Raw genomic sequence first — 115,343 nt, forward strand, 5'->3', positions numbered from 1 at the left:
GGCGGCAATCTGTTTGACGCTTACATGCCGCTGTTCTGTGCGGTACCGGTCGTATTATTTGTACTGGATGGAAAATGGAAACGGGCGGTGTTATATGCCGTGCTGTACGGGGCGGCCTACGCGCTTCTGATGGAGGCGGTTCCCCGGCTGTCGGGCATTGGCGGCTATATTTTGCTGGCATGCTGCGGCATCCTCACCCGATTCCTGCCGGGCATTATGACCGGCGCGTATCTGATGCAGACAACGAAGGTGAGCGAATTCCACGCGGCCATGGAGCGGATGCATGTGACGGATAAGATCACCATTCCCCTGTCGGTGATGTTCCGGTTTTTTCCCACCATTGCGGATGAGTTTTCTTCCATCAATGACGCCATGCGCATGCGTGACATCCGTTTCGGCGGGAAAAATGTGGCGAAGATGGTGGAGTACCGGCTGATCCCGCTGATGGTCTGCTCGGCAAAGATCGGGGAGGAGCTGAATGCGGCAGCCATCACAAGGGGGCTGGGATCGGACAGAAGGCGCACGAACATCTGCCGGATCGGCTTTCATGTGCAGGATTACATCCTGACTGCACTGTGTCTGGTACCCTATGTTGTCTGGCTCGGTGCGCTGGTTTTGGGAGGCATGAGGTGAACATGATACAGATCGAACACGTGAATTTTACATACCAGCATTCGGAAAAAGGGGCGCTGAAGGATGTGTCTCTGCAGATCGGCCAGGGAGAATGCGTTCTGCTGTGCGGCAGCTCCGGCTGCGGCAAGACAACGATCACCAGACTGCTGAACGGCCTGATCCCGCATTTTTACGAGGGAACCTTCAGCGGCGACGTGTCCGTGTGCGGCATGCATGTGCAGGAAGAAGAGATTTATCAGATCTCCCGGAAAGTAGGCAGTGTTTTCCAGAATCCCAGGAGCCAGTTTTTCTGTCTGGACACCACCAGTGAGCTGGCTTTCGGCTGTGAGAATCTGGGCCTGCCGGAGGAAGAAATCCATCGGAGAATGGATGCCGCCGTGGAGGCGCTTTCCCAGGAAAATCTGCTGGATCGGGATATTTTCCGGCTTTCCGGCGGGGAGAAGCAGCAGATCGCCTGCGGCTGTGTGTCCGCCATGCAGCCGGACGTCTTTGTGCTGGATGAGCCCACTTCCAATCTGGACGCGGCGGCCATGGAACGGCTGAAGGAGGTGCTGCTGCTCTGGAAAAAAGCGGGAAAGACCATCGTGATCGCGGAGCATCGGCTGTACTGGCTGAAGGACGTGTGTGACCGGGTCATTTACTTGGAGGACGGCGCGGTGAAGGCCGATCTGCCGATGGAGCAGTTCCTGACCTTTTCTCCTGAAAAAATGGAGCATCTGGGTCTTCGTTCCATGGATGCGGAGCGTGCGGCGGAACGGGAAGAGCCGTTTTTGGCGGCGCATGGCATCCAGCTGAAAAATTATACGTTTTCCTACGGGGAAGAACCAGTGCTGCGGCTGGGAGATTTCCAGATCCCGGAGCAAGAGATCGTAGCCATCACGGGAAAAAACGGGGTGGGCAAGACCACCTTTGTGCGGTGCCTGTGCGGCCTGCAGAAAAAATTTAAGGGAAAAACCGTGCTGGGCGGCCGGGAATATACGGCAAAAGAGATGTTGAAGCAGTGTTATCTGGTCATGCAGGACGTGAACCATCAGCTGTTCTGCGAGACGGTGGAAGACGAGATCTGTCTGGGCGCCGGACAGGTGTCCGAAGAGGAAAAGCAGACGGTCATGGAGCAGCTGGGGCTGGTGGAACTCAAATATCGGCATCCCATGTCCCTTTCCGGCGGACAGAAGCAGCGGGTGGCCATCGCGTCTGCAGTGCTGGCGGGCAAGGATGTGCTGATCTTTGATGAGCCCACCAGCGGCCTGGATTACCGGCATATGGTACAGACAGCCCGGCTGTTTGCGGGGCTGCAGGCCATGGGAAAAAGTGTACTGATCATCACCCATGACCGGGAACTGATCCAAAAATGCTGCACCTGTGAGATGGTTATGACGGAGGCCGGTGCCCGGCTTTATCGGATCAGACAGTAAGGAGGACTGAGAAAATGGCAAAGAAAACCGATGAAAAGCAAAAGCCCATGCAGCAGCTGTTTGTCTATGCCGGGGGATACCGGTATCTGACGATGGCATCCTGGGTGCTTGCTGTGATCAGCGCGTTTATGGCGCTGGTTCCGTTTTATTTTATCTGGCGGCTCATTCAGGAGGTGCTGCGGGTGGCGCCGGATATGGGAAAGGCGCAGAACCTTTCTTCCTATGGCTGGAGCGCTGTGGGCTTTGCCCTGCTTTCCATGCTGATTTATATCGGAGCGCTGCTCTGCTCCCACCTGTCCGCTTTTCGGATCCAGGCAAATATGCGCTCCACACTGATGCGGCACATTCTCTCCCTGCCGCTGGGCTTCATGGACGATGAGGGAAGCGGAAAGATCCGCAAGATCGTCAACGAGTCCACCGAGGCGACGGAGACGTATGTGGCACACCAGCTGCCGGATAAATGTGTGGCGGTGGCAACCCCCATCGGCCTGGCGGTGCTGCTGCTCGTCTTTGACTGGCGTTTGGGGCTCTTAAGCCTCATCCCGGTGGTGCTGGCGTTTGGCATCATGAGTGCCATGATGGGTGAAAACATGAAGAAAAAGATGGCGGAATACCAGAATGCGCTGGAGGAAATGTCCAGTGAGGCGGTGGAGTATGTCAGAGGCATTCCGGTGGTAAAAACCTTCGGCCAGTCGGTATTTTCCTTCAAGCGGTTCCGGGATTCCATCAAAAAATATGAAAAGTGGACGATCGCCTACACGAAGGATCTGCGCATCCCGATGATGGGCTACACGGTGGCGATCAATGCGGTATTTGCCATTCTCATCGCAGCCACGTTTCTGCTGGGCGGTGTGAGAAGCGGCAGCGTGAACAGCACCTTTTTGCTGAACCTGCTTTTTTATATTATCATTACCCCCATCATTACGGTGACGCTGACGAAGATGATGTATGCGGGAGAAAATACCATGGTGCTGGAGGATGCCATGATGAGAATTGACGGCATCCTTGCAAGAAAACCGCTGGCGCAGCCGGAGAATCCCAGACAGCCCGCGGACAGCTCCATTTGCCTGAAAAATGTGTCCTTCCGCTACGAGGGGGCTTCCAAGGATGCCTTGCACGGGATCAGCCTGGATATCCGCGCCGGGGAGCATGTGGCCTTTGTGGGCCCGTCCGGCGGCGGCAAGACGACGCTGGCCCGGCTCATCGCCCGGTTTGCGGATGCGACGGAGGGCAGCATTCTGGTGGGCGGTGTGGATGTGAAAACGATCGCACCTCAGGTGCTGATGGACACGGTGTCCTTTGTTTTCCAGGACAGCCGTCTGCTGAAAATGTCCATTTTTGACAATGTGCGCATGGGCAAAAAGGATGCGACCCGGGAAGAAGTGCTGGAAGCGCTGAAAAATGCCCAGTGTGAGGATATCATCGAGAAGCTGCCGGAGGGCATCGACACGGTGATCGGCTCCAGAGGCACGTATCTGTCCGGCGGAGAGACCCAGCGGATTTCCATTGCCCGGGCCATGCTGAAAAATGCACCGATCCTCATTCTGGATGAGGCGACAGCCTTTGCTGATCCGGACAATGAGGCCAGGGTGCAGGAGGCATTCAGTAAGCTTTCCCAGGGAAAAACGGTGATCATGATTGCTCACCGGCTGTCCTCTGTCGTTGGTGTGGACAGAATCTGTGTGCTGAAAGACGGTCAGATCTGCCAGACGGGCACCCATGAACAGCTGCAGAATGCGGAAGGGCTGTACGCCCATATGTGGGAGGAATATAACAAATCGGTATGCTGGAAGGTAGGTGCATAATATGAAGATCAGGGAAAAACTCATGCATAAATATGCCCTTTCAGAGCAGGGCGCTGCGGATATGCTGAAAGCCTTTGCCGCAGTTACCGTATCGGATCTGGTGCTCATGATGCCGGTATCGCTGCTGTATTTTCTCGTAAAGGATTATATGGAAGGAAACCTGGGGGCCAGAGCGGGATTTTATATCGGCGGCGTGGCGGCGGCGCTGGTGCTGATCGCCATTACCACCTATATCCAGTACAATGCCACTTTTCTGTCTACTTATGTGGAAAGCGGCGTGCGAAGGATCACCCTGGCGGAGAAGCTGCGGAAGATCCCCCTTTCCTATTTCGGAAAAAAGGATCTGTCTGATTTGACCAGTACCATCATGGCGGACTGCGCCCAGATGGAAACGGCTTCCTCCCACTTCATCCCGGAGCTGGTGGGTGCTTGCATTTCCACGGCCCTGGTGGCGGTAAGCCTGTTTTCCTTCGACTGGCGGATGGCCCTGGCAGCGCTGTGGGTGCTTCCGGTTTCGTTTCTCATTGTGGGCTGCTCCGGCAGTGTGCAGAAAAACCTGAATAAAAAACAGATGGATCTGAAAATGGCGTGTGCCGACGGCATCCAGGAAGGGCTGGAGAGCATGCGGGATCTGCGGGCATACAACACCCAGGACGATTATATGAAGGGACTGGACGCCAAGATCAAAGCGGTGGAAAAGCATGCCATCGTGACGGAGCTGGGAACGGCGGTGTTCGTGGGAAGTGCCCAGATGATTCTGAAGCTGGGCATCGGCACCGTGGCGCTGGTGGGCGGCAGCCTGCTGATAAAGGGGCAGCTGGATGTGCTCACGTTCTTTATGTTCCTGCTGGTGGTATCCCGGATCTATGATCCCATGCAGGTGTCCCTGCAGAATCTGGCAGCCATCATTGCCTCTGACGTGCAGAGCAGTAGACTGGATGAGATCCTGTCCCATGAGGTACAGGAGGGCAGCACGCAGATGAACCATCAGGACTATGATATCACGTTTTCTCATGTGGGATTTTCCTATGATACCGGAGATGTGGTATTGAAGGACGTGTCCTTCACGGCAAAGCAGGGACAGGTGACAGCGCTCATCGGCCCGTCCGGCGGCGGCAAGACGACCGTATCCCGGCTGGCAGCCCGGTTCTGGGATGCGAACAGAGGCAGGATCACCGTGGGTGGTATGGATATTTCCACCATCGATCCCGAGACACTGATGTCGCTGTATTCCATCGTTTTCCAGGATGTGACGCTGTTTAACAATACGATCATGGAAAATATCCGGATCGGAAAAATGGATGCCACGGATGAGGAGGTGCTGGCGGCAGCTAGACTGGCCCACTGCGACGAGTTTGCGGAAAAGCTTTCGGATGGCTGGCATACGATGATCGGAGAAAACGGTTCCGAGCTGTCCGGCGGAGAACGGCAGAGAATCTCCATCGCCCGGGCATTCTTAAAGGATGCGCCCATTATTCTGCTGGATGAGGCCACGGCTTCTCTGGATGTGGACAATGAGACGATGATCCAGGAATCCCTGTCCCGGCTCATCCAGGATAAGACCGTGCTCATCATTGCCCACCGGATGCGTACCGTGGCAGAGGCAGATCAGATCGTGGTGCTCAAGGACGGTACTGTGGCGGAAAGCGGCAGCCCGGCAGAGCTGGAACAGAAGGACGGCATTTATGCCAATATGGTAAAGACTCAGCTGCTGGCAGGCGGCTGGAATCTGTAATGACAGGATGACCTGTCAGCGCAGGATATGGTCAGAAGCGGATAAAGATAAAAAAGGCCCGGCTGATAAAAAATATCAGCCGGGTTATTTTGTGATTGCTTTCGATGTATCGATTTACTTTACAAGTGCAGCATCTGTAACGTCATACGGGCACAGAGCGTTCTCGCCGTCATCCGCCTTGAAGGTCAGCTTGTAGGTGCCAAGCGTTCCCTCGCTGGTGCCAAGCTCGATGATGCCGGTGAAGGTGCCGTCCGCATTCTTGTAGGCCTTCTTCACCTCAAAGGACATATCGCCCATGTCACCGGCGGTGATCACGTAATTGTCCCCATCCTTCTTCACGTAGCTGACTTCTGTCGGGATATCCGGCAGGGACTGGTCTGTGCCGAAGCAGGCCTTCGCATAGGTGGAAACCACATCTGCGGGGATGGTGTAGATGCCGGTGTTCTCGTCATAGGATACGCCTTCGATATCCTTCCCGGCGTTGTTGGCAGCGAAGCAGACGGTCAGCCAGAAAAACTGGGCGTCAGAGGGCACATAAGCCACGCCGTCCTTGGAAATATCCGGCTGGTACATGGCGTAAACAACAGCTTCGTAGGCAGCAGCGGATTTCTTTAACTCAGTGACAACCGCTTCGTCATTATCCGGCTCGGCCTGGGTGGTATCCGCGCTGGTGTCATCCTTCTTTGTATCTTCTTCGGTGTCTTTCTCATCCTTCTGGAAGGTCTCATCCACCTGAGCGGGGGCATTGGTCTCTTTCTTCTTACCGCAGCCGATCATGGAGCAGGCCAGAGCAGCCAGCAGACAACCGGCAATGATTTTCTTTTTCATCGTATCTTCCTCCTTAAAAAAAGTATAGGCTTTTTCATTTCGGGATCTGTCTTCATTATACATGGTCTGGTGGAAAAAGTCCTGTGGTTTTTCTTAAAGTTTCATTACATTCCGGCAGAATCCGAAAGAGGATGCCGTCGTTGTTTCTATGTTAAGATTCCTGCGGTTCGTAATATCGATACAGGTTCACATCCCCCAGCAGATATTTCAGCCCGGTGCCGGATTCGAAGGCGAAGGTCAGCGTCTTCACCCCGCTGACATCCAGATCAAAGGTCTGGGGTTCGGATTCCTCGGACAGGTCACCGGCCTCGAACAGCAGTGTATCGTCGCCGTAAATGCGGAAGGTGCCGGTGTGGCCGTTCTGGATGCCCCGGGAACCGGCTTTGACGGCCAGGGTGCCCTGCAGCCGTGTGTAGCGTCCGTTCAGCTGGCACAGGTCTTTTCCTTCGGAATAGGTCATGGTCTGCATGGAAATGGCGCTGGGTTCTGTGTAGATGATGGCATGTCCGTACAGGTTGCCGTGGGTGTCTTCCACATTGTCCCCGATGGTCTTTGTGCCGCGGAGTGTATCGTTTTCCCAGGAAAGGGCATCCGCGGCTTTGGGCAGGTGTCCCTCGGCCTGATCATACAGCGAAGCGATGGTGTCATTCTCCGGGAAAATATCGTAGGCCGGGGAAACGATGTCGAAGGCCTGCCGGTACTGCCGTTCCTCCAGCAGCGGGGTGGCGGCCTCCGCGATCTGGGCGCAGTAGGAAGCCTCATACTGATCGGTCAGGGCAGACAGGTCGGCATCATCCGGATAATCTTTTTTCAGCGGAGCCAAAATGCGCAGTGCTTCCTCCAGATTGCCCTGATCCAGAGCGGCCTGGGCTTCTGCCATGGAAGTCTGCTTCCGGTAATCCTTGTAGGCGTTGTAAATAACTTCCTTCTGGGCTGTCAGCGTGGTAGCCTCGGGGAAGCGGGTCAGTGCATCTTCCACGGCAGTCATGGCGTCTTCATACCGGGCCTGGGACATCAGAGCGCCGGTCTGGGCTACGATCTGCTGACAGTACGATTCCTGCGCTTCCCGGATCCGGGACGTTCCTTCTATATATAAAGTGTCATTTTCGGACATGGAAGAAAATTGTGCGATGGCATCCAGATATTGTCCGGCATCCAACAGACTGCACCCCTCTTCATAAGCGGCCCGGGAGGCATAGAGAAGGGTGAGATCGGGTTTTAGTGCTGCCAGATCTTCTTCCAGTGCCGGATATTTTTCGGCAACGGCGCATGCTGTTTCCATCTGTGACCGGTCAATGACTGCGTCCCGGTACTGTGCCCAGGCGTGCTCCAGATGATCCCGCACACACTGTTCTGCCTTGCGGGCATTGCCGTCCACTTTTGACAGGGTATTTTCGTACAGTGTCAGTGCCGCTTCATACTGCCCGTCGGTATAAAGGGTGCGGAAGTTGTCCACCGGGCGGATGCAGTTGACATAATACAAAAGAATGCCCAGCAGCAATATGGTAATCATGACACAGAAAATCGTGATCAGCCGTCGTTTGCCTCTGGCTGCCGCTTCCTGGTCAATCGGTTGTTCCTGCATAAAAAAACTCCTCCTTTGTATGCCTATTATACAGGAAGGAGGAGTGGAAAAACAACAATGACAGGAATTCTTAAGAATCTGTTCAGCCATGCGCGGCGTGGCAGAGGATGCTGCGCAAGCGTGCTTGCAGGCAGCAGGCGCTGACAGGACGCATATGGCGCTCTGCCATAAGCGAAAGTCCAGCTGCGGATGCAGCGGGAAAGCTGTGCATACAGCGAGGACTTGAGCTGGGGCTGAACAGATTCGAATTGTTTTATGCATAGTGCTCTTTTATAATATGTCTCACGATCTCAAAAATATGGGGTTTTAATTCTTCCAGCGGTGCGGGCTGGTTATACAGGATGGAGCTGTAGCTGGCGCCGCTGACAAGCTCGATAATCAGATAGATCATGATCTCCGGTTCTTTGAATACATGACCGGATTCTTCCAGCATTTTTACAAAGAGGGAAGAAGTGCAGGGCTCTCCGCTCTCGGCACCGGTCAGTGCATTTTTGAAGACACCCCAGCTTAAATGCTTGGAGATGAAGGTCATCAGCATGGTGTCTTTGCTGAGCTTGTCCAGAATAAAATCTACCATATAAATAATCTGCTCTTCAAAGCTTGTGATGCCGGTCGCCTTCATGGCCGCGTAGGCGGACTGGAACAGCTGGCTGGCCTTGTGGCTGATGAGCTTGTTGCGGATATCGCTTTTGTCCTGAAAATACAGATAGAACGTCCCTTTGGCCACACCGGCTTCCTCTACAATGTCAGAAATAGAAGTCTTCTGCATCCCTTTTGTCGAAAACAGATGAAAGGCGGTGTTCAGAAGCGCATCCCGTTTCTGTTGTTTGTTGCGTTCTGTTTTTACTCCCATTGGGCATCCCTCCGTTAATTGCTAGTTCAAAATATAGAAGAAAAATGACCAATAGTCAATAGTTAAAAGAAAATAACCGGTGATTTTTTGACAAATACGCCGAAGTGTCGTATTTCTGGAAAAAAGGAATTGACTATTGGTCATTTCTATCGTATAACTGACAGTGACGAGAGAAAAATGACTGATGGTCATGTTTTAAAACGGCATGAGGAGTGATTGAAAATGGTAAAGTTTGGCAAATGGATTGCAAAGCATAAGGTGATTGTGGTAGCGATCTGTATGCTGCTCCTGATCCCTTCGGTGATCGGTCTGATAACAACGCGAATCAATTATGATCTGCTCAGTTATCTGCCGGAGAGCCTGGAGACAGTAGAGGGGCAGGACATCATGGTGGATAAGTTCGGTATGGGAGCTTTCTCCATGATCGTCGTGGAGGATATGCCTGCAAAGGATACCCAGAAGCTGAAAGAGACAATTAAGAGCATTGATCATGTAGAGAAAGTGCTCTGGTATGATGATCTGGCGGACATCACCGTTCCCACGGAAATGCTTCCCCAGAAAATACAGGATGTGTTCATCAAGGGCGACGCAACCATGATGATTGCCTTATTTGATAATACCACTTCTTCGGATGAAGCGATGGAGGCCATCACTGAGATCCGAAAGGTGACCGGCGAACAGTGTTTTGCCAGCGGTATGAGCGGCGTGGTAACAGATATCAAGAATCTGTGTTTACAGGAACTTCCGATCTACGTTGTCATTGCAGCGATCCTTTCCTTCTGTGTACTGGCACTGACGATGGATTCCCTTATTGTACCGCTGCTGTTCCTTTTCAGCATCGGCGTGTCGATCGTATATAATATGGGAAGCAATGCTTTCCTGGGAGATGTTTCCTATGTCACACAGGCGTTGACCGCAGTGCTGCAGCTGGGCGTGACGATGGACTACTCCATTTTCCTGCTGGACAGCTACGAGGCCAACAAGAAGCGGTTCCCGGGAGATAATCAGCGGGCCATGGCTCATGCGATTTCCAATACGTTCAAGTCCATCACGGCAAGCTCCATCACCACAGTGGCAGGCTTCTTGGCTCTGTGTGGTATGACCTTTGCACTGGGACGCAACATTGGTATCGTTATGTCGAAGGGGGTTATCATCGGCGTGATCTGCTGTATCACCTTTCTGCCGGCATTGATCCTGATGTTTGATAAAGTGATCGACAAGACAAGACACAAAGTAATCATGCCGGATATGAGTAAGCTTTCCCTGTGGATCACAAAGCATGCGGGAATTTTCCTTGTGATTTTTGCAGTGCTTCTGCTTCCCGCCATTTACGGCAACAATCATACCAAGATTTATTATAAGATTGACAAATCCCTTCCTTCCACTCTGGACAGTGCCATTGCCAATGAGAAGCTGAAGGAAGATTTCGACATGAGTAACATGCATATCCTTCTTCTGAAGGACGGACTGACTGCCAGAGAAAAGCAACAGATGCTCAGTGAGATGGAAGATGTGGACGGCGTGAAATGGGCTGTAGGGATGGATTCCTTTGTGGGACCGGCATTCCCGCAGGAAATGCTTCCGGATAAAGTGTCCAGCATGTTAAAAAGCGGTGGTTATGAGCTTTGCATGGTCTGCTCCGATTATGAGACAGCAACCGACGAGGTAAATGCCCAGATCGACAGCCTGCAGAAGATTTTGAAGAGCTATAGTCCAGAATCTATGATCATCGGTGAAGCGCCGCTGACCAAGGATTTGCAGGATGTGACGGATGTGGATTTGAATACGGTAAATATTCTTTCCATTGCGGCAATTTTCGTCATCATTATGATTTCCTTCAAATCGATTTCGCTTCCCATCATTCTGGTGGCAGTGATTGAATTTGCAATTTTTGTCAATATGGCAATCCCGTATTACACGGGCGTGGAGCTTCCCTTTGTAGCCAGCATCGTCATCGGCACGATCCAGCTGGGTGCCACCGTTGACTATGCGATCCTGATGACGAGTACGTATCAGAAGATGCGGATCAAGGGACTGGATAAACATGCGGCCATTCAGGAAGCCCATAATTCCTGTATGAAGTCCATTGTAACCAGTGGCCTGAGCTTCTTCGCTGCAACCTTCGGTGTGTGTGTGTACTCGAAGATCGATATGATCAGTTCCATCTGTACACTGCTTTCCAGAGGTGCACTGATCAGTATGGCAGTTGTTATTTGTATCCTTCCGGCAATGCTTTGGGTATTCGATCCGCTGATCTGCGTGACGACCCTTCATTTCACCGGAAAGAAAGAGAAAACGAGTAAAAATGAGATCAGCAAAGAACAGCCGTCCGCATAAAGGCTGCTTCCATTGAAACAGGAGGAATTTATCATGAACAGAAACAGAATAAGAAAAGCACAGGCAAAGAAATTAACAGCAGCGGCACTGGCAGTCCTGATGAGCACACAGCTGTGTGCGGCTCCGATCACGGCACAGGCTGCAGGCAGCGCCGACAGCGATAAGGATAAAGACAATACAGAAAGCCAGAAGGAAGAAAGCAAGGCCGTCGGCAAAGATGAGACTGTCTATGTCAAAACAGATGCCTCCGGTAATACGAAGGACATCACCGTCAGTGACTGGCTGAAAAATACAGACGGCACGTCCTCCATTCAGGATGCTTCTGATCTGACAGATATCACCAATGTCAAGGGTGATGAGACTTACGCGCAGGAAGACAACGGCGATATGCTCTGGACTTCCGATGGCTCTGATATTTATTATCAGGGTAAATCTAACGGACAGTTGCCGGTGGATGTGAAGATCACCTATTACCTGGACGGACAGGAGATCGCGCCGGAAAATCTGGCAGGCAAGTCCGGAAAGGTGAAGATCCGTTTTGACTATACGAACAACAGTAAGAAGACCGTAAAAGTAAACGGAAAAGAGGAAGAAATCTACACCCCCTTCCTCATGGCTTCCGCTATGATCCTTCCGGGCGATAATTTCAAGAATGTAGAGGTGTCTAATGGTAAAGTGATCTCTGACGGCAGCAATAATATTGTTGTGGGAATTGCCTTGCCTGGACTGGAGGACAGCTTAAAGCTGGATGAACTGGATCTGGGGGACAGAGATGAAATTCCGGATTATGTGGAAGTAACTGCGGATGCCACAGATTTCAAGCTGGAGATGACGGCTACCGTAGCAAGCTGCGGCAACCTGGATGATCTTGGATTTTCAGATGTAGACAGTCTGGATGATCTGAAGGATGCACTGGATGAACTGGCGGACGCCTCCCAGAAGCTGGTAGACGGTTCCGGTGATCTGCTGGACGGGGTGAAGGAGCTGAAAGACGGCTGGTCTGATTTCCGGGACGGCGTCAATAAACTGGATGACGGTGCCGGTGATCTGAAGGATGGCGCAAGCACCCTGAAGGATGGCGTGGATGCATACACCTCCGGTGCAGATACGCTGGGAACCAACGTACAGGCTTATGTGACAGGTGCCAAGAACCTGGTAAACGGTGTCAACGGTTACACCGCAGGCGCTTCCAACCTGGAAGCAGGCATCAAGACCTTCATCAACAGTATCAATGAGAAGCTGGGCACTGTGGGCGGCGTGGTAGGACAGCTCAAGACAGAGGGCACCGAGAAAATGCTGACAGATGCAGCGGAACTGCCGGACGGAAGTGCAGCTGTCGCAAGTGGTGTTAGTGACTTAAATGCCAGCCTGGACCAGCTTCATGAGAGTGCGGTGAAGATTGCCCAGGCAGCAGGCGGCAAGGGCACAACCCAGACACCCAGCACCCAGGTGGATCTGTCTGGTGCCAAGCAGGCAGCTTCTGATGCCAGTGCGGCTAACGATAGTGCAGTGGCACAGTTACAGTCCATCCAGGCTTCCTTAAGTGCTGTGCAGGATCAGTTAAACAGCCTGACGGTAACTGATGAAGAAGGCAATGAGATTCAGGTGGCTGACGGCCAGGCAGCATCCATCAGCGAGCAGATTGCATCCATCAGCGGAGCCATTGACAGCATCCAGGCAGCCAGTGGCAGTGCTGACAGTGCGGTATCCCAGATGGATGCAGCAGAGGATGCGGCCAATGCGGCGGCACAGGCACAGCAGGAAGCGGGCACGGCAAGTCTGGCAGATCAGCTGGATGCACTGGCAGATGGTATTGCAAAGATAGAAGCAGAAACCACCAAGACTTCCAAACTGGGTGCAGGAGCAAATACTGTGGCAGATGGTGTCAGCGATTTATACGCAGGCATCGGAGCACTGGACAGCAATATCAGTACTTTCCAGACCACACTGGCAGCTATGACCAGCGAAGATTCTGAGCTGGCCAAGGGCGAGGCGGAACTGTTAAAGGGTGCTTCTGACCTGACCTCCAACAATGCAGCGCTGACCGCAGGCGGCAAGGAGTTATCTGACAAGGGCGATCTCTTAAGCGCAGGCAGCGTACAGCTGTCTGGCACCAGCGGCAAGCTGAAAAAGGGTGCTTCTGATCTGTCTGATGGCGCCAACAAGTTAAAGGATGGCACCAAGGAACTGAGAGATGCCAGCGGCGATGTGACCGACGGTATCGATGAGCTGGAGGACGGCGCACAGGAGCTGGCAGACGGCATGAAGGAATTCGACGAGGACGGTATCCAGGAGCTCACCGGTAAGGAAAGCGATCTGGAGAACGTGATGGATCGTCTGGATGCCCTGCGTGACGCAGACAGAGAGTATCAGACCTTCACCAAGCTGGCAGAGGGTATGAAGGGTAAGGTAAGCTTCTTCATCGAGTCTGATCCGGTAAAGAATGAAGATTAATCAACAGGTGAAAAGCATTTGGGCATAAAATAAACAGAAAAAGTACAGAAAAAGTACAGAACGATTCGAATGTTTGTTCTGTACTTTTTTTCTGTGGAATGGTATACTAAACAGGAACCACAGGAAGGAAAACACCGAGGAATCCTCGATAGTGTAAAACGAAGGAGTATTTCATGGATCATTTTGAACTGGTATCCGAATATCAGCCCACAGGTGACCAGCCTGCAGCGATCGCAGAGCTGGTGAAGGGGTTTCAGGAGGGCAATCAGGCGGAGACGCTTCTGGGCGTGACAGGCTCCGGTAAGACATTTACCATGGCCAATGTCATCCAGCAGCTGAACAAGCCGACGCTGATCATTGCCCACAATAAGACGCTGGCGGCGCAGCTGTACGGGGAATTCAAAGAATTTTTTCCAAACAATGCGGTAGAATATTTTGTCTCCTATTACGATTATTACCAGCCGGAAGCGTATGTGCCGTCTACAGACACGTATATTGCCAAGGATTCGTCCATCAATGATGAGATTGATAAGCTGCGGCTGTCGGCCACGGCGGCGCTTATTGAGCGGCGGGACGTGATCATCGTGTCCAGCGTGTCGTGTATTTATGGTCTGGGTGAACCGGAGAACTTTGAGAAGATGATGGTTTCCCTGCGGCCGGGCATGGAGAAGGACCGGGATCAGGTGCTGCGGCAGCTGGTGGATATCCAGTATACAAGGAATGACATGGATTTCAAGCGAGGCACGTTCCGGGTGCGGGGCGATGTGCTGGAGATCTTTCCGGCGGATCGGGGCGAGACGGCCATCCGTGTGGAGTTTTTCGGGGATGAGATTGACCGCATCCGGGAGATTGATGTGCTGACCGGAGAGATCGTGGGAGAACTGGAGCATGCGGCGATTTTTCCGGCATCCCATTATGTCGTGCCCATGAAGCGGATCCTGGAGGCGGCCAAGGACATCGAGGCAGAGCTGGAAGAGCGGATCCGGTATTTTAAGAGTGAGGACAAGCTGCTGGAGGCCCAGCGGATTTCCGAGCGGACGAATTTTGATATTGAGATGCTCAAGGAGACCGGGTTCTGCTCCGGTATCGAGAACTATTCGAGACATCTGGCCGGGCTGGCGCCGGGAACGCCGCCCAACACGCTGATGGATTATTTTCCGGAGGATTTTCTCATCATCATTGACGAGTCCCACAAGACGATCCCGCAGATCCGGGGCATGTACGCCGGTGACCAGTCCCGGAAAACGACGCTGGTGGATTACGGATTCCGTCTGCCCTCGGCCAAGGACAACCGTCCGCTGAATTTTGAGGAATTTGAAAATAAGATTGACCAGATCCTGTTTGTGTCAGCGACGCCGGGAGATTACGAGGCGGAGCATGAGCTCCTGCGGGCAGAGCAGATCATTCGGCCTACGGGTCTTTTGGATCCCAGGGTGGAGGTGCGCCCGGTGGAGGGCCAGATCGACGACCTGGTGGGTGAGGTCAACAAGGAGATCAAGGCGAAACATAAGGTGCTGATCACCACGCTGACCAAGCGGATGGCGGAGGATCTCACCGATTATATGAAGGATCTGGGCATTCGGGTGCGGTATCTGCACTCGGATATTGATACGCTGGAGCGGACAGAGATCATCCGCGACATGCGTCTGGATGTGTTTGACGTGCTGGTGGGTATCAACCTGCTGCGAGAGGGTCTGGACATCCCGGAGATCACGCTGGTGGCGATCCTGGATGCGGACAAGGAAGGGTTTCTGCGTTCGGAGACATCTCTCATTCAGACCATCGGCCGGGCGGCCCGGAATGCGGAAGGGCATGTCATCATGTATGCGGACGTTATCACGGATTCCATGCGGCTGGCCATTGACGAGACGGAGCGCCGCCGGGAGATCCAGGAGGCGTATAACAGGGAACATGGCATCACGCCCAAGACGATCCAGAAGTCTGTCCGGGATCTGATCCGCATTTCCAAGGAAGTGGCCAAGGAAGAAGTGAAGTTCGAGAAGGATCCGGAGTCCATGAACCCGGAGGAGCTGAAGAAGCTGATCGCCAAACTGACGAAGCAGATGAAGTCTGCGGCGGCGGATCTGAATTTCGAGGCGGCTGCCGAGCTGCGTGACAAGATCGTAAGCCTGAAGAAAATGCTGGATGATGCAGAGTGAACGATAAAGTGATGCAAGGATAAATTTTGCAATAAAAATTAGCGAGGAAAGAAATGTCAGAGAAAACAGTAAAACAGTTTATTAAGATACGCGGGGCGAAGGAACACAACCTGAAAAACATCAGCCTGGACATCCCCAGAGATGAGCTAGTGGTGCTGACGGGCTTAAGTGGTTCGGGAAAATCCTCCCTGGCGTTTGATACGATATATGCGGAGGGCCAGCGTCGATATATGGAGTCACTGTCTTCCTACGCGAGACAGTTCCTGGGGCAGATGGAGAAGCCGGACGTGGAGAGCATCGAAGGGCTTTCCCCGGCTATTTCCATTGACCAGAAATCCACGAACCGCAACCCCCGTTCTACCGTGGGCACGGTGACAGAGATTTACGATTATTTTCGTCTGCTGTATGCGAGAATCGGTATTCCGCACTGTCCAAAATGCGGACGGGAGATCCGCAGGCAGAGTGTGGATCAGATGGTGGATCAGATCATGCAGCTGCCGGAGCGGACGAAGATCCAGCTGCTGGCGCCGGTGGTGCGGGGACGCAAGGGCGAGCATGGAAAGCTGTTTGAGCAGGCCCGCAAGAGTGGATATGTGCGTGTGCGTGTGGATGGCAGCCTGTATGAGCTGTCCGAAGATATTTCCCTGGACAAGAACAAAAAGCATAACATCGAGATCATCGTGGACCGTCTGGTGGTAAAGGATGGGATCCGGCAGCGGCTGACGGATTCGCTGGAAAATGTCATGGCGCTGGCAGATGGACTGGTCATCGTGGATGTCATCGGCGGGGAGCCCATGACATTCAGCCAGAGCTTTTCCTGCCCGGATTGCGGCATCAGTGTGGAGGAGATCGAGCCCAGAAGCTTTTCCTTCAACAATCCCTTTGGTGCCTGCCCGGATTGTTTTGGCCTGGGATACAAGATGGAGTTTGATGAGGATCTGATGATCCCGGATAAGAGTCTGTCCATTGCCGGTGGGGCGGTGGCGGTGCTGGGCTGGCAGTCGTGCACAGATAAGGGTAGCTTTACCTATGCGATCCTGGATGCGATGTCCAAGGCCTATCATTTTTCGCTGGATACGCCCTACCAGGAGCTGCCGGAGGAGATCCGCCGGGTATTCCTGTACGGAACGGACGGGAAGGTGCTGAAGGTACACTACAAGGGCCAGCGGGGCGAGGGTGTCTATGATGTGCCCTTCGAGGGACTGATCGAGAATGTGAACCGCCGATACCGGGAGACAGGCTCCGATATCATGAAGCAGGAATATGAGACATTTATGCGGATCACGCCCTGTAAGGCATGTAAGGGCCAGCGCCTGAAAAAATCGGCTCTGGCGGTGACTGTGTGCGATAAGAATATTTATGAGGTGACATCCCTGTCCATTGCACGACTTCAGGCATTTCTGCAGGAGATGCAGCTGACGAAGCAGCAGGAGCTCATCGGCCACCAGGTGCTCAAAGAGATCCGGGCCCGGGTGGGCTTCCTCATGGATGTGGGGTTGGATTATCTGAGCCTTTCCCGGGCCACCGGCACGCTGTCCGGCGGAGAAGCCCAGCGGATCCGGCTGGCAACCCAGATCGGCTCCGGTCTGGTGGGCGTTGCCTATATTCTGGACGAGCCCAGCATCGGCCTGCATCAGCGGGACAACGACAAGCTGCTGAACACGCTGAAGCATCTGCGGGATCTGGGAAACTCCGTTTTGGTGGTGGAGCATGACGAGGACACCATGCGGGCGGCGGATTATATTGTGGATATCGGGCCGGGGGCCGGGGAGCACGGCGGCCAGGTGGTGGCAGCGGGCACTGCCGAGGATATCATGAAAAATGAGAATTCCATCACCGGCGCTTACCTGAGCGGCCGGATGAAGATCCCGGTGCCCAAGACGAGACGGACACCCACAGGCTGGCTGACGGTAAAGGGCGCGCAGGAAAATAATCTGAAAAATATTGATGTGGACTTTCCGCTGGGCGTGCTGACCTGTGTCACCGGCGTGTCCGGTTCGGGAAAAAGCTCCCTGGTCAATGAGATTCTGTACAAACGACTGGCCAAAGAGCTAAATCGGGCCCGGACGATCCCGGGCAAGCATGCGGATATCGTGGGCATGGAGCAGCTGGACAAGGTCATTGCCATCGACCAGTCGCCCATCGGCAGAACGCCCCGTTCCAATCCGGCCACCTATACCGGCGTGTTTGACCAGATCCGGGATCTGTTTGCGGCTACGGCGGATGCCAGAGCCCGGGGCTACAAGAAGGGCCGTTTCAGCTTCAATGTGAAGGGCGGCCGCTGTGAAGCCTGCAGTGGAGACGGTATCATCAAGATCGAGATGCATTTCCTGCCGGACGTGTACGTGCCCTGCGAGGTCTGCCAGGGAAAACGGTACAACCGGGAGACGTTGGAAGTCAAATACAAAGGAAAGAGCATTTACGACGTGCTGAACATGACGGTGGAGGAGGCCATGCGCTTCTTCGAGCCGGTACCGTCCATCCGACGGAAGATCGAGACACTGTATGATGTGGGCCTGTCTTATATCCGGCTGGGTCAGCCCTCCACCGAGCTGTCCGGCGGAGAAGCCCAGCGGATCAAGCTGGCCACCGAACTGAGCCGCCGCAGCACCGGCCGGACCATCTATATTCTGGATGAACCCACCACCGGTCTGCATTTCGCGGATGTACACAAGCTGGTGGAGATCCTGCACCGGCTGGCCGAGGGCGGCAATACCGTGGTGGTCATCGAGCATAATCTGGACGTCATCAAGACGGCGGATTACCTCATCGATATCGGCCCCGAGGGCGGCGACCGGGGCGGCACCGTCATTGCCAAAGGAACGCCGGAGGAAGTGGCGGCAGCACCGATGTCCTATACCGGACAATATGTGAAAAAATACCTGTAAAGCTGCAGGGACGGCTCATTTGAAAAATGCGGCTTCCTTTGCTTGCTTTTGATGGGCGCAAGCGGTATAATAACGGAAGTATCATTATCGTTCACCCGTATGTTCTGCGGACAGATTTCATGCTGGCATGAAGATCTGGACACAGGAATATACGTAGGGGGCGCCCTGTGATGAGCAAAAGTAAGCTGCAACGCAGCGGGGAGCATCGAAGATGCGGTTTTGCGAATGGCGCGTGTGAACGATAATGAAGGTCATACGTGAGGTGCAGACAAGTGGCAGAGGTTTTCACAGACAGACACCAGGAAGTCATGGTCATAACGATGGCACGCAGGGAAGCCAACAATGCGTTGAGCGAGGCGTTTATGGCCGAGATTACAGTGGCCTTTGATCAGGCGGAGGCAGATCCTGCGGTGAAGGCAGTGGTGCTTACCGGTTCCGACCGGGTTTTCTGCATGGGGGCAGACATCGAAGAGATGCTGCCGCTGACCGGTGCGGAGGCGCTTCGGTGGGGCAGACTGGGCACAGACCTGAATCTGAAGATCGAGCGGTTTTCCAAGCCCGTGGTGGCGGCGGTGAACGGCATGGCGCTGGGCGGCGGCAATGAGCTGGCCATGGCCTGTCATGGAAGGATCGCATCCCGGAGAGCCCGTTTCGGACAGCCGGAATGTACGCTGGGCATTACCCCCGGTGCGGGGGCGACGGTGCGTCTGCCGCGGCTGGTAGGGCCGGGCTGGGCGAAGCAGCTGCTGTTTACCGGAGAGATGATCAACGCCCAGATGGCGCAGAAGATCCACCTCATTGATCGTGTGACACAACCGGAAAGCTTGCTGGAGGAAGCAGTTCAATGGGCCAGGGAAATGGCCGCTCCTCCGGTTTGTGAATATAAGGAGGATAAATAAGATGACAAATTTAGAGAAGTATGACAAAGCATTTCTGAGCAACCTGAAAGTGACTAAGGATCAGCTGCCGGGCCTGAAATACCGTGGCATCGAGGCATGGGATTCTGTTGCACATATGGATCTGATCGCTGATCTGGAGGATGCATTTGATATCATGATGGAGATGAAGGACATTCTGGATTTCAACTCCTACGAGCATGGCAAAGTGGTTCTGAAAGAGGTTTACGGCGTAGACGTAGAGAAGTAGGATGACAGAAAGGTCGTGTTACAATGCTGTTGGAGAATAAGACAGCGGTCATCACCGGATGTATGCAGGGGATCGGCCAGGCGGTCATGGATCTTTTCGCAAGAGAGGGTGCGGACATTTTTGCCTGCTGTCAGTGTGAGACAGAGGAATTCAAGGAGCATATCGCTGCGCTGTCCGCAGAGACAGGCAGAGAGATCATCCCGGTGTATTTTGACCTGCGGGATGACGACGCCATCCGGGAAGGTGCCCATACCATTCAGAAAGCGAAGAAGAAGATCGATATGCTGATCAATGTGGCAGGCATCGCAGACGACGCCTATTTCCAGATGATGAGCATGGAGAGCCTGAAAAATACATTCCAGGTGGATTTCTTTTCCCAGATGCTGCTGACCCAGTATATGGTGAAGCTGATGATGCGCAATAAGAAGGGCAGCATCGTGAATGTTTCCAGCATGATCGGCTTGGACGGCAATGCCGGACAGCTGGCCTACTCTGCTGCCAAGGCAGCCATGGCCACAGCCACGAAGACGCTCTCCGCAGAGCTGGCAGAGAAAGGCATCCGCGTCAATGCGGTGGCGCCCGGTGTCATTGACACTGCCATGACGTCCGTTCTCTCGGAGGAGATCCTGAACCGTCAGCTGGCAAATGCGGACATCAAGCGCAAGGGAACGCCTGCCGAGGTGGCAGAGGTGATCCTGTTCCTGGCCAGCGACCGGGCAAGCTATGTGACCGGACAGGTGGTTCGGGTAGATGCCGGGATCGGCTGATTTTGCGTGATAGAAAATGAAAAAGAACTGTCGGCCTGTCGGAAAGAAATTTGCAGCAGACCCTGTGTGAACAGAAAATGCTGCATCTTTTTCCCGGGCCGGATGACAGGAGTATACGGAACATGGAAACGATAAGAATAGAGCGGATCACAGATCCGCTGACCACCGGGAATTGTTATATCCTCCTGGAAAACGGTCACGCGGTGATCATTGATCCCAACGACGAAGACAGAATCGAAGAGGTATTGCGTCAGTATGAGGCAGAACCCGACTATGTGCTGCTGACCCACGAACATGCGGATCACATCAGCGGACTCAACGGGCTGCGGGAGCATTACCGGTTCCAGACAGTGGCTTCTCTTCCATGCAGCCGACGGATACAGGATATCCGAAGCAATCTCTCGAGAATTTTCGGGGTATATTTGATTTTCATAACGGGAGAACGGGTTCGGAATTATCCGAAGTTTGTATGTGAGGCAGCCGATGTGACCTTTGAGGAGCGGCTGCTTTTTGCGTGGCAGGAGCATAAGTTTGAGATGGTGCTGACGCCGGGACATTCCCCGGGCAGTGCGGCCATCCGTCTGGACGAAAAATGGCTGTTCAGCGGAGATTCCCTGCTGGGAGACCGGGAGGTGGTCGTCCGGTTTGACGGCGGCAGCGAGGAAGATTTTCTGACAAAGGCAGTGCCTTATTACCGGTCATTGCCGGAGAACACGCGGGTATATCCGGGACACGGGGAGCCGTTTCTTTTGAAAGACGGCATTTTCCAACCGGCAAGACCGCAGGTGGAACCGTAAGGGGGGAATTGATATGGATTATGCAAAATTGCTGGAGCAGGATCCCTATTCCATGGATCGCCGGGAGAAGACCCGGGTCATGACAGAGGGACTGCTGGAACTGACCGAGCATCACCGGTCCCGCTGTGAGGACTACAGAAGGATCGTGGACGGGCTGGGCTATGATCCGAAAAACATCAGGGATTACTATGACATTCCCATGATGCCGGTGCGGCTTTTCAAGGAGAGAGAGCTGAAAAGCATCAACGATGACCAGATTTTCAAGACGATGACCTCCTCGGGTACCACCGGGCAGCAGGTGTCGAAGATTTTTCTGGATGAGCAGACAGCGGCCAACCAGCAGCTGACGCTGGCAAAGATCGTGGGAAGCTACACGGGAAAATCCCGCCTGCCCATGATCATCATCGACTGCCCGTCGGTGATCCGCAACCGGGCCATGTTTTCCGCCAGAGGTGCGGGCATCCTGGGGTTCTCTATCTTCGGCTCCCGCAGGATTTATGCCCTGGACGACGACATGAACCTGAACATTGACGGCATCCGGGAATTCCTGGAAAAACATAAGGGAGAGCGGATCCTGTTATTCGGCTTTACCTTTATGATCTGGCAGTATTTTTACCGGGAACTGCTGAAATTATCGGAGCCGCTGGATCTGTCCAATGGCATTCTCATCCACGGCGGCGGCTGGAAGAAGCTGCAGAACGAGGCGGTGTCCAAGGAAGAGTTCAAGGCGCGTCTGCGGGAGGTGTGCGGCATCCCCATAGTGCTGGATTACTATGGCATGGTGGAGCAGACCGGCTGTATTTATATGGAGTGCGAGTGCGGACATCTGCACGCCAGCAATTTCTCTGATGTGATCCCCCGGCGTATGAAGGATTTCTCCTCCTGTGCCATTGGAGAAAAAGGCGTGCTGCAGGTGGTGTCCCTGTTGCCGGAGTCCTATCCCGGCCACTCCATTCTGACCGAGGATGAAGGCGTGCTGCTGGGAGAGGATGACTGTCCCTGCGGCCGCAAAGGAAAATATTTTGAGGTGACAGGAAGAATCCGCAACGCGGAGGTAAGGGGGTGCAGTGATACCTATGAGCGAAAATAAAGAGATTTTGGGCCGGGTGCGCTGCCTGGCCGGTGTGCCGGAGCCGACGGTTTGTCCGGAGGTGCCTTTTGCAGAAGAACGGATGGAGTTTTTAAATGCCTTGTCCGCCCGGCTGCGCAAAGACCCCAGGACTGCCCAGTATACGGATGTGGCGGCCTTCGCTTTCTGGTGCCGCAAGGCCAACACCAAGCGGCTGTCGGAGCAGCTGACCAGAGATGGCATCCGCATCGGCAAGGGACTGGTGTTCCACATTGCGCCGTCCAACGTGCCGGTGAATTTTGCCTATTCCCTGGCGCTGGGGCTGCTGTCCGGCAATGCCAATATTGTCCGGGTATCGTCCAAGCCCTTCTCACAGGTGGATATCATCTGTGAAGCACTGGCGGCATTGTTTGCCGGAGAGGAATATGCGGCCATCCGGGCGTGCACCTCGGTGGTGTCCTACGGGCATGACAAAGAGATCACGGATTACTATTCCGCCATCTGCGATATGCGGGTGATCTGGGGCGGTGACGCCTCCATCCAGACGATCCGGGAGTCGGCCACCGAGAGCCGCTGCGGCGAGATTGCCTTTGCAGACCGGTATTCCTTTGGCATTATCCGCCCGTCCGCGGTGATGGCCATGGACGACGAAGCCCTTCGCCAGCTGGCGGTGAATTTTTACAATGACACGTATCTGCTGGATCAGAATGCCTGCTCGGCGCCTCACCTGATCGTGTGGCTGACAGACGGGGAGGCGGAAAAAGCGGCACGGGCAGAGGCGGCAGTGCGTTTCTGGCAGGCCGTGTACGAGGCGGCGGCTTCCTACGATCTGGCGGATATCAAGGTCAGCGGAAAATACGACGCCCTCTGTAATTTTCTGGCGGATACGGGCCTGGAAAAGGCGCGGGTGCAGCGGTACGACAACCGGCTGTACGTGCTGACCCTGTCCGAACTGCCGGAGAAGATCGACGGGCTGCGGGGCAGTTTTGGCATGTTTTTCCAGTGTGCGCTGGATGCACTGGATGAGCTGGCACCCCATATCACAAAAAAAGTACAGACCGCTGCGGTGTGCGGCGTGGAGAGAAAAGAGATCACCGACCTGATCCTGCGCTGTCATCTCCGGGGCATCGACCGGGTGGTGGGCTTTGGCCAGACGCTGGACATGGGCACTATCTGGGACGGCTATGACATCATCGGCGATCTGACGAGGATCATCGGATAAAAGGAGGAAAACGGTATGGCTTATTATAATGACTACAGAACCTTCGGCAATCGGGTGATTGCCACAGAGGATAACGGGCAGAGCGCCACCTACAATGATCTGGCTGATTTTTCGGCGCAGATCGGCAAAGCGCTGCCGAAACGGACGCTGGTATTTTCCTTCTGTGAAAATAACATCGGTTCCATGTTTGGCTACTTAAGTTTTCTGGAAAACCGGATCGTGCCGCTGCTGCTGGACAACCACATCCATCAGGATCTGGCAGAGCAGCTTATGGAAGCATACCGGCCGGCCTACGTGTATGCACCGGTGAGTCGGGCAGAGGAATTTGCCGGGGACGCCTGCGTGTTCAGCGGTATGGGCTATGGCCTGTACCGGACCCGGTACCCGGAGGATGTGCCGCTGTATGACGATCTGGCATTGCTGCTGACCACCTCGGGCAGCACAGGAAGCCCCAAGCTGGTGCGCCAGAGCTATGAGAATGTGCAGGCCAACGCAGCTTCCATTGCACAGTATCTGGAGCTGGACGAGACGGAACGCCCCATCACCACCCTGCGGATGAACTACACCTATGGCCTGTCCATCATCAACAGCCATGTGCTGGTGGGTGCAGAAATGCTGCTGACCAATTACACCCTGTGGGAAAAAGAATTCTGGGATTTCTTCCAGGAGGCAGGGGCCACTTCCTTCGGCGGCGTGCCCTATACATATGAAATGCTGAAAAAGCTTCGGTTCTTCCGCATGAAGCTGCCGACGCTGCGCACCATGACCCAGGCGGGCGGTAAACTTTTGCCGGAGCTGCACCGGGAGTTTGCGGAATATGCCCAGAAAGAGGGCAAGAAGTTCATCGTTATGTACGGCCAGACCGAGGCCACAGCCCGGATGGCTTACCTGCCGGCAGAACGCTCTCTGGAAAAGTACGGCAGCATGGGCATTGCCATCCCCGGCGGCCGGTTCAGCCTCATTGACGTGGACGGCCAGGAGATCCAGGAGCCGGAAGTGGTGGGCGAGCTGGTATATGAAGGGCCCAACGTGACGCTGGGCTACGCCGAGACCCAGGAGGATCTGATCAAAGGGGACGAGCGGCACGGACGGTTGGTCACCGGCGATATGGCAAAAAAGGGATGCGGACGGCTTCTATTATATTGTGGGCCGGAAAAAACGGTTCCTGAAGATCTACGGCAACCGGGTCAATCTGGACGAAACCGAGCGCATGGTGAAAAACCGTTTTGAAGGACTGGAGTGCGCCTGCACCGGTGTGGACGACCATATGGATGTGTATGTGACCGAGCCCTCCGAGGAAAAACGGGATGAGATCCGGGCGTACCTGGAAGAGCAGACGAGACTGCACGGCAAGGCGTTTACCGTGCGTTTCATCGAAGAGATTCCCAAAAACGAGGCGGGCAAGACGCTGTATAAAGAATTGAAGTGATATGGCGGCGTACCTGTAACAGGGAAATATTTGGATAAAGAAAATCCCCGGGAGTGTGGTGAAGATTTACCACGCGCCTGGGGATTTTTCTTGTCTGTAGTGTATGTCAACAGCCATAGTTTCAAGGTTTATAGGACAAAATGTGTTGATGTTGCTGGTGGATCTTGTTGGTTACCAGATTTTTATGCAAGGAACTGGATTTTTGGATGATGCTAGTTCGTGCCAGAAGTATCGGTTTCGGCGACCGGTTTTCTCATATTTTTCAAGATCTGCCGGAACTGCACCGCGAACATAATGGAGGTGGTGCATACGGCCAGGGTGTCTGCCACCGGTTCTGCCAGAAATACCGCCATGACCTGATCTGTAAAGAAATGAGGCAGGATAAAGATCAGCGGAATGAGCAGAATGATCTTCCGCAGAACGGCCAGGAACAGAGAAGTTTTAGCATTGCCCAGAGCGACAAAGGTCTGCTGGCAGGCAATCTGTGCTCCGAAGATCAGGGACATGGCCATATAAATCCGTAAGGACCAGATCGTGAAGGTCGTCAGCTCCGGGTCGGACGTAAAGATGGAGATAAACAGCTGAGGCCGGAAGACGGATATCCCCCACAACAGGGTGGAATAAGCCAGGCAGGCTTTCAGCAGGAAGAAAAAGGCTTTCTTCACCCGGTCGGCGTTGCCGGCGCCGTAGTTGAAGCTGACGATGGGCTGGGCGCCCTGACTTAAGCCCTGCAGCGGCAGCATGGAAAACTGCATGACGCTGGAGAGGATGGTCATGGAACCCACGGCGATATCGCCGCCGTATTTTAATAAGGAAGAATTAAAGCAAATGGAAATGAGTCCTTCGGTGGACTGCATAACGAAGGGGGACATGCCCAGTGCCATACAGGGCAGGTACGTTTTCCACCGGATGTGCAGGTTTTCCCGGCGAAGCTTTAACTGGGTTCTGGGGCCGGACAGGAACCGGAGTACCCAGAGGGCGGACAGTGCCTGGGAAATGATGGTGGCCAGCGCGGCACCCTGTACGCCCAAGCCCAGTCCAAAGATGAGAATGGGATCCAGGATGATGTTGGTGATGGCGCCGATGAGGGTGCTCATCATGCTGGTGGTGGCAAAGCCCTGGGTGGAGATAAAGGGATTCAACCCCAGTGCCACCTGTACAAACAGGGTACCACAGGCATAGATACGCATGTAGGCGGAGGCGTAGGGGAAGGTGTTGGCGCTGGCACCGAACAGCATGAGCATGGGATCGGAAAACAGCAGGAAGACCACTGTCAAAACCAGGCCGGACAGCAGGGTGCCGCAGGCGCAATTTCCCAGGATGCGTTCTGCTTCCTCATGGTCGCCCCGTCCCATCATAATGGCAGCCCGGGGAGCCCCGCCCATACCGGTGAGGGCGGCGAAAGCAGAGATGACGGTGATCAGCGGAAAGCAGACACCCATGCCGGTGAGGGCAAGAGACCCTACCTCCGGGATATGACCGATGTACATCCGGTCAACCATGTTATACAGGACATTGACGATCTGGGCGGTGATGGCAGGCAGTGCCAGCTGGAAAAGAAGCTTTCCGATGCTGTCGTGGCCCAGGTCTGCGGCTTTTTTTGTACTCATAAAATCAGTTCTCCTTTTTGATGCGGTTGGCAGTGATGACGGCATTTTTGCCGTACCGTTTCTGAATGGATTCCAGCGCCGCATCCAGTTTTTTATGTTTTTCATCCTTTTTATAGGAGTTGTAATCCAGGTCAAACAGGTTCATCTGGACGGGTTCCCCTTCCCGGACAAGACGGGTTCCCCGGACGCCCAGCAGACGGATGGGTTCTTCGTCCCACAGCTGATCGAACAGCATACAGGCCGCCTCGTAGAGGGCTTTTCCCCCGTTGGAGGGGGAAAGCAGAGAGGTCTGGTGGGACACACTCTGGAAACTGCTGTATTTGATCTCCACCGTGACGGTGCCCGCCAGCTGCCCGGCTTTTTTCAGGCGGCCGGAGACACTGCGGCACAGGACCAGCAGGGTGGATTTGGCTTCCGCGCGGCTGGTGACGTCGTGGGCCAGGGGTGGTGGAATTGCCGATGCCCTTGGCCTCCGGTTCCTCCGTGATCACCGGCCGGTCATCGATGCCGTTGGCGTATTCCCACAGAAGGGTGCCGTGGCTTTTCAGATGGGACTCGATGAGGCTGCGGTCGGACCGGGCCAGATCGCCGATGGTGAGAATGCCCAGCATATGTAAGGTGGTGACACTGGAGTGTCCGGCCATATAAAGCTCGCCCACTGGCAGCGGCCACATTTTTTTCTTTGATTTCCTCCGGAAAAAGGGTGTGGGTCTTGTCCGGCTTCTGAAAATCCGAGGCCATCTTTGCCAGCACCTTCCGGGAAGAGATGCCCACATTCACTGTAAATCCAAGCTTGCGCACCTCTGCGCGGATCTCTTCTGCCAGCGCTTGGGCGTGCTCCCGGCGATAGCCCCGGCGGCCCATGTCCAGAAAGCATTCATCAATGCTCAGCTGTTCCAGATAAGGGCAGAAGCTTTCCAGAAGCGTCATAAGCCGCTGGCTGTAGGCGTGGTACAGATGATGATCCGGCGCGGCCATCTGCAGCGTCGGGCACTTCTTGAATGCCGTGGCCACCGGCTCCCCGGTGACAATGCCGAAGGCCTTGGCGGGAATGGACTTGGCCAGCACCACACCGTGGCGGTTCTTCTGGTCGCCGCCGATGATGGCAGGAAGGAGTCGCAGATCCGGCCCTGTGCCCGTGCGCACATTCTCCGTGGACGTCCAGCTTAGGTAAGCGGAATTCACATCAATATGAAAAATCAGCGGTTCCATGGGGCCTCCCTTCTCCCTGCCGGGGAAATACACATTAGTATAGTTATACCATGTTTGCGGGGGAAAAGCAAAGCTTTATAATATCTTAAGAATTCTCCTTCCCGGTCCTTAAAAATCCCCTGCTATATTAAATCATGAAAGAAGAGGGCGCCCTTTCCAATCTCTCTTTCCTTCGGTATAATGGAAGAAGAGGTGAGCATATGTTAAATATTTTAGTTTGTGATGATGATAAAGAAATTGTGGAAGCGATTGAGATTTATCTGATACAGGAAGGATACCATGTATACAAGGCGTATGACGGCGTGCAGGCGCTGGAGCTCCTGGAGAAGGAGGAGATCCATCTGCTGATCATGGATGTGATGATGCCGCGGCTGGACGGGATCCGGGCCACATTGAAGATCCGGGAGGAGAGCAGCATTCCGATTATTATCCTGTCAGCGAAATCCGAGGACACGGATAAGATCCTAGGGCTGAACATCGGGGCGGACGACTATGTGACGAAGCCCTTCAACCCGCTGGAACTGGTGGCCCGGGTGAAATCCCAGCTGCGTCGGTATACGAAGCTGGGCAACCTGCCTGCGGAGGACAGCCAGGTGTACCGCACCGGCGGCCTGATGGTGGATGATGACCGGAAGGAAGTGACGGTGGACGGGGAGCCGGTGAAGCTGACGCCCATGGAGTACAATATTTTGCTGCTGTTGATCCGCAACCAGGGAAAGGTGTTTTCCATCAACCAGATTTACGAGAGTATCTGGAATGAGGACGCCTACGGCGCGGAAAATACGGTGGCGGTGCATATCCGGCATATCCGGGAGAAGATCGAGATCAACCCCAAGGAGCCCCGGTATCTGAAAGTCGTATGGGGCATCGGCTATAAGCTGGAAAAGATCTGATCATCGCAGGCGCGGGATGAGGAGGAACAGGATGAAAAAAGAGAACAGAACAACGGCCATCTGGGTCTGCCGGGTGCTGGTGCATGTGGGCATTGCCGGGATCGTGTCGGGACTGCTTATGATCGGGTATTTTCTTTACAAAGGAAATTTCACCACGCTGAACAGTTCTTTTGAGGCAAGCCAGGGTTTTTACGATGCCTATGACACCATGATGACGTGGGCGGAGGATGCTATCTGGATCAAAAATAATGTGGCGCCAAACGGCACCATCGAGGAAGACCGGCTCATGGCTGTGGATTTTACGGCGGACAACGGAAACACGCTGACGCTGCATTATCGGCTGGGGGATATCAACCGCTGGTATATGAAGGGCGTGACGATTTTTGACGATCCCTATGCAGACTATGTGCAGCTCATGAAAGAAAAAGCGGACACGCAGGAAGCAGCAGATCAGGCCGAAGCCGGAGCGCAGGCAACGGACGGTGCGGCAGCAGAAGTCCAGGGAACAGACGGCACGGACGAGGCAGCATCTGGATCAGATGCGGAGGCGACAGATGCTTCCAGTGAAGCAGAGAGCTATACCTGGCTGGAGGAGGAGTACGCCCCGCAGGAATATGGCAGTCTGCTGGAGGCGGCGCTGAACAATGAACTGACGGTGTCAGAGACTTCTCAACTGAATCGGATCGTAAGGGATTTTATTGAGGATACCGGTGACCGGGTCAGTCAGTTTTACCAGAGAAAGGACCAGCTGGATCCGGCAAACACCAATTTCCGCTATTTTGCCCAGGATGAGGACGGCGGGATCTACACGAATATGGAGGGCATTTCCACAATAGAAGATGCCGAGGATGCAGTCATCAACCAGGCGGACATGATGTTTTACTGCTGGAATATGTCCAATGGTGCACAGCAGTACAATTTCCCGGAGGGCAGCTTCCATGAAAGCGCAGAAGGGGAAATGTGGCGCAGGAACTGGCTTTCCCGGACGGATCAGGGGGATGACTGGGCGGTCGTGACTGCCGTGGATACCACCTATTCGGCGGAAGATATTTTTTCTCTGGCGAGAAAAGAGCTGGACAGTGAACGGCCCCTGTTTGTGGTCGGCGTCGTATTTCTGGCGGTGGGCGGCCTGATGTACCTGATCTGCTTTTTGTATCTGACTGCCACCACAGGCTGGCAGCCGGAGGGCGATAGATACAGACTGTATTTCATTGATCGGGTGAATACGGAAGTGTCGATTGTCCTGTTTGGGGTGCTGGCACTGATCCTGCTGTGGGGAGACTATCTGGCCATCATTCTGGCAGAAGGACTTCTGTACAGACCCGGTGATATCGCATCGGCTGCGGTTGTGATTTCCGGAGCGGCGGTTGCGTCCAACCTGGGGCTCATGGGCGGATGGCTCAGCCTGGTGCGGCGGCTGAAAGCAGGACTTCTGTGGAAAAACAGCCTGTGCCGGAAGCTGTGTCTTTTCATAAAAGCGTGCTGGCAGGAGCGCACGATCACTCTGCGGACAGGACTGTGTTATGTGGGATTTCTGATTGCTCACTTCTTTGTATATCATGTGATGGACAGTTTCTGGCTGCTGCTGGTTCTGGATATTGCCGTAGGGGTATTCCTGCTCTGGCGGGCGATCCAGGAACAGCGGGTAAATCAGGGCATCCGGCGGATCACCGCCGGGGAAGTGGATTACAAGATCGACACCACCCATCTGCGGGGAGATTACCGGACGGAAGCCGAGGCGGTGAACCATATCGGGGAGGGCCTTTCCAACGCGGTGGAGAAGAGCCTGAAAAACGAGCGGCTGAAAACAGACCTGATCACCAATGTTTCTCACGACATCAAGACGCCGCTGACATCCATCATCAACTATGTGGATCTTTTAAAGCGGGAAAATATACAGGATGAGAAAGTCAGGGGCTACATTGATGTACTGGATAAGAAATCCCAGCGCCTGAAAAACCTGACGGAGGATCTGGTGGAGGCGTCCAAGATCAGTTCCGGCAATATCAAACTGGAGTTCATGCCCATTGACTTTGTGCAGCTGATCTGGCAGACCAACGGGGAATTCGAGGAAAAATTTGCCGCCAGAGGCTTAAATCTGGTGTGCAGCATTCCCGAGGGGTCCATTTATGTCATGGCGGATGGCCGGAGACTGTGGCGGGTGGTGGAAAACCTGTACAACAACACGGCGAAATACGCCCTCCAGGACAGCCGGGTATACGCAGACCTCAAGGCAGATGAAGAGCAGGTGGTATTTTCCCTGAAAAATATTTCCGAACAGCCGCTGAACATTTCGGCGGATGAGCTGACGGAACGGTTCGTGCGGGGAGACGTGTCCCGTACCACGGAAGGCAGCGGCCTTGGCCTGTCCATCGCCCAGAACCTGACGACATTACAGAAAGGAAAGTTTGAAATCTATCTGGACGGCGATCTGTTCCGGGTGACGCTGACATTCCCAAGAGTGAAAGCGGATTCATCTGAGAAAACAGAAGAAGCGGTTTCACAGGAAAATGGTGAGAATCAGGAGGTTATCATGGATGCCGGGGAAAAGGATGCGCACTGATGGTATATCTGTGGATAGGAGAGACGTACTACTTATGGGTGAAACTAATTATTTATAAGTAGAAACAGATGGTAAATAAGTAGAAAAACAGACAAAACTATCCAAAAGAATGCGGGGATTTTCAGCGGAAAAACGGGGAAAATCCTTGCATTCATTTTTATGTGTGGCTATAATGAGAACCAGAAAATATCTGTGTAAAGATCACAGAACATGCAGAAGCAATACGGGAGGAAATCATATGGTTACATTATCCAGGGGCGGTGCCTGGCTGCTGAACGGCACCGAGATCGTGGAAGAGGGACAGGAAGCTGCCCTGCAGGCAAAGCTTGGCGCAGTGCCTTCCAAGGAGGAAGCTGCACAGCAGACCATCGCCTACGGTATTTTGAAAGCACACAACACATCTGACAATATGGAGAAGCTGAAGCTGAAATTCGACAAGCTGACTTCTCATGACATTACCTTTGTGGGCATCATCCAGACAGCCCGGGCATCGGGACTGGAGCGGTTCCCCATCCCCTACGTGCTCACCAACTGCCACAACAGTCTGTGCGCGGTGGGCGGCACCATCAACGAGGATGACCACATGTTTGGCCTTTCCTGTGCAAAACGCTACGGCGGCGTCTATGTTCCGCCGCATCAGGCAGTCATCCATCAGTTTGCCAGAGAGATGCTGGCAGGCTGCGGCAAGATGATCCTCGGCTCCGACAGCCACACCCGTTACGGCGCGCTGGGTACCATGGCCATTGGCGAGGGCGGCGGCGAGCTGGTAAAACAGTTACTCTGTCAGACCTACGATGTGAATATGCCGGGTGTGGTGGGCGTGTATCTGAAAGGAGCGCCCCGCAAGGGTGTGGGCCCTCAGGACGTGGCGCTGGCCATCATCGGTGCGGTGTTTGCCAACGGCTATGTGAAAAATAAGGTGATGGAGTTCGTGGGCCCCGGCGTGGCTTCCTTGAGTGCCGATTTCCGGATCGGCGTGGACGTGATGACCACCGAGACCACCTGCCTGTCCTCCATCTGGAGAACCGATGAAAAAATCGAGGAATATTTTGACATTCACGGCCGCCGGGAGGAGTATGCAGAGCTGAACCCGGGGGCAGTGGCTTACTACGATGGCATGATCACCGTGGATTTGAGCGAAGTAAAGCCCATGATCGCCATGCCTTTCCACCCCAGCAACACGTACACCATCGAGGAATTAAAAGCGAACCTGATGGATATTCTGGAGGACTGCGAGAAAAAGGCAGCTGTCAGTCTGGACAATGCGGTGGATTTCACACTGAAAAATAAAGTACATAACGGAAAATTATATGTAGACCAGGGCATCATCGCAGGCTGTGCCGGCGGCGGATTTGAAAATATCTGTGACGCGGCGGATATCCTGCGGGGCAGAAGCATCGGCCCGGATGAGTTTACACTGAGCGTTTATCCGGCCAGCACGCCGATCTTTATGGAACTGGTGAAAAACGGTTCCGTAGCAGACCTTCTCGGCGCCGGTGCCGTGGTGAAAACCGCATTCTGCGGCCCCTGCTTTGGCGCGGGAGATACTCCGGCCAATAACGGCTTCTCCATCCGCCATTCTACAAGAAACTTCCCGAACCGGGAGGGCAGTAAGCTCCAGAGCGGCCAGATTGCTTCCGTGGCGCTTATGGATGCCCGTTCCATCGCGGCAACTGCGGCCAACAAGGGCTTCCTGACGGCAGCAGATGAGATGGATGTGGAATTCCGCGGCCCGAAATACTTCTTTGACAAGACCATTTATGAGAACCGGATTTTTGACAGCAAGGGCGTGGCAGATCCTTCCGTGGAGATCAAGTTCGGCCCCAACATCAAGGACTGGCCGGCCATGTCGGCACTGCCGGACAACCTGGTGCTCCAGGTCGTATCCGAGATCCACGATCCGGTGACCACCACCGACGAGCTGATCCCCTCCGGCGAGACATCCTCCTACCGTTCCAACCCTCTGGGACTGGCAGAGTTCACTCTGTCCAGAAAAGATCCGGAGTATGTGGGCCGGGCAAAGGCCATCCAGAAAGCTCAGAAAGCTGTGGAGGCAGGCACCTGTCCGCTGGAAGCCGTGGAAGACCTGAAAGCAGTTATGGCTGCGGTGCAGAAGGATTACCCGAACGTGGGCAAGGGCAATGTGGGCTTCGGCTCTACGATTTTTGCCGTGAAGCCGGGTGACGGCTCCGCCAGAGAGCAGGCGGCTTCCTGTCAGAAGGTACTGGGCGGCTGGGCCAACATCGCCAACGAATATGCCACCAAGCGGTACCGCTCCAACCTGATCAACTGGGGCATGCTGCCCTTCGTCATTGATGCGGGAGAGCTGCCGTTCCACAATCTGGACTACCTGTTTATTCCGGATGTCCGCACAGCCATTGCGGACAAGAAGGCGGAGATTCCGGCTTATGTAGTGAAAGGCGGTGCGCTGGCACCTTTCACCCTGCGCATGGGCGAGCTCACCGATGACGAGCGGGAGATCATTCTGAAAGGATGTCTGATCAATTACAATCGTCGGTAATTTTGGATAAATAAGGTAAAAATTCCCCGGAGTGCTTTGTATAGTGCTGCCGGGGAGTTTTTGTTGTAGGTTTTTCTGATGATTCTGGGAAAATCTGTCAGACAGTGGGAGAAAACTGTGAAATTTTCCCCGGCAGTAGACATTCTGTGGGGAAAGGCGTACAATGAGGAAAGATATTGACAGCATTTGTGCGGAGGATATGCATGTCTGAAAGAGAGAGAGAGCTGCACAGAAGGCGTCGCCGGAGGCGCAAAGGGAAGCGCCGCCGGAGAAGAATGGGGGCAGGCGACATCCTGTTTGCTTCCTTCCAGGTATTCTTGGGGATCCTTCTGATCGGCTGTATGGTTATTTTTTATCAAAAATTCGGTGTCCGGATCGTGGAGCTCTACCAGGAGGCGAAGGCCAAGGTGGAGGCTTCTGACGAGTCCGTGTTCTGGTCATCCCAGACGACGCTGGTGTACGACGACAGCGATAACGTGATCCAGACACTGAAAGGCGACAAGGATGTCTACTATCTGAAATCCGCGGAGATTCCGGATTACGTAAAGCAGGCCTTTGTCAGCATCGAGGACAAGCGGTTTTACAAACATAAGGGCTTTGACATGAAGGCCATTTTCCGGGCGGTGGTATCGCTGGTGCGCAAGCAGGCCATCACCCAGGGCGGCAGCACCATCACCCAGCAGCTGAGCCGGAATATTTTCCTGTCTCATACGGTGCGCTGGGAGCGGAAGGTGGAAGAAATCTTCATTGCCATGCAGCTGGAGAAGAAGTATTCCAAGGAGCAGATCCTGGAATATTACATCAACAATATTTACTATTCCAACGGCTATTACGGCATCGAGGCGGCCAGCCGGGGGTATTTTGGCAAGAGTGTCTCGGAGCTGGATCTGTCTCAGATTGCTCTGCTCTGTGCGATCCCCAACAGCCCGGGCCGCTATGACCCGCGGACGAATCTTTCCGAGACGCTGAAACGGCGGGATCGGATCCTGGATGAGATGGAGGAGGACAGTGTCATTGACAGCGCTACCTGTCAGAGTGCCAAGGCCGAGGATATTGTGCTGGCGGATACGAAGACGGAGAATGTCAGCAACTATATGCAGTCCTTTGCGACCAACTGTGCGGTGAAGGAGCTGATGAAGCTGCAGGGATTCACCTTCCAGTATGAATTTTCCAGCGATGCACAGCGGGCAACCTATGATGAGGAATATGCCCAGGTGTATGAGGAATGCCACAATCTGCTGGTGACCGGTGGTTACCGGGTATACACCTCCCTGAACGAGCAGAAGCAGGAGGTGCTGCAGCAGGCAGTGGATGAGACGCTGATCGATTTTGTGAACCATGGAACGGACGGCGTGTATGCCATGCAGGGTGCGGCAGCCTGCATCGACAATGCCACGGGTGAAGTGGTGGCCGTGGTGGGTGGCCGGAGCCAGGACGATGTGACCAGCAGCCTGAACCGGGCGTACCAGAGCAGCCGTCAGCCCGGCAGTACCATTAAACCGCTGGTGGTGTATGCACCGGCGCTGGAGGGCAGCTATACGGCAGATACTGTCATTGATGATCACAAATTTGAGGGCGGCCCGGAAAATGCGGGCGGCGTCTATTATGGAAATGTGACGCTGCGGCGGGCGGTGGAGAAATCACTGAACACCGTGGCCTGGCAGGTATTTGAGAAGGTCGGTGTGGAAAACGGCCTGAAACGGCTGTATGAGATGGAGTTTGCCAAGATCGTGGACGCTGATAAGCAGCTGTCCACCTCCCTGGGCGGCCTGACCAAGGGCACCAACGTGGTGGAGATGGCTTCCGGCTATGCAACACTGGCCAACGAAGGGCAGTTCCGGACCCCTACATGCATCGTGAAGATCACAGATGCCTTTGGCAACCTTCTGGTGGATAACACCGGTGCAGAGACGGTACAGGTGTACACGGGCAATGCAGCCAGAACTATGACCGATATTCTGGAAGGCGTCATGAAGAGCGGTACCGGCAGCCGCCTTTCCCTGAATGACATGCCATCTGCCGGTAAAACCGGTACGACCAACGACAACAAGGACGGCTGGTTTGTGGGCTATACCGCGTACTATACCACTGCTGTCTGGGCCGGCTGTGACCAGGTGCGTGCGCTGAATGGCCTGTCGGGATCCTCCTATCCAGGTACCATCTGGAATCAGTTCATGGAGACGATCCATCAGGGGCTGGAGAAAAAACAACTGAATGATTAAGGCAGAGAGTCGTATGCAGAACCGGAAAGGAAAGCGTACGGCTCTTTTTCTGCTCATTTGCTGGCGCTTTAATATTCAAGTGAACTGTTAAAAATATAAAATTAGGATTGACAGAATATAAAACTGGTATTATAATCCATATTAACATGATAGGAAAAATGGGAAAGGTATAGAAAGTAGGAAATAGACATGAACAGGAAAACAGGACTGGAAAACACCATCATGAATATGTGTTGTTGTATGCAGATCGCAGCGATGTGCAGCTCTTGTTGTACACAGATGATGAATGATTTCCATCCGGGCCGGTTGATGCATGTTTCCTGACAGAGACAGGAAAGAACAGAGAAGAACGACGACAGAGCGGCCATAGGAGGAAATCCCATGGCCATTTTTTATACGATAGAAAATACGCGTATACGCGGCAGCGAGCGTGAAAGGAGCAGCTTATGGATCAGATCGAACGAAAGATCGTACAGCACATTGAGGAAAACCGGGAACAGATCCTTGCCTTTGCGGATGATATTTATCATCATGCGGAGCTGGGCTATAAGGAGTTTCGGACCAGTGAAAAATTTGCCAGTATTATGAAGCAGCATCTGTCCCATGTGGACGAGCACCTGGCGGTGACCGGTGTGAAGGCTTACCTGAATGAGGATCGGAAGGAGCAGTTTTCCCTGGCGCTGCTGGGAGAGATGGACGCATTGAAGATACCCAATCACATTTACGCGGTGCCGGAGACGGGCGCGGCCCACTGCTGCGGGCATCACGCACAGCTGGCCGGTGTGGTGGGTGCCATGCTGGCGCTGACAGATCCGGAGATCGCGGACAAGCTGGACGGACAGGTGATCTTCTTCGCCACTCCTGCCGAGGAGTACGGGGAAGTGGAGTTTAAGAAAAGCCTCATGCAGGAAGGCAAGATCCAGTACGGCGGCGGCAAATGTGAGCTGATCCGCATCGGTGCTTTCGATGATGTGGATGCCGGCATCGCCCATCACATCCGGGAGGAGGGCATCCTGGCCGGAAAGGGCAGCGGCAACGGCTTCGTTTCCAAGGTCATCACCATTCACGGAAAAGCAGCTCACGCGGCGTTCCGACCGGAAAAGGGCGTGAATGCCCTGTCTGCGGCTTCCCTGGGATTACAGGCACTGGCGCTGAACCGGGAGACTTTCCGGGATGAGGATTGTGTGCGGGTACATCCCATTATGACAAAGGGCGGCGATCTGGTGAATGTGGTGCCGGAGGAGGCGGTCATTGAGACGCTGGTGCGGGGCAAAACGCTGGAAGCCTTTGCGGATGCCGCGGAAAAGACCGACCGTTCCTTCCGGGCCGGGGCACTGGCCATGGGAGCCGGCATTGCAATAGAGACCATGCCGGGATATCTGCCTGCCATTTATCAGGAGTATCCGGAAGAACTGACGGAGGCACTGGAAGAGCTGGCAGAGGGGCGCCCGGTGGAGCGGGTAAAACCCGGAACCCATACCGGCGGTTCCACCGATGTGGGAGATGTCCAGCATCTGCTGCCGGTGTACACCTTCCATACCGGGGGCATGTCCGGTGGCCGCCATCAGAGCGATTTCGGCATTGTGGATGAGGAAGAAGCATACATCCTCACCGCCAAGGTTTTCGCAGTCAGTGCTTACCGGATGCTGAAGGACGGCGCGGCGCTGGCAAAACAGCTGAAAAAAGAATACCATCCGGTATTTGCATCCAAAGAGGAATACATCGCATTTATGGATCAGTTCCGTGTGGTGAAGGAGGAAAATTATGGAAACAGGAGCCTATGAGTATCGGGAGAATGCCCCGGAGGAAGAAAAGAAACGGTGGAAGGAACGGTATGAGAAGCTTTCCGAGCCGGTAGAGCGGCGGCAGATGGTATACGAGATCCGAAAGGCAGCCAGACAGTTCGCCATGCTGTACTTCCATTTCTGTAAAACCCTGTATGATACCTTCGGCTTGGAGCGGACGAAGGAGCTGGTACGGCAGACCATCTTTGAACTGGCCGTTGACCGTTCCGACGAGATGCGGGCCAAAGCCAGGGCAGAGGGCGTCTGTTTTGACACGGTGAAGGATTTCCGTTCCGTCACCGACCTTCCCAAATGCGGCTGGATCCCGGAATGGGGAGCTGACCACTGTCCCTACGGCCAGGTATGGCGGGAATATGCGAAAGAATATCCCTGGTTCCTGGAGCTGGCGCCTTACTACTGTGATGTGATCGACACCACAACGATAGAAAATTTCAGCCGTCACCTTTCCCACCGGCTGGTACAGAATGTGATCATCAGCGGGGAAAGCTGTGAAAGAGAATATTTCGAGAGCGAGAAGGTCAGAGAGGGGGCGTTTACCTATGGCAGCAAAAACGACTGACGCAAAGCAGAAGAAATCAAAGATAAACGGCATTCTGATCCTGCAGATCGCGACGGTTGTGGCACTCCTTCTGTGGATGGAGATTTCCGTCACCACAGGAAGAGTCAGCAAGGTATTCATGGCGGCGCCCAGCGGCATCGTAGAGGAAGCGGTAAAAATCATTGCCAATGGAACCCTGCAGCCCCATCTGCTTGTGACCCTGGAGGAGGTGGCGGTGGGATATGTGCTGGCCGGTGTGGTGGGTGTGGCTCTGGCGCTCCTGTGGACGCTGTTTCCCAAAACGGAAGCCTACGGCAGCGTGTTCTGCTCCGCCATCATGGCTATCCCCAAGACGGCTATCCTGCCCATCCTGGTACTCTGGTTCGGCATCGGCTTCCAGTCCAAGGTCGTTCTGATCTTCCTGTTTTCGGTATTTCAGATCCTGTACAATACGCTGACCGGCGCCAAGCAGTGTAAAGAAGAATATTTAAAGGTGGCGCGGGTGTTTCGGGCGTCCCGGGTACAGACCGTGTTCGGTGTTATTTTACCGGCAGCCCTGCCTTCTATGTTCAACGGATTCCGGATCGCAGCGGCTACAGCCATGACCGGCGTGGTCTTTTCGGAAATGCAGTCAGCCAAGGGCGGACTTGGGTATCTTTTGCGGGAATCCCAGGAGCTGTTAAACACCTCCCGGATGTTTTTTCTGATCATCCTGGTGACCTTGATTTCCGTATTACTGACAAAGCTTGTGACAGCGGTGGAATACATGATCTGCCATCGCTGGAGAAAAGTATAAAAACACATTGAGAGGAGAAAAGAAGATGAAAAAATTTGCAGCCCTTTTACTGACAGCAGCACTGACCACGGCGGTGTTTACCGGATGCGGCGCATCCACATCCACAGACGGAACAGCGGCAGACACAAAGACAGACAGCGCACAGGCTGGCGATGCGTCCGCAGATACGGACGCTGCCGCAGAGACATCGGATGGAAGCGAGGAGCCCATCACCTTAAAGGTCAGCTTTACCACCGGCATGACCGGCGCGGTGAACAGCTTTGCCATCGAGAAAGGCTTCTATAAGGATCTGGGTATCGAGTTCGAGCAGGTTTCCAGACCGGATTACAACGAACTGCTCTCCCTCATTTCCAGAGGCGAGATCGACATTGCGGACGGCGATCCCAGCACCTTTATCCCGGCGATCTACAACGGCGTTCCGGCAAAAATGGTCGGTAACCTGTGGCGGTATGCAGGCTGCTACTGGCTCATTGCCAACAATGACATCAAGGATTTCTCCGATCTGAAAGGAAAAACCATCGGAAGCTGCGCAGCATCCGGCGGCCTGCGTCTCTCTGTGCTGAAAATGCTGGAAGCCAACGGTATTTCCGAGGATGAGGTAACCCTGGTTGCTAATGGCAAACACCAGACCGCTTACGCGACCCTGACCTCCGGCGAGGTAGATGCCACCATCATCCACAACCCTTACGCCGCACTGGCAGAGGCAGAGGGAACCGGCCACATTCTCGGACGTGCCTGGGACTACATCCCGGATTACTACACCGGCACCATCGTTGCTTCTGATCGGATCATCAAGGAAGAGCCGGAGAAGCTGCAGCGTTTCCTGAATGCCTACTATGAAGTGCATGAGAAAGTGAAAAACGAGTATTTCGACGAGTTCATCACCTGGCTGGCACAGCAGATGGATGTTTCTGAGGATGTGATGCGCAAAGCCGTAGAGGATGAGATCGACGTATGGTCTGATTATCCGGTGATCCCTGAGGATCGTGTGGAAAAGACCGTAGAGTATCTGAAAGAGTACGGCTGGCTGGATGAAAATGTACAGGCAGAGGGTACTTACACCAACGAGTTTGCCGAGAAAGCGGCAGAGACACTGGGACTGACAGACCCGGCAGAAAAATAAGCATCTGACCGGACAGAAAGGAGATATGCAGGATGCCTTCGATAACGATTCGCAATCTGACCAAACAATATAACGGAGAGGACGGACAGGCGGTAACGGCGCTGGATCACATTGATCTGCACATCAAGGACGGAGAGTTTGTGTGCATTGTGGGCCCCTCCGGCTGCGGCAAGAGCACCATGCTGGAAATTGTGGCAGGCCTGCTGGAAAAAAGCGGCGGCGAGGTGCTGCTGGATGACGAACCGGTCACCGGACCCAGCCGGGATATCGGTGTGGTATTTCAGGATGCGTCCCTGTATCCGTGGAAAACGGTGAAGAAAAATATCGCTTTCGGCATGGATATCTCGAAGGTACCCAAGGCAGAGCAGGAAGAGCGGCTGAAAAAATATATCCATCTGATGAACCTGGACGGTTTTGAGAGCAAATACCCGGCTCAGCTGTCCGGCGGTATGCGGCAGCGGGCGGGCATCGCCAGAGCGCTGGTGATGAACCCAAAGGTCATCCTCATGGACGAGCCTTTCAGCGCCGTGGATCATCTGACGCGGACGACCCTGCAGGACGAGCTGGTGCGCATCCGCCAGGAGGAAAAGAAAACCATTCTTTTCGTGACCCACGACATCAACGAGGCTGTGTATCTGGCAGACCGGGTCATTCTCTTAAGCCCGCGCCCCAGCCGGATCCAGGAGGAGTACGAGGTCAACGCGCCCCATCCCCGCAGCAGAAACGACCGCTACCTGGTGGATCTGGCGGCCCGGATCGTGACTGACATCGGCAGAGGCGCTTCCGAGAAAGAGAATGTGGAGTACTTTATTTAGGATTGCGGGAGTGGGCAGCACGGAGCAATCCTCAGGTATCATGGATGAAAGCAATGATATTTAATATTGACTAGGAGGAAAACAATGTTTCGAGATACGAGTATGGATTACCTTACCTTAGAGGAGATCCAGGAGATCAAAAACAACAATCAGAAACTGACAGACGAGGATTTCCTGGCCATGGATGAATCGGAATTCCGTGCCAGAGTCCGGGAGAGAAGCCATCACTCTCTGGAGATCCAGATGTACCATGCAGCATACAGAAATGAGAAATTAAAGGCTTCCCAGGCAGATTATGTGAAACATCTGCTGGAGCTGTGGAGAAAGAGAGGGCTGGGCACAGACCTGCCGGAGTACAAGTACGCCAGCTTCCTCATCGAGTCTGCGGACAAGCTTTCCAGAGGAGAAGCGGTGGATCTGTCTCCCTACAAGCCGAAGACGGTAACGCCCCAGATGGAGGAGGATTTCTTCACCATCGTAAAGGAGCGCCGTTCCGTCAGAGAGTTTACGGATCAGGAAGTGCCGGATGAGCTGATCGACAAGGTGCTGGAGGCCGGTCTGTGGGCAGCTCACGGCTGCAATGTACAGTCTGTCCGCTACATTGTGGTGCGGGAGAAAAACGAACCCGGTTTATTCCGGGGCAGCGATGTGCCCGGCGGCCCGGTGCATCTGATCGTATTACAGGATATGCGCTGCTACCGTGCCAATTCCTTTACCCCGGTGAGAAACCAACTGCTGGATGCAGGCGCAGCCGGACAGAATATGGTACTGGCGGCCCATGCCGTAGGACTGGAAAGCGTATGGCTGACCTTCCGCAACAAGGAGTTCAGCGACCGGTTAAGAGCCCGTTTCAATCTGCCGGAGTACATGCGTCTCGTGACCTATGTGGATGTGGGATACGGCGATCAGACCCCTTACCCGCCGCTTCGCTGGGATGTGAAGGACACGGTTCTGGGAAGATATTAAAACTTTTTACTATAGCTTTTTCCTATATCCCATAATAGAATATTCTGATTATTCAGAGATTTTTTTTGGTGATAAAATGACATGTATGAAAACGAATAAAACCTATAGGAGAGATATAGTATGAATAGAGGACGCAATACCCGATGTCTTCATCTGGAAGAAACAGAGGGAAAAACAGAAAACTATGGTGCGATCAGCTACCCCATTTATCAGACAGCAACGTATGCACACCCCGGTGTCGGAGAAAGTACAGGATATGATTACAGCAGATTACAGAATCCTACCAGAGAACAGTTAGAGAAGGTGGTTGCCAGCCTGGAGGGTGGCATCGATGCGTTTGCGCTTTCCAGCGGAATGGCTGCCATTACCTTGCTGATGGAGATCTTTCGGCCTGGGGATCATTTTGTCGTTGAAGCAGATTTATATGGCGGCAGTATCCGATTATTTGACAATGTTTCCAAAAAGAACAACTATGAATTTACCTATCTGGACTGTTCCAGGGACGATATCGAAAGCGCGATCCGGGAGAATACGAAAGCCATTTACATTGAGACACCGACCAATCCCATGATGCATGTATCGGATATTGCGGCCATTGCAGAGATTGCCAGGAAGCATCAGATCCTCCTGATCGTGGATAACACCTTCCTGTCTCCGTATTTTCAGAATCCGTTAAAGCTGGGCGCAGATGTCGTGATCCACAGTGGCACAAAGTTTTTGGGCGGACACAATGACACCCTGGCCGGATTCCTTGTGACAAACAACGGGGAGATACAGGAGAAGCTGCGGTTCCTGATCAAGACCACGGGAGCGGGGCTGGCGCCCTTTGACAGCTGGCTGCTTCTTCGGGGGATCAAGACCCTTGGCATCCGCATGGAGCGATCCCAGGAGAATGCGATAAAAATTGCGAACTGGCTGAAAGCGCAGCGCGTTGTGAAACAGGTGTATTACCCGGGGCTGCCGGAACATCCCGGATATACGGTGATGAAAAAACAGGCAAGCGGTTTTGGCTCCATGCTCACCTTCGATGTGGATACGAAAGCGCATGCCTTACAGATTCTGGAACGTGTAAGGATGATCAAATTTGCAGAGAGCCTGGGAGGCGTAGAAACACTGATCACGTATCCGACGACCCAGACCCATGCGGATGTGCCGGAGGATGTCCGTCTGAAAAACGGAATTACCCCCTGTACCCTCCGGTTATCTGTTGGAATCGAAGATATTGAGGATCTGCTGGCCGAGTTATCGGATGTATTTCAGTCGCTGGAATAGCATGCGATCTGGAAAAATGCATGGCGGATGAAACGAACGGGAAAGGATGAATGGAAATGCCGGAAAGAAATTTAAATTTTGATGAGATCATCGAGCGGAAAGGAACCGACTGTTTAAAATATGATTTTGCCGTAAAAAGAGGCAAGCCGGAGGATGTGTTGCCTTTTTGGGTGGCAGATATGGATTTTCGGACAACTTCCTATGTGGAGGATGCGCTGATCGAACGAGCGAAGCATGGGATTTTTGGATACAGCGAATCTCAGGAGGATTATTTTCATGCGATCGCAGGATGGATGCACAGACGCCATCACTGGGATGTGGAACCGGACTGGCTGATCAAAACGCCGGGCGTGGTATTTGCACTTGCCATGGCGGTAAAAGCCTTTACGGAAGCGGGAGACTGCGTGCTCATTCAGCAGCCGGTGTACTATCCGTTTTCCGAGGTGATCCAGGATAACGGACGAGTCGTTGTCAGCAATGATCTGTATCTGGGAACAGACAATCGCTATCATATGGACCTGGAAGATTTCGAGCAGAAAATCGTGGAGCATCATGTGAAGCTGTTTCTTCTGTGCAATCCCCATAATCCCTCCGGAAGAGTATTTACGAGGGAAGAACTGACCGGAATGGGAGAGATCTGTCTGAAGCATGGGGTCACGGTGGTCTGTGACGAGATCCACAATGATTTTGTGTTCCAGGGAGAGCACACCGTGTTTGCTTCTATTAAGAAAGAATATGCGGATATCTCTGTCACCTGTACCTCGCCGAGCAAAACCTTCAACCTGGCAAGTATGCTGATCTCCAACATCTTTATCCCCAATGAAAAGTTGAGACAGAGATTCCAGCATGAAGTGAATGCAGCCGGCATCAGTCAGTTGAGCGTATTGGGGCTGGTTGCTACCCAGGCCGCATATGAGCATGGCGATGAATGGTATGAGAAAATGATGGCTTATGTGAAGTCGAATATTGACTATGCAAGAAACTATGTGGAAGAATATCTGCCGGGGGTAAAGATGATCAATGGCGAAGGCACCTATCTGGTCTGGCTGGATTTCCGGGGAACTGGTATCGAAACAGAAGAATTGGATCGCCGGATCATATACGATGCGAAGCTGTGGCTGGACAGCGGAAAAATCTTTGGAAAAACAGGAGAGGGATTCCAGCGGATCAACGTGGCTGCGCCGAGAAAAACAGTGACAGAATGTTTTGAGAGGATTCGGAAAATTTTATAATGAATTGAAAAGCAAATAAGAGGATGTCCTGTAAAAAGGGCATCCTCTTTTCGTGCTGTATAGACTCCTGAATACGCTGCCAGTGGCAGGTTTTCCAGGATTTATTTTCCTTATGAAGCTTAGAAATCCATGGTGCCGTTGCGGTACTGGGTCAGGCGCTTCTGGATACGGTCACTGGGATCCAGAAGACCGCTGATGGAAGCATCATGATTCAGCGTGTCGATGATGTAAGCAATGTATTTGCTCATGTCACAGCTGATGTAGTAAGGCTTCTCCAGCAGCTCCGGTGTCTGATATACCAGGTTGGTGGTCAGCACGCGGGTGATATAGCCTTCCTCATAAGCCTTGTCAAATTTCTCCAGACCGTTGGTGAACAGACCGAAAGTGGAGAAGATAAAGATGCGGTTGGCTTTGCGGCGTTTCAGTTCGGAAGCAACTTCCAGAACGCTGTCACCGGAAGAGATCATATCGTCAATGATGATCAGATCCTTGCCTGTTACATCCGTACCCAGGAACTCATGGGCAACGATGGGGTTGCGGCCATTGACAATCTTCGTGTAGTCTCTTCTCTTATAGAACATACCCATGTCCAGACCAAGAACGTTGGCAACGTAGATGGCACGTCCCATACCGCCTTCATCCGGGCTGATGACCATCATGTGGTCGCTGTCGATCTTAAGATCCGGAATGTTGCGAAGAAGACCCTTGATAAACTGGTAAGCAGGCTGTACAGTCTCAAATCCGTTGATCGGGATCGCATTCTGTACCCGCGGGTCATGGGCATCGAAGGTGATAATGTTGTTGACACCCATATCGATGAGCTCCTGCAGTGCCAGTGCACAGTCCAGGGATTCCCGGCCGCTGCGCTTGTGCTGACGGCTCTCATAGAGGAACGGCATGATAACAGTGATGCTTTTGGCCTTGCCGCCCACTGCCGCAATGATTCTCTTCAGATCCTGATAATGGTCATCCGGAGACATATGGTTTGTCTGGCCGCACAGGGAATAGGTCAGGCTGTAATTGCATACGTCAACCATCAGATACAGGTCATAGCCGCGGACAGATTCACCGAGAACGCCCTTGGCCTCGCCGCTTCCGAATCGGGGAACACGCGCGGAAATAATGTAGTTATCTCTCTGATAACCTTCGAAAACGATATTGGCATGATGCTCGTTCTCTCTTTCATTTCTCCACTCAACGAGATAGTTGTTGACCTTCTCGCCGAGTTCCTTGCAGCTGGCAAGGGGAATGATGCCGAGTTTGCCTACAGGAATGGTTTCCAGATTTCTGGTTTCTTCATTAGACATTGGTTTTCTCCTCCGTTGTGATGATGAACATAATTAATTATACTATAGCACAAATCAAAACGATATGCCAGAGCCATCCGCCGAATCAGCACGATAAGTTAGGTCCAGTTTACTCTTATATTCCGGTGGGCAGATTGCATGCTTGCATGAAAAGCTGTCCATAGGAATATAAGAAGGCAGCACCATTATGAAACAGTATGCTCCAGCAGTTTCTTCCGGAGCCGGATATCATCCCCGAACAGCTTGAGGATCTGGTAGCTGCTGGAGATCCGGGAAAAGATCCGCTCCGAGTACGTGTTGAGAAAATTTTCCGGCGTCAGGTTTGTGGAAATGACCGTGGATTTCCTGCGCATGAGCCGCTCATTGATGAGCAGGAACAGCTGGGAGGAGACGAAGGCGTTCACCATCTCCGTGCCCAGATCATCAATGATGAGCAGGTCACAGTCGAAGACGTGATACCGGAAATCATCGTCCTCTTTTTCACTGGAAAAGCTGTGCCGGGAAAACCGGTCAAACAGCTGCCCGGAGGAAAAATAGAGGACGGAGAAGGAGCGTTCCAGAAGCTCCTTGGCAATGCAGTTGGTCAGAAAGGTCTTGCCGGTGCCGGTGCTCCCGTACAGAAACAGGTTCGGATGTGTCTGGGAGAAATCCTCGATGAACCGGTGGGCTTCCGCCAGTGCAGTCTGGGCCAGACGGCGGGAAGAAAGACCGGTGCCGGGATCGATCATGTCTTCCGGATAGTAGTCTTCCCGGAAATGGGAAAAATTCTCCCGTTCCAGCACCTGCCGCAGGTTGGACTGGTGGTACAGCAGGTCGATCTCCGCCTGCCGGAAACAGTGACATTTCTGACTGCCGATATAACCGGTATCCTGACAATCCGGGCAGATATAGTGCGGTTTCAGATAATCTGCCGGAAAACCGTGCTCGGCCAGAAGGTGATTCCTTTTCTCACAAAGGGTATGAAGCCTGTCGGCGCAGCGTGTGGCCTGTCCGGTCTGGTCGCCCAGCATGAGACGGGCCCGGCTGGCCTGGAGAGAGGAGATCTCTGTCTCCAGATCCGCGAATGCCGGGATCGCGTCATAGACGGCCTGCTGCCGCTCCTTCTGGCGGAAACGGTTGTCCGCCTGCCGTCTGCTGTAAATGCGCATGATCGTATCGTACTGTTCATTCGTCAGAGACACAGATTTGCTCCTCCTTCCTTAATAAGATTTACTTAATGTTCAGCAGCTGCCGCTCCAGGTTGTTGAAATCATAGCTGCGCTGTTCGAAGTTGTTGAACCGGTTGCGCCGGTCGGGCCCCTTGCTGTTGTCTGCTGTCTGGGCGGGCTGGGGCTGATTCTGCCGGTGGGCGGCATCCAGCTTCAGAATATCCGACGGATGGCGGACGCCCTGTCGGTTCCAGCTGGACAGGATCTTGTCCGCATATTCGAAGGACGGCTGGTGGATCTGGGTCACTGTGCGTTCACAGGCCTGAGAGATGATCTCCACCGGGAAACCGTACTCGGACGACCACTTCTTGATGTAAGCCAGCTCGGAAGCCACCGGATTGCGGCCCTTGATGCCGAAGCTTTTCAGCACGGTGAACACGTACTTGTTGTACTGGCTCGTCACCTCCTGGGCCTGCTCCACGGTGGTGATGTGCTCGGCATGCCATGCCAGAGCGACTGTCTCTATGTACCGGATGCTGCGGTTCCCGCGGGAAACACAGTACTCCACCAGATACTCAATGAGCTCCTCGGAAAAATGCAGCTCGTCGTACAGGTACAGGATGGTGTTGATGTGGGTGCTGCCCAGCGTCCGTCCCAGATACTGTTCCACGATGAACAGAAGCTGCCGGATGTTGTCCTGCTGCTGCAGCTCTTCCAGCCGCTGACGGGAGATATCGTGGGAACCTGCCTTCTTCGGTTCCGGCTGCACAAAGGTGACGGCTGAGGGTTCGGCACCATTCTGGCCGGTGGTTGTACCGGCGGAGGCCGTCTGCATGGAGGCCTGCGCCTGTCCGGGAACTGTACCGGTCTGCATAGAACCGTTCACCTGCCCGGCAACCGTTGCTGCGGAAAGTATCTTGCCATCTGTGACAGGTGCCTGCAGCAGGGCGTCTGTGCGTTCCGCAGCAGGCGCAAATGCTGCCTCGGGAGCAGCTGTCTGTACCGGCAGCTCCTTCAGGCAGATGCCGCAGGCAGCGCCGCGGTCATCGGTCTCGATGGACAGAAGCCCTTCCTTCTCCCAGTAGCGCAGTGCCCGGCAGATATCCTTCTCCGTGTTGCTGAACCGGTCGGCCAGCGTGCTCACAGACAGGGCATCCTGCCCGGCGGACAGACACCGGAGCAGATACAGATACAGTTTGACAAATTCGCCGTTGGCAGACGGCATGTAATGATCAATAAAATCATTGGAAACCGAAGTATATCCCCGGTCTCCTTCCCGATACAGACGTATAGCCATATGTTCACCCATCTCTTCTCTTCTAAGTATTCGAATTATAGCACATGTCCCGGGAAAAGAGAATAGGGTTTTTGGCGGCGGCAGACCTGTGGGAAAATGGTGATAAAAATGTGGATAATGTGGAAAATGTGGATAACTCAGACGGGGCAACTGCGGGGCAGGTGCGGAAAAGGGCGAAAAAAGGGGGATCAGGGGAAATAGGGACGAAAATCGGCGAGAAGATTATGTCAACGGATAATCCACAAAAAAATCCACATGCTTTTTCACACATTGTGTTGATAAGCATGTGGATAATGTGGATAACTATTTCTCAACGAGGTTTTCGCCGATATTTACGACGTCTCCGGCACCCATAGTTATCAACAGGTCACCGTGTACACAATTTTTTTTGAGAAAATTTTCTATTTGTTCGAAGGAGGGGAAATAGTAGGCTTCTGCACCTTCTTTTTGCAGTGCCTCCTGCAGCGTCCGGGAGCTGATACCCAGCGTGTCGGTCTCTCTGGCGGCATAGATGTCAGCCAGTACCACCTTGTCGGCCAGCTTTAATGCCCGGGCAAATTCCGGCAGCAGCGCTTTTGTCCGCGTATATGTATGGGGCTGGAATACACACCAGATCGTGCGGTGCGGATAATTCCGGGCAGCGGTGAGGGTAGCGGCGATCTCCGTGGGATGGTGGGCATAGTCATCGATGACAGTGACACCCTGGAAGGTACCCTTGTATTCAAACCGGCGGTCTGTACCCTCGAAGGCCAGCAGACCCTTGCGGATCGTCTCCGCCGGGATGCTTAAGCGGTCACACAGGGCAATGACAGCCAGCGCATTGGACACGTTGTGGATGCCGGGCACCTTCAGGGCACATTGGATACCGGGGGTGCCGTTTTTCACAACGGTGAAGGACGGATGGCCGAAGCCGTCAAAGCTGATATCTGTGGCGGTATACATGGCCTCATGCTCCAGACCGAAGGTGATGACAGAGGCGTTGATGTCTGCAGTGATCTCTTCATAATCCGGGATATCGGTGTTGATGATGACAGAACCGCCGTCCGCCGTCTGGGATGCAAACTGATGGAACGATCTGCGGATATCGTGGATATCCTTGAAGAAGTCCAGATGGTCTTCTTCGATATTTAAGATGATGGAATCCGTCGGATAAAAGTTCAGGAAACTGTTGGTGTACTCACAGGCCTCCGTGACGAACATTTCAGGGCCGCCCACGCGGATGTTGCCGTTGATGGATTTCAGGATGCCGCCCACGGAAACGGTGGGGTCGGTGTCCGCCAGCATGAGGATCTCGGAAAGCATGGAAGTGGTCGTCGTCTTGCCATGGGTGCCGGAAATGGCGATGGAAACTTTGTAGTTGTGCATGAGTTGTCCCAGGAGCTCTGCCCGGGAAAGCATGGGAATGCCCTTTGCCTTACAGGCTGCGAATTCCGGGTTATCCGGGTGGATGGCAGCCGTGTATACAACGGCGTCGATGTCATCGGTGATATTTTCCGCACACTGCCCATACTGCACGGTGCATCCCAGCGACTCCAGATGGGTCGTCAGGGCGGAGCGCTTGGCGTCGGAGCCGGAAATGCGGAAATTTTCCTTGAGCAGAATCTCGGCCAGGCCGCTCATGCTGATGCCGCCGATGCCGATGAAATGGATGTGGATCGGTTTATGGAAATTAATCTGAAACATAAAAATCCTTCCTGTTCTTCATTATTATAATAGGAAACAAGAGCGCTGCTCCTGTTTGTCACTAAGTATATCACACCCGGGCCGAAAACACAAAAACTATATGGGTGAACACCAAATGGATTGTAAAAACTGCAATAAAATCATGTAAAATCAAAATGAAAACTATGCAAAATATAGATAAAGAAAATAAAGCAAAAAGAGAATTTTGAAATAAAATACGACATTATGTAATAAAAAAACAAATAATGAGGCAAAAAAATTGTAAAATATGTTCACTTATCAGAACCAGTATGCTATAATGATAAAAGAACTACAACTACGAGAGGTGATAACGTGATTAGAAAGGAAATGATAGCAATGCTCCTTGCCGGTGGACAAGGCAGCAGACTGGGTGTGCTGACTTCCAAGGTGGCCAAGCCGGCCGTATCCTTCGGAGGAAAGTACCGCATCATCGATTTTCCACTGAGCAACTGCATCAATTCCGGCGTTGATACCGTGGGTGTGCTGACACAGTACCAGCCGCTGCGGCTGAATGCCCATATCGGAATCGGTATTCCGTGGGATCTAGACCGCAATGTGGGCGGCGTTTCTGTTCTGCCCCCTTACGAGAAGAGCAGCAGCAGTGAATGGTATTCCGGCACGGCCAATGCGATTTACCAGAATCTGGAGTATATGCAGAGTTATAATCCCGAATATGTGCTGATCCTGTCCGGCGACCATATTTACAAGATGGACTATGAAGTGATGCTGGACTACCATAAGGCAAGCCACGCGGACGTGACCATTGCGGCCATGCCGGTGCCGATGGAGGAGGCCAGCCGTTTCGGCGTCGTGATCACGGATGAGAACGGCAAGATCCAGGAATTTGAGGAGAAGCCGGAGCATCCGAGGAGCAACCTGGCTTCCATGGGAATCTACATATTCAGCTGGAAGGTGCTCAAAGAAGCGCTGATTGCCAACGCAGAAGTCCCCGGCTGCGATTTCGGCAAGCATGTCATCCCTTATTGCCACGAGAAGGGACAGCGTCTTTTTGCCTATGAATACAATGGCTACTGGAAGGATGTGGGAACCCTCGGCTCCTACTGGGAAGCCAATATGGAACTGATAGATATTATTCCCGAATTCAATCTTTATGAGGAATTCTGGAAGATTTATACAAGAAGTGAGATCATCCCGCCGCAGTACATTGCAGAGGATGCGGTGGTGACCCGCAGTATCATCAGCGAGGGCACGGATGTGTACGGAGAGGTGCACAATTCCGTCATCGGTTCGGGTGTCACCATCGGCAAGGGCAGTGTGATCCGGGATTCTATTATCATGAAGAATACGGTTATTGGCGAGAACTGCGTCATTGACCGGGCCATCATTGCGGAGAACAGCGTGGTGGGCGACGGAGCCGTGCTGGGCGTGGGAGAGGACATCCCGAATAAGAAGAAGCCCAGCGTATACTGCTTCGGCCTGGTGACCATCGGTGACAGTACCGTGATCCCGCCGAATGTGAAGATCGGCAAGAATACGGCCATAGAAGGTGAGACGACGCCGGAGGATTATCCGGGCGGCGTTCTGGACAGCGGAGAGACTTTGATTAAGGCAGGTGGCGTATTATGAGGGCAGTAGGAATCATTTTGGCAGGCGGCAACAACAACAGGATGCGCGAACTGTCCAACAAGCGGGCGATTGCGGCAATGCCCATTGCCGGAAGCTATCGGAGCATTGACTTTGCACTGAGCAACATGACGAATTCCCATATTCAGAAGGTGGCAGTGCTGACCCAGTACAATTCCCGGTCCCTGCATGAGCATTTAAGCTCCTCCAAGTGGTGGGATTTCGGAAGAAAACAGGGCGGCCTGTTCGTATTTACACCGACAGTGACCGCGGATAACAGCTTCTGGTACCGGGGAACGGCGGATGCCATCTGGCAGAACCTGGATTTCCTCAAGAAGAGCCATGAGCCATATGTGGTCATCGTATCCGGTGACTGTGTATACAAGATGGATTACAACAAGGTGCTGGAATACCACATTGCCAAGAAGGCAGATATCACTGTGGTATACAAGCAGCTTCCTCCGGAAGAGGATGCCACAAGATTCGGCATCCTGAAGATGGATGAAGACGGACGGATCCAGGACTTCGATGAGAAGCCCATGATAGCTACCGGTAATGACGTTTCTGCGGGTATTTATGTGATTCGCAGACGTCAGCTCATTGAACTCATTGAACGCAGCGCCGCAGAGTCCCGGTTTGATTTCGTGCGGGATATCCTGATCCGTTACAAGGGATTGAAGCGCATTTACGGATATCGGATGGATTCCTACTGGAGCAACATTTCCACGGTGGAATCTTATTATCAGACAAACATGGACTTCCTGAAGCCGGAAGTGCGGGATTACTTCTTCAAGCAGTATCCCGATGTGTATTCGAAGATCGATGATCTTCCGCCGGCCAAGTACAATCCGGGAGCGCATGTAAAAAACAGCCTGATCTCCAGCGGTTGTATCATCAACGGAACGGTGGAAAACTCCATATTGTTTAAGAAGACATTTGTGGGAAATAACTGCGTCATCCGCAATTCCATTATTCTGAATGATGTATACCTCGGGGATAACACATATATCGAGAACTGTATTGTGGAGAGCAGGGACACCATCCGTGCCAATTCCTGTTACAAGGGAGAGGATGGCGTGCGCATCGTTGTGGAAAAGAACGAGCGTTATATTATCTGACGGCAAATACGTTTTGGGGTAGGGTATATTGCCGGAAAATACCGACAAGGGGGGCATAATTCGAATGCAGATAACAGATGTTAGGGTTCGAAAAGTTGCAAAGGAAGGCAAGATGAAAGCGGTTGTTTCCATTACGCTGGATGACGAGTTTGTAGTGCATGACATTAAAGTGATCGAGGGAGAGAAGGGCCTTTTCATTGCAATGCCGAGCCGTAAGGCGTCTGATGGGGAATACCGGGACATCGCACATCCGATCAATTCGGGTACGCGGGACAAGATCCAGCAGATGATCCTCGGCAAGTATGAGACAGCGCTGACAGAAGTCGAAGAGGAGGAAGCGTAACGGCATCGGTGCATGGATGAACATGTGTGAGAGCACATGCGCAGGTGCACAGGGAAGGTGATGTGCGGGAACGCAGATGGAACGGAACAACAGGCGCAGGGCGATCCTGCGGGCAGTCGGAAAGAGAAGGATCCCGTCATGGACGGGGTCCTTCTTGCGCCTTCCCCCTTTTCAATTTTCCATTTACCTGCTAAAATAGACAGGCGCAGATGCATCCGCAGACGGCGGGAAATGTGTCCGCGCAGGGAAACAGACAATCGTGATGACAAGGAAAGAGGATCATTATGTATATCATTGCGGGCCTGGGCAATCCGGGCGGAAAATATGCCCACACAAGACACAACGTGGGATTTGACACGATCGACCGGCTGGCGGACCGGTACGGCATCCGCCTGGATACGAACAAATTCAAAGGAGAATACGGCATGGGCGTCATCGACGGTCACAAGGTGCTGCTGTTAAAACCCCAGACGTACATGAATTTAAGCGGCGAGTGCATCCGGGACGTGCTCGGCTATTACAAGGCCGATCCCAACGAGGAGCTTATCGTCCTTTTTGACGACATCAGTCTGAACCCGGGGCTCATCCGCATCCGCAAAAAAGGAAGCGCGGGCGGCCACAACGGCATCAAGAATATCATTCTCCACACGGGGACAGAAGGATTTTCCCGGGTGAAGATTGGCGTGGGTGAGAAGCCCAAGGGCTGGGATCTGGCGGACTACGTGCTCAGTACCTTCCCGAAGGAAGACAGGGAGAAGGTGGAAGAAGCCATGGATCACGCGGTGGAGGCTGTGCGGATGATGCTGGACGGCGAGACCGAGGCGGCCATGAACCGGTACAATCGGAAATCCTATGAGGAAAATGAGGCATAAACGGGTCTATACAATCGGAAGTTTTGCAAAATATTGTGTAAGCGGGAGTGCGCGTAAAACAAAAAAGGCAAAGAAATTTGCCAAAGCAGAACATCAATAACGAAAGAAAATGAAATGAGGTGAGAGGCAATGCAGACATTTCTGGCGCCCCTGGGGGAACTGGAAGAGTACCATTCCATCAAAAACGCCTGTGAAAAGGATGCAGGCGTGGTACAGATCGCGGGCTGTATGGATTCCCAGAAAACCCATCTGATCTATGGCCTGAGCCAGGGAAAGAAATACCGGCTCATTCTGGCGGCCAACGAACTGAAAGCCAGAGAAATCTATGAGGATTACCGGTTCTTTGATCCCGGTGTGCTCTATTATCCGGCCAAGGATCTGATCTTTTTCAGCGCGGACGTGCACGGCAATTTTCTGGTAAAGGAGCGGATGCAGGTCATCCGGGCGCTGCTGTCCGGGGAGCCTCTCACCGTGGTGACCAGCATTGACGGCTGCATGGATCATCTGCTGCCCCTGGAGGAGATGCGGGAGGCGGCTCTTCGCATCACCCAGACGAGCCTGGTGGAGCCGGAGGCGCTGAAGCTGCGTCTGGTGAACATGGGCTATGAGCGGTGCGCCCAGGTGGAGGAAGCCGGGCAGTTTGCTGTCCGGGGCGGCATCGTAGACATTTTCCCGCTGACGGAGGAGAGCCCTTACCGGCTGGAATTTTGGGATGATGAAGTGGATTCCATCCGCAGCTTCGACGCCCAGAGCCAGCGCTCCATTGAAAATCTGGACGAGATCACCATTTATCCGGCGTCCGAGGTGCTGTTATCCAAGAGCCGGATCAAAAAGGGCGTCGCTAAGATGAAGCAGGAGGCGGATCGGCAGACCGCCCTGTTTGAAAAAGATGGGAAAATAGAGGAAGCAGGACGCGTCCACCGTCTTGTCCGGGAGCTGACAGAGCAGCTGGATTATCTGGACGGGGCAGCAGGCGTGGATGGCTTTGTGGATTATTTTTATGAAAAAACGGTTTCGTTTCTCGATTATTTTCCTAAAGAAGACACGTGCGTATTTCTGGATGAGCCCAACCGGCTGACGGAGAAGGCCGAGGCGGTGGAGACGGAATTCCGGGAGAGCATGGCGGGACGTCTGGAGAAGGGGTATCTGCTGCCGGGACAGCTGAACCTGCTGTACAGCTATAAGGATGTGGTGATGAAGCTGAATCGTTTCCACTGTACATCTCTGTGTATGATGGAAGCCAAAAGCGGTGATTATAAGGTCAAGGACAGCTTTCATCTGGAGGTGCGTTCCGTCAGCAGCTTCAACAACAGCTTTGAACTGCTGGCCCAGGAGCTGGGCGACTGGAAAAAGAAGGGCTACCGGACGGTGCTGCTGTCCGCCTCCCGTACCCGTGCCAAACGTCTGGCGGAGGATCTGCGGGGCTTCGGCCTGAACAGTTTTTATTCGGAGGACACCGACCGGGTCGTGCAGAAGGGCGAGATCCTGGTACTCCACGGCAGCATCCGGCGGGGGTACGAGTACCCTATGATCCGGTTCGGCGTGCTGTCCGAGAGCGATATTTTTGGAAAAGAGAAGAAAAAGAAGCGGAAAAAGACGGTCTACGAGGGGCAGAAGATCCAGAGCTTCACGGAGCTTTCCGTGGGCGATTATGTGGTGCACGAAAATCACGGCCTGGGTATTTACCGGGGCATCGAGAAAGTGGAAGTGGATCACACCGTCAAGGATTATATCAAGATCGAGTACGCAGCCGGGGGCAACCTGTACATTCTGGCCACCCAGCTGGAAGCGCTGCAGAAATATTCCGGCGCGGAGGGCAAGCGCCCCAAGCTGAACAAGCTGGGCAGCCAGGACTGGAACAAGACCAAGACCCGGGTGCGGGGCGCGGTGCAGGAGATCGCGAAAGATCTGGTGGAGTTGTATGCGGCCCGACAGGCCAGAGAGGGTTTTGTCTATGGGCCGGACACGGTCTGGCAGCGGGAATTTGAGGAAATGTTCCCCTTCGAGGAGACGGAAGATCAGCTGGCGGCCATCGAGGCGGCCAAACGGGACATGGAAAGCCACAAGATCATGGATCGGCTCGTCTGCGGGGACGTGGGTTACGGCAAGACGGAGATCGCCATCCGGGCTGCCTTCAAGGCAGTGCAAGAGGGCAAGCAGGTGGCCTACCTGGTGCCCACCACCATTCTGGCCCAGCAGCATTACAACACCTTCGTGCAGCGGATGAAGGAATTCCCGGTGCGGGTGGATCTTATGTGCCGGTTCCGCACGGCGACGGAGCAGAAGAAGACCATCGCTGATCTGAAAAAAGGACTGGTGGACATTGTCATCGGCACCCACCGGCTGCTGTCCAAGGATGTGGAGTTCAAGGATCTGGGTCTGCTGGTCATCGATGAGGAGCAGCGGTTCGGTGTTGCCCATAAGGAAAAGATCAAGAAATTAAAGGAAAACGTGGATGTGCTGACGCTGACAGCCACGCCCATTCCCCGGACGCTGCACATGAGCCTCATTGGCATCCGGGATATGAGCGTGCTGGAGGAGGCGCCGGTGGACCGTATGCCCATCCAGACCTTTGTCATGGAATACAATGATGAGATCGTGCGGGAGGCCATCAACCGGGAGCTGGCCCGGAAAGGCCAGGTTTTCTATGTATACAACCGGGTCAATTCCATCGTGGAGATGACCAACCGGATCGCGGCGCTGGTGCCCGAGGCCAGTGTGGCCTTTGCCCACGGCCAGATGCGGGAGCAGGAGCTGGAAAAGATCATGGTGGATTTTATCAACGGCGACATTGACGTGCTGGTGTCCACCACCATCATCGAGACGGGGTTGGACATTGCCAATGTCAACACCATGATCATTCACGACGCGGATCAGCTGGGGTTGTCTCAGCTCTATCAGCTCCGGGGCCGGGTGGGCCGCTCCAACCGCACGGCCTATGCCTTCCTTATGTATAAGCGGGATAAGATGCTAAAAGAAGTGGCGGAGAAGCGGCTTCATGCCATCCGGGAATTCACGGAGCTGGGCAGCGGCTTCAAGATCGCCATGCGGGATCTGGAGATCAGGGGCGCGGGCAATTTGCTGGGAGCCCAGCAGTCCGGCCACATGGAGGCTGTCGGCTATGATCTGTACTGCAAGATGCTCAACGAGGCGGTGAAGAGCCTGAAAGGACTGCCCGTCCGGGAAAGCTACGATACCACCATCGACGTGGACATCGATGCCTACATTCCCGACAAATACATCCGCAACGAATACCAGAAGCTGGATATTTACAAGCGGATCGCGGGCATTGAAAACCATGAGGAATACGAGGATATGCTGGAGGAGCTGCTGGATCGGTTCGGCGAACCGCCTAGATCTGTGCTGAACCTGCTGGAGATTGCCTCTGTGAAGGCCCTGGCCCACAGTGCCTACGTCACCGAGGTTTCGGAAAAAGCAGACTTCATCCGGTTTACGCTCTATGAAAAAGCGGCCATCAATCCGGCGGGCATCCCGGGGCTGGTGGAGGAATGGAAGGGACTGCTGAAATTCACCGTGGACACCCGGCCGTATTTCCTCTATCAGCGAAAGAAAAACAACCGTCAGGCCAAAGAGGACACCATGGAGATCGTGAAGAAAGTGCTGCTGGGGATCAAAGCGCTGGTGGATGAAAAGGCCTGATGCTCTCGGCTGTCTGATGAATATCCGGGTAAACTGGTGAAAAAAGGCGTTGATTGCTGTGTGGAAAACAGCTATAATAAAATTTATGATAAAAACGGGAGGACATATAGAAATATGAAAAATAGAAAATTGACAGGTATCATCGCCGGTGTGATGCTGGCGGCTATGGTCATGACCGGATGCAGCGGCAAGGGGCTGGATGGCAGCGCCACAGTGGCAACGGTGGGCGACGAGACGATTTCTCTGGGCGTAGCCAATTTCCTTGCCAAGGTACAGCAGTCCCAGATGGAGACCTACTATAAATCCTACTTTGGGGATTCCATGTGGAGCATGGACATCGGCGGCATGACCTACGAGGAATCCGTGAAAAATTCCGTGATGGATACGCTGAAAGAGTATTACATCGTGCGGGATCACGCAGCAGACTACGGCGTTACTTTGAGTGATGAGGACGAGCAGAAGATCGCCGATACAGCAGCAGCCTTCATGGCAGATAACTCCGCGCTGACCATCAAGCAGATGACCGCTTCTGAGGATGTGGTAAAGGAGCTTCTGGAGCTGGCTACCATTCGGACAAGAGTGTACAATGCGGTTATCGCAGAGGCAGACACCAACGTGTCTGATGAGGAAGCTGCCCAGAAGAAGGCAGAGTACTTCTACATTTCCGTGGCAGATTACACCAACGATGACGGCGAGACCGTTTCCTATACCGATGAGGAGAAGGCCGAGAAGAAGCAGCAGGCCCAGGATATCCTGGATCAGGCAAAAGAGAGCGGCAATTTTGAGGAAGCCATTACCGCCCAGGATCTGACCATGTCTACCACTACTTTTGGCGGGGATGCCACCACAGCTCTTCCGGATGCGGTGAAGGAAGCCGCAGATGCGCTGGCAGAGGGCGAGTACACCGATGTCATCGAGGCCAACAACAGCTACTATGTGGCACACCTCATCAGCGAGTTTGACCAGGAAGCAACCGACAGCCGCAAGGCAGAGATCGTTTCCAAGCGCCAGACTGAGCATTATGATGAGACATACGAAAACTGGTCAGTGGATGTGAACTTCTCCGTCAACGAGAAGGTATGGAAGAAGGTTACCTTCGATGCACCGCTCACCATCACTACCAACCAGACCGTTGATCTGAGCACCGAGCAGACAACCGATGGAAGCGACGAGGCAAAGGCAGCGGACGAGACGACGGCTGGTGATGAGAGCACAGACAGCACGGATGCAGAAGCAGCGGACACGACAGACGGCGCAGCGGCTGAAAATGCAGATACTGGCGCGGATGCAGAAAACGCAGCCGAGACGGGAGCAGATGCCGGAGCAGCGGACAGCGCAGCTGCCGCCGATGAGACCGCAGCCGACAATGCAGATAACGCAGAAGCAGAGTAAATACAGAAACAGAGATAACATGGGGCCGATCACGATTGTGGTCGGCCTTTTCAAGTAAAATTATTTTATTCGGTTGGAACTGACTCGGTCACGACCGAATAAAAATTGACATTTGCGCGCATGCTTATTATACTATGTATATCAATTCTTATCATTTCTTCAGTTTGGAGGATGCTATGTATGTTTTATGGAAGAGAAAATGAGATAAAAAAGCTGTGTGCAATGTTTCGTGCAGACGGGCAGAGGATATCCCTGATTTATGGAAGACGCCGGATTGGAAAAAGTGAGCTGATCAAACAGGTATTAAAAGAAACCGATTGTAAAAGTATTTATTATGAATGCAAGCAGACTACAGAACAGAATAATACAGAAAGTTTGGCGGAGTTGATCGGGGAGACATTTGATTACCCCAAGCCTACATTTGAAAACATGGAGGCTTTGTTACGATTTTTATTCCAAAAATCAGAAAAAGAACCGTTGATTCTCGTTTTAGATGAGTATCCATATTTGCGGGAAAATACAAAGGGACTTGACAGCGTTTTGCAATCTGTTATTGATCATTACAAAGACACTTCTCATATGAAGCTGATCGTCTGTGGTTCCTATGTGGATACGATGAAGGCGCTTCTGGAAAAACAGAATCCGCTGTATGGAAGAATTGATCTTACGCTGAATCTGAAACCGATGGACTATTTTGAATCCGCATTGTTCTACCCTGCATTTTCAGAAGAAGATAAAGTAAGACTGTTCAGCGTGTTCGGCGGCATTCCTTATTATAATCGCTTGATCGATGCCAAGAAAAGTGTGCGGGAAAATATCATAGACCTGATCGCGTCGCCTGGGGCGCGTCTGGAAAATGAGGTATCTATGTATCTGAATGCAGAGATTTCCAAAATTACAAATGCAAATGAAGTTTTTGAAGCCCTCGCAAAAGGATTTTCCAGATATAAGGACATTCTGGATCAGTCCAATGTCTCCAGCGGGCCTGCATTGATTGATGTTCTTGATAAGCTGATGCGCATGGATGTTGTTGCAAAAGAGGCGCCCATTAACGATGAAAACAATAAGAAAAAATCAGGATATTTTATTTCAGACAATCTGTCCCTGTTTTATTACAAGTATATTTTCAGAAATATGTCGAGAATGAATATTATGGACGCAGACGTTTTTTATGACAGATATATCGCAGATGATTTTGAAACAAAGCATGTTCCGAGAATATTCGAACGGATTTGTAAGCAATATCTGATCAGAAGAAACCGAAAAGGCTTGATGGACGAGATTTTTGAAAAAATCGGAAAATACTATTACGATGATCCGGTTGAGAAAAAGAATGGAGAATTTGATATTGTAACACAGGATGACAAAGGATACATTTTTTATGAAGCAAAATTCAGAAAAGAGCCTGTAACAGAGAGCAGTGTGCAAAATGAAATTCGTCAGGTAAAGCAAACTGGTCTGGAATGCTATAGATACGGCTTTTTTTCAAGGGCAGGGTTTACCTGTGAGGAAGGAAATGACCGGATATTGATTCCATTAAGTGAGCTGTATCAATAAAGATCTGATGATAGCCGATGCCCTGTTAAAAACAGAGCGAAAATTTGGGACTCTCGGTCTCATTTTCTGTTGCTGTCGGGTTTTGAAGGTGTTATAATAAATGACACAAGAGAAACCATAGACCGGAAAAGTGCGACGAGGGGGAAAACAATGAAGAAACGGATATGCAGTTTGGTGTCTGTCCTGTGCCTGATGTCAGCCATGCTTCCCATGACTGCATTTGCAGAAGCCAGCACCACCGCAGAAGAGATGACAGAAGAGGCGCTGGAGGCTGCGCCTGCAGAGGACGACATTGCGGAAATGCAGATGGAAGAGAAACTGGCAGCTGTGCCTGCAGCGGACGACATGGAGGATGCGAAGACGGAAGAGGCGCTGGAGGCTGCGCCTGCAGCGGATGACATCGCGGAAATGACGGCAGAAGAGGGAATGATCGCCGCATTTGCAGCGGATGGCATTGCGGAAGTGACGACGAAAAAGGAAATGCAGACGGCACTTGCAGATGACAGCGTGACAGAGATTCATGTCATTCAGGATATGGCATTTACGGATTCGATAGACAGCAGTAAGGTGATCGAGGTTGAACCGGATGTAACCTTAACGGTGGGGGGTATCAAACGACCGTATCCGGTACGATTGTAAATAATGGTACGATCAGAGTGACCAGCAGCGGTAAATGCACCTGGAAGGCGGCGACCAGCGGAAGCGGAAAGCTTGTGGCGGCGAATGTCAAGTGGGGAGAGTACCAGACTTATGTGGATTATGGATGCGTGCCGGAATCCATGATGGAAAATTGCCAGATTAATATTGTGAAGGATCTTTCGGTCCGGCCGACAGTCAGCCTGCCGGAGAATATGCAGGTCGGGGACACGATCACACCGACCGTCACGAATCTGATCGATGGTGTGGACATTGCGAAAGTGTTCAAATACACATGGAAGAATGGAAACAGCAGCCAGGTTTATAATGGCGCAGCGACTCCCACGCTGACAGCGAAGGGAACATTGAAGCTGAACCTTGCGGCGGAGAAACCATATGTCATGTGTTCTTCTTCGGGATCTTATGGAAGCATCGATGCATCGGGAACAGTTGCGGCAAAGCTGCTTGATGTGGTGTATGTGGATGCGTCGAATGGCAAGGATTCGAATATGGGTGACAGCACGGCGGCTGCAGTAAAAACCCTTGGAGCAGCAGCTGATAAAATGAAAGATGGCGGAACCATCGTGCTTTGCGGAGATTATTCCGGTTCCATGACATACATAGAAAAGAATGTGACGATCAGAAGCACCGGGGAGAATCCGGTGAAACTGGCGCTGTCAGATTTCAGTGGCCTGATGATCGCCGCAGGCGTGAACGTGACCCTGGATCATATTGATCTGGCAGGAACTACCGTATCTGCTTACGGAAGCGGAACAGACAGGACGATGGTATTCCATCATTGTACAGGAGAGACGACGCTTACCAATGGGAATGCGCAGTTTGGCTCTGTGACACTGAGTAACAGCAATCTGTCCGGTTATCTCTATGCGGCAGACAGCCTGACAATGCATGCTTCGACTTTTTCCGGGCAGTTTGTGACAGACAATTTTGTGGCGACAGGCAGCAATCAGATCGTCTCAAAGAAGAATGCACCGGTCAGAATAAACGGAACGATCACAACAGAATCACCGGTAACGATCGCACCGGCAGTGCTGGAGCGGGGAGAAAAGCTGGTAGAGGTGGCAAAAGATTCTGCGGTTGATACAGCGGATCATTTTGCGCTTACAGATGATCAGAATGGGAAGTATGTGCTCAAATGCAGAATCCGTTATAATGGTACCTATATTGGACTGTCGGAGCGTGTGGAAACGCAGGATGGCAGATTTGCGGTTTCTGATGAACCGGTGATCGGGCAGGAAGTGAAAGATCCTGCGGTAAACTTCAACCGCCCGGAATTTGGGTCAGCAGCCATATCGCTTAAGAGCGCCGTATGGAGCGGTTATACAGATGTGGATGGGAAAACGTGGAGCCTGGGGGATATCCCGGAACTGACGATCACACTGAGTACAGATGTATATGATAATCCATTTTCTCATTTTGATGATACGTTTGATGCCGCCAAACTGAAAATATGCACCTGGGCAGATACGGATGAAATGTCCCGTTTTGATGACGAACTGGTGAATGCGGCGGCAGTGTGCCTTGTGAAAGAGGGACAGGGGGTCAGTGATGATGGCCGGACGTTTACCTTTACGGTAAGATATCCGGAAGTCACCAGACTGTCGCAGCAGATCGCGGTAGATACCGTGGAGCGGACGGCAAATTGCGGGGATGTGCTGGAGGCAAGAGAAGCAGCTGCGCAGAGTAAGATCCCCTATGAGAGCAGTGACCCGGAGGTTGCGTCCGTGGATGCACAGACCGGAAAGATCACGGTGCATAAGGCCGGTAGGGTAATGATCACCCTTCGGGCAGAACAGACAGATGTATACGAAGCAGCAGAGACAAAGTATCCGCTCATCGTAACACATGCGTTTTCTTCTGAATGGAAACATGATGATAAAGAGCATTGGAAGGAATGTGCGTGTGGAGAAAAGGGTGAAGTGGGCTCCCATTCTGGCGGGAAAGCAGATACCGCCCATAAAGCGGACTGTGCGATCTGTGGCACCGCGTATGGAGAGATAGCGAAAGCGGATGATACGCAGTCAACAGGCCATACGGATAATAGCGGAACCCGGCAGCAGGATAATGGCAATCAGAGAGCGGTGGCGACCGGAGATGACCAGCCTGTGATGATGTGGGCAATGTTGCTTCTGATCAGTGGGCTGGCTGTGGCAGCAGGAATGCGGAAAAGAAAAAACAGAGGATAGGAGCATAACCCGGACAGGTTTCAGAAACGATACAGCAAAAAGCAGTCGGAAAATTGACTGCTTTTTTGCTGCATCGGCGTGAATCTGGTATGGGGCAAAAAACGGAATGTTGCCAACATGCTCCCGGCGGTGCATTCTGCTCGATGGATCGATACGCTTCTGCTGTTTACGCAGCATTATTTTCTGTGCTATAATCATTTCAATAAGTTCGTGTAACACGCATCGAACCCGAAGAACCGGACGGCACAGAACCGGCCGAAGCATGGGGCAGAACAATGAAGAAGATTAAACTGACAGAAAGTGATAAAACGGGGCTGCTGGCTGCGCTGGCGGTCTGTCTGATCGGCATACTGGTGGCGGTGGTCATTGTGGTGGGTGTCGATATCTATCGCAAGCATACCTACACCTGCGCAATCCCGCCGGACGGGTACCGCATCATCGACATGAAACGAGAGACACATACGTCTTATTCCGTCAATGGAGACAACACCGAGGAGGTCTATATCCTTTCGGTCGAATACGAAGTGGACGGGAACAGCTACACAGATACGATACAAATTCTTGCCGGGACCAACTTTGCAGCTGAACTGCACGGCAGGTACATCGCTGACGATGCGCCGGAACAGGTGCTGGGCGATATTTTCTATTCTGCCAGGGATCCTTCCCATATCGGACGGTATGGGGATGATTCGATTTTTGTGGAATAAGGGTGGAAAACAGGCGATGGCTGCGATTTCTGAAATTGTGAGGGTAAGAAGATGAATGATCAGTGGGTCGAATTTGCAATCCGGATCCAGAGTATTGCGCAGGCGGGGCTTCAGTACGGAAAAGACCAGTCCGTGGCATCCAATGCGGAAAAGAAAGGAAGAAAACATCATGAATATTACCTATGCAGAGGCAAAAGATATCGCCGCCATCGCTGCGGTGGAGGCAGCGTGCTTCCCACCTGCGGAAGCGGCAACGGAAAAGGAATTTGTGGAAAGAGTCACATATTACGGCAGCCATTTTTGGCTGCTTTATAAAGAGGGAAAGCTGATCGCGTTTGTGGACGGATTTGTGACGGACGAGCCGGATCTGACGGATGAAATGTATGCCCATGCGTCGATGCACAACGAAAATGGCGCATGGCAGATGATCTTTGGGGTCAATACCCTGCCGGACTATCGCCGACACGGATATGCCGGGGAACTGCTCCGCCGTGCCATCGCCGATGCGAAGCAGCAGGGACGAAAGGGACTTGTGCTGACCTGCAAGGAAAGGCTTCTTCCTTATTATGCCAAATTTGGTTTTGTTGACGAAGGGGTGACGGATAAATCCACCCACGGAAATGTCCAGTGGCATCAGATGCGGCTGACCTTCTGATAAGAATTTCCGATAAATAAAAGTGCAGAAATGTATGTAATATTCCCATACATCTCTGCACTTTCTTTGTAAATGGGGGATGCTTTTATGACAGCAGGGAAGCGATGACCTCGTTTACCAGCTTGCCGTCTGCCTTGCCTTTGACCCTGGGCATAAGCTCTTTCATGATCTTGCCCTTGTCCTTGGCGGTGGGCGTCTCGATGCCGAGTCCTGCCAGCACCTCAGCGGCAACGGCGCGGATCTCTGCCTCGTCCATCATGTGAGGAGCGAACTCCTGGAGCACGGCGATGCGGCTCTTGCACTCTTCGATAATGTCGGTACGATCCGGCGGGGTCAGTTCCAGCGTCTCCTGGGTCTGCTTGATCTCTTTTAAGATGACCTGGTTCTCTTCCTCTTCGGTCAGATCTGCGCGCTTATCGATGGCCTTGTTTTTCAGAGCGGATAAAAGCGCGGAAAGGGAATCCTTACGGTCTTTGTCTCTTGCCTTCATGGCAGCAACCATGGCACTTCTTACTTCATCAATTTTGCTCATTGTTCATTCCTCCTGTTGAAATCTAATTATAGCACTGGTGCCCGGAATTGAAAAGGGTTACGTGGCCGGTAGCTGTTCTGTGATCTGCAAGGTGTTTTCCGGGGAACTGCCCGGGCATTTTGGTGTGCAGACGGACAGTACATAGGAATCCCGCAGCAGCCGCTGCTGAAAACACAGGTCTTCGTCCGAACCGATGACCGTTCCCTTGGGGCTGATCCGGAAGGAAAAAGAGGACAGCCGCACGGACATGCCGGTGCCGGACTGCTTGATGCGGCTTTCTTTCAGCGTCCAGAACCGGAAAAACCACTCCTGGCGTTTCTCCTCCGTGGTGCTGAAGGCTTCCAGCTGGGCCTGTTCTTCGGGCGTCAGCACCCGGTGCAGCAGGTGATCCCGGAAGGGCCGGATGTGTTCCACGTCAATGCCCACCGGAAACGGCGCAAAGGCGCAGGCCACCAGACCGTGGCAATGGCTGATGTTGAAATGGATATCCGGGTATGCGGCGAGGGTCGGCTTCTTGTGCGGGCCGACAGTGATCCAGGTGTCGGGTACAGCCATGGGTGTTTGCCTGTCCGCTGTTACGTTTGCCATCTGTCTCTTGCTATGGTCAGGTGCGATTGACGTTCTAAGATCGCTATCGTCAGTACCAGTCGTTGTGGCTCGTTGACCGGTATCAGATACGCGATCAGTTTCAGCTGTTCCGGGAAATGGAGTCTCTTGTACGCTGATTCCATACAGTTCTTTCAACCCCACCGCCAGCAATTCCCGTCCGATCCGATGCTCCAGTGCAGGCACCTTTTCACCGGGCGCGGGGGTGTAAAACCGGGTATAAACAGTGATCATCGGGCGATCACATCCGGCAGAGCGACATCATCCAGCATGCGCAGCTGCTCAAATCCTACGCTGCCGCCGGAGATGACGAAGCATACCTTTTCTTCCGGCTGAACGTGGATCAATCCTGCCAGGACAGCACCGATGCCGATGGCGGAGGACGGTTCGCACAGCAGTTTCCCTTCCATGAGAAGCAGCTTCATAGCCTGCAGCGTATCGCGGTCTTCCACAGGAACCACACCATCCGCATGGGCCTGCACGCAGGGGAAACATTTTTCACCGGGCATCTGGGCCACCAGCGCATCCGCGATGGAAGATTTCTGTTCCACCTTGGTGCGGGCATGGTTTCGCAGGCTGGTGCTGTAACGGGGCAGGACTGCCGGTTCCGCACCGTATACAAGCGTCTTCGGGGAAATCCCCTTCACGGCTGTGGAAATGCCGGAAAGCAGACCGCCGCCGCTGGTGGGAACGATGACCCTGGAAAGCGCGGGGCACTGGGTGATCAGCTCCAGCCCTGCCGTTCCCTGCCCGGCCATGATCTCCTCATCGTCATAGGGCGGCACCATGACCGCACCCCGCTCCTGGCAGAGCGCCTGGGCGATCTGAAAACGCTGGGACGTCTCGCACTGGACAATTTCGGCGCCCAGTGCGCGGATGGCTTCTACCTTCACCAGCGGTGCGGTGTAGGGCATCACGATGGTGGCTTTGGTGTGCAGCATTCTGGCCGTGTAGGCTACGGCTTTTCCGTGATTACCGGAGGAGGCGGCCACGATGCCGCGCTGCAGCTGTTCTTCTGTCAGCTGGCAGATCTTGTTCAGGGCGCCCCGCAGCTTGAAGGCGCCGGTGATCTGCATGCATTCCGCCTTGGCGTACACCTGGCAGCCCAGATAGGCGTCCAGGCTGTGCAGCCGCAGCAAAGGCGTCTCGGTGATGTAAGGAGCGATGCGCTCTTTTGCTTTTTGAATATCGTTCAATGTGATTGACATGACAGTAGCTCCCTTTCTGATGGGTTAGTACTTTTGCAGAAATTCTTCTGCGGGCATGGGTTTCCCGTACAGGTATCCCTGGGCGAAGGTACAGCCGGAGGACAGCAGGTAGTCGGCCTGCTCTTTTGTCTCCACGCCTTCGGCCAGAATGTGGAGATCCAGACTTTGGGCCAGCTGGATGATGAACTGAATGATCTCTGCATGGCGTTTGCTGTGGGCGGCGGACACGAGGAAATACCGGTCCAGCTTCAGCAGGTCGATGGGCATCTCTGCCACCATGGCCAGGGAGGATTCCCCCTGTTCCGAAGTCATCCATTTCAATGAAAAATCCGGCTTCCCGAAGCTCGGAAAGTACGTGGAAAATATGCTGAGAATCATGGACATAAGCCCGCTCCGTCACTTCCAGGTGCAGCGCTGCAGCATTTAGTTCATATTTTTTCAGTAAGCTCTGGAGTGTCTGCTGCAGATCCTTCTGGTACAGATCGCCCCGTGCCACATTGACGGAAATGGGAAAGACTTTTTTGCCGGCCTTTTGCCGTTGCTGCAGCAGCCGACAGGTGTCCTCCCACACGTATTTGTCCAGCGGATAGATTTCTCCGGCCTCTTCCAGAAGGGGGATAAACTGATCCGGCGGAATAAAACCAAACTCCGGGTGGATCCAGCGGATCAGTGATTCGGCACCGATGACTTCTCCGGTGCGCATATCGACCTTGGGCTGCACATACAGGTGAAACTGCCGGTCTTCCAGCGCCTGCTGTACCTGATTGCGCATCTGGGTTTCCCTGATGAGCCGCTCCTGCAGGGTCTGATCATAAAAAGCGATCCGCTGTTTGGTTTTTCCGTCAATGGTATCTGCGGCCAGCCTCGCCCGGTCGCAGAGGAGTTCCACGGAAACGGAACGGTCTTTTGTGGAGCAGACGCCGATTTTTCCATGTACCCGCACGGGGAGCGGATAGGTTTGAAAATAACGGCTGACTTCTTCATGCAGGGCAGTTTTCAGCTGATGGTTTGTCTTCATCAGCGCCCGCTGGGAGTTGATGAGCTGGTTGTTCATCTGCTGAATGCGGGAATATTCGTCCGTGTAAGGCATCTGCAGGTGATCTTGGGCCCAGTTCAGATATTTTACATAAAGATCGGTAAACCGGGTGAAGCCCTGCTCGTCCGTCACGCGGACGAGAAAGACCAGATGATACCTGGGGAACGGGCAGAGAATGGCACAGAACGATTCCGTCCCGCCTTTCAGCTGCCACAAAGAAACGCTTTGCACCTGATTTTCCAGGGCATCGGGAAGCGGCAGCAGCTCCGGGTTTTCCAGCAATTCCGGCAGACGGGCACCCTCTGACAGCGGACAGGTGGGAGAGCTGTCCATGATTTTCACAATATTCCATTGGTGGTCGCACAGAAAATACAGTATTTCATGATAAGTGTTTCGAGGGCAGAAGCCGGTTGGCTTCGGTGAGCAGTTGGCGGGCATCGGTGGTGTACAGATCAACGGGCCACTGGTTCCAGATGTCGTGGGTGCTCTGGAATGCCTTGCCGCCCACAGCGATTTTCAGCGTGGGAAAGGCAGCCCGGATGGCGTCCACCAGATCCCGGCACGTCATAAGATGCTGGGGCATGGTGACGGACAGCGCCACCAGATCGGGAGTCTGCTCCCCGATGCTTTGTAGCATGGCATCCACAGGAACGGCGGCACCGAGATAGGTGCTGTCCCAACCGTCGTTTTCGAACAGGTCAGCCACCATGCGGGAACCCATTTCATGAAGCTCGGTGCCGGGACAGGCGCACAGGATCCGCCGGTTTTTGCGCTCGCTGGAAAATAACTGCGGATACATCTGGGACATGGCCATCTGGGTGACGGAGGTGCAGTAATGTTCCTCCGCAACAGAGATCCGGGCAGTGTGCCACAGATCGCCGACACGGTGCATGCTTTCAGCCAGAATTTCCACATAAATATCATTCAGCGGGATGCCCTTTTCCAGAAACTGCTGGATGAGATACAGCGCCTGGCGGGTATCCTCCCGCAGCAGACTGTTCATATACTGTTCAATCTCGGCTTCATAGGGCGAAGACGCTGCGCTTTCGGTATGGGAAAACGGCGTCGCCTTCCCGGATACCGGCTTGGGCACAGTCGATGAGGGCAAAAAGGGCTGCCTGCTTTTCTGCGGGAATGACTTCGCTGATCGCCTGCCGGATATGTTCAAAATGCCGGAAGACGTAATCCTCGGTCTTTTCAGGCAGGTTGTCCTTCAGCACCGATTTCATCAGGCGCAGCAGCCAGCTGGCATAATCCTTCATGATTTTATCATCGTTCAGAACGTATGCGGTGTACAGAAAATCAATGTTGTAGCGGGTATCCCGGTAAATGATCCGCTGTACATGCTTTGGCAGTGCGTCAAAATAGGCCGCCTGTTCCTTCTGGCAGTGGTCGAAAGCCGTATCCACCAGATGTAGAAATTCCGGTTCGTGTTCCATCCATAATAAACTCATATTTGCTTCGCCCCCTCTTTTGTATATAAAATATCATACCATTTCGGGAAGAACCCGTCAATGAAGGGGCGCGCAGGAAATGTATCTGCAGAGACAAGTTGCTTCTTGCATTTGGGAAGAGGACAGCGTATAATTTCTAACTGTGAAAATCTGGAAAAACAGAGGAGAAGACATCATGGAAAATTACGATATTGTGATAAAAAACTGTCAGGTACTGCAGCCGGATATGACCATTTCCGGGGAATGCTCTGTGGCGATCAAGGATAGCTGGATCCGGAAAATCGGTTCCGCAGAGGAAATTGCGGCAGCCGGAACGGCGGCACAGACGCTGGATGGAAAAGGGAAACTTTTTGATGCCGGGACTGGTGGACGGTCACACCCATACGTGCCAGCAGCTGCTGCGGGGAAGGGTGGCGGACGAATATCCGATGATCTGGACGCGGTTCCTGGTGCCCTTTGAGAGCAACCTGCAGCCGGAGGATTCCTACGTCAGCGGACAGCTGGCCTGCCTGGAAATGATCAAAAACGGCACCACTGCTTTTGCGGAATCCGGCGGTGTGCACATGGAACGGGTGGCAGATGCGGTCATCGAGTCCGGCATGCGGGCGGCCATCGCCAAATCCACCATGGATATGGGAAATGCCATCACCGGTGCCATGAAGGAGACGGCCCAGGAGGCCATCGACAATACCATTGACCTGTATAAGCGCTATCAGGGAGCCGGGGATGGCCGGATCGATATCTGGTTTGCCATCCGCCAGGTCATGACCTGCTCCCGGGAGCTCATCTCTATGGTGGGGGAAAATGCGAAAAAATATCACACCGGCATTCACGCCCATCTGTGTGAGCATAAGGATGAGGTCAGCTTCTGCCTCCAGAATTATAAAAAGCGGCCGGCCCAGTTTCTGGAGGAAATGGGCATTCTCGGGCCAAACCTGCTGACGGCCCACAACGTCATGCTGTCTGATGCGGATATTTCCATCATGGCAGAGCGGGGCGTGAAGATCATTCACTGTCCCAGAGCCAATCTGGCCAACCACGGCTTTCCCAAGACACCGCAGATCCTGGAAGCCGGCGCCAGCGTGGGCCTTGGCTGCGACGGTGCTGCGCCGTCCAACCTGGATCTGTTCGACGAGATCAAGGTGCTGCGCTATGCCATGATCGGCTACTGGGGGCTTCCGTCCTTCAATCCGGTGGTCATGCCCTGTGCGAAGCTGCTGGAAATGGCAACCCAGGGCGGTGCCAACGCCATCGGCCACGGAGATATCCTGGGAACGGTGGAAGAGGGCAAGAAAGCAGACCTGATCCTGTTGAACATTGATCAGCCTCATATTTTGCCCACCCAGAATCTGTTGAACACCATTGTGGATGCGGCCAGCAGCCATGACGTGACCGATTCCATCATCAACGGCAAACTGGTCATGAAAGACCGGGAGGTGCTGACGCTGGACGAGGAGAAGATCATGTTCGAGGCAGACCGGCATATGAAGGAGATCATCAAAAGAGCATACTAGAGGAGTATGTAAGGCGTGAAAAAATCTCCCCAATATCCCCATCTATACACAGCGCCTGTGGCCGGATCTCCTCCGGGCAGAGTGCCTGCCCCTGATTGATGCAGATATAGGAAGCTTTGGGATTGCGCACGGTGCGCTGCCAGAAATCATACTTGATGATGCCGGGGGTGTTGTAGCCCACGCCCAGCTCCAGAAAGACGATCCGCAGCCCCTCATGCCGCCGGAGAAATTCTGCGTAATGTTCAGCGGCCCTGTGCCAGCCTTCATCCTGGACGAAGGTGCTGTCACAGCGCAGGTTCATGGTCATGGGCTGGCCGCAGTGGGGACAGCGGGGAACCAGGTGAGAGGGAATGGTCATCTGCGGCGCCTGTCCCTCCGGCAGCGTCAGCCGTCCGTCTGCTTCGATCACATAGCCCTGGGCTTCCACCATCCGGCGGATCTGCGCTTCGTTGTCAAAGGTTTCTTGGCAGCAGGGGGTGCTGCACTGGAACAGGCCGTAATCCCCCTGGGTGTAGAAAAGCCGTTTTTTGTCAAAGCCCGCCCGCTGGAAGCAGTGATCCACGTTGGTGGTGATGACGAAGTAATCTTTTCCGTCCACCAGCGAAAGCATCTGTTCGTAAACGGGTTTCGGCGGGGCGATGAACCGGTTGATCCACACATAACGGCTCCAGAAGGCCCAGGATTCCTCCGGTGTCTGGTAGGGATAGAAGCCGCCGGAGTACATATCCGAGAACCCGTATTTTTCCTGAAAATCTGTAAAATACCGGGCAAACCGTTCGCCGGTGTAGGTGTAGCCTGCCGAGGTGGACAGGCCGGAACCGGCCCCGATGACAACGGCATCCGCTTCCCGCAGTCGATCCCGGAGGGCATCAATGGACGGCAAGGAGCCGTTCGTAGATTTCTTTGTCCACATCTTTGAAAACATTAAAAATCACCTTTCTTACACTGGTTTTGGTCTGCAGGAACTGTTGAACAGTGTTCACTGCGATGGCGGCAGCCTGTTCATTGGGAAAATGGAACACGCCGGTGGAAATGCAGCAGAAAGCCACGCTTTCCAGATCATGGGTGGCGGCCAGCTCCAGGCAGGAGCGGTAGCAGGACGCCAGCAGCTGCCGGTCTTTTTCTGTCACCCGGGACTGGATGATGGGGCCGACGGTGTGCAGTACATATTTACAGGGCAGATTGAAGGCCGGGGTGATCTTGGCCAGCCCGGTGGGTTCCTCGTGGCCCTGCTGTTCCATCAGTTCGGCGCAGGCCAGCCGCAGCTGTACACCGGCAAAGGTATGGATACAGTTGTCGATGCAGCTGTGGTTGGGAATATAGCAGCCGGTGAGGCTGCTGTTGGCCGCATTGACGATGGCATCACACCGCAGCGCCGTGATGTCGCCCTGCCACACATAGAGCCCGTCCTGCACCGGTGTCAGATCCTGTATGTCGGTGACGCCTTTTTTGGCTGTCTCGTCAGCGAGATAGGCATCCTGCATTTCCAGAAATTCCGGATCGCAGGCTTTCGGTGCCCGGACATTCATCAGTGCCCGCAGCAGCTGTCTCTGACCGGCGGGATCCTTCGGGACGGACAGACCTGCATACCGGGGATTCTCCCGCAGGAGAGACTGGATCAAAAATAATCTTCGTGTACTCTGATTCATGGTTAAAACCTCTTTTCGATGGCCTGGCGGACATAATATCCCGGCATTTTATAGGCGGGCTGTCTCTGCAATGGTGCTGCTGTCCCGGACAATGTGGGCAGATCACAGCGCCGGTTCTACGGGTTACGTTTAGAATTCATACGGCGGATTGCCGGAGAAATCTGCGATGACGCCGTGGGCGTTTTCCAGATAGAATACCTCAAAGATCGGGTTGGTGGCTTCGCCATACTGGCTCTTCACGATGGGGTTCTGGATGCACATTTCCTTGGCAGCCATGTTGTTTTCAAAAACAGCCTTGCCGTGGAGACGGATCCATGCGTAGGAAGGGCTGGAAACAGAGATCTCGATTTCCGGGTTTTCCTGCATATCCCTGTACACCTCTTTGGTGTTGTTGGTGCAGAACCAGAGCTTGCCGTCAAGCTCGCCTGCGAACATGAACGGGCGGCATTTTGCCTTGCCGTCACGGCCTACGGTTGCCAGATACTGTACCGGGTTCTCGTTTAAAAATGCTACTACTTTCTTCATTATAATACCTCCTTGAAATAATGGAAAATGATTTTGAAAAGGAAGGATTTCCTTTCGATGGCTTTATCATAAGGCAGTAGGGCGCGATCGTAAAGTAAGCACAATAAAGTGCGGTAGTTGCCAAAAAGATACTATAGGGGCCGACAGCCATGTTTTGGTTGCAAAAGGGGTGTACTTTTTGTATGATGAAGTTAAATGAACGAATAAGGAGGAGCCTATGACTGACTGACGTTTTTTTACTGCCAATCAGTTAAAATTTATTGCCCTGTTTACGATGCTGCTGGACCATCTTTATGCCACGGTGCTTCACGACCATCTGTGGCTGACCTATGTGGGCCGCATTGCCTTCCCTCTGTTTGCCTTTGAACTGGTGCAGGGATATATGCATACCCACGACCTGCGCCGCTACGCCAAACGGATCCTTTTGCTGGCGGTGCTGTCCGAGATCCCGTTTGATATGGTGGCAGGTGCATCCTTTTTCTATATCTGGCATCAGAATGTGGCCTGGACGCTGTTGGCCGGTCTGGGAGCCTGCTGCTGCGCAGATCATTTGCTGGCAAAAGAGACCGCTGCATCCAGACGGGTGCTGTATCTGCTGGGACTGGTGGGTACGGTGCTCCTGCCGTGTCTGCTGATGACCGATTACGGTGCCGAAGGTGTGCTGCTGATTCTGCTGTTCTGGTTTACCCGCAAGGGCGGAGCAGTCAACTATCTCATTCAGGTGGTTGTGATGTTTGTGATGTGGCAGTTTGTGTTCTGTGGACGGACGCTCCTCATCGGTTCGTTCGTGTTCCAGACACAGTGCTTTGCTCTGTGCGCCCTGCCGTTGATCTGGCTGTATAATGGAAAACACGGCACACGCAATAAGGCGCTGCAGTATGCAGCCTATGCCTTTTATCCGGTACACCTTTTCATTCTCGGCATCATTTTCATGCGGATGGCGGCGGCAATGGGTGGTATATAATAACTGCATGGATACGCATGGGTACATAGAAAGGACAGGATAACGATGACTGAAACGAACAAAACAGCGGCAGCTACTGCACCGACCCCGCCGGTGCTCCCGGCCTGCCCGGTGGAGACGACGCTGACGCTGATCAGTGATAAATGGAAGGTGCTGATCCTGCGGGATCTGTTGTCAGGGACGAAGCGGTTCGGAGAATTGAAGAAATCCATTGGCCATGTGACGCAGAAGGTGCTGACGGCGCAGCTGCGGCAGATGGAGGAGAGCGGCCTTCTGACCCGGACGGTTTATGCGGAGGTGCCGCCCCGGGTGGAATACACGCTGACGGAGCTGGGCTACAGCCTGAAGCCGATCCTGGATGCCATGCTGGTCTGGGGAGAGAATTATAAGAAAAAAGTGGAAACGGAGTGGGGCCAGGATGCATAGAGAACAGGAAGCGAAAACGGGCAGAAAGCTGGCCGTGTATTTCCCAGGCATCGGGTATCACTGCGACAAACCGCTGCTGTACTACAGCCGCCGTCTGGCTGCGGAAGCGGGATACGAGGAGCTGCAGCTGTCCTACACGTTTTCCGGCGGCAATATCCGGGGCAACAAAGAGAAAATGCGGGAAGCCTTTTTCGCCCTGTACGAGCAGGCGAAAGAGCAGCTGGGCGTGGTGGACTGGAGTGCCTGTGATGAGATTTTATTCGTGTCAAAAAGCATCGGCACCATCATCAGTGCGGCCTATGTCGCAGAGCAGAAGATTTCCTGTCGGCAGATTCTGTATACCCCGCTGGAAGATACGTTCCGGGTGGAGGAAGCGTTGGCTGAATCTCACAAACAGACAGTCTCCGATAAGCAGACAACAGCAGTTCAGGTGCAGGGAACCATTCCGTCTATCGCCTTCATCGGCACTGCGGATCCCTGGAGCGAAGTGCCGCGTGTGATTGCCTTAAGCGAGAAGAAGGGAATCCCCATCTTTTCCTATGAAAGCGCCAATCATTCCCTGGAGACCGGGGACGCGCTGGAGTGCCTAGAGATTTTGACGGATGTGATGACGAAGACAAAGGCATTTCTGTGTAAAAAAGAACTGGGAAGTAAAACGTGAAAAAACGCACAAAATCGGGCGCTGTGCATTGCACACCTGCCGTGCCTGTAGTATGATGGAAGCAATCACTGCAGCCGGATTTTCGTACAGGCGGAGCCTTTGCCTGTATGAAAGGACGGGAGGACTGCGGGGAAAAACAAACGGAGGATTTTGAACATGGAAAACAATATGACAGGACGCAACGTGGGAAAGACATGCCGCACCCATTATAGAGGAACCTTCAACGACGGGACGCAGTTTGACTGTTCCTATGATCGCGGGGAGCCGCTGGAGTTTGTCTGTGGCGCAGGCCAGATGATCAGAGGCTTTGACGAGGCAGTGGCTGATATGGAAGTGGGCGAGATCAAAGAGATCCACCTGCAGCCGGAGGACGCTTACGGTCTGCCGGATCCCAGAGCTATTTTTGAGGTGGAGATCGCACAGCTGCCGGGTGCCGAGAACCTGGAGGTAGGCCAGCAGGTGTACCTGACGAACCAGTACGGTCAGCCCTTCCCTGTAAAAGTTGTGGACAAGGAAGAGAAGACCATTACTTTTGACGCCAATCATGAAATGGCAGGAAAAGAATTAAACTTTTCCATCGAACTTGTGGAAGTTATCGAGTAAAATAAAAGTAAGCATATTGGGCAAAGCAGTCGAAAGGCTGTGACGCAAAACTATAGGGCCTGTGAAATGGCAGCCAGTTGCAGAGAAGGAAGCAGAGGACGTTATAGTTGTATGTGAATAGCGCGCTCTGCTTCCTTTTATTTTCCGAATGGCACGGAGGTTGACAGGGGAATGGAAGAGAAAATAAACTGCTGGAAGCAAGCAAGCAAGCAAGCAAGCAAGCAAGCAAGCAAGCAAGCAAGCAAGTGAGGGGTGTTCTATGGCGACGGAGATCCTGACAAAATATGAGGAAGTGCAGAATGCCCTGGCGGCGGTGGACGATGTGCTGGATATGAGCCGCGTTGAGAGCGGCCGGGTAAAAATAGAGGAAAAGAACGTCCATATCCCGGATGTACTCCATGATCTGCGGACCATCATCCAGGGAAATGTGGCGGCCAAGCGGCAGGATCTGTACATCGACACCCAGGATGTGGTGCATGAGGACATCATCACGGATAAGCTGCGGCTCAATCAGGTGCTGCTGAACCTGGTGAGCAACGCCATCAAGTTTACCCCGGCAGGCGGCACCATCAGCATCCGGGTTTCGGAAAAACCGTGTGAAATGAAGCAGTATACCACCTACGAGTTTCGGATCAAGGACAACGGCATCGGCATGTCAAAGGAATTCCAGAAGGAGATTTTTGACTCTTTTACCCGGGAAAGCACTTCCACCACCAGCGGTATCCAGGGCACGGGCCTTGGTATGGCCATCACGAAAAACATTGTTGATATGATGGGCGGCACCATCGAGGTGAAGAGTGAAGAGGGCAAGGGCTCAGAGTTCATTGTCTGTCTTTCCTGCAGGGTGTCCGGCAGGGTCATGCGGTATGAGCCCGTTCCTCAACTGCGGGGCGCAAGAGCCCTGGTGGTGGATGACGATACGAATACGTGCATGAGCGTCAGCAAGATGCTGCGAGGCATTGAGATGCGGCCGGACTGGACGACCTCCGGCAAAGAGGCCGTCATCCGGGCTCAGGAGGCTTACGAGGAAAAGGACGAATTCAAGGCGTTTATCATTGACTGGCTCATGCCGGATATGAACGGCATTGAGACGGTGCGCCGGATCCGGAAGGTCATCGGGGAAAGTGTGCCCATCATCATTCTGACCGCCTATGACTGGGCGGACATTAAAGAAGAGGCCAAGGAGGCTGGTGTCACCGCTTTTGTGGCGAAGCCGCTGTTCATGTCGGAGCTGCGCTCTGCCCTGACCACGCCGATCCTGGTGGAAGAGCCGGAGAAGCTGGTGGGAAGCGGTCAGTTCCAGGGCAAGAAGGTGCTGCTGGTGGAGGACAACGAGCTGAATCTGGAGATCGCATCGGCCATTCTGCAAGAGGAAGGGCTGGTGGTGGATACAGCCCGGGACTGCGTGGAGGCGGTGAACCGGATGGCCGCCGCCGGAGCGGATGATTACGACCTGATCCTCATGGATGTGCAGATGCCCCAGATGGACGGCTATACCGCCACCCGGGAGATCCGGACGCTGAGCGACAACCGAAAGGCCAACATTCCCATCATTGCCATGACAGCCAATGCTTTCGAGGAAGATAAGGAGAAGGCGTTTGCGGCGGGCATGGACGACCACATTGCCAAACCCATTGACATCCACATTCTGCTGGATACGCTGAACAAGATCTTTTCTCCGTGTGAATAGTTTCAAAAAGTGAAAATTTTTATGATTTTGAAACTGCCGCTTGCATATACTATTGGCGGACAGTATAATATCTTTGAAAAAACAGTTTCGAAAAGTAAAAAAAATTAAACTTTTGAAAGCGGATGGGCATATGAAAACTATTACACGGGAAAAATATCTCGACAGAATGATTGCGCTGCGTGGAACGCCTGATATCAAGATCATTACAGGAATTCGTCGTTCCGGCAAATCAAAATTGATGCAGGCGTATATGGAGTACCTGAAAAATCATTTTGAAGATATCAATATTATTTTCATTGACTTTATGGATTTGGCGTATGAAGAAGTCAAGGAATATCATGCATTGCACAGGTATGTAGAGGATCGTTATCAGACCGGGAAAACAAACTATCTTTTCGTGGATGAAGTACAGATGTGCCCGAAGTTTGAACTGGCGATCAACAGTCTCTATTCGAAGGGAAAATATGATATTTACGTGACAGGCTCCAATGCGTTCCTGCTTAGCGCGGATCTGGCAACTCTTTTTACCGGACGGTATATCGAAATTCATGTATTCCCGTTCAGTTTTCAGGAGTACTGCAAATATTATGAAGATATGCAGGACAGAGATCAGCTTTTTGATAACTATGCCATAAAAGGTGGTCTGGCAGGTTCTTATGTTTACAGAACAGAGAATGACCGGACCAATTATATCAAAGAGGTTTATGAAACCATTGTAACAAGAGATCTGGTACAGAAATATCATCTGCCGGATACCTTGGTTTTACAAAGACTGAGCGAGTTCCTGATGGATAATATCGGCAATCTGACTTCGTCCAATAAGGTCAGCCAGCTGCTGGTGGCGAATCATACGCAGACAAACCATGTAACGATTGGAAGATATATCAAATATCTTTGCAGTGCATTTGTGTTCTATAATGTGAAACGGTACGATATCCGTGGAAAGAAATATCTCGAAAACTCTGAAAAGTTTTATCTCTGTGACAACGGGATTCGATATGCGATCCTTGGCAGCAGAAATATGGATTATGGCAGGGTGTACGAAAATATCGTATGTATGGAACTGCTTCGTCGTGGATATGATGTCTATGTGGGAAAGCTGTATCAAAAAGAAATCGATTTTGTGGCGCAAAGAGGCAGTGAAAAAATTTATATTCAGGTAAGTGATGATATTTCCGGGCAGGAGACCCTTTTGCGGGAAGTATCCCCACTGCTTCAGATTCGGGACGCTTATCCGAAAATGATCATTGCCAGAACCAGACATCCGAAGTATAGCCATGAGGGAATAGAAATTTACGATATAGCAGATTGGCTCTTACAGGAATAAATGCATAATTCCTCCTGTTTTCCGCATACTACCCATACAGCACAAATTATGGAAAGTATGTAAGATGCAGGAGGAATTTTTATATGAAAGCTACGGGAATTGTAAGAAGGATTGACGACCTGGGAAGGGTGGTCATTCCGAAGGAAATACGAAGGACGCTGCGGATCCGGGAGGGCACGCCGCTGGAGATTTTTACCGACCGGGAGGGCGAGATCATCCTGAAAAAATATTCGCCCATCGGGGAGCTGGGGGCTTTCGCAGGGCAGTATGCGGAGTCACTGGCCCAGACCACGGGGCTGACGGTGTGTGTCTGTGACCGGGATCAGGTCATTGCCGTGTCCGGCGGCTCCCGAAAAGAACTGCTGGGCAAAAATATTAGCCGCCAGCTGGAGACGGTCATCGAGGACCGGGAAAATATTCTGGTGGACAATAAGGAGTATAAATATATTCAGATCACAGACAACGACCGGGAGGATTTTACCGGCGAAGCCGTGAGCCCCATTCTCTGTGAGGGGGATGCCATCGGCGCGGTGGTGATCTTAAGCAGGGAACCCAAGCAGCTGCTGGGAGAGACGGAACAGAAGCTGGCCATTTCTGCCGCCGGGTTCCTGGGAAAACAGATGGAGCAGTGATCATAAAAACGCCGCATCTGGACAGAAAAATCTGCTCAGATGCGGCGCTTTTTTAAATTTTATTTATAGATCTTCATGGAGTAGTCCTGGATGAGCTGTTTTTTCATGGCGTACAGCTTGTCTGACAGGTCTACATATACCTGATGCGGGTTGATGAGTCGGCGGGACTCATCCCACAGGGTGTTCTGTTCCTCGATGGCGTACTGCCGGATATCCATCACTGCCGGAGATTCGTACACACAGACGCCGTCCTTGAATACGGGAACCATGATCTCCCGCATCTCATAGGTGCCGCCCTTCAGGGTGGTCTTCTTCCACGTCTCGATGGGATCGAAGATGGTCAGATCCTGTTCAGGATCGAAGGTCTCCTCCACCAGGGTGATCAGGTCGGCCTTGATCTTGTGGGAATCCTTTTCATAAATACGGATGATCTTCTTGTTGCCGGGGTTGGTGACCTTCTCGGTGTTTTCGGAAAGCTTGATCTTCGGCAGGAAGCTGCCGTCGGGCTGACGGATGGCAGCCAGCTTGTATACACCGCCGAATGCGGGGCAGTCCTTGGAGGTGATCAGGTTCGTTCCCACACCCCAGGAGGTGATGGCTGCGCCCTGGGCCTTCAGGCTGTCGATCAGGTTCTCGTCCAGATCGCTGGAGGCAGAGATGATAGCATCCGGGAATCCGGCATCATCCAGCATCTTTCTGGCTTTCTTGGACAGGTAAGCCAGGTCACCGCTGTCCAGACGGATGCCGTAGAACTTCATCGGGTTGCCTTCTTCCCGCATTTCCTTGAAAACGCGGATGGCAGCAGGCACGCCTTTTTTCAGTGTGTCGTAGGTGTCCACCAGCAAAATGCAGGCATCGGGATACAGCTTAGAATAGGTCTTGAATGCGGTATATTCATCGGGGAAGCTCATGATCCAGCTGTGGGCATGGGTTCCCTTGACCGGTACGTTGAAAAGCTGGCCGGTCAGCACGTTGGAGGTGCCGATGCATCCGCCGATCATGGCTGCGCGGGCACCGTAAATACCGGCGTCAGGGCCCTGGGCACGGCGCAGGCCGAACTCCATGATGCCGTCCCCCTTGGCTGCGTAAACGACGCGGGCCGTCTTGGTGGCGATCAGGCTCTGGTGGTTGATGATGTTCAGGATGGCGGTTTCCACCAGCTGTGCCTCCATGATGGGCGCGATAACCTTGATCATGGGCTCCCGGGGGAACATGACCGTTCCTTCGGGAATGGCGTAAATGTCACCGCTGAAATGGAAATTCGCCAGATAATCGAGAAAATCATCGGTGAAACAGTGCAGACTCCGCAGGTAAGCGATGTCCTCCTCATCAAAGCGAAGATTCTTGATATAATCGATGACCTGATCCAAGCCGGCAGACAGGGCAAAGCCGTTGCCGCACGGATTGACGCGGTAAAAGGCATCGAAAATAACGGTTTCGTTCTTCTTGCTCTCGAAGTAACCCTGCATCATGGTCAGTTCATAAAGATCCGTCAGCAGAGTCAGGTTCATTGTACTCATAATTACAATACGCTCTCTTTCATAGTAATAATGTTTTCATTTCCTAATACTCATTTTTGTCTGGGTCTATCTTTGAAGTATAACTTATAAAATACCACAACTGGCGCAAATAAGCAAGGTTTTCCTGTAAATATACAGGTGTAATGACAGTAAAAAGTTACTGTTTATATATTCAAATTTTCGTGCAAGAATGAAATCTGTCCACAAGAACATACAAATGAACGGTAACTAAAAAATACAGCCTGAACGCGCTGTTTACAAAAAGGTGTCCCTGATGCACACGGACAGATTCAGTTCGTGTCAGCATTGTGCGGACGTTTGTCCGCTGCTGAATCCAACATGGCAGGCAACGGCAGCGGCAGCCGCTGGATGAGCCCGATGATCTGGCCGGACAGCAGCACTGTCAGGATGGAGTAAATGATGCGCTGAAAGGGGATATAGCTTAAGGACAGCACCAGTACAACGAAATCCGTCAGCAGGTAGACCGTCTGGATCTTCCAGTGGGTCAGGTGGGAGAGGCTCATGGCCAGGGCGTCATCTCCCCCGGCGGCGCCGCCCACCCGCACGCACAGTCCGGCACCGATGCCCACAAAGCAGGCACCCACCAGCGAAGCGATGAGGGGATGCTGGGCGATCTGGGGCCACAGAGGCGGAAACTGCTCACAGATGCCATAGGTCACGGAGAAGCTGGTGGACGCCACGGCAGAGCAGAAGATGAACCACTTGCCGAACAGCCGCCAGCCCATCACGTAGCAGATGGCATTCATGACAAAGTTGGAAATAGACGGGGAAATGTGGAACCAATGCTCCAGCAGCAGGGTTGCGCCCAGTACCCCGCCCTCGGTGATCCTGGAAATCGAGTGTACGTGATACATGCCGAAAGCCAGAAAGGCGCTGGCCAGAATGGCGGTCACGGTGCTGATGCCCATATCCCGCCAGGAATATTTTTTCTTATATAGAAAAGACAGCTGCAAAATAAAACCTCCCGAAAACGCAGATTGCGATTGACTGCGCACAAAAGTGAACATATATTATGATTTGGTTCCTCACATGTGCGGATATAACACGATATTCCCATAGAAGAGAGAAAAGTGTGTAATAAGAGTATCATAAAGTGGAAGTTCAATTTAGGCAAGGAGAACTTACCTAAATAGAGTAAATAAAAATAAAAGGAAAATAAAATTAAAAATTTTTGTAAAAAAGGCTTGCATTTTCCTGAAACATCCTGTATAATTCTCTTTGTTGGTAAGCGATGGGCTATCGCCAAATGGTAAGGCAACGGACTCTGACTCCGTCATTTCAAGGTTCGAATCCTTGTAGCCCAGTTTGCAGAAGAGGCTGTCTCAGATTCCTGGGGCAGCCTTTGTTGTTACTAAACAAGCACCGGCCAAGGGAAAGAAAGATGCGCCGGGACTGTGCGGGATGGGTTCCTGCTATTGCTATGGCTAGAGAAGGAAAGGAAGGAACAGGATGTACAGCTTTAAGAGCAGAGTGCGTTACAGTGAAGTGGGCAGTGACCAGAAGCTTTCTCTGGGTGGCCTGATCAATTATTTTCAGGATTGCAGTACATTTCATTCAGAAGATCTGGGATTGGGCATCGAATACATGGGGCCGAAGGGACAGGCGTGGATTCTTTCTTCCTGGCAGATCGTCATCAAACGGTTCCCGAAGCTCCTGGAGGAGATTGAGACAGGTACCTGGGCCTACGATTTCAAAGGTTTTTACGGCATGCGTAATTACGCCATGAAGGATGCGGCCGGGGAGATGATCGCCTGGGCCAATTCCCTGTGGATCTTCATGGATGTGAACACCGGACGGCCCATCCGCATCACGCCGGAGCAGCTGCAGGGCTATACCAAGGAGGAAAGGCTGCCCATGGATTATGCCAGCCGGAAGCTGCCCATGCCGGAGGACATGACGCCCCAGGAGGGGATCGTCGTGCAGAAGCACCAGATCGACACAAATCAGCACGTAAACAACGGCCAGTATGTGATCATGGCCATGGATTATCTGCCTGCGGATTATACGGTGGGGCAGATGCGGGCGGAATATAAGATTTCCGCCAGACTGGGGGATGTGATCATTCCTTATACTAAGGAGGAGAACGGGATCTACACCGTTGGCCTGTGCAACGAAGAGAAGAAGCCCTACGCGGTGGTGGAATTTTCCCCGCAGGAGGCATAGAAAGGACGGAAAGACATGTTAAAATTAGGAGAAGTACAGACACTGACAGTCATTAAAAAAGTAGAGTTCGGCATTTATCTGGGCCTGGAGGACAACCCGGAGGAGCGGGTGCTGCTGCCGGGCAAGCAGGTGCCGGAGGGAACGAAGGTGGGCGATACGCTGGACGTGTTCCTTTACAAGGATTCCAGAGACCGGCTCATTGCCACCACCAGAGAACCCAAGGTGACGCTGGGCGGCCTGGCGGAGCTGACCGTTGCCGAGATCGGCAAGATCGGTGCATTCCTGGACTGGGGCCTGGAGAAGGATCTGTTCCTGCCCTTCCGGGAGCAGACGAGACGGGTGCGCAAGGGCGAGACATGCCTAGTGGCGCTCTACATCGACAAGAGTGAGCGGCTGTGTGCCACCATGAACGTGTATCCTTATCTGCGGACGGATTCGCCTTACAAGAAGGACGATCATGTAAAAGGCACTATCTATGAGACGAGCAAGGAGTTCGGTGTGTTCGTGGCTGTGGACAACTGCTACTCTGCCCTGATCCCCAGAAGGGAGTGCTTCGGCGAGCTGCCGGTGGGCAAAGAGGTGGAGGCCCGGGTCACAGAGGTGAAGGAAGACGGCAAGCTGAACTTAAGTATCCGGGAGAAAAGCTACTTACAGATGGACAAGGATGCAGAGCTGGTCATGCAGGTGATCAACGAGTTCGAGGGTGTCCTGCCTTTTAATGACAAAGTATCCCCGGAGGTCATCGACCGGGAATTTGGTTTGAGCAAAAATGCCTTCAAGCGGGCGGTGGGACGGCTTCTGAAGGAGAAGAAGATCGTCATCACCGAGAATCGAATTATGAAAGTGAAATGAGAACCGATTTCAGACAACGCAAATTTGTCCGGGATGGACAATAATATCCGTGACGAAAGTGGTCTGCATCGGTTCACATACGGACAGGATGAGACGTGGCAGCAGCGAATACCAGATATCATAATAGAAGAATGGTTACAGAATGTGAAAGGAGAATCATCGTTATGACAAAAAAAGCAATCAGCACAGACAAGGCACCGGCAGCCATCGGCCCCTATTCCCAGGCCATTGAGATCGGCAATCTGATCTTCACCTCCGGCGTGATCCCGGTGGTTCCGGCCACAGGGGAGATCCCTTCCGGTGTGGAGGCACAGGCAGAGCAGGCATTTGCCAACCTGACAGAGCTTCTGAAGGCAGCAGGCACTTCCACAGAGAAAACCGTGAAAACCACCGTATTTATCAAGAACATGGACGACTTTGGAAAGATCAATGAGATCTATGCCAGATACTTCCAGGGCGTTTTCCCGGCAAGATCCTGTGTAGAAGTGGCAAGATTGCCCAAAGATGTGCTCATCGAAATCGAAGCCATTGCGGAAAAATAGAAAAGAATCCCCAAAAGCCCCGTTTTTTCGGGGCTTTTCTGCTGTTTTTCACAAACTTCAAAAAAACATCAAAAATCGTTTGATTTTTAACAGTTCCATGCTATAATCAAGGCGAAAAGCAAGAAATGAGAAGAGTACAGAAGATTATGAGGAGGAATTGGGTATGAAGATTCAGAACATTACAAACGTAGACGGATTTTTTAAAGTAATTGACAGCTGCAAGGGCAAAGTAGAGCTGATCACCAGTGAGGGCGATGTATTAAACCTGAAATCCAAATTATGCCAGTATGTTTCCCTGGCAAATATTTTTTCCAATCAGGCGTACATTCCGGAGCTGGAGCTGAAAGCTTATGATGAGGGCGACGTAGAGAAGCTGATCGACTTCATGATGAGCGGTAACTAATCGTTTGACAGAAATAGAAATGAGATGAGAGAAGTCTCCGCTGGCAGAGAATGCCGGACGGGGACTTTTCTTTTTGCATCAGACCTTTTTTCACATACAAAAAGATGTTATACTATAAAATACGACAGAAAAAACAGGGAGGATCGCCATGGAATTTACACATCTGCATGTCCACACGGAGTACAGCCTGCTGGACGGTTCGAATAAGATCAAAGAGTGCATTCAGCGGGTAAAGGAGCTGGGCATGGACAGCTGTGCCATCACCGACCATGGCGTCATGTTCGGCGTCATTGATTTTTACCGGGCGGCCAGGGAGGCGGGCATCAATCCGATCCTGGGCTGTGAGGTGTATGTGGCGCCCAATTCCCGGTTTGACCGTGAGGTTGGCGGCGGTGAGGACCGGTATTATCATCTGGTGCTGCTGGCGGAGAACAACACAGGCTATGCCAACCTGATGAAAATTGTGTCCAAGGGCTTCGTGGAGGGCTATTATTACCGTCCGAGGGTGGACAAGGAGCTTTTGAAAAAATACCACGAGGGTATCATCGCTTTGAGCGCCTGCCTGGCCGGAGAGGTGCCCCGTTACATTCAGAAAAATTTATACGATGAGGCGAAGAAGCGGGCGCTGGAGTACCGGGATATTTTCGGGGAAAACAATTACTTCCTGGAGCTGCAGGATCACGGCATTCCCCAGCAGCAGACGGTGAACCAGCAGCTGCTGCGCATGAGCCAGGAGACGGGCATTCCGCTGGTGGTGACCAACGATGTGCACTACACCTACGAGGAGGATGCGGTGCCCCACGACATTCTGCTCTGCCTGCAGACGGGCAAGAAGCTGGCGGACGAGGACCGGATGCGCTACGAGGGCGGTCAGTATTACCTGAAATCCCCGGAGGAGATGGAGCGGCTGTTCCCCTATGCCAAAGAGGCCATTGCCAATACTCATAAGATTGCAGAGCGCTGTCATGTGGAGATCGAGTTCGGCGTGACGAAGTTGCCCCGGTACGACGTGCCCGACGGGTATACGTCCTGGGAATACCTGAATAAACTGTGTGATGAGGGATTTGCAAGGCGTTACCCGGACGACGACGGAACCTTGCGCAAACAGCTGGACTACGAGTTGTCCATCATCCAGAAAATGGGTTACGTGGATTATTTCCTGATTGTATGGGATTTCATCAATTATGCCAGAAGCCAGGACATCATGGTGGGCCCAGGCCGTGGATCGGCGGCAGGCAGCATCGTTTCCTATGCCCTGGGCATCACGAACATTGATCCGGTGCGGTATCAGCTGCTGTTTGAGCGTTTCCTGAATCCGGAGCGGGTGTCCATGCCAGATATTGACGTGGATTTCTGCTTCGAACGGCGGCAGGAGGTCATCGACTATGTGGTGCGCAAATACGGCAAAGACCGGGTGGTGCAGATCGTCACCTTCGGTACGCTGGCGGCCAAGGGTGTCATCCGGGACGTGGGCCGAGTCATGGATCTGCCCTATTCCTTCGTGGATTCCATTGCAAAAATGGTGCCCAACGAGCTGAACATCACCATAGACAAGGCGCTGGTGGAAAATCCCGAGCTGCGCAAGATATACCAGACTGACGAGCGGGTGAAGAACCTCATCGACATGTCCAAGCGGCTGGAGGGGCTGCCCCGGCACACGTCCATGCATGCGGCGGGCGTGGTCATCAGCCAGAAGGAAGTGGACGATTACGTGCCCCTGTCCCGGGCATCCGACGGTTCCATCACCACCCAGTTTACCATGACGACGCTGGAAGAACTGGGCCTTTTGAAAATGGATTTCCTGGGCCTTCGCACCCTGACGGTGATCCAGAACGCGGTGCGCATGGCGGAGAAAAGCAGTGGAAAACACATCGACATCGATCACATTGATTTTGACGATAAAGCGGTACTGGATTCCCTGGGCACCGGCAAGACCGACGGCGTGTTCCAGCTGGAAAGTACGGGCATGAAAAACTTCATGAAGGAGTTGAAGCCCCAGAGCCTGGAGGACATCATCGCCGGCATTTCCCTGTACCGTCCGGGCCCCATGGATTTCATCCCCCAGTACATCCGGGGCAAAAATCATCCCGAGACGATCACCTACGACTGCCCGGAGCTGGAATCCATCCTGAAACCCACCTACGGCTGTATCGTTTACCAGGAGCAGGTCATGCAGATCGTGCAGAAGCTGGCCGGGTATACGCTGGGCCGAAGCGATCTGGTGCGCCGTGCCATGTCCAAGAAAAAAGCGGCTGTCATGGAAAAGGAGCGCCGCAATTTCGTGTACGGCAACCCGGAGGAGGGGGTGCCCGGCTGTATCGCCCGAGGCATTTCCGAGCAGGTGGCCAACAAGATTTACGACGAAATGATCGATTTCGCAAAATATGCCTTCAACAAATCCCATGCGGCGGCCTATGCGGTGGTATCTTATCAGACAGCCTGGTTAAAATACTACTATCCGGTGGAATTTATGGCGGCGCTCATGACGTCGGTCATTGATAACCCGGGAAAAGTTTCCGAATATATTCTGACCTGCCGGCAGATGGGTATTCAGATCCTGCCCCCGGACATCAACGAGGGCGAGGGCGGTTTTTCCGTTTCCGGGCAGAACATCCGCTACGGTCTGACGGCCATCAAGAGCATCGGCCGCCCGGTCATTGCAGCGCTGGTAAAGGAACGCCAGGAAAACGGTCCCTACAAGGATCTGAAGGATTTCATCAGCCGTCTGACCAGCAAGGAGGTCAACAAGCGTACCATCGAAAACTTCATCAAAGCCGGCGCCCTGGACAACATGGGCGGTACAAGACGGCAGCTGATGATGGTGTACGTGCAGATCATGGATCAGGTCAATCAGGAGAAAAAATATTCCATGACCGGCCAGATGAGCCTGTTTGATTTTGTGGGGGAAGAGGAGAAAAAGGATTTCGACATTCCCATGCCCAACGTGGGCGAGTATGATAAGGAAACGATGCTTGCTTTTGAAAAAGAAGTGCTGGGCATTTATGTCAGCGGCCATCCGCTGGAAAAATATGAGGAGCGCTGGAGAAAGAGCATCACGGCGGTGACGGCGGATTTCCAGTGGGACGACGAGGTACATGCGGCCAAGGTACACGACGGCGCCCGGGCGGTCATTGGCGGCATGCTCGCGGAAAAAACGATCAAATATACGAAAAACAACCAGGTGATGGCATTTCTCACCATCGAGGATCTGGTGGGAACGGTGGAGGTCATCGTTTTTCCCCGGGATTATGAGAAAAACGCCCCGCTGCTCACGGAGGATGCCAAGATTTTTGTGGTGGGACGGGTGTCCGGCGAGGAGGAGAAGGCCAGCAAGCTCATCTGCGAGAAAATCGTGCCCTTTGACGAGGCCAGAAAAGAGCTTTGGATCAAGTTCCCGGATCCGGCAGCCTATCAGGAAAAGGCAGCTGAACTGATGCCCATTCTGCGCCAGTCCGACGGGCAGGACAGTGTGGTGATTTACGTGGAGAATCCAAAAGCCATGAAGCGTCTGCCGCCTTCTGACAGCGTGTCTGCGGATGATGGGCTCATCGAACAGCTGGTGTCAATTTTTGGCAGAGAGAATGTGAAACTTGTGGAGAAAGGCATTGAAAATACAGGGCGGATGCTTTAAAATAAGATGGGATTAGGAGTATTGGGTACAGATAAACAGGGACAGGAGGAAGAGTTATGGCAAAGGAAATCCATACAATAGGTGTCCTGACCAGCGGCGGAGATGCGCCGGGGATGAATGCTGCCATTCGGGCAGTGGTTCGCCGGGCGATTATCAGTGGCCGGAAGGTGAAAGGCATTAAGAAGGGCTATAATGGTCTTCTCAATGAGGAGATTGTGGATATGGATGTGACATCGGTTTCCGATATCATCCAGCGGGGCGGAACCGTTCTTTATACCGCAAGATGTAAGGAATTTGTTACCCCGGAGGGGCAGAAGGAAGGCGCAGAGATCTGCAGGAAGCACGGTATCGACGGGCTTATCGTTATCGGCGGAGACGGATCTTTCAGGGGCGCACAGAAGCTGGCCGCTCTGGGCATCAATACGGTGGGCATTCCGGGAACCATTGACCTGGACATCGCCTGCACCGATTATACCATTGGATTTGACACGGCAGTGAATACGGCCATGGAGGCCATTGACAAGGTGCGCGACACCTCCACCTCCCATGAGCGGTGCAGCATCATCGAGGTTATGGGAAGAAATGCCGGATATCTGGCGCTCTGGTGCGGCATTGCCAACGGCGCGGAGGATATTCTCCTTCCCGAGCGATACGATTACGATGAGCAGAAGCTCATTGACAATATCATCAACAACCGGAAAAAAGGCAAGAAGCATCATATCATCGTCAACGCAGAGGGTATCGGCCACTCCGCCAGTATGGCGAAACGCATCGAGGCAGCCACAGGTGTGGAGACGAGAGCAACGATCCTGGGCCACATGCAGCGCGGCGGCAGCCCCACCTGCAGAGACCGGGTATACGCATCCATGATGGGCGCTTATGCGGTGGATCTTTTGTGTGAAGGCAAGAGTAACCGCGTGGTGGCATACAAGAACGGTGCATTTGTGGATTATGATATTGATGAGGCGCTGGCCATGAAGAAGGACATCTCGGCTTACGAGTTCGAGGTCAGCAGAACCCTGTCGGTGTAAGATTACGGGAGTGCGCAGCACGGAGCAATTCGGGTAATCTGTATATGTAGATAAATAATAGGAAGCGTAAAGGGCAGTTTCATGGGCGAGAGACGGGAACTGCCCCTTTTGCTGAAAATAAGATCGATCATTGACGGCAGAGCGGAAAATGGTGTTTGTTGTAAAACACGATGACCAGCTGTGAAACGTGATAAAGAGAGAGAATAGGAAATGACGATGATAACGAGTACATCCAACAGTCAGGTAAAAGAAATTATTCAGATCAATACGAAGGGAAAAGCGAGACGGGAGAGCGGCCTGTTTGTGACGGAGGGCATCCGCATGTTTCGGGAGGCCCCGGCGGACCGGATCGAGAAAATTTATGCCTCCGAAAGCTTTTCTCAGAATGAGGCACACGCTCGGGTATTGGAAGAAAAACTGGCCCAGTGTGGAAAAGACCGGCTGGAGCTGGTGTCAGACCGGGTGTTTGCTGCTTTGTCGGATACCAAGACGCCCCAGGGTGTCCTCTGTCTTGTGCGGCAGTACCGCTACGGACTGGACGATCTTTTACAGAAACCATCTCCCTGCGTCATGGTGCTGGAAAATCTGCAGGATCCCGGCAATCTGGGCACCATTCTGCGGGCGGGCGAGGGCGCCGGGATCTCCGGTGTGCTCATGAACCGGGGCTGTGTGGACATCTACAATCCCAAGACTATCCGCTCCACCATGGGTTCCGTGTACCGTGTGCCTTTTTGTTATACCGAAGATCTGGCAGCGGGGATCGCAAAGCTGAAAAAAGCCGGGATCCCGGTATTTGCGGCCCATTTGCAGGGCAGCTGTGCCTATGATGAGCCGGATTATCACAGAGGCTGTGCTTTTCTCATCGGAAACGAGGGAAACGGCCTGACGGAGGAGACGGCGGCGCTGGCTGATCAGTACATTCGCATTCCCATGGAGGGCCAGGTGGAATCCCTCAATGCGGGTGTGGCGTCCGCGTTGCTCATGTACGAGGCATTCCGACAGAGAAGACAGGGGTAGCAGGTATTATCACGTTCGATTTTCTGACCACTTTTGGATGCTTGAATAAGGTTGTTTGTGACAGAGCTGCCGGTGTTCATTTTTGCTGCGACCAGGTTGGCAATCGTGTTCGGAAGAAACGAGCAGAGTTTTGTAAAGAAAAAACTTTACAAATGATAGGAGAACTGCTAGTATAATTATTACAAATATATTACGACCGGGTGTGTTTATGAAAAGAAAAAGTAACAATTCAGGCAGACAGGTTCGCTCCCAGGAGGAGATCGAGGCGCGTCGGGAGGCCCGCCGCAAGTACTACGAGGAGATGGAAGCCTTCGAGCGGGATCTGCCGGATTTTATTTTTGCAGATGAGCAGACGGACAGCAGGGAAGAACTGACAGAAGAATTTGATGCAAATACACATAATAATATAGAAGAAAACGAAAATCACGAGGACTTCGGGAGCGGGAAAGCTTCCGGAGCTGTTTTTGCGTCTGCTGGAAAGCGGCAGAAGCGGGCAGCAGATGAAACCCTGGAGGAATCTCGTCAGGAGCAGGCAGCAGACGGAATCTTTACAGGATCTCGTCAGGAACAGACAGCAGGCAGAATTTTTACAGAGCCGCGATATGCAGCAACGCAGCAGACCGAAGAAGAGGATGAGGACATCCCCCGGCGGCCCAGAAAAGCAGTGGTACAGTCCGAGGAGATCAGCAAGCAGCAAACGGCCATGATGGATACGGATGCCGTGCAGGAAGCTGTCCGGGCATCCAGGACGAAGGCAGCGAAAAGATCCAGCCGGATGGAAGAGAAGAAGGCTGATACCATACCCTATCAGACAGAGGATATGGCTGATTTTGACGAGGCAGAGATAACAGAAGACACAGCAGCAGAAGCAGCCCCTGTGAAGAAGAAAAAGGCGTCCGCCAAGTCCGGCAGAAAATCTGTCAGTGATAAGTCTGGCACAGGAAAGACCGACAGGAAAAAGTCCGGGCAGTTGAAATCCGTCAGCTCCAAATCTGCCACCGGGAAAAAGAAAAAGTCTTCCGGCAAACGCACATCCTCTTCCAGAAAACACAGAAGGCGCAGAAAGAACTGGAAACCGGCAGTGATCGCGGCATCTCTGGCAGTGGTGGTACTGGGCGGCGGCGGGTTTGGCCTGCACGCGCTGGGCATCATCGGCGGAAGAGAACTGTATGCGGTGTACGTCAACAACACGCTGGTGGGTAAGGTGGAAGATCCCAGTACTGGCCGTGACACCTACCTGCAGGTGCGCAGAGAGGTGGTTTCCAACGCGGACTTCATGGTGCTCATGGAGGCGGACTGTGACATCCGCAAGGTGGAGACGCTGGTGAAGCTTCCCTCCAAGGAAGAAGACCTGCAGAACAACATGAAGCAGGCGCTGGAAGATACCATTGTGGGCACGGTGGACAAAGCCTACACGGTGAAAATCAACGATTATATTGTAAACCTTCAGGATAAAAACGAAGTGGTGGAGCTGCTGGATGCGGTGAAGAGCCCTTACGATACGGATAATCAGTATTCCGTACAGCTGGTGGCCGACACTTCCAAGGAACTGACCAGCCTCACAACCCAGATTGTGAAAACCGAGGAAAGTTCCGATATTGCCGGTGTGGCATCGGCAGATGACGGCCAGGCGCAGGAATTACTGGCAGCTGCGGGAGAGGGAGAAGATGCCGGTGCAGAGGAAGAAGCCGCTGCTGATACGGAAAATCTTCCCGAATCCACTGGGGAAGGCGACGGCCTGAAAAACCTGGCATTTGTGGAAAATATCGAGATCGCGGAGTCTTATGTGTCTGCGGACAGCATTTCCACGCTGGAGCAGGCCATTGAAGATGTGACAAAAGAAAAAGAAGAGAACCAGACCTACGAGGTGACTTCCGGCGACTGTCTTTCCGTTGTGGCAGAGAAAAATGACATGACGGTGGCAAAGTTGCTGGAGATCAATCCTGACCTGGACGAGGACACCGTGCTGCAGATCGGCGACGAGATCACCGTCACCACGCCCGAGCCGGAGCTCTCTGTGGTAACCCAGGAAGAAGTTTCCTATGAGGAAGACTACGAAGAGCCGGTGCAGTACGTGGACAACGACAGCTGGTACACCACCAAGGAAGTGGTGACCCAGGAAGCTTCTACGGGACATCGGAAGGTCACTGCTCTTGTGACATACAAAAATGGAAATGAGACCGGGCGGGAAATCATTGCCCAGACCATTGTGACAGAGGCAAAGCCCAAGATCATTGAGCGTGGTACCCAGGCACCGCCTACCTATATCAAGCCCATTTCCGGCGGCCGTTACAGCTCCGGATTTGGAAAACGCTGGGGCAGAATGCACAAAGGTGTAGACTGGGCATGCTCTGTGGGAACCGCAGTAAAGGCATCCTGCGGCGGCACCGTTGTCAGTGCTGGCTGGTCCAACGGCTACGGCTATTGCATCACCATCCGTCATCCCGACGGCAAACAGACCCGTTATGCACATTTGAGCAAAATCCTTGTTTCGTCCGGAAAATCCGTCAAGCAGGGAGACAAGATCGCTCTCAGCGGCAATACGGGAAGAAGTACCGGACCGCATATCCATTTTGAAATACTGGTCAACGGCTCCCAGGTCAATCCACTCAAGTATTTGAACTAACCAGTGCAGCGCGATTTTGCGAATGGCGCGCACCAGTATTTACAAATGGTGATGATGTGGTATAATATAGGGAACATAAATAAGTTAAAAAAATGACATAGCAGGTGTTTCCCATGCCTGCGCGGGTTTATGATAGAATATGCAACAACAGAGTTCGAGGTGTGATATGGAACAATACGTAATTAAAGGCGGCAACCCCCTGGTCGGCGAAGTAGAGATCGGCGGTGCCAAGAATGCCGCACTTGCCATTCTGGCAGCAGCAATTATGACAGATGAGACCGTATTGGTTGAAAATATACCGGATGTAAGAGATACCAACGTCCTGCTTCAGGCCATCGAAGGCATTGGTGCGCGGGTAGACCGCAAGGATCGCCACACTGTGGAGATCAACGGCTCCGCCATTGACGCGCTGAACGTGGACAATGAATACATCAAGAAGATCAGAGCTTCCTATTATCTGCTGGGCGCTCTGCTTGGTAAATACAAGAAGGCCGAGGTGCCGCTTCCGGGCGGATGCAACATCGGCAGCCGTCCCATTGACCAGCATCTGAAAGGATTCCGGGCACTGGGCGCAGACGTGAAGATCGAGCATGGCTTTGTTATTGCAGAGGCACAGAACCTGCACGGCAGCCATATTTATCTGGACGTTGTTTCTGTGGGCGCTACCATCAATATCATGATGGCCGCTTCCCTGGCAGCAGGCAACACCATTCTGGAAAATGCAGCCAAAGAGCCCCACGTGGTAGATGTGGCCAACTTCCTGAACAGCATGGGCGCCAACATCAAGGGCGCAGGCACCGATGTGATCCGTATCCAGGGTGTGCCAAAGCTCCATCAGACGGAGTATTCCATCATCCCCGATCAGATCGAGGCCGGTACCTTCATGTTTGCGGCAGCGGCAACCCAGGGCGATGTGATGGTAAAAAATGTCATCCCCAAGCATCTGGAAGCAACCACAGCGAAGCTTATCGAGATTGGCTGTGAGGTAGAAGAGTTTGACGATGCGGTACGTGTCGTATCCTCCAAGGGACTGCACCATACCCACGTGAAGACGCTGCCTTACCCGGGCTTCCCTACAGACATGCAGCCGCAGATCGCGGTGGCACTGGCACTGTCCGAGGGAACCAGTATCGTGACGGAGAGCATTTTCGAAAATCGTTTTAAATATGTGGACGAGCTTTCACGCATGGGCGCCAACATCAAGGTAGAGGGCAACACCGCCATCATCAATGGTGTGAGCAAATACACTGGGGCCCATGTCAGCGCACCGGATCTGCGTGCAGGCGCAGCACTGGTCATCGCTGGACTGGCAGCGGAAGGCATCACCATCGTGGATGATATCGAGTACATCGAGCGCGGTTATGAGAGCTTTGAGGAAAAATTAAGTAGCCTCGGCGCCATGATGGAAAAAGTATCCAGTGAAAAAGAAATCCAGAAATTCCGTTTAAAAGTCGGTTGATAAAAGAAAAAAACAAAGCCGCTGCAGAGAAATTGAACATGCAGCGGCTGATTTGTTTACAAATAAAGAAGAAAGGAAAAAACGATGAGAAGAAGTGACAGAGAGATCAAAGACCGGGCAGAGCTGCTGGATGTGATATCCCGCTGCGATGTGTGCCGCCTGGCGCTGAATGACGAAGAAGGATATCCTTATATTTTGCCGTTGAATTTTGGTGAAAAAGACGTGGACGGGCAGCTGACCCTCTATTTTCACGGTGCCATGGAAGGTAAGAAATATGAACTCATGGAGAAAGATCCCCGGGCCAGCTTCGAGATGGACTGCTCCCATGAGCTGTTCATGAATGATGAGAAAATGAGCTGTACCATGAAGTATGAGAGCGTCATCGGCCGCGGCAGACTGGAACTGGTGCCGGAGGAAGAAAAAGAAGAAGCGCTGGCCATTCTCATGCGACACTATCATCAGGAGGATTTCCCTTTTGGACGGGCGGCTATGCCAAAAACGAAGGTATTTCGTCTCGTTGTAGAGCAGATGACGGGAAAACGAAGATAAGGATTATTATAAAAAAAATAAGAGGACTTCCGTCGAGGTGCCATGAGTGGCATTCCTGACAGAAGTCCTTTATTTTATGATAGAAAATTGCGTCCTATCTTTTGCGATAAATTACGCCTGTGAAGCGCCGCGGAAGATCACATCTTTATAACCGTTCAGCAGCTTCAGAACAATATATCCCAGGATCCCACAGCCGAGCACTTCTCCGGCGCCAACAGTCAGCATCATAAAAGGAATGCTCAAAGGCTCGCCGTAGCCGTATTTCAGTACAAACGGAACGATCAGCGTGTTGGCAATGATCGGCGGAAGCGGCACCAGAATGGGGTGCTTACGCACATACCAGGAACCATAGGCACCGATCAGCGTGGCGATACTGCCGAACACAATATCCGGTAAGATCGCACCGCCCAGCGTGTTGGCGATCAGGCATCCGATAAACAGGCCGGGGATCGCTGCCGGTGTAAAATAAGGCAGGATCGTCAGCGCTTCTGCAAATCGAAGCTGCACCGGGCCGAAGCTTACGCTTGCGCCTACAATGGTGAGCACCACGTAGATGGCAGCGATCATGGCTGCCTGGTTCATGAATAAAACCTTGTTCTCTTTCATATTCAGTTCTCCTTTAGTTTTGTTTTACGAGTGGAAGGTCACGAACACTCGATTCATTTTCGCACAGCAATGAGTCAGGCAGCCATGCTTGCATGGATATCTGACGAATGCCGCGGAGGCATATACCACCGGTATATGACCTACGCCGGGAATCGGCGAAAGCCCGATAAGACCTTGTTTTTGTGGGCTTTGTAACAGGCGATAGTATAACATGGTACAAAACAAAAATCAAGGTTTGTCCGAAATTTGTCCGAGCCGGGAAATAAACCTATATTTCAAAACTGCTGAAATCAATGTACAGATCTTCATAGATACCGGCCTTGACGGTATCTGCGAAGGTATATTGCTCGGAATCGCTGGCATCGAAGTTATAAACCAGGATCAGATTTTTGGCAGGATCAACAATCCAGTATTCCCGGACGCCAGCCGTGCGGTATTTGAACAGTTTTGTGAAATAATCCATGCGTTTGCTGCCGGGGGATACAATTTCAATGATCCAGTCAGGCGCACCGCTGCAGCCCTTATCAGTGAGTTTGGATGTGTCACAGATGACGGATATATCCGGCTCCACGTAATTTCTGTCGTCCTCATTCAGAAATACGGCAAATGGGGCAGCATAAACCTGGCAGGTGCCGTGATGGCTGTCAATATAATGATCAATCAAACTGGCCAGCCGTGTGGAAATTCGTTGGTGTATTCGTGAGGGCGGTGCCATATAGTAAATCTGCCCGTCAATGAGTTCCGCGCGGGTTCCTTCCGGCAATGCGTAAATATCTTCCGTGGTGTAATCTTCTCGTTGCAGGAATGGCATAAAAACACATCCTTTCTGAAGGTTAAGATATTTGTATTTGTCTGCTCTGTACATAGTATAACATAAAAAACAAATAACGTGAAATAAAGAATGTGCCTTGGCACATTCTCGCGCCGAGGCGCGGTTGCTTCAGCAACCATCTACTCATGGCGCCGAGTGCGCACCCTCGCGGAGCGTTTTATATGGTAGGACGAATTTTCCTATCATATAAAAATAGCATTTGCTATCTTTATAAATCCCTCTCTAAGAAAGTTGCAAACTGGCGTTTCCTGCGCTATAATCAGGGGTGACACTTCGGTTCTGCCGGAGGCAAGGGAAAAAGGGAAGCTTCCGGGATTTCCGGGAGCGAGAAGAGAATTTATAAACAGGGAGAAAGAAAATGGAACTGATTACCGTAAGAGAGATTTACAGAAACAAAGAAGAATATATCGGAAAGCAGATTCAGGTGGGCGGATGGATCCGAAGCATCCGTGATTCCAAGGCATTTGGATTTATCGTCCTGTCTGACGGAAGCTTTTTTGAGCCACTGCAGATTGTATACCATGACACCATGGACAATTTTGCGCAGGTTTCCAAGCTGAACGTGGGAAGCGCGATCATCGTCACCGGTACGCTGGTGGCAACGCCCCAGGCCAAGCAGCCTTTTGAGATCCAGGCAGACACGGTGGAGATCGAAGGCATGTCCACACCGGATTATCCGCTGCAGAAGAAGCGCCACAGCTTTGAGTACCTGAGAACCATCAGCCATCTCCGCCCGAGAACAAATACGTTCCAGGCTGTTTTCCGCGTGCGTTCCATCATCGCCTATGCGATCCACAAATTTTTCCAGGAGAGAGATTTTGTTTACGTGCACACTCCCCTGATCACGGGCAGTGACTGCGAGGGTGCAGGCGAGATGTTCCAGGTGACGACGCTGGATCTGAACAACGTGCCGAAGACCAAGGACGGCAAGGTGGACTACAGCCAGGATTTCTTTGGAAAAGAGACGAACCTGACGGTCAGCGGCCAGCTGAACGTGGAGACGTTTGCCTGCGCATTCCGCAATGTGTATACATTTGGCCCGACTTTCCGCGCAGAGAATTCCAACACCACCCGTCATGCGGCTGAGTTCTGGATGATCGAGCCCGAGCTGGCATTTGCCGACCTGAAGGACAACATGATCGTGGCGGAATCCATGCTGAAATACGTGATCCGCTATGTGATGGAGCATGCGCCGGAGGAAATGCAGTTCTTTAACCAGTTTGTGGACAAGGGCCTGCTGGAGCGCCTGAACACAGTGGTGAATTCCGAGTTCGGCCATGTGACCTACACCGAGGCTGTGGACATTCTCATGCAGCACAACGATGAGTTTGAGTATAAAGTATTCTGGGGATGTGACCTGCAGACCGAGCATGAGCGCTACCTGACCGAGAAGATTTACAAGCGCCCGGTATTTGTCACCGATTATCCGAAGGAGATCAAGGCCTTCTATATGAAGATGAACGAGGACAACAAGACAGTGGCAGCTATGGATCTGCTGGTGCCGGGCATCGGCGAGATCATCGGCGGCAGCCAGCGTGAGGACGATTACGGCAAGCTGAAAGCCCGCATGGAGGAGCTGGGTCTGAAGGAAGAGGATTATGATTTCTATCTGGATCTGCGGAAATACGGTTCCGTGCGTCACTCCGGTTTTGGCCTGGGCTTCGAGCGCTGCGTCATGTATCTGACCGGCATGGGCAACATCAGAGACGTGATCCCGTTCCCGAGAACAGTCAATAACTGCGAGCTGTAATACCAAAACTAAGGAAATAACGGGGAGAATGGTGAGAAAGGAGGGCGCATGGCAGAGAAAATTGTCATCGTAGATGATGAGAAGGAAATTGCAGATGTGGTGGAGCTGTATCTGAAAAACGAAGACTACGAGGTGCACAAGTTTTATAATGGAAAGGATACGCTGGCTTTTCTGGAAAAAGAAGAACCGGATCTGGCCATTCTCGACGTGATGCTCCCGGACATTGACGGTTTCACCATTCTCCAGAAGATCCGTGAAACGTACAAGTTTCCGGTGATCATGCTGACGGCAAAATCCGAGTATCTGGACAAGATCACCGGTCTGACGCTGGGGGCGGACGATTATATTGCCAAGCCCTTCAATCCGTTGGAGCTGGTTGCCCGAGTAAAAGCGCAGCTGCGTCGGTTTACCCAGTACAACAGCGAGGAGCGGCGGCAGTCGGACAATGTGATCGATTTTGCCGGGCTTTTGCTGAACAAGGACACCCATCAGTGCATTTATAATGAAAAAGAACTGACACTGACGCCCATTGAGTTCAACATCTTGTGGATCCTCTGTGAAAATCGGGGCCAGGTCATCAGCTCTGAGCGTCTTTTTGAGCAGGTATGGGGCGAAAGATATTTTAAAAACAGCAACAATACGGTGATGGTGCATATCCGGCATCTGCGGGAGAAAATGAGCGACACCACCGGCAGAAGTGATTTCATCAAGACCGTGTGGGGAGTGGGGTATAAGATTGAAAAATAGCTATCGCACGCTGAAACGGACCATCATTCTGCGCACAATGGAAGTCACGATCCTGACCATTTTTGTGGGCGCGTTCATTCTGGTGTTTTTCGTGGACGGCATTTTGCAGGATGGATTCATCGATGCATTTGTGCGGGCGCTGGGTTTTCTGCATGTATCCGAGCCAACGGCGATCCGCATTTATCAGCTGATCTTCCAGCAAAACAAGCTGCTCATCGTGGTCATCGGCTTTTTCATCCTGTTCATTGCGATTTTTTATCTGACCCTCAACGGTCTGACGAAATACATCGACCAGATCGGCGCGGGCGTGGAAAATATCCTCAGCGATTCCACAGAACCCATTCATCTCATACGGGAGTTGCAGCCGCTGGAGGTGCATATGAACAGCATCAAACGCAAGCTCCGGCAGCGGGAAGAGGAGGCCGCGGAGAGCGAGCAGAAGAAAAATGATCTGCTCATGTATCTGGCCCACGATCTGAAAACGCCGCTGACGTCCATCATTGCGTACCTGAGCATTCTGGATGAGTCGGAAAATATGCCGCCGGAGGAGCGCAAAAAATGTACCCATATTTCGCTGGAAAAGGCGGTGCGGCTGAAAGAACTGATGGATGAGTTTTTCGAGATCACCCGTTTCAGTCTGGAGGATATGGTGCTGGAGCAGAATCCGGTCAACGTGTCCATGATGCTGGAACAGATCGCGGATGAGGCTTATGCGGTGCTGGCGGAAAAGGGCCTGCGCTGTGAGGTGGACATCCACGAGGATCTGACGGTCACAGGCGATGCGGACAAGCTGGCCCGGGTATTTGACAACCTGCTGCGCAACGCCATCAATTACAGCTACCCGGATACGTGCATCCGGATCAGTGCCTGGTCGCAGCAGCAGTGGGTGTATATTGATTTTGTCAATCAGGGGCCTGCCATCCCGGAGAAACAGTTGACCATGATTTTTGAAAAATTCATCCGCATGGACAGTGCGCGTTCCAGCGAAACCGGAGGTGCCGGGCTGGGGCTTGCTATTGCCAAGCAGATTGTCACCGCCCATGGCGGGGAAATCCACGCGGAAAACTGTTCGGAGGGCATCCGCTTCGAGGTGAAGCTGCCCGGGGAAGAATTATAAAAGAATTATAGTTCACGAGCGCCATTCGCATATTTATATGAAAATAAAAGTCGTCGGAAATCGAACGTTTGTTTGAAATTCTGGCGACTTTATGATATGATGAGTGAAAAAGAAAAGGAAGCGCCGTCGAAGACGGCATTTACTTTTCTTGCACGATCAACGAACGAACGGTCTGCGGCAGCAGACAGTAAAGCGCGTGAGCGCGGGTTCGTGAGTTTGGGTATGCAGGGAATTGCACGATCAACGAACGAACAGCCTGCGGCAGCAGGCAGAGGAGCGCGGTATGAAATTTTATCACATTGCGGATGTGCATCTGGGGGCGGTGCCGGATCGGGGGCGCCCCTACAGTGAGCAGCGCCGACAGGATATATGGGACACTTTTCGGGATATGATCCACCTGGCAGTCCGGGAACAGCCGGATTGTCTGTTTGTGTGCGGCGATCTGTTCCACCGGCAGCCATTAAAACGGGAGCTGAAGGAAGTGGATTACCTTTTTTCGCTCATCCCGGATACCCGGGTGTTCCTTATGGCGGGCAATCATGATTTTGCCGGGGAGGGGAAGCGCTTACCGGCGGTTTTCCTGGAGCCCCAATGTGTTCTTTTTTTCGCAGGAGAAGTTATCAGCGGTGAGCCTGGAGCTGTCCCAGGAGACGGCACGGCGCAGCGGGATCCGCCATCTGACAGTGTACGGTCACAGTTATCAGAAAAGGGAGTACCGGGAGGCGCTGTATGATCGGGTGTGTCCACTGGAAAAAGAAGGAGTGCATGTGCTCATGGCTCACGGCGGGGATGCGTCCCATATTCCCATGGATTACGGAAAAATCGCGTCTGGCGGATTTGACTATGTGGCCATGGGACATATTCACCGCCCGGCCATCTGGCGGGGCGGAAAGCTGATGCCTGTTGGTGTCGATGGTGTGTCTGCCTCCACAAGTATGACTGGTAACAGGACAATGCCGCCGGGAACGCGTGCAGAAAGTGCCGCCGGGATGGCCGGTGACAGGATGATGAAGGCAGGAGTGCGTGCAGAAAATGTCACTGAGATGTCCGGTAATCTGACGATGCGGTCAGAAGGGTATAGTGAACTTGGAATATCAGAGAATCTGCGGCATACAACAGGAGCGGCATTCGTGGATAGCTGTATGGCTTACGCGGGGGCGCTGGAGCCTTTAGAGGTCAACGACGTGGGAATGCATGGATTTATCCGGGGCGAGATTTTTATAGACCCACGCACGGGGGACCATCGTACCCGAGTGGAATTTGTACCCGTGGCCCGCAGAACTTACGTGTCAGTGGAGATTCCGGTGACCGCGTCCACCACCGGGCTGGAACTGGAGGATCGGGTCAGACGCTTGACTGGGGGTAAGGCAACGATCAGTCAGCAGGATCAGGAGAGGCTACTTTCCGTGGATCCGATCCATGCAGAGCAGCATGCAGGGGGCTATGTCGGGCAGAAGCCGGATAGTCAGAGATACCGGGGAATGGATCGAGAAGTGCAGGTGGCTTCGGGTTATCTGTACCGTATCGTATTGACCGGAGAGCGGGATCCCCAGTGGGAACCGAACGTGGATCGCCTGCTGGCACTGGAAAATGTGGCGGATGTGACAGATTATACCCGCCCGGCCTGGGACTGGGAAGCCCTTTCCCAGCAGTATCAGGGGCAGCTGATCGGCCGTTTTCTGGCGGAATATGAAGGTCGGGAGCTGTCTCCTGCGGAACAGCTGAGCCGTACCTATGGGCTGGAAGCGCTGCTGACGGCCCGGGGAGGAGAAATATGATCATAGGGGAACTGGACTGCAGGGATTTTGGCTGCCTGCATGAAAAGAAGATCGCACTGTCTCCGGGCATCAACCTGATCACCGGCGGCAACGAAGCGGGGAAGTCCACGGCGGCTTCCTTCCTTCGCTGTATGCTTTACGGGATGCGTCGCGGCAGAGGAAGGAATGCGGTCAGGGACGATTACCATCGACTGATCCCCTGGAATCAGACCCAGGCTGAGGGAAGCCTCTGTTTTTCCTGTCAGGGGCGGAATTTCCGGCTGCATCGGGTGTTTGCAGACCGGCAGGAAAAGGTGGAACTGTTCTGCACGGATGACGGGGAAGTGCTGGATGTGTCCATGGGTGACCTACAGATGCTGCTGGGGGGCTTAGGTGAGGGCCTCTATGAAAACGTGGTCAGCAGCAGGCAGCAGACAGAGCTGTCCGCAGACCTGTGGAAATCACTGGAAAACTACTTATTAAATATGGAAACGGTGCAGGAAGAGCAGACGGATGTGGAAACGGCGGTGAAGCTTCTGGAAGAGCGCAGCCGGGCAGCGCGGGCCAACGGCAGGCGGCTGGAAAAAGAGCGGCACCAGCGGGAGCAGGAGCTGAACAGCCAGATCCGTTACGTGGAACAGCGGGAGAGCCTGTTACAGGAGAAAATCGCACAGATGGAAGCACAGCGCCGGGAGTTGGCGCAGAAACAGCAGGAGCAGCAGAACGGGTGGCATTCGCAAGAGAATGCTGCGTCTGCGGATTGGACATGGAAGGAACGGCAATATCAGCGGAAGGTACCCAACGGAGAATCGGTTACGGGAACTTCTTCTGATATGAGGAAACAGAAAGCAGAGCATGACACCCGGGAAGAGCGAAAGGTCACAGGGCAAAAGGAAAGACGTACATCTGGCTGGGTGTGGTTGTTTTTGTTGGCATCACTGGTATTTTTCGCAGGAGCAGGGTTCTTTTTCTGGAAGGGACAGCTGCCGCTGGCGGTGACAGGTATTATTGCAGGCGCTATTTCACTGATTATATTTGCAGTGAATAAATGGCGGGCGGGCAGAAACCAGAATGACAGATGGCAGGATGAAAAGTATCTGGTAAGGCCTTCAAACAGTGGAAACTTTCAGGAAAAATCTCCACTGTTTGAAGGGGAGAGACCAGACAATACAGGAATGTCTATGGCTGCCGGCGATCGGACGGAATCTCTCACCACAGGCTTGCAGGAGCTTTCTGCAAGAATTGCACAGCTGCAGGAGGAGCTTCTGGACGCCGGGCAGGAACGACAGAACTGCCTGGAAGAGCTGGGAGAACTGGATCGGGCGCTGCCCCGGGAGCAGCAGGCCTGGCTGGAGGCGTTGGCAGCGGAGGATGCCCGGGACAGGATCCGCAAGGTGTCTGCGGAACTGTCCGGCAACTGGGCAGACCGTCTGACGGATCAGGCGTCGGAGATCCTTCGGGCCATCACCGGTGGACGATATTTCGGCATTCAGGTCAATACGGGAACAAGAAATGGTTCCCTGACGGTGACAGACGGTGTCCGCATCTATCAGCCGGAACAGCTCAGCACCGGAACCGCAGATCAGATCCGGATGGCGGTCCGTCTGTCGGCAGCACAGCTGCTGGAAGAGGAACCGATGCCACTTGTTTTTGACGATGCCTTCCTCACCTGGGATGATGTGCGTCTGTCCCAGCTACTGGAATATCTGGCCGGATGCGGCCGACAGGTGCTCATTTTTACTGGACAGAATCGGGAAGAATTGTTGCTTATCGGGGAAAAATTGTCATATCACAAAATAATGCTTGACGAAAACCGGGCGGCGGTGTATAGTCATACCGATATGAGATATGACAATTCAATATTGCAGTAATTATTCCTTTATTCAGAGTGATGGAGATACATAGGATCTGTGAAGTCACGGCAACCCCGGTATGGAAGGTGCCAGCCTGAGCGAGTAATCGAACAATAAGGGGATTTGATTATCGAGATCGAGTCCGCCGGTATGCGGGCTTATTTTTTTGCGAGCTACGAGCAGCGCGGACAGAATGCAAGCATGCTGGATGGGATGCTCGCATACCAGACAGTGTGCTTGTGATTCTGGACATGCGGCGACAGCCGCAGAAGCGAGAAGAAGCGAAGCGGATTCGAGCCTAGCGCTGCTCGTAACGAGCAAGCAACAGGAGCTCGAATAGCCTGGCGTTGCCCATAGTGAGCAGTTAGGCGCGCAATCAGGAGTATAACGGAAGATAAGAAGGAGGAAAAGGAATGGAGAGAAGATTATTTACATCTGAGTCAGTAACAGAAGGACATCCCGATAAAATCTGCGATCAGATTTCTGACGCAATTCTGGACGCATTAATGGAGCAGGATCCCATGAGCCGTGTGGCATGCGAGACATGCACAACCACCGGTCTGGTGATGGTTATGGGTGAGATCACCACAAAGGCAAGCATCGATATTCAGAAGATCGTTCGTGATACGATCCGTGAGATCGGCTACACAAGAGCAAAATTCGGTTTCGATGCAGATACCTGCGGCGTGATCACTGCGCTGGACAAGCAGTCCACCGATATTGCTATGGGTGTTGACAAAGCACTGGAAGCGAAAGAGAACAAGATGAGCGACAGCGAGATCGAGGCCATCGGCGCTGGCGACCAGGGTATGATGTTCGGTTATGCCACCAATGAGACCGAGGAGTACATGCCTTACCCCATCGCACTGGCACACAAGCTGGCAAGACAGCTGACCCTGGTGCGCAAGAACGGCACCCTCAGCTACCTTCGCCCGGATGGCAAGACCCAGGTAACGGTAGAGTACGATGAAAACGGCAAGCCCAGCCGTCTGGATGCGGTTGTTCTGTCTACCCAGCACGACGAGAATGTGACCCAGGAGCAGATTCACGCAGATATCAAGAAATATGTATTCGATGAGATCCTGCCGCAGGATATGGTAGACGAGAACACCAAGTTCTTCATCAACCCGACAGGACGTTTCGTCATCGGCGGCCCTCACGGCGACAGCGGTCTGACCGGCCGTAAGATCATTGTAGACACCTATGGTGGATACGGCAGACACGGCGGCGGCGCATTCTCCGGTAAGGACTGCACCAAGGTTGACCGTTCCGCAGCTTACGCAGCCCGTTATGTGGCAAAAAATATCGTTGCAGCAGGTCTGGCTGACAAGTGCGAGATCCAGCTGTCCTACGCCATCGGTGTGGCACAGCCTACTTCCGTTATGGTAGACACCTACGGCACCGGCAAGCTGGCTGACGATGAGCTGGTGAAGATCATCCGCAGCATGTTCGATCTTCGCCCGGCAGGTATCATCAAGATGCTTGACCTGAGACGTCCGATCTACAAGCAGACCGCAGCATACGGTCACTTTGGACGCAACGATCTGGATCTTCCGTGGGAGAAGCTGGATAAGGTTGACGAGTTAAAGAAATATCTGGCATAATATAAGAAAAACGAGTAATCGCTTGCATGCAGGAAGCGGCGGGGAGGACCGGAGACGGGAAATCCTGCGGGCTTTTGCCATGCAGGCGATTTTTTCATATGATTACCTAAAAAAGGAGGGCATTGTATGGACGCAATTTTAAAACGAAGAAGTATCCGTAAATTTCTGGATCAGCCGATCCCGGAGGAAGCGCTTGAGAAAATTCTCCGGGCCGGAATGGCGGCACCCAGCGCAGGCGGCAGCGCCGAATGGGAATTTGTGCTGTTTGCGGATCCGAAGAAGAAAAAGAAGCGCTCATGGAAGTGAGCGAGTATGCGTTCCCGGTAAAAACCGCGCCGGTGTGTATGGTTGTGTGCGGCAACCTGGATCGGGAGATCCACAAAGACCGGGGATGGTGGGTGCAGGATTGCAGCGCGGCCATGGAAAACATGCTGCTGGAGGCAACAGATCTGGGCATCGGCAGCATCTGGCTGGGCATTTATCCGTATGAAGAGCGGGTTGCGGCTGTGAGAAGTTTGTTCTCGCTGCCGGAACGGGTGATGCCGCTGGGCATCATGGCACTTGGTTATGCAGCCAAAGAAAAACCGGCCAACGACCGTTATCTGGCAGACCGGGTGCACTGGGAGCGCTTTGGGAACCTGTACAAAGGCCAGGCGAATGACGCTGCCGTTTTATAAAAAGTTCATAAAATATGTGCATAAGTTTATAGAGGAAGCAAAGCCGCTATGCTATAATAAGGCAAGACAAAGGGTAAAGGAAGGATTGCCAGATGAAACTGAAAAATCGCCTGATCATAGGCTTTCTGATTATAGCTATTGTGCCGATGCTTATGATGACTGCCGTAACCGTGGGTTTTGGACGTTACCAGATGCGGGTTATGAAGAAAGATTTTGGCATTGATCTGCCTGCATATGAGTCATTTTCCAACACCCCCCAGATCATGATGCGTTACACCAGGAACATTCATGAGGAGTTGAATGCACAGGTGCAGAAAGATCCGGATGTGCTGGTGACAGCGGAATCCATTCAGAAGCTGGATGAGGAACTTAACCGGCGGCTTTCTTATGTCATTGTCCGGAAAGGGAATACCATTATTTATGACAGTCCGCAGATGGATCAGCCGGATATCGTGAAATATCTGCCGGATTTCGGGGATGCGGATGCGGATCTGGACGGCTGTACCTATCTGGGCGGCAATATTCAGTCCATGATCAAGCAGGTGGATGTGACGACGACAGATGGCGAAGAGTACAGCTTTTTCCTGATCACGTCGGCCCAGAAAGCCATTCCGCAGATCCAGTCACTGGCCATTGACATTATTCTCATGGTGTTCCTGATCCTGATCATGACCGGCGGTATTCTGACAGCCTGGATTTACCGGGGTGTGATCACGCCGGTGCGCAAGCTGAAGGTGGCGACCCAGAATATCAAGGAGGGCAATCTGGATTTCCGGCTGGAAGTCGAGGGAAAGGACGAGATCAGTGAGCTTTGCTCGGATTTCGAGGAAATGCGGCAGCGGCTGAAGGCGTCCACAGAGGAGAAGATTCAGTTTGACCGGGAAAACAAGGAGCTGATCAGCAACATTTCCCACGATCTGAAGACCCCTATCACCGCCGTAAAAGGCTACGTGGAGGGCATCATGGACGGCGTGGCGGACACGCCGGAGAAAATGGATCGCTACATCAAGACGATTTACAACAAAGCCAACGACATGGACCGGCTCATCAACGAGCTGACCTTTTATTCAAAGATCGACACGAACCGGATTCCGTACACCTTCAGCAAGATCAACGTGAAGGATTATTTTGACGACTGTGCGGAGGAGCTGGGGCTGGAGCTGGAAGAGCGGGGCATGACGTTTACTTATCAGAATCACGTGGATCCGGCCACGATGGTCATTGCGGATGCGGAGCAGCTGAAGCGGGTCATTGACAATATCGTGGGAAATTCCGTAAAATATATGGATAAGGAAAACGGCCACATCGGCATTGAAGTCAAGGATGTGGGCGATTTCATACAGGTGGAGCTGTCTGACGACGGAAGGGGCATTGCCATGAAGGATGTGCCCTACATTTTCGACCGTTTTTACCGGGCGGATGCGTCCCGCAACTCGTCCAAGGGCGGCAGCGGCATCGGGCTGTCCATTGTAAAGAAGATTATTGAAGACCACGGAGGCAAGATCTGGGCCAACAGCCGGGAAGGCGAGGGCACCACCATGTACTTCGTGCTGAGAAAATATCAGGAGGTACCGGCAAATGAGTAAAATTTTGATTGTAGAGGATGAGGAGAGCATCGCAGATCTGGAGAAGGACTATCTGGAACTCAGCGGTTTTGAGGTAGCTATTTGCAACAACGGTGATGACGGCCTGAAAGCGGCGCTGGAGAAGGATTATGATCTGCTGATCCTGGATCTGATGCTTCCCGGCACGGATGGCTTTGAGATCTGCAAACGGGTGCGGGAAGTGAAAAATATGCCCATCATCATGGTTTCTGCGAAAAAAGATGACATTGATAAAATCCGGGGCTTAGGTCTTGGCGCGGATGATTATATGACAAAACCGTTCAGCCCCAGTGAGCTGGTGGCCCGGGTAAAGGCACACCTGTCCCGGTATGAGCGGCTCATCGGCAGCAACGCCCAGGAAAATGACATCATCGAGATCCGGGGCATCAAGATCGACAAGACCGCCCGCCGGGTGTGGGTCAACGGCGAGGAAAAGAACTTCACCACCAAGGAGTTTGACCTGCTTACCTTCCTGGCCCAGAATCCGAACCACGTATTCACCAAGGAAGAGCTGTTCAAGAAAATCTGGGACATGGATTCCATCGGCGACATCGCTACTGTAACCGTGCATATCAAGAAAATCCGTGAAAAGATCGAGTTCAATACGGCAAAACCCCAGTACATCGAGACGATCTGGGGCGTCGGCTACCGGTTTAAGGTATGATGCGGCCACTCATGTATCGCGGGAAAAATCTGCTGCTGTATGCGGATGACGCCATCGTCGTGGTGTACAAGCCCGCCGGTCTGGCCGTTCAGACAAAGAAAATGGGAGAAAAAGATCTGGAAAGCCTGCTGCGTACCTGGCAGGCAGGACAGGGCGCAGGCACGTACATCGGTGTGGTGCATCGACTGGATCAGCCGGTGGAGGGCGTCATGGTGCTGGCCCGGACAAAAGAGGCTGCGGCAGCTTTGAGCGCCCAGGCAGCAGGCACCGACATGCAGAAAACCTACGTGGCTGTCACCCGGGGCGTGTTGCCAAAAGTGGAAGGGCAGCTGACAGACTTCCTGCTGCGGGATGGCAAGACCAACACCTCCCGGGTGGTGGACAGAAAGACGCCGGGAGCGAAGAAAGCTTCGCTGGATTACAGGATACTGTCGGTACAGACAACGGAAGCGAAACAGTCTTTGGTGGAAATCCATCTGCATACCGGCCGCCACCATCAGATCCGGGTACAGTTTGCCCACGCGGGAACGTCCCTTGTGGGGGATAATAAATACGGCAGTATGTCGAATGCGGTACAGGAAGCGGGGAATGGCAGTGTCTGTGCATCATCTCAAGTTGTCGAGAATGCGACAGAAAATCTGACGATTGCTCCCGGACGGCGGCACGGTGTTTTGAAAGACACACCTGCCCTCTGCGCCTGTTCCCTGACCTTCACCCATCCGGTGACAGGACAGCGATTGTGCGTCTCCTGTCGGCCGAACAATCTGGCTTTTGCGGCGTTTGGGGTTGACAAACTGCCCGAACCGGGCATAAAATATCTAATATCATGTGATACAGGCAGTGAAGAGGAATAGTACAGACAACGGCACGCCACAGAGAGGAAACGGCAGGTGAAAGTTTCCGCGGAAGCCATCTGGAACCGGCCTTGGAGCCTCGCAGAAGATGCGGCGCAGTCCAGCGTTACGGGCATAAAGTGAACATCAGACCAGAACTTGTGGGGATGTTAACGAGGGTGGTACCGCCGGCGCAGCCGGTCCCTTACCGGGTATCAGCTCGTTAGCATCCCCTTTATGTGATACCAGGGTCGAAAGGTCTGAATCTGCGTGAGCTTGCTCACAAGCAGATGAGGTATCACAAAAGGATAAGGGAAAAAGAACAAAGAATAAAAATAAAGGAGTAAAGACATGGCAAAGGATAAGAAATTAGTAGAAGCGATCACATCCATGGATGTGGATTTCGCACAGTGGTATACGGACGTGGTAAAGAAGGCCGAGCTGACCGATTATTCCAGCGTAAAAGGCTGCATGATCATCAAACCCGCCGGTTATGCCATCTGGGAAAATATTCAGAAGGAGCTGGACCGTCGGTTCAAGGAGACAGGGGTGGAGAATGTATACATGCCCCTGTTTATCCCGGAGAGCCTGCTGGAGAAAGAGAAGGATCACGTAGAAGGCTTTGCGCCGGAGGTTGCCTGGGTGACCAAGGGCGGCCTGGAGGATCTGCCGGAGCGCCTGTGTGTCCGTCCGACTTCTGAGACGCTGTTCTGTGATTTTTACAAAAATCTCATCCAGTCCTACCGTGACCTGCCGAAGGTATACAACCAGTGGTGTTCCGTTGTTCGCTGGGAGAAGACCACCCGTCCGTTCCTGCGTTCCAGAGAGTTCCTGTGGCAGGAGGGCCATACCGCTCACGCAACCGCAGAGGAAGCAGAGGCAAGAACCATCCAGATGCTGAACCTGTACGCAGATTTCTGTGAGGAAGTGCTGGCGATCCCGGTGATCCGCGGCCAGAAGACCGAGAAGGAGAAATTCGCAGGCGCAGAGGCAACTTACACCATCGAGTCCCTGATGCATGACGGCAAGGCACTGCAGTCTGGTACCAGCCACAATTTCGGCGACGGCTTTGCAAAAGCCTTCGGCATCCAGTACACCGACAAGGACAACAAATTACAGTATGTGCACCAGACATCCTGGGGCATGACCACCCGTATGATCGGCGCCATCATCATGGTACACGGCGACAACAGCGGCCTTGTGCTGCCACCTCGCATCGCACCGACCCAGGTCATGATCATCCCGATCCAGCAGCGCAAAGAGGGCGTTCTGGAGAAGGCACAGGAGCTGAAAGCCATGCTTTCCAACTATCGCGTCAAAGTAGACGACACCGACAAGAGCCCCGGCTGGAAGTTCAGTGAGCAGGAGATGCGCGGCATCCCGCTTCGTGTGGAGATCGGCCCGAAGGATATTGAGGCAGGCCAGGCAGTCATTGTTCGCCGTGACAATGGAGAGAAGTGCGTGGTTGCCCTCACCGAGCTCAATGCGAAGGTGGGCGAGCTGTTAGAGCAGATGCAGAAGGATATGCTGGAGCGCGCAAGAGCACACAGAGACAATCACACCTACACAGCAACGACTTATGAAGAGTTCAAGGATACCATCGAGAACCGTCCGGGCTTTGTGAAAGCCATGTGGTGCGGCGATCAGGCCTGCGAGGACAAGATCAAGGGAAGATACCACAGCAACCTCCCGCTGCATGCCGTTTGCACAGGAGAAGCTTTCCGACAAGTGCGTATGCTGCGGTCGTCCCGCCAAGAAGATGGTATACTGGGGCAAAGCATATTAATCAATAAAAGTATATAAGTGGAATGAAAATTCCACGATAGATATGCGAATAGTGAGTAGAATTGTGGGAGTGCGAAGCACGGAACAATTCGAAGGTATCGTAATAAGAGCAATGAAAAGGAGGCGTCGGGATGCGGATGGAACTGCCGGAGCACGTGAAAACCATTATACAGAAGCTGGAATCCCACGGCTATGAAGCCTACGCGGTGGGCGGCTGTGTGCGGGACACGCTGCTGGGCCGTACCCCGGGAGACTGGGACATCACCACATCTGCGGCGCCCCAGCAGGTCAAAGCCATTTTCCGCAAAACGGTGGACACCGGCATCCAGCACGGTACGGTGACGGTGATCCTGGATCATGTGGGCTACGAGGTGACTACTTACCGGATCGACGGGGACTACGCGGACAGCCGCCACCCGTCAGAGGTGACCTTCACCTCCAATCTGGAAGAAGACCTGAAACGCCGGGATTTTACCATCAATGCCATGGCATACAATGAGAAAACCGGACTGAAGGACTGCTTCGGCGGCTATGAGGATCTGCAGAAGGGCATCATCCGCTGCGTGGGTGACCCGAAGGAGCGGTTTGGCGAGGATGCCCTGCGGATGCTGCGGGCGGTGCGCTTTTCGGCCCAGCTGGGATTTTCCATTGAGGGAAATACGAGACAGGCGGTGCGGCTGCTGGCAGGCAACCTGCGCCAGATCAGTGCGGAGCGGATCCAGACGGAGCTGGTGAAGCTGCTGCTGTCTGCCCATCCGGACACGCTGCGGACTGCCTGGGAGCTGGACATCACGGCGGTGATCCTGCCGGAATTTGATGCCATGATGGACACCGAGCAGCACAATCCCCACCACTGTTTCACCGTGGGCGAGCATACGCTGAAAGCGCTGACCTGCGTACCGGCTGACCGGTATCTGCGGCTGGGCATGCTGTTTCATGATTTTGGGAAACCACTGTGCCTGTCCACGGACGCCAAGGGAATCGATCATTTTTACGGCCATCCAAAGGAAAGTGCCCGGCTGGCATCGGAGATCCTGCACCGGCTGAAATTCGACAACGACACCATTTCCCATGTGACGCGGATCGTGCGGTGGCATGATCTGGATCTGGGCGACACCCCTGCGGAAGTGCGCCAGGCAGTACACCTGGTGGGCGGGGACATTTATCCCCCTGCTGTTTCCGGTGAAACAGGCGGACATGGACGCCCAGAGCACGTACCAGCGGGAAGAAAAACAGGCTTCCCTGGACCGGAGCCGCCGGATTTATGAGGAAGTGCTGGCAGCGGGTGACTGCCTGTCCCTGAAAACACTGGCCGTCGGCGGCAGGGATCTCATTGCGGCGGGCATCCGTCCCGGCCCCCGGATCGGCGAGATCCTGGAAAAACTGCTGGCGGACGTGCTGGTGCACCCGGCGCACAATACCCGGGAATATCTGCTGTCCCGGCTTCCTGCAAAAACCGAAGAGCTGTAATCATACTTCCCCCCACAGTCTCATAAGATGAAAAGAACATCAAGAGATTGCGGGGGGATTTTGCGTGGAAGATACGAAAACAGAGGTGCTGGAGCAGTATGATTTTCAGGTAAATAACAGCTATCGCGGGCGGGACGCGCGGATTCTGGACACAGATCAGGGGCTTTTATCGCTGCGGGAATACAGCGGCTCCCAGCGGAAGCTGCAATTTCAGGACAGCCTGCTGGAGCATCTGCGCGGGGAAGGGTTTCTGGCGGATTTTATTGTAAAAAATAAAGAGGGCGGCCTCACATCGAAGGATCGGGAGGAGCGTCCCTTCGTGGTGCGTGTCTGGTATGAGGGAAAAGAATGCAGCCTGCGGGAGGAAGACCAGGTGAAAAAAGCGGTGGAATGCCTGGCCCGGCTGCACCGGTGCTGCCGGGGCATCGCACTGCCGGAGGGGGTGGAGGCGGCGGATTTTGTGCAGGACGTTTCCGGCATTCTGGAGCGGCACAACCGGGAAATGCGAAAAACTCGCTCTTATGTGCGGAGCCGCCGGGGAAAGACCGATTTTGAGGCCGCTTTTTTGCAGTGTTATCCGGAATTTTATGAAAAAGGCGCCCGGGCGGCGGAGGCGCTGGCTCAGTCTGCCTACGGAAATCTGTACGCCCGGGCGGTGCAGGAGGGGCGGGTGTGCCATGGCAGCTTTCATCAGCACAATGTGCTTTTTTCGGGAGGAAAAACGGTGCTCCTGCAGTTTGACCGCTGCCATGTGGGCGTGCAGCTGTCGGATCTGTATGATTTTATGCGAAAAGTCATGGAAAAATGGGACTGGAATCCGCGGATCGGCCTGCAGATCATGAGCTGGTACGATGGGGTGCTCCCCCTGTCCGACGACGAGCGGGAATATGTGCGGCTGCGGCTCTCCTACCCGGAGAAATTCTGGAAGATCACCAACCATTACTACAACAGCCGGAAATCCTGGATCCCCGACCGGACGAAGGAGAAGCTGGACATTCTCATCCGGCAGGAAAAGAAAAAAGAGGATTTCCTGAGACGAATGGATTAGATATCATGATAACTCGAAAACCGGATGAAACGCCACAGGCTGTTTTTTAGTAGATGGGGTGAATCTTTGATGGGAATAACAGCTTACCATTGAGAAAATTTGTCGAAAGTGTTTTGTCTGTCGGTGAATTTTTATGAAAGCGTAAGTTCCTTTTTTTACAGGAGTATAGTATAATAAACCTATCAAAAAGGTGAACCGCAGAACTGGTGCACGATTACAGGGAGGTAATACCAATGGACTACAGACAGGCATACAACGACTGGCTTGAGAACCCTTATTTTGATGAGGCGACGAAAGAGGAGCTTCGCTCCATTGCCAATGATGATAACGAGATCCGCGAGCGTTTTTACACAGATCTGGAATTCGGAACCGCAGGACTGCGGGGCGTGATCGGTGCAGGAACGAACCGCATGAACATTTATACCGTACGCAAGACGACCCAGGGACTGGCGAACTACATCTGCGCAGTGAACGGACAGGAGCGCGGCGTGGCCATCGCTTTTGATTCCAGAAGAATGTCTCCGGAATTTGCAGACGAGGCGGCGCTTTGTCTGGCGGCCAACGGCATCCGGGCGTATGTGTTTGAATCTCTGCGCCCCACACCGGAGCTTTCCTACGCCGTGCGTAAGCTGCACTGCATCGCAGGCATCAACATCACCGCCAGCCACAACCCGCCGGAATACAACGGCTATAAAGTGTACTGGGAGGACGGCGCACAGATCACCCCGCCCCACGACACCGGCATTATGGCAGAGGTACGCGCGGTGGCAGATTATAACCAGGTGAAAACCATGGACAAGGCTGCGGCAAAGGCGGCCGGTCTGTATCAGAACATCGGCAGCGACATCGATGATCCGTACATCGCAGAGCTGAAAAGCCAGGTGATCCATCAGGATGCCATCGATGCGGCGCAGAAAGATATCCGCATTGTATACACACCCCTTCACGGCACCGGCAACATCCCGGCACGCAGAGTGCTGCGGGAGATCGGCTTCGAGCACGTGTACGTGGTGCCGGAGCAGGAGCTGCCGGACGGCGAGTTCCCGACGGTCAGCTATCCGAACCCGGAGGCCGCAGAGGCATTTACGCTGGGACTGAAGCTGGCAAAGGAAGTGGACGCCGATCTGGTGCTGGCTACCGATCCCGATGCGGACAGGCTGGGTGTCTACGTGAAGGATGCGAAAACCGGTGAATATCATGCCCTCACCGGAAATATGTCCGGCTGTCTGCTGGCAGATTATGAGATCGGTCAGAGAAAAGAGATGGCAGGCGGCAAGCTTCCTGCGGACGGGGCCCTGGTGAAGAGTATCGTGACGACCAACATGGCAGATGCCATTGCGAAGGCTTACGGCATCCAGCTTATCGAGGTGCTCACCGGCTTCAAATACATCGGTCAGAAGATTCTGGAATTTGAGACAACGGGCAAGGGTACTTACCTGTTTGGCCTGGAGGAGAGCTACGGTTGTCTCATCGGCACC

Annotated in this window: 96 protein-coding genes, 1 tRNA gene, 3 pseudogenes, 2 riboswitches and 1 other annotated feature (2 of these 103 only partly in view); of the genes and pseudogenes, 78 read left to right on the top strand and 22 right to left on the bottom strand. The window is 53.1% G+C overall.

Features of this window, described 5'->3' with window-relative positions:
* The 4 genes in view from RJD28_02710 to RJD28_02725 are tightly spaced (at most 14 nt apart) and all read left to right on the top strand, a layout consistent with a single transcriptional unit that may run on beyond the window.
* Positions 1 to 633 carry the 3' portion of an energy-coupling factor transporter transmembrane component T gene (locus RJD28_02710; protein WNV58467.1) on the top strand. The gene continues 84 nt to the left of window position 1, outside the view, so only the last 633 of its 717 coding nucleotides appear in the window; its start codon lies off the left edge, out of view; the stop codon is at positions 631 to 633.
* Between the two features lie 2 nt (positions 634 to 635).
* On the top strand, positions 636 to 2,048 hold the full coding sequence (locus RJD28_02715) for an energy-coupling factor ABC transporter ATP-binding protein (protein ID WNV59544.1): 1,413 nt from the start codon (positions 636 to 638) through the stop codon (positions 2,046 to 2,048).
* 14 nt (positions 2,049 to 2,062) lie between these two features.
* Positions 2,063 to 3,853, top strand: coding sequence for an ABC transporter ATP-binding protein (locus RJD28_02720; GenBank protein WNV58468.1), 1,791 nt, complete (start codon positions 2,063 to 2,065; stop codon positions 3,851 to 3,853).
* 7 nt (positions 3,854 to 3,860) lie between these two features.
* On the top strand, positions 3,861 to 5,588 hold the full coding sequence (locus RJD28_02725; GenBank protein WNV59545.1) for an ABC transporter ATP-binding protein: 1,728 nt from the start codon (positions 3,861 to 3,863) through the stop codon (positions 5,586 to 5,588).
* Between the two features lie 114 nt (positions 5,589 to 5,702).
* Here the strand turns inward: RJD28_02725 and RJD28_02730 are convergent, their stop codons facing one another.
* From RJD28_02730 to RJD28_02740, 3 genes are all read right to left on the bottom strand, one after another.
* Entirely contained in the window at positions 5,703 to 6,416 is a 714-nt protein-coding gene (locus RJD28_02730) for a hypothetical protein (protein WNV58469.1), read from the bottom strand.
* Between the two features lie 151 nt (positions 6,417 to 6,567).
* Positions 6,568 to 8,001 carry an NPCBM/NEW2 domain-containing protein gene (locus RJD28_02735; GenBank protein WNV58470.1) on the bottom strand — a complete coding sequence of 478 codons (1,434 nt, stop codon included), beginning with the start codon at positions 7,999 to 8,001 and terminating at the stop codon, positions 6,568 to 6,570.
* A 253-nt stretch (positions 8,002 to 8,254) separates the two neighbouring features.
* Complete coding sequence (locus tag RJD28_02740; protein WNV58471.1) at positions 8,255 to 8,854, bottom strand: TetR/AcrR family transcriptional regulator; 600 nt, start codon at positions 8,852 to 8,854, stop codon at positions 8,255 to 8,257.
* Positions 8,855 to 9,076: 222 nt separating this feature from the next.
* Here RJD28_02740 and RJD28_02745 point away from each other — a divergent pair, with 222 nt between their 5' ends.
* The 13 genes from RJD28_02745 (at position 9,077) to RJD28_02805 (ending at position 25,332) form a co-directional block, all read left to right on the top strand.
* Positions 9,077 to 11,191, top strand: coding sequence for an MMPL family transporter (locus RJD28_02745; protein ID WNV58472.1), 2,115 nt, complete (start codon positions 9,077 to 9,079; stop codon positions 11,189 to 11,191).
* Positions 11,192 to 11,224: 33 nt separating this feature from the next.
* Positions 11,225 to 13,645, top strand: a complete 2,421-nt coding sequence (locus RJD28_02750) for a hypothetical protein (GenBank protein WNV58473.1) — start codon at positions 11,225 to 11,227, stop codon at positions 13,643 to 13,645.
* A gap of 173 nt (positions 13,646 to 13,818) precedes the next feature.
* Positions 13,819 to 15,804 (top strand): excinuclease ABC subunit UvrB, encoded by a 1,986-nt coding sequence (gene uvrB, locus RJD28_02755; protein ID WNV58474.1) that lies wholly within the window; start codon positions 13,819 to 13,821, stop codon positions 15,802 to 15,804.
* Positions 15,805 to 15,857: 53 nt separating this feature from the next.
* Complete coding sequence (gene uvrA / locus RJD28_02760; GenBank protein ID WNV58475.1) at positions 15,858 to 18,692, top strand: excinuclease ABC subunit UvrA; 2,835 nt, start codon at positions 15,858 to 15,860, stop codon at positions 18,690 to 18,692.
* A 320-nt stretch (positions 18,693 to 19,012) separates the two neighbouring features.
* Entirely contained in the window at positions 19,013 to 19,591 is a 579-nt protein-coding gene (locus tag RJD28_02765; GenBank protein WNV58476.1) for an enoyl-CoA hydratase/isomerase family protein, read from the top strand.
* A 1-nt stretch (position 19,592) separates the two neighbouring features.
* Positions 19,593 to 19,838 carry an acyl carrier protein gene (locus RJD28_02770; protein WNV58477.1) on the top strand — a complete coding sequence of 82 codons (246 nt, stop codon included), beginning with the start codon at positions 19,593 to 19,595 and terminating at the stop codon, positions 19,836 to 19,838.
* Between the two features lie 23 nt (positions 19,839 to 19,861).
* A complete protein-coding gene (locus tag RJD28_02775) occupies positions 19,862 to 20,605 on the top strand; it encodes an SDR family NAD(P)-dependent oxidoreductase (GenBank protein ID WNV58478.1) in 744 nt (247 codons plus the stop codon).
* Positions 20,606 to 20,727: 122 nt separating this feature from the next.
* Entirely contained in the window at positions 20,728 to 21,402 is a 675-nt protein-coding gene (locus RJD28_02780) for an MBL fold metallo-hydrolase (GenBank protein WNV58479.1), read from the top strand.
* A 13-nt stretch (positions 21,403 to 21,415) separates the two neighbouring features.
* On the top strand, positions 21,416 to 22,492 hold the full coding sequence (locus RJD28_02785) for an acyl-protein synthetase (GenBank protein WNV58480.1): 1,077 nt from the start codon (positions 21,416 to 21,418) through the stop codon (positions 22,490 to 22,492).
* Positions 22,479 to 23,693 carry an acyl-CoA reductase gene (locus RJD28_02790; protein WNV58481.1) on the top strand — a complete coding sequence of 405 codons (1,215 nt, stop codon included), beginning with the start codon at positions 22,479 to 22,481 and terminating at the stop codon, positions 23,691 to 23,693. The genes RJD28_02785 and RJD28_02790 overlap by 14 nt, the downstream gene beginning before the upstream one ends.
* 15 nt (positions 23,694 to 23,708) lie before the next feature.
* The gene (locus RJD28_02795) at positions 23,709 to 24,923 is read left to right on the top strand and encodes an AMP-binding protein (GenBank protein ID WNV58482.1); all 1,215 of its coding nucleotides are present in this window, start codon (positions 23,709 to 23,711) and stop codon (positions 24,921 to 24,923) included.
* Positions 24,904 to 25,122 (top strand): hypothetical protein, encoded by a 219-nt coding sequence (locus RJD28_02800; GenBank protein ID WNV58483.1) that lies wholly within the window; start codon positions 24,904 to 24,906, stop codon positions 25,120 to 25,122. Before RJD28_02795 ends, RJD28_02800 begins: the two co-directional genes overlap by 20 nt.
* 30 nt (positions 25,123 to 25,152) lie before the next feature.
* Positions 25,153 to 25,332 carry a hypothetical protein gene (locus tag RJD28_02805; protein ID WNV58484.1) on the top strand — a complete coding sequence of 60 codons (180 nt, stop codon included), beginning with the start codon at positions 25,153 to 25,155 and terminating at the stop codon, positions 25,330 to 25,332.
* Between the two features lie 2 nt (positions 25,333 to 25,334).
* On the opposite strand, the gene RJD28_02810 is transcribed toward RJD28_02805, so the two are convergent.
* On the bottom strand, positions 25,335 to 26,732 hold the full coding sequence (locus RJD28_02810; GenBank protein ID WNV58485.1) for an MATE family efflux transporter: 1,398 nt from the start codon (positions 26,730 to 26,732) through the stop codon (positions 25,335 to 25,337).
* Between the two features lie 4 nt (positions 26,733 to 26,736).
* Positions 26,737 to 27,944 (bottom strand): annotated as a pseudogene (locus RJD28_02815) (DNA polymerase IV).
* Between the two features lie 200 nt (positions 27,945 to 28,144).
* On the opposite strand from RJD28_02815, the gene RJD28_02820 reads away from it, so the two are divergent.
* The 12 genes from RJD28_02820 to RJD28_02875 all read left to right on the top strand — a co-directional run bounded on the left by RJD28_02820 (position 28,145) and on the right by RJD28_02875 (position 44,690).
* Entirely contained in the window at positions 28,145 to 28,837 is a 693-nt protein-coding gene (locus tag RJD28_02820; GenBank protein WNV58486.1) for a response regulator transcription factor, read from the top strand.
* Between the two features lie 31 nt (positions 28,838 to 28,868).
* On the top strand, positions 28,869 to 31,400 hold the full coding sequence (locus RJD28_02825; GenBank protein WNV58487.1) for a HAMP domain-containing sensor histidine kinase: 2,532 nt from the start codon (positions 28,869 to 28,871) through the stop codon (positions 31,398 to 31,400).
* 238 nt (positions 31,401 to 31,638) lie between these two features.
* A complete protein-coding gene (locus tag RJD28_02830; protein ID WNV58488.1) occupies positions 31,639 to 33,921 on the top strand; it encodes a hydratase in 2,283 nt (760 codons plus the stop codon).
* Between the two features lie 203 nt (positions 33,922 to 34,124).
* A complete protein-coding gene (locus RJD28_02835; protein WNV58489.1) occupies positions 34,125 to 36,143 on the top strand; it encodes a PBP1A family penicillin-binding protein in 2,019 nt (672 codons plus the stop codon).
* 446 nt (positions 36,144 to 36,589) lie between these two features.
* On the top strand, positions 36,590 to 37,927 hold the full coding sequence (locus RJD28_02840; protein WNV58490.1) for an amidohydrolase: 1,338 nt from the start codon (positions 36,590 to 36,592) through the stop codon (positions 37,925 to 37,927).
* Entirely contained in the window at positions 37,908 to 38,507 is a 600-nt protein-coding gene (locus tag RJD28_02845; protein WNV58491.1) for a hypothetical protein, read from the top strand. The genes RJD28_02840 and RJD28_02845 overlap by 20 nt, the downstream gene beginning before the upstream one ends.
* Complete coding sequence (locus RJD28_02850) at positions 38,488 to 39,282, top strand: ABC transporter permease (protein WNV58492.1); 795 nt, start codon at positions 38,488 to 38,490, stop codon at positions 39,280 to 39,282. The genes RJD28_02845 and RJD28_02850 overlap by 20 nt, the downstream gene beginning before the upstream one ends.
* A 25-nt stretch (positions 39,283 to 39,307) precedes the next feature.
* Positions 39,308 to 40,405, top strand: coding sequence for an ABC transporter substrate-binding protein (locus tag RJD28_02855; GenBank protein ID WNV58493.1), 1,098 nt, complete (start codon positions 39,308 to 39,310; stop codon positions 40,403 to 40,405).
* A gap of 32 nt (positions 40,406 to 40,437) precedes the next feature.
* On the top strand, positions 40,438 to 41,220 hold the full coding sequence (locus RJD28_02860) for an ABC transporter ATP-binding protein (GenBank protein ID WNV58494.1): 783 nt from the start codon (positions 40,438 to 40,440) through the stop codon (positions 41,218 to 41,220).
* Between the two features lie 84 nt (positions 41,221 to 41,304).
* Positions 41,305 to 42,186, top strand: a complete 882-nt coding sequence (locus RJD28_02865) for a nitroreductase family protein (protein WNV58495.1) — start codon at positions 41,305 to 41,307, stop codon at positions 42,184 to 42,186.
* A gap of 120 nt (positions 42,187 to 42,306) precedes the next feature.
* Positions 42,307 to 43,458 (top strand): PLP-dependent aspartate aminotransferase family protein, encoded by a 1,152-nt coding sequence (locus RJD28_02870; GenBank protein ID WNV58496.1) that lies wholly within the window; start codon positions 42,307 to 42,309, stop codon positions 43,456 to 43,458.
* A gap of 56 nt (positions 43,459 to 43,514) precedes the next feature.
* Positions 43,515 to 44,690 carry a MalY/PatB family protein gene (locus RJD28_02875; GenBank protein ID WNV58497.1) on the top strand — a complete coding sequence of 392 codons (1,176 nt, stop codon included), beginning with the start codon at positions 43,515 to 43,517 and terminating at the stop codon, positions 44,688 to 44,690.
* Positions 44,691 to 44,809: 119 nt separating this feature from the next.
* Here RJD28_02875 and RJD28_02880 read toward each other — a convergent pair whose 3' ends face one another.
* The 4 genes from RJD28_02880 to murC form a co-directional block, all read right to left on the bottom strand.
* Entirely contained in the window at positions 44,810 to 45,997 is a 1,188-nt protein-coding gene (locus RJD28_02880) for a ribose-phosphate pyrophosphokinase (protein WNV58498.1), read from the bottom strand.
* 185 nt (positions 45,998 to 46,182) lie between these two features.
* Positions 46,183 to 47,178 carry an ATP-binding protein gene (locus RJD28_02885; protein ID WNV58499.1) on the bottom strand — a complete coding sequence of 332 codons (996 nt, stop codon included), beginning with the start codon at positions 47,176 to 47,178 and terminating at the stop codon, positions 46,183 to 46,185.
* 28 nt (positions 47,179 to 47,206) lie between these two features.
* On the bottom strand, positions 47,207 to 48,442 hold the full coding sequence (locus RJD28_02890) for a DnaD domain protein (protein WNV58500.1): 1,236 nt from the start codon (positions 48,440 to 48,442) through the stop codon (positions 47,207 to 47,209).
* A 303-nt stretch (positions 48,443 to 48,745) separates the two neighbouring features.
* Positions 48,746 to 50,125 carry a UDP-N-acetylmuramate--L-alanine ligase gene (gene murC, locus RJD28_02895; protein ID WNV58501.1) on the bottom strand — a complete coding sequence of 460 codons (1,380 nt, stop codon included), beginning with the start codon at positions 50,123 to 50,125 and terminating at the stop codon, positions 48,746 to 48,748.
* A 333-nt stretch (positions 50,126 to 50,458) separates the two neighbouring features.
* On the opposite strand from murC, the gene RJD28_02900 reads away from it, so the two are divergent.
* The 12 genes from RJD28_02900 to RJD28_02955 all read left to right on the top strand — a co-directional run bounded on the left by RJD28_02900 (position 50,459) and on the right by RJD28_02955 (position 64,877).
* Positions 50,459 to 51,733 carry a glucose-1-phosphate adenylyltransferase gene (locus RJD28_02900; protein ID WNV58502.1) on the top strand — a complete coding sequence of 425 codons (1,275 nt, stop codon included), beginning with the start codon at positions 50,459 to 50,461 and terminating at the stop codon, positions 51,731 to 51,733.
* A complete protein-coding gene (gene glgD, locus RJD28_02905) occupies positions 51,730 to 52,848 on the top strand; it encodes a glucose-1-phosphate adenylyltransferase subunit GlgD (GenBank protein ID WNV58503.1) in 1,119 nt (372 codons plus the stop codon). The genes RJD28_02900 and glgD overlap by 4 nt, the downstream gene beginning before the upstream one ends.
* 64 nt (positions 52,849 to 52,912) lie before the next feature.
* The gene (gene spoVG, locus RJD28_02910) at positions 52,913 to 53,191 is read left to right on the top strand and encodes a septation regulator SpoVG (GenBank protein WNV58504.1); all 279 of its coding nucleotides are present in this window, start codon (positions 52,913 to 52,915) and stop codon (positions 53,189 to 53,191) included.
* Positions 53,192 to 53,475: 284 nt separating this feature from the next.
* Positions 53,476 to 54,063: an aminoacyl-tRNA hydrolase gene (pth, locus tag RJD28_02915; GenBank protein WNV58505.1), complete on the top strand. Its 588-nt coding sequence runs from the start codon at positions 53,476 to 53,478 to the stop codon at positions 54,061 to 54,063.
* Positions 54,064 to 54,192: 129 nt separating this feature from the next.
* Entirely contained in the window at positions 54,193 to 57,723 is a 3,531-nt protein-coding gene (gene mfd / locus RJD28_02920; GenBank protein ID WNV58506.1) for a transcription-repair coupling factor, read from the top strand.
* A 114-nt stretch (positions 57,724 to 57,837) separates the two neighbouring features.
* Positions 57,838 to 59,115 (top strand): peptidyl-prolyl cis-trans isomerase, encoded by a 1,278-nt coding sequence (locus RJD28_02925; protein ID WNV58507.1) that lies wholly within the window; start codon positions 57,838 to 57,840, stop codon positions 59,113 to 59,115.
* Between the two features lie 180 nt (positions 59,116 to 59,295).
* A complete protein-coding gene (locus tag RJD28_02930) occupies positions 59,296 to 60,672 on the top strand; it encodes an ATP-binding protein (GenBank protein ID WNV58508.1) in 1,377 nt (458 codons plus the stop codon).
* A gap of 150 nt (positions 60,673 to 60,822) precedes the next feature.
* A complete protein-coding gene (locus RJD28_02935) occupies positions 60,823 to 61,311 on the top strand; it encodes a hypothetical protein (GenBank protein WNV58509.1) in 489 nt (162 codons plus the stop codon).
* Between the two features lie 17 nt (positions 61,312 to 61,328).
* Positions 61,329 to 63,515: an Ig-like domain-containing protein gene (locus tag RJD28_02940; GenBank protein ID WNV58510.1), complete on the top strand. Its 2,187-nt coding sequence runs from the start codon at positions 61,329 to 61,331 to the stop codon at positions 63,513 to 63,515.
* Positions 63,516 to 63,790: 275 nt separating this feature from the next.
* Entirely contained in the window at positions 63,791 to 64,222 is a 432-nt protein-coding gene (locus tag RJD28_02945) for a hypothetical protein (protein ID WNV58511.1), read from the top strand.
* Between the two features lie 51 nt (positions 64,223 to 64,273).
* Positions 64,274 to 64,537 carry an NUDIX hydrolase N-terminal domain-containing protein gene (locus tag RJD28_02950; protein WNV58512.1) on the top strand — a complete coding sequence of 88 codons (264 nt, stop codon included), beginning with the start codon at positions 64,274 to 64,276 and terminating at the stop codon, positions 64,535 to 64,537.
* Positions 64,440 to 64,877, top strand: a complete 438-nt coding sequence (locus RJD28_02955; protein WNV59546.1) for a GNAT family N-acetyltransferase — start codon at positions 64,440 to 64,442, stop codon at positions 64,875 to 64,877. The genes RJD28_02950 and RJD28_02955 overlap by 98 nt, the downstream gene beginning before the upstream one ends.
* An 85-nt stretch (positions 64,878 to 64,962) precedes the next feature.
* On the opposite strand, the gene RJD28_02960 is transcribed toward RJD28_02955, so the two are convergent.
* Genes RJD28_02960 through RJD28_02975 form a run of 4 tightly spaced genes read right to left on the bottom strand, consistent with a single transcriptional unit; the run spans position 64,963 to position 67,535 of the window.
* The gene (locus RJD28_02960; protein ID WNV58513.1) at positions 64,963 to 65,409 is read right to left on the bottom strand and encodes a GatB/YqeY domain-containing protein; all 447 of its coding nucleotides are present in this window, start codon (positions 65,407 to 65,409) and stop codon (positions 64,963 to 64,965) included.
* A 57-nt stretch (positions 65,410 to 65,466) separates the two neighbouring features.
* Positions 65,467 to 66,249 (bottom strand): 4'-phosphopantetheinyl transferase superfamily protein, encoded by a 783-nt coding sequence (locus RJD28_02965; GenBank protein ID WNV58514.1) that lies wholly within the window; start codon positions 66,247 to 66,249, stop codon positions 65,467 to 65,469.
* The gene (locus RJD28_02970) at positions 66,246 to 67,223 is read right to left on the bottom strand and encodes a threonine/serine dehydratase (protein WNV58515.1); all 978 of its coding nucleotides are present in this window, start codon (positions 67,221 to 67,223) and stop codon (positions 66,246 to 66,248) included. Before RJD28_02970 ends, RJD28_02965 begins: the two co-directional genes overlap by 4 nt.
* 24 nt (positions 67,224 to 67,247) lie before the next feature.
* Positions 67,248 to 67,535: an EAL domain-containing protein gene (locus RJD28_02975; GenBank protein WNV59547.1), complete on the bottom strand. Its 288-nt coding sequence runs from the start codon at positions 67,533 to 67,535 to the stop codon at positions 67,248 to 67,250.
* A 415-nt stretch (positions 67,536 to 67,950) separates the two neighbouring features.
* On the opposite strand from RJD28_02975, the gene RJD28_02980 reads away from it, so the two are divergent.
* Positions 67,951 to 68,565, top strand: a complete 615-nt coding sequence (locus RJD28_02980) for a hypothetical protein (GenBank protein WNV58516.1) — start codon at positions 67,951 to 67,953, stop codon at positions 68,563 to 68,565.
* Between the two features lie 73 nt (positions 68,566 to 68,638).
* Here RJD28_02980 and RJD28_02985 read toward each other — a convergent pair whose 3' ends face one another.
* Together RJD28_02985 and RJD28_02990 are read right to left on the bottom strand one after the other, a co-directional pair.
* Positions 68,639 to 69,367: a cobalamin-dependent protein gene (locus RJD28_02985; GenBank protein ID WNV58517.1), complete on the bottom strand. Its 729-nt coding sequence runs from the start codon at positions 69,365 to 69,367 to the stop codon at positions 68,639 to 68,641.
* A complete protein-coding gene (locus tag RJD28_02990; protein ID WNV58518.1) occupies positions 69,282 to 69,713 on the bottom strand; it encodes a hypothetical protein in 432 nt (143 codons plus the stop codon). Before RJD28_02990 ends, RJD28_02985 begins: the two co-directional genes overlap by 86 nt.
* Before the next feature lie 175 nt (positions 69,714 to 69,888).
* On the opposite strand from RJD28_02990, the gene RJD28_02995 reads away from it, so the two are divergent.
* Positions 69,889 to 70,173 (top strand): hypothetical protein, encoded by a 285-nt coding sequence (locus tag RJD28_02995; GenBank protein ID WNV58519.1) that lies wholly within the window; start codon positions 69,889 to 69,891, stop codon positions 70,171 to 70,173.
* Complete coding sequence (locus tag RJD28_03000; GenBank protein WNV58520.1) at positions 70,067 to 71,227, top strand: amidohydrolase; 1,161 nt, start codon at positions 70,067 to 70,069, stop codon at positions 71,225 to 71,227. Before RJD28_02995 ends, RJD28_03000 begins: the two co-directional genes overlap by 107 nt.
* Here RJD28_03000 and RJD28_03005 read toward each other — a convergent pair.
* The 3 genes from RJD28_03005 to RJD28_03015 all read right to left on the bottom strand — a co-directional run bounded on the left by RJD28_03005 (position 71,211) and on the right by RJD28_03015 (position 73,401).
* Positions 71,211 to 72,152 carry a Sir2 silent information regulator family NAD-dependent deacetylase gene (locus RJD28_03005; protein WNV58521.1) on the bottom strand — a complete coding sequence of 314 codons (942 nt, stop codon included), beginning with the start codon at positions 72,150 to 72,152 and terminating at the stop codon, positions 71,211 to 71,213. The two genes, RJD28_03000 and RJD28_03005, sit on opposite strands and share 17 nt — an antisense overlap.
* Positions 72,097 to 72,876 (bottom strand): protein-ADP-ribose hydrolase, encoded by a 780-nt coding sequence (locus RJD28_03010; GenBank protein WNV58522.1) that lies wholly within the window; start codon positions 72,874 to 72,876, stop codon positions 72,097 to 72,099. The genes RJD28_03005 and RJD28_03010 overlap by 56 nt, the downstream gene beginning before the upstream one ends.
* Positions 72,877 to 73,005: 129 nt before the next feature.
* Positions 73,006 to 73,401 (bottom strand): pyridoxamine 5'-phosphate oxidase family protein, encoded by a 396-nt coding sequence (locus RJD28_03015; GenBank protein WNV58523.1) that lies wholly within the window; start codon positions 73,399 to 73,401, stop codon positions 73,006 to 73,008.
* Positions 73,402 to 73,675: 274 nt separating this feature from the next.
* Between RJD28_03015 and RJD28_03020 the strand changes: the two genes are divergently transcribed.
* The 7 genes from RJD28_03020 (at position 73,676) to spoVT (ending at position 79,704) form a co-directional block, all read left to right on the top strand.
* Positions 73,676 to 74,365 (top strand): TraX family protein, encoded by a 690-nt coding sequence (locus RJD28_03020; GenBank protein WNV58524.1) that lies wholly within the window; start codon positions 73,676 to 73,678, stop codon positions 74,363 to 74,365.
* A 45-nt stretch (positions 74,366 to 74,410) separates the two neighbouring features.
* A complete protein-coding gene (locus RJD28_03025) occupies positions 74,411 to 74,791 on the top strand; it encodes a helix-turn-helix domain-containing protein (GenBank protein WNV58525.1) in 381 nt (126 codons plus the stop codon).
* Positions 74,784 to 75,452: an alpha/beta hydrolase gene (locus RJD28_03030; protein WNV58526.1), complete on the top strand. Its 669-nt coding sequence runs from the start codon at positions 74,784 to 74,786 to the stop codon at positions 75,450 to 75,452. Before RJD28_03025 ends, RJD28_03030 begins: the two co-directional genes overlap by 8 nt.
* A 156-nt stretch (positions 75,453 to 75,608) precedes the next feature.
* On the top strand, positions 75,609 to 76,055 hold the full coding sequence (locus RJD28_03035) for an FKBP-type peptidyl-prolyl cis-trans isomerase (protein WNV58527.1): 447 nt from the start codon (positions 75,609 to 75,611) through the stop codon (positions 76,053 to 76,055).
* Positions 76,056 to 76,064: 9 nt separating this feature from the next.
* Positions 76,065 to 76,140, top strand: a riboswitch (cyclic di-GMP riboswitch).
* 174 nt (positions 76,141 to 76,314) lie between these two features.
* A complete protein-coding gene (locus tag RJD28_03040) occupies positions 76,315 to 77,745 on the top strand; it encodes a response regulator (GenBank protein ID WNV58528.1) in 1,431 nt (476 codons plus the stop codon).
* Positions 77,746 to 77,875: 130 nt separating this feature from the next.
* Entirely contained in the window at positions 77,876 to 79,072 is a 1,197-nt protein-coding gene (locus tag RJD28_03045; GenBank protein WNV58529.1) for an ATP-binding protein, read from the top strand.
* Between the two features lie 83 nt (positions 79,073 to 79,155).
* Positions 79,156 to 79,704, top strand: coding sequence for a stage V sporulation protein T (gene spoVT, locus RJD28_03050; protein ID WNV58530.1), 549 nt, complete (start codon positions 79,156 to 79,158; stop codon positions 79,702 to 79,704).
* A gap of 59 nt (positions 79,705 to 79,763) precedes the next feature.
* On the opposite strand, the gene RJD28_03055 is transcribed toward spoVT, so the two are convergent.
* Together RJD28_03055 and RJD28_03060 are read right to left on the bottom strand one after the other, a co-directional pair.
* Positions 79,764 to 81,224 (bottom strand): nicotinate phosphoribosyltransferase, encoded by a 1,461-nt coding sequence (locus RJD28_03055; protein ID WNV58531.1) that lies wholly within the window; start codon positions 81,222 to 81,224, stop codon positions 79,764 to 79,766.
* A 290-nt stretch (positions 81,225 to 81,514) separates the two neighbouring features.
* Positions 81,515 to 82,198 carry a YitT family protein gene (locus RJD28_03060; protein WNV58532.1) on the bottom strand — a complete coding sequence of 228 codons (684 nt, stop codon included), beginning with the start codon at positions 82,196 to 82,198 and terminating at the stop codon, positions 81,515 to 81,517.
* Positions 82,199 to 82,477: 279 nt separating this feature from the next.
* On the opposite strand from RJD28_03060, the gene RJD28_03065 reads away from it, so the two are divergent.
* The 11 genes from RJD28_03065 to RJD28_03115 all read left to right on the top strand — a co-directional run bounded on the left by RJD28_03065 (position 82,478) and on the right by RJD28_03115 (position 95,518).
* A tRNA-Gln gene (locus tag RJD28_03065) sits at positions 82,478 to 82,549 on the top strand.
* Positions 82,550 to 82,694: 145 nt separating this feature from the next.
* Positions 82,695 to 83,408 carry a thioesterase gene (locus RJD28_03070; protein WNV58533.1) on the top strand — a complete coding sequence of 238 codons (714 nt, stop codon included), beginning with the start codon at positions 82,695 to 82,697 and terminating at the stop codon, positions 83,406 to 83,408.
* Positions 83,409 to 83,423: 15 nt separating this feature from the next.
* A complete protein-coding gene (locus tag RJD28_03075; protein ID WNV58534.1) occupies positions 83,424 to 84,260 on the top strand; it encodes a S1-like domain-containing RNA-binding protein in 837 nt (278 codons plus the stop codon).
* A gap of 164 nt (positions 84,261 to 84,424) precedes the next feature.
* Complete coding sequence (locus RJD28_03080) at positions 84,425 to 84,802, top strand: RidA family protein (protein ID WNV58535.1); 378 nt, start codon at positions 84,425 to 84,427, stop codon at positions 84,800 to 84,802.
* Between the two features lie 163 nt (positions 84,803 to 84,965).
* Positions 84,966 to 85,205, top strand: coding sequence for a polya polymerase (locus RJD28_03085; GenBank protein WNV58536.1), 240 nt, complete (start codon positions 84,966 to 84,968; stop codon positions 85,203 to 85,205).
* A 148-nt stretch (positions 85,206 to 85,353) separates the two neighbouring features.
* The gene (locus RJD28_03090; GenBank protein ID WNV58537.1) at positions 85,354 to 88,836 is read left to right on the top strand and encodes a DNA polymerase III subunit alpha; all 3,483 of its coding nucleotides are present in this window, start codon (positions 85,354 to 85,356) and stop codon (positions 88,834 to 88,836) included.
* Between the two features lie 56 nt (positions 88,837 to 88,892).
* Positions 88,893 to 89,867: a 6-phosphofructokinase gene (gene pfkA, locus RJD28_03095; GenBank protein WNV58538.1), complete on the top strand. Its 975-nt coding sequence runs from the start codon at positions 88,893 to 88,895 to the stop codon at positions 89,865 to 89,867.
* Between the two features lie 216 nt (positions 89,868 to 90,083).
* Complete coding sequence (locus tag RJD28_03100) at positions 90,084 to 90,884, top strand: RNA methyltransferase (protein WNV59548.1); 801 nt, start codon at positions 90,084 to 90,086, stop codon at positions 90,882 to 90,884.
* Between the two features lie 208 nt (positions 90,885 to 91,092).
* Positions 91,093 to 93,510: a peptidoglycan DD-metalloendopeptidase family protein gene (locus RJD28_03105; GenBank protein ID WNV58539.1), complete on the top strand. Its 2,418-nt coding sequence runs from the start codon at positions 91,093 to 91,095 to the stop codon at positions 93,508 to 93,510.
* 166 nt (positions 93,511 to 93,676) lie between these two features.
* Complete coding sequence (locus tag RJD28_03110) at positions 93,677 to 94,969, top strand: UDP-N-acetylglucosamine 1-carboxyvinyltransferase (GenBank protein WNV58540.1); 1,293 nt, start codon at positions 93,677 to 93,679, stop codon at positions 94,967 to 94,969.
* Positions 94,970 to 95,053: 84 nt separating this feature from the next.
* Complete coding sequence (locus RJD28_03115; protein WNV58541.1) at positions 95,054 to 95,518, top strand: pyridoxamine 5'-phosphate oxidase family protein; 465 nt, start codon at positions 95,054 to 95,056, stop codon at positions 95,516 to 95,518.
* Between the two features lie 111 nt (positions 95,519 to 95,629).
* Here the strand turns inward: RJD28_03115 and RJD28_03120 are convergent, their stop codons facing one another.
* Both RJD28_03120 and RJD28_03125 read right to left on the bottom strand, forming a co-directional pair.
* Complete coding sequence (locus RJD28_03120) at positions 95,630 to 96,124, bottom strand: QueT transporter family protein (GenBank protein ID WNV58542.1); 495 nt, start codon at positions 96,122 to 96,124, stop codon at positions 95,630 to 95,632.
* A gap of 268 nt (positions 96,125 to 96,392) precedes the next feature.
* Positions 96,393 to 96,935 carry a Uma2 family endonuclease gene (locus RJD28_03125; GenBank protein WNV58543.1) on the bottom strand — a complete coding sequence of 181 codons (543 nt, stop codon included), beginning with the start codon at positions 96,933 to 96,935 and terminating at the stop codon, positions 96,393 to 96,395.
* A gap of 379 nt (positions 96,936 to 97,314) precedes the next feature.
* Here RJD28_03125 and asnS point away from each other — a divergent pair, with 379 nt between their 5' ends.
* From asnS to RJD28_03205, 16 genes and pseudogenes are all read left to right on the top strand, one after another.
* On the top strand, positions 97,315 to 98,706 hold the full coding sequence (gene asnS / locus RJD28_03130) for an asparagine--tRNA ligase (protein ID WNV58544.1): 1,392 nt from the start codon (positions 97,315 to 97,317) through the stop codon (positions 98,704 to 98,706).
* Between the two features lie 48 nt (positions 98,707 to 98,754).
* Positions 98,755 to 99,453: a VanR-ABDEGLN family response regulator transcription factor gene (vanR, locus tag RJD28_03135; GenBank protein ID WNV58545.1), complete on the top strand. Its 699-nt coding sequence runs from the start codon at positions 98,755 to 98,757 to the stop codon at positions 99,451 to 99,453.
* Positions 99,443 to 100,570, top strand: coding sequence for a HAMP domain-containing sensor histidine kinase (locus tag RJD28_03140; GenBank protein ID WNV58546.1), 1,128 nt, complete (start codon positions 99,443 to 99,445; stop codon positions 100,568 to 100,570). The genes vanR and RJD28_03140 overlap by 11 nt, the downstream gene beginning before the upstream one ends.
* 283 nt (positions 100,571 to 100,853) lie before the next feature.
* Positions 100,854 to 101,303, top strand: coding sequence for a metallophosphoesterase (locus RJD28_03145; GenBank protein WNV58547.1), 450 nt, complete (start codon positions 100,854 to 100,856; stop codon positions 101,301 to 101,303).
* Positions 101,197 to 102,348: a hypothetical protein gene (locus RJD28_03150; protein WNV58548.1), complete on the top strand. Its 1,152-nt coding sequence runs from the start codon at positions 101,197 to 101,199 to the stop codon at positions 102,346 to 102,348. Before RJD28_03145 ends, RJD28_03150 begins: the two co-directional genes overlap by 107 nt.
* Positions 102,345 to 104,198: an AAA family ATPase gene (locus RJD28_03155; GenBank protein WNV58549.1), complete on the top strand. Its 1,854-nt coding sequence runs from the start codon at positions 102,345 to 102,347 to the stop codon at positions 104,196 to 104,198. The genes RJD28_03150 and RJD28_03155 overlap by 4 nt, the downstream gene beginning before the upstream one ends.
* A gap of 5 nt (positions 104,199 to 104,203) precedes the next feature.
* Positions 104,204 to 104,300, top strand: a riboswitch (SAM riboswitch).
* 293 nt (positions 104,301 to 104,593) lie between these two features.
* A complete protein-coding gene (metK, locus tag RJD28_03160) occupies positions 104,594 to 105,784 on the top strand; it encodes a methionine adenosyltransferase (protein ID WNV58550.1) in 1,191 nt (396 codons plus the stop codon).
* Between the two features lie 126 nt (positions 105,785 to 105,910).
* The gene (locus RJD28_03165) at positions 105,911 to 106,090 is read left to right on the top strand and encodes a nitroreductase family protein (protein WNV58551.1); all 180 of its coding nucleotides are present in this window, start codon (positions 105,911 to 105,913) and stop codon (positions 106,088 to 106,090) included.
* Positions 106,081 to 106,461, top strand: coding sequence for a nitroreductase family protein (locus RJD28_03170; GenBank protein ID WNV58552.1), 381 nt, complete (start codon positions 106,081 to 106,083; stop codon positions 106,459 to 106,461). Before RJD28_03165 ends, RJD28_03170 begins: the two co-directional genes overlap by 10 nt.
* Positions 106,462 to 106,553: 92 nt before the next feature.
* Positions 106,554 to 108,047, top strand: coding sequence for a HAMP domain-containing sensor histidine kinase (locus RJD28_03175; GenBank protein WNV58553.1), 1,494 nt, complete (start codon positions 106,554 to 106,556; stop codon positions 108,045 to 108,047).
* Entirely contained in the window at positions 108,040 to 108,729 is a 690-nt protein-coding gene (locus RJD28_03180) for a response regulator transcription factor (GenBank protein ID WNV58554.1), read from the top strand. The genes RJD28_03175 and RJD28_03180 overlap by 8 nt, the downstream gene beginning before the upstream one ends.
* Positions 108,730 to 108,740: 11 nt before the next feature.
* Positions 108,741 to 109,583 (top strand): RNA pseudouridine synthase, encoded by an 843-nt coding sequence (locus tag RJD28_03185; protein ID WNV58555.1) that lies wholly within the window; start codon positions 108,741 to 108,743, stop codon positions 109,581 to 109,583.
* Positions 109,561 to 109,771 (top strand) — a binding site (T-box leader). (Overlaps the previous gene by 23 nt.)
* A 142-nt stretch (positions 109,772 to 109,913) precedes the next feature.
* A pseudogene (gene proS, locus RJD28_03190) lies at positions 109,914 to 111,348 on the top strand (proline--tRNA ligase).
* A 130-nt stretch (positions 111,349 to 111,478) separates the two neighbouring features.
* Positions 111,479 to 112,817 (top strand): annotated as a pseudogene (locus RJD28_03195) (CCA tRNA nucleotidyltransferase).
* 64 nt (positions 112,818 to 112,881) lie between these two features.
* Positions 112,882 to 113,865, top strand: coding sequence for a CotS family spore coat protein (locus RJD28_03200; protein ID WNV58556.1), 984 nt, complete (start codon positions 112,882 to 112,884; stop codon positions 113,863 to 113,865).
* Positions 113,866 to 114,098: 233 nt separating this feature from the next.
* A protein-coding gene (locus RJD28_03205) for a phospho-sugar mutase (GenBank protein ID WNV58557.1) crosses the window boundary here: on the top strand, positions 114,099 to 115,343 show its 5' portion. It continues 495 nt past the right edge of the window; only the first 1,245 of its 1,740 coding nucleotides appear in the window; the start codon lies at positions 114,099 to 114,101; the stop codon falls past the right edge of the window.

The sequence above is a fragment of the Oscillospiraceae bacterium NTUH-002-81 genome, assembly GCA_032620915.1.
In the GTDB taxonomy this organism is placed as follows: Bacteria; Bacillota; Clostridia; order Lachnospirales; family Lachnospiraceae; genus JAGTTR01.

What these genes read in the sequence shown, in the direction of transcription:
- RJD28_02715 (WNV59544.1), top strand. Translation starts at nt 636, where the DNA reads ATGATACAGATCGAACACGTGAATTTTACATACCAGCATTCGGAAAAA.
- RJD28_02720 (WNV58468.1), top strand. Translation starts at nt 2,063, where the DNA reads ATGGCAAAGAAAACCGATGAAAAGCAAAAGCCCATGCAGCAGCTGTTT.
- RJD28_02730 (WNV58469.1), bottom strand. Translation starts at nt 6,416, where the DNA reads ATGAAAAAGAAAATCATTGCCGGTTGTCTGCTGGCTGCTCTGGCCTGC.
- RJD28_02735 (WNV58470.1), bottom strand. Translation starts at nt 8,001, where the DNA reads ATGCAGGAACAACCGATTGACCAGGAAGCGGCAGCCAGAGGCAAACGA.
- RJD28_02740 (WNV58471.1), bottom strand. Translation starts at nt 8,854, where the DNA reads ATGGGAGTAAAAACAGAACGCAACAAACAACAGAAACGGGATGCGCTT.
- RJD28_02745 (WNV58472.1), top strand. Translation starts at nt 9,077, where the DNA reads ATGGTAAAGTTTGGCAAATGGATTGCAAAGCATAAGGTGATTGTGGTA.
- RJD28_02750 (WNV58473.1), top strand. Translation starts at nt 11,225, where the DNA reads ATGAACAGAAACAGAATAAGAAAAGCACAGGCAAAGAAATTAACAGCA.
- uvrB (WNV58474.1), top strand. Translation starts at nt 13,819, where the DNA reads ATGGATCATTTTGAACTGGTATCCGAATATCAGCCCACAGGTGACCAG.
- uvrA (WNV58475.1), top strand. Translation starts at nt 15,858, where the DNA reads ATGTCAGAGAAAACAGTAAAACAGTTTATTAAGATACGCGGGGCGAAG.
- RJD28_02765 (WNV58476.1), top strand. Translation starts at nt 19,013, where the DNA reads ATGGCACGCAGGGAAGCCAACAATGCGTTGAGCGAGGCGTTTATGGCC.
- RJD28_02770 (WNV58477.1), top strand. Translation starts at nt 19,593, where the DNA reads ATGACAAATTTAGAGAAGTATGACAAAGCATTTCTGAGCAACCTGAAA.
- RJD28_02775 (WNV58478.1), top strand. Translation starts at nt 19,862, where the DNA reads ATGCTGTTGGAGAATAAGACAGCGGTCATCACCGGATGTATGCAGGGG.
- RJD28_02780 (WNV58479.1), top strand. Translation starts at nt 20,728, where the DNA reads ATGGAAACGATAAGAATAGAGCGGATCACAGATCCGCTGACCACCGGG.
- RJD28_02785 (WNV58480.1), top strand. Translation starts at nt 21,416, where the DNA reads ATGGATTATGCAAAATTGCTGGAGCAGGATCCCTATTCCATGGATCGC.
- RJD28_02790 (WNV58481.1), top strand. Translation starts at nt 22,479, where the DNA reads ATGAGCGAAAATAAAGAGATTTTGGGCCGGGTGCGCTGCCTGGCCGGT.
- RJD28_02795 (WNV58482.1), top strand. Translation starts at nt 23,709, where the DNA reads ATGGCTTATTATAATGACTACAGAACCTTCGGCAATCGGGTGATTGCC.
- RJD28_02800 (WNV58483.1), top strand. Translation starts at nt 24,904, where the DNA reads ATGGTGAAAAACCGTTTTGAAGGACTGGAGTGCGCCTGCACCGGTGTG.
- RJD28_02810 (WNV58485.1), bottom strand. Translation starts at nt 26,732, where the DNA reads ATGAGTACAAAAAAAGCCGCAGACCTGGGCCACGACAGCATCGGAAAG.
- RJD28_02820 (WNV58486.1), top strand. Translation starts at nt 28,145, where the DNA reads ATGTTAAATATTTTAGTTTGTGATGATGATAAAGAAATTGTGGAAGCG.
- RJD28_02825 (WNV58487.1), top strand. Translation starts at nt 28,869, where the DNA reads ATGAAAAAAGAGAACAGAACAACGGCCATCTGGGTCTGCCGGGTGCTG.
- RJD28_02830 (WNV58488.1), top strand. Translation starts at nt 31,639, where the DNA reads ATGGTTACATTATCCAGGGGCGGTGCCTGGCTGCTGAACGGCACCGAG.
- RJD28_02835 (WNV58489.1), top strand. Translation starts at nt 34,125, where the DNA reads ATGTCTGAAAGAGAGAGAGAGCTGCACAGAAGGCGTCGCCGGAGGCGC.
- RJD28_02840 (WNV58490.1), top strand. Translation starts at nt 36,590, where the DNA reads ATGGATCAGATCGAACGAAAGATCGTACAGCACATTGAGGAAAACCGG.
- RJD28_02845 (WNV58491.1), top strand. Translation starts at nt 37,908, where the DNA reads ATGGAAACAGGAGCCTATGAGTATCGGGAGAATGCCCCGGAGGAAGAA.
- RJD28_02850 (WNV58492.1), top strand. Translation starts at nt 38,488, where the DNA reads ATGGCAGCAAAAACGACTGACGCAAAGCAGAAGAAATCAAAGATAAAC.
- RJD28_02855 (WNV58493.1), top strand. Translation starts at nt 39,308, where the DNA reads ATGAAAAAATTTGCAGCCCTTTTACTGACAGCAGCACTGACCACGGCG.
- RJD28_02860 (WNV58494.1), top strand. Translation starts at nt 40,438, where the DNA reads ATGCCTTCGATAACGATTCGCAATCTGACCAAACAATATAACGGAGAG.
- RJD28_02865 (WNV58495.1), top strand. Translation starts at nt 41,305, where the DNA reads ATGTTTCGAGATACGAGTATGGATTACCTTACCTTAGAGGAGATCCAG.
- RJD28_02870 (WNV58496.1), top strand. Translation starts at nt 42,307, where the DNA reads ATGAATAGAGGACGCAATACCCGATGTCTTCATCTGGAAGAAACAGAG.
- RJD28_02875 (WNV58497.1), top strand. Translation starts at nt 43,515, where the DNA reads ATGCCGGAAAGAAATTTAAATTTTGATGAGATCATCGAGCGGAAAGGA.
- RJD28_02880 (WNV58498.1), bottom strand. Translation starts at nt 45,997, where the DNA reads ATGTCTAATGAAGAAACCAGAAATCTGGAAACCATTCCTGTAGGCAAA.
- RJD28_02890 (WNV58500.1), bottom strand. Translation starts at nt 48,442, where the DNA reads ATGGCTATACGTCTGTATCGGGAAGGAGACCGGGGATATACTTCGGTT.
- murC (WNV58501.1), bottom strand. Translation starts at nt 50,125, where the DNA reads ATGTTTCAGATTAATTTCCATAAACCGATCCACATCCATTTCATCGGC.
- glgD (WNV58503.1), top strand. Translation starts at nt 51,730, where the DNA reads ATGAGGGCAGTAGGAATCATTTTGGCAGGCGGCAACAACAACAGGATG.
- spoVG (WNV58504.1), top strand. Translation starts at nt 52,913, where the DNA reads ATGCAGATAACAGATGTTAGGGTTCGAAAAGTTGCAAAGGAAGGCAAG.
- pth (WNV58505.1), top strand. Translation starts at nt 53,476, where the DNA reads ATGTATATCATTGCGGGCCTGGGCAATCCGGGCGGAAAATATGCCCAC.
- mfd (WNV58506.1), top strand. Translation starts at nt 54,193, where the DNA reads ATGCAGACATTTCTGGCGCCCCTGGGGGAACTGGAAGAGTACCATTCC.
- RJD28_02925 (WNV58507.1), top strand. Translation starts at nt 57,838, where the DNA reads ATGAAAAATAGAAAATTGACAGGTATCATCGCCGGTGTGATGCTGGCG.
- RJD28_02930 (WNV58508.1), top strand. Translation starts at nt 59,296, where the DNA reads ATGTTTTATGGAAGAGAAAATGAGATAAAAAAGCTGTGTGCAATGTTT.
- RJD28_02935 (WNV58509.1), top strand. Translation starts at nt 60,823, where the DNA reads ATGAAGAAACGGATATGCAGTTTGGTGTCTGTCCTGTGCCTGATGTCA.
- RJD28_02945 (WNV58511.1), top strand. Translation starts at nt 63,791, where the DNA reads ATGAAGAAGATTAAACTGACAGAAAGTGATAAAACGGGGCTGCTGGCT.
- RJD28_02950 (WNV58512.1), top strand. Translation starts at nt 64,274, where the DNA reads ATGAATGATCAGTGGGTCGAATTTGCAATCCGGATCCAGAGTATTGCG.
- RJD28_02960 (WNV58513.1), bottom strand. Translation starts at nt 65,409, where the DNA reads ATGAGCAAAATTGATGAAGTAAGAAGTGCCATGGTTGCTGCCATGAAG.
- RJD28_02965 (WNV58514.1), bottom strand. Translation starts at nt 66,249, where the DNA reads ATGATCACTGTTTATACCCGGTTTTACACCCCCGCGCCCGGTGAAAAG.
- RJD28_02970 (WNV58515.1), bottom strand. Translation starts at nt 67,223, where the DNA reads ATGTCAATCACATTGAACGATATTCAAAAAGCAAAAGAGCGCATCGCT.
- RJD28_02975 (WNV59547.1), bottom strand. Translation starts at nt 67,535, where the DNA reads ATGACTTCGGAACAGGGGGAATCCTCCCTGGCCATGGTGGCAGAGATG.
- RJD28_02990 (WNV58518.1), bottom strand. Translation starts at nt 69,713, where the DNA reads ATGAGTTTATTATGGATGGAACACGAACCGGAATTTCTACATCTGGTG.
- RJD28_02995 (WNV58519.1), top strand. Translation starts at nt 69,889, where the DNA reads ATGGAAAATTACGATATTGTGATAAAAAACTGTCAGGTACTGCAGCCG.
- RJD28_03000 (WNV58520.1), top strand. Translation starts at nt 70,067, where the DNA reads ATGCCGGGACTGGTGGACGGTCACACCCATACGTGCCAGCAGCTGCTG.
- RJD28_03005 (WNV58521.1), bottom strand. Translation starts at nt 72,152, where the DNA reads ATGTTTTCAAAGATGTGGACAAAGAAATCTACGAACGGCTCCTTGCCG.
- RJD28_03010 (WNV58522.1), bottom strand. Translation starts at nt 72,876, where the DNA reads ATGAATCAGAGTACACGAAGATTATTTTTGATCCAGTCTCTCCTGCGG.
- RJD28_03015 (WNV58523.1), bottom strand. Translation starts at nt 73,401, where the DNA reads ATGAAGAAAGTAGTAGCATTTTTAAACGAGAACCCGGTACAGTATCTG.
- RJD28_03020 (WNV58524.1), top strand. Translation starts at nt 73,676, where the DNA reads ATGCTGCTGGACCATCTTTATGCCACGGTGCTTCACGACCATCTGTGG.
- RJD28_03025 (WNV58525.1), top strand. Translation starts at nt 74,411, where the DNA reads ATGACTGAAACGAACAAAACAGCGGCAGCTACTGCACCGACCCCGCCG.
- RJD28_03030 (WNV58526.1), top strand. Translation starts at nt 74,784, where the DNA reads ATGCATAGAGAACAGGAAGCGAAAACGGGCAGAAAGCTGGCCGTGTAT.
- RJD28_03035 (WNV58527.1), top strand. Translation starts at nt 75,609, where the DNA reads ATGGAAAACAATATGACAGGACGCAACGTGGGAAAGACATGCCGCACC.
- RJD28_03040 (WNV58528.1), top strand. Translation starts at nt 76,315, where the DNA reads ATGGCGACGGAGATCCTGACAAAATATGAGGAAGTGCAGAATGCCCTG.
- RJD28_03045 (WNV58529.1), top strand. Translation starts at nt 77,876, where the DNA reads ATGAAAACTATTACACGGGAAAAATATCTCGACAGAATGATTGCGCTG.
- spoVT (WNV58530.1), top strand. Translation starts at nt 79,156, where the DNA reads ATGAAAGCTACGGGAATTGTAAGAAGGATTGACGACCTGGGAAGGGTG.
- RJD28_03055 (WNV58531.1), bottom strand. Translation starts at nt 81,224, where the DNA reads ATGAGTACAATGAACCTGACTCTGCTGACGGATCTTTATGAACTGACC.
- RJD28_03070 (WNV58533.1), top strand. Translation starts at nt 82,695, where the DNA reads ATGTACAGCTTTAAGAGCAGAGTGCGTTACAGTGAAGTGGGCAGTGAC.
- RJD28_03075 (WNV58534.1), top strand. Translation starts at nt 83,424, where the DNA reads ATGTTAAAATTAGGAGAAGTACAGACACTGACAGTCATTAAAAAAGTA.
- RJD28_03080 (WNV58535.1), top strand. Translation starts at nt 84,425, where the DNA reads ATGACAAAAAAAGCAATCAGCACAGACAAGGCACCGGCAGCCATCGGC.
- RJD28_03085 (WNV58536.1), top strand. Translation starts at nt 84,966, where the DNA reads ATGAAGATTCAGAACATTACAAACGTAGACGGATTTTTTAAAGTAATT.
- RJD28_03090 (WNV58537.1), top strand. Translation starts at nt 85,354, where the DNA reads ATGGAATTTACACATCTGCATGTCCACACGGAGTACAGCCTGCTGGAC.
- pfkA (WNV58538.1), top strand. Translation starts at nt 88,893, where the DNA reads ATGGCAAAGGAAATCCATACAATAGGTGTCCTGACCAGCGGCGGAGAT.
- RJD28_03100 (WNV59548.1), top strand. Translation starts at nt 90,084, where the DNA reads ATGATAACGAGTACATCCAACAGTCAGGTAAAAGAAATTATTCAGATC.
- RJD28_03105 (WNV58539.1), top strand. Translation starts at nt 91,093, where the DNA reads ATGAAAAGAAAAAGTAACAATTCAGGCAGACAGGTTCGCTCCCAGGAG.
- RJD28_03110 (WNV58540.1), top strand. Translation starts at nt 93,677, where the DNA reads ATGGAACAATACGTAATTAAAGGCGGCAACCCCCTGGTCGGCGAAGTA.
- RJD28_03115 (WNV58541.1), top strand. Translation starts at nt 95,054, where the DNA reads ATGAGAAGAAGTGACAGAGAGATCAAAGACCGGGCAGAGCTGCTGGAT.
- RJD28_03120 (WNV58542.1), bottom strand. Translation starts at nt 96,124, where the DNA reads ATGAAAGAGAACAAGGTTTTATTCATGAACCAGGCAGCCATGATCGCT.
- RJD28_03125 (WNV58543.1), bottom strand. Translation starts at nt 96,935, where the DNA reads ATGCCATTCCTGCAACGAGAAGATTACACCACGGAAGATATTTACGCA.
- asnS (WNV58544.1), top strand. Translation starts at nt 97,315, where the DNA reads ATGGAACTGATTACCGTAAGAGAGATTTACAGAAACAAAGAAGAATAT.
- vanR (WNV58545.1), top strand. Translation starts at nt 98,755, where the DNA reads ATGGCAGAGAAAATTGTCATCGTAGATGATGAGAAGGAAATTGCAGAT.
- RJD28_03145 (WNV58547.1), top strand. Translation starts at nt 100,854, where the DNA reads ATGAAATTTTATCACATTGCGGATGTGCATCTGGGGGCGGTGCCGGAT.
- RJD28_03155 (WNV58549.1), top strand. Translation starts at nt 102,345, where the DNA reads ATGATCATAGGGGAACTGGACTGCAGGGATTTTGGCTGCCTGCATGAA.
- metK (WNV58550.1), top strand. Translation starts at nt 104,594, where the DNA reads ATGGAGAGAAGATTATTTACATCTGAGTCAGTAACAGAAGGACATCCC.
- RJD28_03165 (WNV58551.1), top strand. Translation starts at nt 105,911, where the DNA reads ATGGACGCAATTTTAAAACGAAGAAGTATCCGTAAATTTCTGGATCAG.
- RJD28_03170 (WNV58552.1), top strand. Translation starts at nt 106,081, where the DNA reads ATGGAAGTGAGCGAGTATGCGTTCCCGGTAAAAACCGCGCCGGTGTGT.
- RJD28_03175 (WNV58553.1), top strand. Translation starts at nt 106,554, where the DNA reads ATGAAACTGAAAAATCGCCTGATCATAGGCTTTCTGATTATAGCTATT.
- RJD28_03180 (WNV58554.1), top strand. Translation starts at nt 108,040, where the DNA reads ATGAGTAAAATTTTGATTGTAGAGGATGAGGAGAGCATCGCAGATCTG.
- RJD28_03185 (WNV58555.1), top strand. Translation starts at nt 108,741, where the DNA reads ATGTATCGCGGGAAAAATCTGCTGCTGTATGCGGATGACGCCATCGTC.